Origin of the sequence: Streptomyces asiaticus (genome assembly GCF_018138715.1) — a bacterium.
In the GTDB taxonomy this organism is placed as follows: domain Bacteria; phylum Actinomycetota; class Actinomycetes; order Streptomycetales; family Streptomycetaceae; genus Streptomyces; species Streptomyces asiaticus.
On record NZ_JAGSHX010000006.1, the window covers coordinates 1,943,130 to 2,056,972 of the forward strand.

At 72.1% G+C, this 113,843-nt stretch carries 103 protein-coding genes (2 of these 103 cut by a window edge); 51 read left to right on the forward strand and 52 right to left on the reverse strand.

Annotation, left to right across the window (positions count from 1 at the left end; genetic code table 11):
- Window positions 1-1,991: the final stretch of an SDR family NAD(P)-dependent oxidoreductase gene (locus KHP12_RS51090; protein ID WP_372455302.1), read on the forward strand. The gene continues 9,361 nt to the left of window position 1, outside the view; 1,991 of the gene's 11,352 nt are visible here — the last part of the coding sequence; the start codon falls outside the window, past its left edge; the stop codon is at window positions 1,989-1,991.
- Window positions 1,992-2,015: 24 nt separating this feature from the next.
- Window positions 2,016-2,339 carry a cytochrome P450 gene (locus tag KHP12_RS15860; protein WP_086881390.1) on the forward strand — a complete coding sequence of 108 codons (324 nt, stop codon included), beginning with the start codon at window positions 2,016-2,018 and terminating at the stop codon, window positions 2,337-2,339.
- A 43-nt stretch (window positions 2,340-2,382) separates the two neighbouring features.
- Here the strand turns inward: KHP12_RS15860 and KHP12_RS15865 are convergent, their stop codons facing one another.
- From KHP12_RS15865 to KHP12_RS15875, 3 genes are all read right to left on the reverse strand, one after another.
- Complete coding sequence (locus KHP12_RS15865; protein WP_211833082.1) at window positions 2,383-3,777, reverse strand: YihY/virulence factor BrkB family protein; 1,395 nt, start codon at window positions 3,775-3,777, stop codon at window positions 2,383-2,385.
- A 184-nt stretch (window positions 3,778-3,961) separates the two neighbouring features.
- On the reverse strand, window positions 3,962-4,516 hold the full coding sequence (locus KHP12_RS15870) for a hypothetical protein (protein WP_107471734.1): 555 nt from the start codon (window positions 4,514-4,516) through the stop codon (window positions 3,962-3,964).
- A gap of 193 nt (window positions 4,517-4,709) precedes the next feature.
- Entirely contained in the window at window positions 4,710-5,924 is a 1,215-nt protein-coding gene (locus KHP12_RS15875) for a helix-turn-helix domain-containing protein (RefSeq protein ID WP_308016795.1), read from the reverse strand.
- Window positions 5,925-5,997: 73 nt separating this feature from the next.
- Here KHP12_RS15875 and KHP12_RS15880 point away from each other — a divergent pair, with 73 nt between their 5' ends.
- The 12 genes from KHP12_RS15880 (at window position 5,998) to KHP12_RS15935 (ending at window position 16,546) form a co-directional block, all read left to right on the forward strand.
- Window positions 5,998-6,531, forward strand: coding sequence for a GNAT family N-acetyltransferase (locus KHP12_RS15880; RefSeq protein WP_211833083.1), 534 nt, complete (start codon window positions 5,998-6,000; stop codon window positions 6,529-6,531).
- A gap of 92 nt (window positions 6,532-6,623) precedes the next feature.
- A complete protein-coding gene (locus KHP12_RS53390; protein ID WP_309471194.1) occupies window positions 6,624-6,707 on the forward strand; it encodes a putative leader peptide in 84 nt (27 codons plus the stop codon).
- A gap of 218 nt (window positions 6,708-6,925) precedes the next feature.
- On the forward strand, window positions 6,926-8,620 hold the full coding sequence (locus KHP12_RS15885; protein ID WP_086881478.1) for a nitrite/sulfite reductase: 1,695 nt from the start codon (window positions 6,926-6,928) through the stop codon (window positions 8,618-8,620).
- Window positions 8,621-8,651: 31 nt separating this feature from the next.
- Window positions 8,652-8,837, forward strand: coding sequence for a hypothetical protein (locus KHP12_RS15890; RefSeq protein ID WP_086881479.1), 186 nt, complete (start codon window positions 8,652-8,654; stop codon window positions 8,835-8,837).
- On the forward strand, window positions 8,834-9,535 hold the full coding sequence (locus tag KHP12_RS15895; protein ID WP_044569155.1) for a phosphoadenylyl-sulfate reductase: 702 nt from the start codon (window positions 8,834-8,836) through the stop codon (window positions 9,533-9,535). Before KHP12_RS15890 ends, KHP12_RS15895 begins: the two co-directional genes overlap by 4 nt.
- Window positions 9,517-10,107, forward strand: coding sequence for an adenylyl-sulfate kinase (gene cysC, locus KHP12_RS15900; protein ID WP_208652973.1), 591 nt, complete (start codon window positions 9,517-9,519; stop codon window positions 10,105-10,107). The genes KHP12_RS15895 and cysC overlap by 19 nt, the downstream gene beginning before the upstream one ends.
- A 127-nt stretch (window positions 10,108-10,234) precedes the next feature.
- Window positions 10,235-11,173, forward strand: coding sequence for a sulfate adenylyltransferase subunit CysD (gene cysD / locus KHP12_RS15905; RefSeq protein ID WP_086881481.1), 939 nt, complete (start codon window positions 10,235-10,237; stop codon window positions 11,171-11,173).
- Window positions 11,174-11,175: 2 nt separating this feature from the next.
- Complete coding sequence (locus KHP12_RS15910) at window positions 11,176-12,543, forward strand: sulfate adenylyltransferase subunit 1 (protein WP_210610052.1); 1,368 nt, start codon at window positions 11,176-11,178, stop codon at window positions 12,541-12,543.
- Between the two features lie 204 nt (window positions 12,544-12,747).
- Complete coding sequence (locus tag KHP12_RS15920; RefSeq protein WP_308016796.1) at window positions 12,748-13,905, forward strand: ABC transporter substrate-binding protein; 1,158 nt, start codon at window positions 12,748-12,750, stop codon at window positions 13,903-13,905.
- A 68-nt stretch (window positions 13,906-13,973) separates the two neighbouring features.
- A complete protein-coding gene (locus KHP12_RS15925) occupies window positions 13,974-14,798 on the forward strand; it encodes an ABC transporter ATP-binding protein (protein ID WP_086886214.1) in 825 nt (274 codons plus the stop codon).
- A complete protein-coding gene (locus tag KHP12_RS15930) occupies window positions 14,785-15,750 on the forward strand; it encodes an ABC transporter permease (protein ID WP_208653279.1) in 966 nt (321 codons plus the stop codon). Before KHP12_RS15925 ends, KHP12_RS15930 begins: the two co-directional genes overlap by 14 nt.
- A gap of 43 nt (window positions 15,751-15,793) precedes the next feature.
- Complete coding sequence (locus KHP12_RS15935) at window positions 15,794-16,546, forward strand: sirohydrochlorin chelatase (protein WP_210610050.1); 753 nt, start codon at window positions 15,794-15,796, stop codon at window positions 16,544-16,546.
- A 34-nt stretch (window positions 16,547-16,580) separates the two neighbouring features.
- Here KHP12_RS15935 and KHP12_RS15940 read toward each other — a convergent pair whose 3' ends face one another.
- Both KHP12_RS15940 and KHP12_RS15945 read right to left on the reverse strand, forming a co-directional pair.
- Window positions 16,581-17,267, reverse strand: coding sequence for an SDR family NAD(P)-dependent oxidoreductase (locus KHP12_RS15940; RefSeq protein WP_211833084.1), 687 nt, complete (start codon window positions 17,265-17,267; stop codon window positions 16,581-16,583).
- 65 nt (window positions 17,268-17,332) lie between these two features.
- Window positions 17,333-18,289 (reverse strand): quinone oxidoreductase family protein, encoded by a 957-nt coding sequence (locus KHP12_RS15945; protein ID WP_086880206.1) that lies wholly within the window; start codon window positions 18,287-18,289, stop codon window positions 17,333-17,335.
- 59 nt (window positions 18,290-18,348) lie between these two features.
- Between KHP12_RS15945 and KHP12_RS15950 the strand changes: the two genes are divergently transcribed.
- Entirely contained in the window at window positions 18,349-18,924 is a 576-nt protein-coding gene (locus tag KHP12_RS15950) for a TetR/AcrR family transcriptional regulator (RefSeq protein WP_086880216.1), read from the forward strand.
- Between the two features lie 10 nt (window positions 18,925-18,934).
- On the opposite strand, the gene KHP12_RS15955 is transcribed toward KHP12_RS15950, so the two are convergent.
- Entirely contained in the window at window positions 18,935-19,261 is a 327-nt protein-coding gene (locus KHP12_RS15955) for a hypothetical protein (protein WP_086880207.1), read from the reverse strand.
- Window positions 19,262-19,453: 192 nt separating this feature from the next.
- On the opposite strand from KHP12_RS15955, the gene KHP12_RS15960 reads away from it, so the two are divergent.
- The 4 genes from KHP12_RS15960 to KHP12_RS15975 all read left to right on the forward strand — a co-directional run bounded on the left by KHP12_RS15960 (window position 19,454) and on the right by KHP12_RS15975 (window position 22,918).
- A complete protein-coding gene (locus KHP12_RS15960; protein WP_086880217.1) occupies window positions 19,454-20,302 on the forward strand; it encodes a helix-turn-helix domain-containing protein in 849 nt (282 codons plus the stop codon).
- An 11-nt stretch (window positions 20,303-20,313) separates the two neighbouring features.
- Window positions 20,314-20,517, forward strand: a complete 204-nt coding sequence (locus KHP12_RS15965; protein ID WP_086880208.1) for a DUF397 domain-containing protein — start codon at window positions 20,314-20,316, stop codon at window positions 20,515-20,517.
- Window positions 20,518-20,615: 98 nt separating this feature from the next.
- Complete coding sequence (locus KHP12_RS15970; protein ID WP_211833085.1) at window positions 20,616-22,169, forward strand: phosphodiester glycosidase family protein; 1,554 nt, start codon at window positions 20,616-20,618, stop codon at window positions 22,167-22,169.
- A gap of 161 nt (window positions 22,170-22,330) precedes the next feature.
- Entirely contained in the window at window positions 22,331-22,918 is a 588-nt protein-coding gene (locus KHP12_RS15975) for a Uma2 family endonuclease (protein WP_244202574.1), read from the forward strand.
- A gap of 9 nt (window positions 22,919-22,927) precedes the next feature.
- On the opposite strand, the gene KHP12_RS15980 is transcribed toward KHP12_RS15975, so the two are convergent.
- The gene (locus KHP12_RS15980) at window positions 22,928-23,251 is read right to left on the reverse strand and encodes a cupin domain-containing protein (protein ID WP_211833086.1); all 324 of its coding nucleotides are present in this window, start codon (window positions 23,249-23,251) and stop codon (window positions 22,928-22,930) included.
- Window positions 23,252-23,379: 128 nt separating this feature from the next.
- A complete protein-coding gene (locus KHP12_RS15985) occupies window positions 23,380-24,600 on the reverse strand; it encodes a S8 family peptidase (protein ID WP_086880212.1) in 1,221 nt (406 codons plus the stop codon).
- Between the two features lie 382 nt (window positions 24,601-24,982).
- On the opposite strand from KHP12_RS15985, the gene KHP12_RS15990 reads away from it, so the two are divergent.
- On the forward strand, window positions 24,983-27,307 hold the full coding sequence (locus tag KHP12_RS15990; RefSeq protein WP_086880213.1) for an MMPL family transporter: 2,325 nt from the start codon (window positions 24,983-24,985) through the stop codon (window positions 27,305-27,307).
- A 91-nt stretch (window positions 27,308-27,398) separates the two neighbouring features.
- On the opposite strand, the gene KHP12_RS15995 is transcribed toward KHP12_RS15990, so the two are convergent.
- Window positions 27,399-28,349 carry a right-handed parallel beta-helix repeat-containing protein gene (locus tag KHP12_RS15995; RefSeq protein ID WP_086880214.1) on the reverse strand — a complete coding sequence of 317 codons (951 nt, stop codon included), beginning with the start codon at window positions 28,347-28,349 and terminating at the stop codon, window positions 27,399-27,401.
- A 1,008-nt stretch (window positions 28,350-29,357) separates the two neighbouring features.
- Here KHP12_RS15995 and erm point away from each other — a divergent pair.
- Window positions 29,358-30,320 (forward strand): ErmE/ErmH/ErmO/ErmR family 23S rRNA (adenine(2058)-N(6))-methyltransferase, encoded by a 963-nt coding sequence (erm, locus tag KHP12_RS16000; protein ID WP_308016798.1) that lies wholly within the window; start codon window positions 29,358-29,360, stop codon window positions 30,318-30,320.
- On the opposite strand, the gene KHP12_RS16005 is transcribed toward erm, so the two are convergent.
- The 4 genes from KHP12_RS16005 to KHP12_RS16020 form a co-directional block, all read right to left on the reverse strand.
- On the reverse strand, window positions 30,221-31,234 hold the full coding sequence (locus KHP12_RS16005) for a CDP-alcohol phosphatidyltransferase family protein (protein WP_086880215.1): 1,014 nt from the start codon (window positions 31,232-31,234) through the stop codon (window positions 30,221-30,223). The two genes, erm and KHP12_RS16005, sit on opposite strands and share 100 nt — an antisense overlap.
- A 159-nt stretch (window positions 31,235-31,393) precedes the next feature.
- Complete coding sequence (locus KHP12_RS16010; RefSeq protein WP_211833087.1) at window positions 31,394-32,680, reverse strand: ABC transporter substrate-binding protein; 1,287 nt, start codon at window positions 32,678-32,680, stop codon at window positions 31,394-31,396.
- Window positions 32,680-33,603: a carbohydrate ABC transporter permease gene (locus KHP12_RS16015; RefSeq protein ID WP_372455303.1), complete on the reverse strand. Its 924-nt coding sequence runs from the start codon at window positions 33,601-33,603 to the stop codon at window positions 32,680-32,682. The genes KHP12_RS16010 and KHP12_RS16015 overlap by 1 nt, the downstream gene beginning before the upstream one ends.
- Before the next feature lie 17 nt (window positions 33,604-33,620).
- The gene (locus tag KHP12_RS16020; protein ID WP_210610489.1) at window positions 33,621-34,490 is read right to left on the reverse strand and encodes a carbohydrate ABC transporter permease; all 870 of its coding nucleotides are present in this window, start codon (window positions 34,488-34,490) and stop codon (window positions 33,621-33,623) included.
- Window positions 34,491-34,805: 315 nt separating this feature from the next.
- On the opposite strand from KHP12_RS16020, the gene KHP12_RS16025 reads away from it, so the two are divergent.
- Window positions 34,806-35,720: a phosphotransferase enzyme family protein gene (locus tag KHP12_RS16025; RefSeq protein WP_244203374.1), complete on the forward strand. Its 915-nt coding sequence runs from the start codon at window positions 34,806-34,808 to the stop codon at window positions 35,718-35,720.
- A gap of 40 nt (window positions 35,721-35,760) precedes the next feature.
- On the opposite strand, the gene KHP12_RS16030 is transcribed toward KHP12_RS16025, so the two are convergent.
- Entirely contained in the window at window positions 35,761-36,354 is a 594-nt protein-coding gene (locus KHP12_RS16030) for a TIGR03086 family metal-binding protein (protein WP_086885734.1), read from the reverse strand.
- Window positions 36,355-36,587: 233 nt separating this feature from the next.
- On the reverse strand, window positions 36,588-37,310 hold the full coding sequence (locus KHP12_RS16035; protein WP_164427737.1) for a 3'-5' exonuclease: 723 nt from the start codon (window positions 37,308-37,310) through the stop codon (window positions 36,588-36,590).
- A gap of 158 nt (window positions 37,311-37,468) precedes the next feature.
- Here KHP12_RS16035 and KHP12_RS16040 point away from each other — a divergent pair, with 158 nt between their 5' ends.
- Both KHP12_RS16040 and KHP12_RS16045 read left to right on the forward strand, forming a co-directional pair.
- On the forward strand, window positions 37,469-38,206 hold the full coding sequence (locus KHP12_RS16040) for a FadR/GntR family transcriptional regulator (RefSeq protein WP_211833088.1): 738 nt from the start codon (window positions 37,469-37,471) through the stop codon (window positions 38,204-38,206).
- The gene (locus tag KHP12_RS16045; RefSeq protein WP_210610044.1) at window positions 38,203-39,042 is read left to right on the forward strand and encodes an ABC transporter ATP-binding protein; all 840 of its coding nucleotides are present in this window, start codon (window positions 38,203-38,205) and stop codon (window positions 39,040-39,042) included. Before KHP12_RS16040 ends, KHP12_RS16045 begins: the two co-directional genes overlap by 4 nt.
- Before the next feature lie 232 nt (window positions 39,043-39,274).
- Here KHP12_RS16045 and KHP12_RS16050 read toward each other — a convergent pair whose 3' ends face one another.
- The 3 genes from KHP12_RS16050 to KHP12_RS16060 form a co-directional block, all read right to left on the reverse strand.
- On the reverse strand, window positions 39,275-40,522 hold the full coding sequence (locus KHP12_RS16050; protein ID WP_086882135.1) for a DUF5919 domain-containing protein: 1,248 nt from the start codon (window positions 40,520-40,522) through the stop codon (window positions 39,275-39,277).
- Between the two features lie 89 nt (window positions 40,523-40,611).
- Entirely contained in the window at window positions 40,612-41,937 is a 1,326-nt protein-coding gene (locus tag KHP12_RS16055; RefSeq protein ID WP_086882134.1) for a copper amine oxidase, read from the reverse strand.
- Between the two features lie 74 nt (window positions 41,938-42,011).
- Window positions 42,012-42,818, reverse strand: coding sequence for a Tat pathway signal sequence domain protein (locus KHP12_RS16060; protein WP_086882133.1), 807 nt, complete (start codon window positions 42,816-42,818; stop codon window positions 42,012-42,014).
- A gap of 233 nt (window positions 42,819-43,051) precedes the next feature.
- Between KHP12_RS16060 and glgX the strand changes: the two genes are divergently transcribed.
- The 6 genes from glgX (at window position 43,052) to treZ (ending at window position 53,000) form a co-directional block, all read left to right on the forward strand.
- Window positions 43,052-45,196: a glycogen debranching protein GlgX gene (glgX, locus tag KHP12_RS16065; RefSeq protein WP_086882132.1), complete on the forward strand. Its 2,145-nt coding sequence runs from the start codon at window positions 43,052-43,054 to the stop codon at window positions 45,194-45,196.
- Window positions 45,197-45,468: 272 nt separating this feature from the next.
- Window positions 45,469-45,888, forward strand: a complete 420-nt coding sequence (locus tag KHP12_RS16070) for a DUF6879 family protein (RefSeq protein ID WP_211833089.1) — start codon at window positions 45,469-45,471, stop codon at window positions 45,886-45,888.
- 105 nt (window positions 45,889-45,993) lie between these two features.
- Entirely contained in the window at window positions 45,994-48,516 is a 2,523-nt protein-coding gene (treY, locus tag KHP12_RS16075; protein WP_210610042.1) for a malto-oligosyltrehalose synthase, read from the forward strand.
- A gap of 201 nt (window positions 48,517-48,717) precedes the next feature.
- On the forward strand, window positions 48,718-49,833 hold the full coding sequence (locus KHP12_RS16080; RefSeq protein ID WP_086885580.1) for a lytic polysaccharide monooxygenase auxiliary activity family 9 protein: 1,116 nt from the start codon (window positions 48,718-48,720) through the stop codon (window positions 49,831-49,833).
- 351 nt (window positions 49,834-50,184) lie between these two features.
- On the forward strand, window positions 50,185-51,093 hold the full coding sequence (locus KHP12_RS16085; protein ID WP_037949424.1) for a GNAT family N-acetyltransferase: 909 nt from the start codon (window positions 50,185-50,187) through the stop codon (window positions 51,091-51,093).
- A gap of 152 nt (window positions 51,094-51,245) precedes the next feature.
- The gene (gene treZ, locus KHP12_RS16090; RefSeq protein ID WP_086885579.1) at window positions 51,246-53,000 is read left to right on the forward strand and encodes a malto-oligosyltrehalose trehalohydrolase; all 1,755 of its coding nucleotides are present in this window, start codon (window positions 51,246-51,248) and stop codon (window positions 52,998-53,000) included.
- Between the two features lie 15 nt (window positions 53,001-53,015).
- On the opposite strand, the gene msrB is transcribed toward treZ, so the two are convergent.
- The 4 genes from msrB to KHP12_RS16110 all read right to left on the reverse strand — a co-directional run bounded on the left by msrB (window position 53,016) and on the right by KHP12_RS16110 (window position 56,454).
- Complete coding sequence (msrB, locus tag KHP12_RS16095; protein ID WP_037949428.1) at window positions 53,016-53,423, reverse strand: peptide-methionine (R)-S-oxide reductase MsrB; 408 nt, start codon at window positions 53,421-53,423, stop codon at window positions 53,016-53,018.
- 14 nt (window positions 53,424-53,437) lie between these two features.
- Window positions 53,438-54,859 carry a UDP-N-acetylmuramate--L-alanine ligase gene (gene murC / locus KHP12_RS16100; RefSeq protein WP_210610040.1) on the reverse strand — a complete coding sequence of 474 codons (1,422 nt, stop codon included), beginning with the start codon at window positions 54,857-54,859 and terminating at the stop codon, window positions 53,438-53,440.
- Window positions 54,860-55,044: 185 nt separating this feature from the next.
- Entirely contained in the window at window positions 55,045-55,521 is a 477-nt protein-coding gene (locus KHP12_RS16105; protein WP_037964583.1) for a hypothetical protein, read from the reverse strand.
- A gap of 75 nt (window positions 55,522-55,596) precedes the next feature.
- The gene (locus KHP12_RS16110) at window positions 55,597-56,454 is read right to left on the reverse strand and encodes a pyrimidine reductase family protein (RefSeq protein WP_210610038.1); all 858 of its coding nucleotides are present in this window, start codon (window positions 56,452-56,454) and stop codon (window positions 55,597-55,599) included.
- Between the two features lie 67 nt (window positions 56,455-56,521).
- Here KHP12_RS16110 and zapE point away from each other — a divergent pair, with 67 nt between their 5' ends.
- Together zapE and KHP12_RS16120 are read left to right on the forward strand one after the other, a co-directional pair.
- On the forward strand, window positions 56,522-57,655 hold the full coding sequence (gene zapE / locus KHP12_RS16115; protein WP_372455197.1) for a cell division protein ZapE: 1,134 nt from the start codon (window positions 56,522-56,524) through the stop codon (window positions 57,653-57,655).
- A 103-nt stretch (window positions 57,656-57,758) separates the two neighbouring features.
- Entirely contained in the window at window positions 57,759-59,162 is a 1,404-nt protein-coding gene (locus KHP12_RS16120; protein WP_086885619.1) for a PhoX family protein, read from the forward strand.
- A 162-nt stretch (window positions 59,163-59,324) separates the two neighbouring features.
- Here KHP12_RS16120 and KHP12_RS16125 read toward each other — a convergent pair whose 3' ends face one another.
- The 3 genes from KHP12_RS16125 to KHP12_RS53810 are packed head-to-tail and all read right to left on the reverse strand — an operon-like array spanning window position 59,325 to window position 61,319.
- Window positions 59,325-59,477, reverse strand: coding sequence for a hypothetical protein (locus tag KHP12_RS16125; RefSeq protein ID WP_167442760.1), 153 nt, complete (start codon window positions 59,475-59,477; stop codon window positions 59,325-59,327).
- Between the two features lie 10 nt (window positions 59,478-59,487).
- Window positions 59,488-60,156, reverse strand: coding sequence for an ABC transporter (locus KHP12_RS16130; RefSeq protein WP_086885620.1), 669 nt, complete (start codon window positions 60,154-60,156; stop codon window positions 59,488-59,490).
- On the reverse strand, window positions 60,153-61,319 hold the full coding sequence (locus KHP12_RS53810; RefSeq protein WP_246648578.1) for an ABC transporter ATP-binding protein: 1,167 nt from the start codon (window positions 61,317-61,319) through the stop codon (window positions 60,153-60,155). Before KHP12_RS53810 ends, KHP12_RS16130 begins: the two co-directional genes overlap by 4 nt.
- 223 nt (window positions 61,320-61,542) lie before the next feature.
- On the opposite strand from KHP12_RS53810, the gene KHP12_RS16140 reads away from it, so the two are divergent.
- Window positions 61,543-62,424: an aminoacyl-tRNA hydrolase gene (locus tag KHP12_RS16140; RefSeq protein WP_211833090.1), complete on the forward strand. Its 882-nt coding sequence runs from the start codon at window positions 61,543-61,545 to the stop codon at window positions 62,422-62,424.
- Between the two features lie 58 nt (window positions 62,425-62,482).
- On the opposite strand, the gene KHP12_RS16145 is transcribed toward KHP12_RS16140, so the two are convergent.
- Window positions 62,483-63,271: an SDR family oxidoreductase gene (locus KHP12_RS16145; RefSeq protein WP_210610034.1), complete on the reverse strand. Its 789-nt coding sequence runs from the start codon at window positions 63,269-63,271 to the stop codon at window positions 62,483-62,485.
- 140 nt (window positions 63,272-63,411) lie between these two features.
- Window positions 63,412-64,017 (reverse strand): TetR/AcrR family transcriptional regulator, encoded by a 606-nt coding sequence (locus tag KHP12_RS16150; RefSeq protein ID WP_211833091.1) that lies wholly within the window; start codon window positions 64,015-64,017, stop codon window positions 63,412-63,414.
- Window positions 64,018-64,145: 128 nt separating this feature from the next.
- On the opposite strand from KHP12_RS16150, the gene KHP12_RS16155 reads away from it, so the two are divergent.
- Window positions 64,146-65,603, forward strand: a complete 1,458-nt coding sequence (locus KHP12_RS16155) for an MFS transporter (RefSeq protein WP_208652827.1) — start codon at window positions 64,146-64,148, stop codon at window positions 65,601-65,603.
- A gap of 50 nt (window positions 65,604-65,653) precedes the next feature.
- Here the strand turns inward: KHP12_RS16155 and KHP12_RS16160 are convergent, their stop codons facing one another.
- A complete protein-coding gene (locus KHP12_RS16160; protein ID WP_167442330.1) occupies window positions 65,654-66,163 on the reverse strand; it encodes a nuclear transport factor 2 family protein in 510 nt (169 codons plus the stop codon).
- A 45-nt stretch (window positions 66,164-66,208) separates the two neighbouring features.
- Between KHP12_RS16160 and KHP12_RS16165 the strand changes: the two genes are divergently transcribed.
- A complete protein-coding gene (locus KHP12_RS16165; RefSeq protein WP_211833092.1) occupies window positions 66,209-67,033 on the forward strand; it encodes an SDR family NAD(P)-dependent oxidoreductase in 825 nt (274 codons plus the stop codon).
- Between the two features lie 8 nt (window positions 67,034-67,041).
- On the opposite strand, the gene KHP12_RS16170 is transcribed toward KHP12_RS16165, so the two are convergent.
- The 15 genes from KHP12_RS16170 to KHP12_RS16240 all read right to left on the reverse strand — a co-directional run bounded on the left by KHP12_RS16170 (window position 67,042) and on the right by KHP12_RS16240 (window position 83,077).
- Complete coding sequence (locus KHP12_RS16170) at window positions 67,042-68,244, reverse strand: MFS transporter (protein WP_308036097.1); 1,203 nt, start codon at window positions 68,242-68,244, stop codon at window positions 67,042-67,044.
- Window positions 68,237-69,220 (reverse strand): LLM class flavin-dependent oxidoreductase, encoded by a 984-nt coding sequence (locus KHP12_RS16175; RefSeq protein ID WP_086879599.1) that lies wholly within the window; start codon window positions 69,218-69,220, stop codon window positions 68,237-68,239. Before KHP12_RS16175 ends, KHP12_RS16170 begins: the two co-directional genes overlap by 8 nt.
- A gap of 40 nt (window positions 69,221-69,260) precedes the next feature.
- Entirely contained in the window at window positions 69,261-69,485 is a 225-nt protein-coding gene (locus KHP12_RS16180; RefSeq protein WP_276328606.1) for an acyl-CoA carboxylase subunit epsilon, read from the reverse strand.
- The gene (locus KHP12_RS16185) at window positions 69,482-71,053 is read right to left on the reverse strand and encodes an acyl-CoA carboxylase subunit beta (protein WP_211833093.1); all 1,572 of its coding nucleotides are present in this window, start codon (window positions 71,051-71,053) and stop codon (window positions 69,482-69,484) included. The genes KHP12_RS16180 and KHP12_RS16185 overlap by 4 nt, the downstream gene beginning before the upstream one ends.
- A gap of 31 nt (window positions 71,054-71,084) precedes the next feature.
- On the reverse strand, window positions 71,085-73,124 hold the full coding sequence (locus KHP12_RS16190; RefSeq protein WP_086879601.1) for an SDR family oxidoreductase: 2,040 nt from the start codon (window positions 73,122-73,124) through the stop codon (window positions 71,085-71,087).
- 3 nt (window positions 73,125-73,127) lie between these two features.
- Entirely contained in the window at window positions 73,128-74,066 is a 939-nt protein-coding gene (locus KHP12_RS16195; protein WP_086879602.1) for an aromatase/cyclase, read from the reverse strand.
- A gap of 13 nt (window positions 74,067-74,079) precedes the next feature.
- Window positions 74,080-74,865 (reverse strand): 3-oxoacyl-ACP reductase FabG, encoded by a 786-nt coding sequence (fabG, locus tag KHP12_RS16200; protein ID WP_086879603.1) that lies wholly within the window; start codon window positions 74,863-74,865, stop codon window positions 74,080-74,082.
- A 12-nt stretch (window positions 74,866-74,877) separates the two neighbouring features.
- Window positions 74,878-75,147 (reverse strand): acyl carrier protein, encoded by a 270-nt coding sequence (locus KHP12_RS16205; protein WP_086879604.1) that lies wholly within the window; start codon window positions 75,145-75,147, stop codon window positions 74,878-74,880.
- Between the two features lie 19 nt (window positions 75,148-75,166).
- Window positions 75,167-76,396 (reverse strand): ketosynthase chain-length factor, encoded by a 1,230-nt coding sequence (locus KHP12_RS16210; protein WP_086879605.1) that lies wholly within the window; start codon window positions 76,394-76,396, stop codon window positions 75,167-75,169.
- Complete coding sequence (locus KHP12_RS16215; RefSeq protein WP_167442331.1) at window positions 76,393-77,676, reverse strand: beta-ketoacyl-[acyl-carrier-protein] synthase family protein; 1,284 nt, start codon at window positions 77,674-77,676, stop codon at window positions 76,393-76,395. The genes KHP12_RS16210 and KHP12_RS16215 overlap by 4 nt, the downstream gene beginning before the upstream one ends.
- Entirely contained in the window at window positions 77,673-77,999 is a 327-nt protein-coding gene (locus KHP12_RS16220) for a TcmI family type II polyketide cyclase (protein ID WP_086879607.1), read from the reverse strand. Before KHP12_RS16220 ends, KHP12_RS16215 begins: the two co-directional genes overlap by 4 nt.
- Window positions 78,000-78,016: 17 nt before the next feature.
- On the reverse strand, window positions 78,017-79,486 hold the full coding sequence (locus KHP12_RS16225) for an FAD-dependent monooxygenase (RefSeq protein WP_086879608.1): 1,470 nt from the start codon (window positions 79,484-79,486) through the stop codon (window positions 78,017-78,019).
- Window positions 79,487-79,535: 49 nt separating this feature from the next.
- A complete protein-coding gene (locus KHP12_RS16230) occupies window positions 79,536-79,961 on the reverse strand; it encodes a MarR family winged helix-turn-helix transcriptional regulator (RefSeq protein WP_086879609.1) in 426 nt (141 codons plus the stop codon).
- A gap of 262 nt (window positions 79,962-80,223) precedes the next feature.
- Window positions 80,224-81,429, reverse strand: coding sequence for a helix-turn-helix transcriptional regulator (locus KHP12_RS16235; protein WP_086879610.1), 1,206 nt, complete (start codon window positions 81,427-81,429; stop codon window positions 80,224-80,226).
- Window positions 81,430-82,120: 691 nt separating this feature from the next.
- Window positions 82,121-83,077, reverse strand: a complete 957-nt coding sequence (locus KHP12_RS16240) for a ParB/RepB/Spo0J family partition protein (protein ID WP_308289413.1) — start codon at window positions 83,075-83,077, stop codon at window positions 82,121-82,123.
- A gap of 459 nt (window positions 83,078-83,536) precedes the next feature.
- On the opposite strand from KHP12_RS16240, the gene KHP12_RS16245 reads away from it, so the two are divergent.
- From KHP12_RS16245 to KHP12_RS16255, 3 genes are read left to right on the forward strand one after another with little or no spacing between them, the layout of a single operon-like run.
- Window positions 83,537-83,917 (forward strand): hypothetical protein, encoded by a 381-nt coding sequence (locus KHP12_RS16245; RefSeq protein ID WP_244202503.1) that lies wholly within the window; start codon window positions 83,537-83,539, stop codon window positions 83,915-83,917.
- Window positions 83,898-84,419, forward strand: coding sequence for a hypothetical protein (locus KHP12_RS16250; RefSeq protein ID WP_086879612.1), 522 nt, complete (start codon window positions 83,898-83,900; stop codon window positions 84,417-84,419). The genes KHP12_RS16245 and KHP12_RS16250 overlap by 20 nt, the downstream gene beginning before the upstream one ends.
- Window positions 84,410-85,594, forward strand: coding sequence for an MAB_1171c family putative transporter (locus tag KHP12_RS16255; protein WP_086879618.1), 1,185 nt, complete (start codon window positions 84,410-84,412; stop codon window positions 85,592-85,594). The genes KHP12_RS16250 and KHP12_RS16255 overlap by 10 nt, the downstream gene beginning before the upstream one ends.
- 143 nt (window positions 85,595-85,737) lie before the next feature.
- Here the strand turns inward: KHP12_RS16255 and KHP12_RS16260 are convergent, their stop codons facing one another.
- Entirely contained in the window at window positions 85,738-86,649 is a 912-nt protein-coding gene (locus KHP12_RS16260; RefSeq protein WP_211833094.1) for a class I SAM-dependent methyltransferase, read from the reverse strand.
- Window positions 86,650-86,920: 271 nt separating this feature from the next.
- Here KHP12_RS16260 and KHP12_RS16265 point away from each other — a divergent pair, with 271 nt between their 5' ends.
- Entirely contained in the window at window positions 86,921-87,988 is a 1,068-nt protein-coding gene (locus KHP12_RS16265; protein ID WP_210610030.1) for an NAD-dependent epimerase/dehydratase family protein, read from the forward strand.
- 36 nt (window positions 87,989-88,024) lie between these two features.
- Here KHP12_RS16265 and KHP12_RS16270 read toward each other — a convergent pair whose 3' ends face one another.
- Together KHP12_RS16270 and KHP12_RS16275 are read right to left on the reverse strand one after the other, a co-directional pair.
- A complete protein-coding gene (locus KHP12_RS16270) occupies window positions 88,025-89,143 on the reverse strand; it encodes a sensor histidine kinase (protein WP_210610029.1) in 1,119 nt (372 codons plus the stop codon).
- Window positions 89,136-90,020, reverse strand: coding sequence for a response regulator transcription factor (locus KHP12_RS16275; protein ID WP_211833095.1), 885 nt, complete (start codon window positions 90,018-90,020; stop codon window positions 89,136-89,138). The genes KHP12_RS16270 and KHP12_RS16275 overlap by 8 nt, the downstream gene beginning before the upstream one ends.
- A gap of 116 nt (window positions 90,021-90,136) precedes the next feature.
- On the opposite strand from KHP12_RS16275, the gene KHP12_RS16280 reads away from it, so the two are divergent.
- The 4 genes from KHP12_RS16280 (at window position 90,137) to KHP12_RS16295 (ending at window position 94,229) form a co-directional block, all read left to right on the forward strand.
- The gene (locus KHP12_RS16280; protein WP_086885687.1) at window positions 90,137-90,859 is read left to right on the forward strand and encodes a glycosyltransferase family 2 protein; all 723 of its coding nucleotides are present in this window, start codon (window positions 90,137-90,139) and stop codon (window positions 90,857-90,859) included.
- A 155-nt stretch (window positions 90,860-91,014) separates the two neighbouring features.
- The gene (locus KHP12_RS16285; protein WP_037964618.1) at window positions 91,015-91,641 is read left to right on the forward strand and encodes a TIGR04282 family arsenosugar biosynthesis glycosyltransferase; all 627 of its coding nucleotides are present in this window, start codon (window positions 91,015-91,017) and stop codon (window positions 91,639-91,641) included.
- Complete coding sequence (locus tag KHP12_RS16290; protein ID WP_211833096.1) at window positions 91,638-92,411, forward strand: methyltransferase domain-containing protein; 774 nt, start codon at window positions 91,638-91,640, stop codon at window positions 92,409-92,411. Before KHP12_RS16285 ends, KHP12_RS16290 begins: the two co-directional genes overlap by 4 nt.
- Window positions 92,412-92,414: 3 nt before the next feature.
- Window positions 92,415-94,229 (forward strand): glycosyltransferase 87 family protein, encoded by a 1,815-nt coding sequence (locus tag KHP12_RS16295; protein ID WP_372455198.1) that lies wholly within the window; start codon window positions 92,415-92,417, stop codon window positions 94,227-94,229.
- Here KHP12_RS16295 and KHP12_RS53400 read toward each other — a convergent pair.
- Window positions 94,171-94,812: a hypothetical protein gene (locus KHP12_RS53400; RefSeq protein WP_372455199.1), complete on the reverse strand. Its 642-nt coding sequence runs from the start codon at window positions 94,810-94,812 to the stop codon at window positions 94,171-94,173. The genes KHP12_RS16295 and KHP12_RS53400 overlap by 59 nt on opposite strands.
- Window positions 94,813-94,838: 26 nt before the next feature.
- Window positions 94,839-96,137: a molybdopterin-dependent oxidoreductase gene (locus tag KHP12_RS16305; RefSeq protein WP_211833097.1), complete on the reverse strand. Its 1,299-nt coding sequence runs from the start codon at window positions 96,135-96,137 to the stop codon at window positions 94,839-94,841.
- Between the two features lie 153 nt (window positions 96,138-96,290).
- On the opposite strand from KHP12_RS16305, the gene KHP12_RS16310 reads away from it, so the two are divergent.
- Window positions 96,291-97,733, forward strand: a complete 1,443-nt coding sequence (locus KHP12_RS16310) for a hypothetical protein (RefSeq protein WP_211833098.1) — start codon at window positions 96,291-96,293, stop codon at window positions 97,731-97,733.
- Between the two features lie 82 nt (window positions 97,734-97,815).
- Complete coding sequence (locus KHP12_RS16315) at window positions 97,816-99,132, forward strand: polysaccharide deacetylase family protein (RefSeq protein WP_086881584.1); 1,317 nt, start codon at window positions 97,816-97,818, stop codon at window positions 99,130-99,132.
- A gap of 36 nt (window positions 99,133-99,168) precedes the next feature.
- Here KHP12_RS16315 and KHP12_RS16320 read toward each other — a convergent pair whose 3' ends face one another.
- Window positions 99,169-101,148, reverse strand: a complete 1,980-nt coding sequence (locus KHP12_RS16320; protein WP_211834861.1) for a transglycosylase domain-containing protein — start codon at window positions 101,146-101,148, stop codon at window positions 99,169-99,171.
- Window positions 101,149-101,662: 514 nt separating this feature from the next.
- On the opposite strand from KHP12_RS16320, the gene KHP12_RS16325 reads away from it, so the two are divergent.
- The 4 genes from KHP12_RS16325 to KHP12_RS16340 all read left to right on the forward strand — a co-directional run bounded on the left by KHP12_RS16325 (window position 101,663) and on the right by KHP12_RS16340 (window position 107,881).
- Complete coding sequence (locus KHP12_RS16325; protein ID WP_211833099.1) at window positions 101,663-103,009, forward strand: MbnB/TglH/ChrH family RiPP precursor modification enzyme; 1,347 nt, start codon at window positions 101,663-101,665, stop codon at window positions 103,007-103,009.
- 5 nt (window positions 103,010-103,014) lie between these two features.
- The gene (locus KHP12_RS52420) at window positions 103,015-104,034 is read left to right on the forward strand and encodes a TIGR04222 domain-containing membrane protein (protein WP_211833100.1); all 1,020 of its coding nucleotides are present in this window, start codon (window positions 103,015-103,017) and stop codon (window positions 104,032-104,034) included.
- Between the two features lie 1,095 nt (window positions 104,035-105,129).
- Window positions 105,130-105,936 carry a TIGR04222 domain-containing membrane protein gene (locus tag KHP12_RS16335; RefSeq protein WP_210610023.1) on the forward strand — a complete coding sequence of 269 codons (807 nt, stop codon included), beginning with the start codon at window positions 105,130-105,132 and terminating at the stop codon, window positions 105,934-105,936.
- 85 nt (window positions 105,937-106,021) lie between these two features.
- On the forward strand, window positions 106,022-107,881 hold the full coding sequence (locus KHP12_RS16340; protein ID WP_211833101.1) for an alpha/beta hydrolase: 1,860 nt from the start codon (window positions 106,022-106,024) through the stop codon (window positions 107,879-107,881).
- Between the two features lie 413 nt (window positions 107,882-108,294).
- On the opposite strand, the gene hemQ is transcribed toward KHP12_RS16340, so the two are convergent.
- From hemQ to KHP12_RS16355, 3 genes are read right to left on the reverse strand one after another with little or no spacing between them, the layout of a single operon-like run.
- A complete protein-coding gene (gene hemQ, locus KHP12_RS16345; protein ID WP_037958926.1) occupies window positions 108,295-109,011 on the reverse strand; it encodes a hydrogen peroxide-dependent heme synthase in 717 nt (238 codons plus the stop codon).
- A gap of 4 nt (window positions 109,012-109,015) precedes the next feature.
- Window positions 109,016-110,551: a protoporphyrinogen oxidase gene (gene hemG / locus KHP12_RS16350; RefSeq protein ID WP_211833102.1), complete on the reverse strand. Its 1,536-nt coding sequence runs from the start codon at window positions 110,549-110,551 to the stop codon at window positions 109,016-109,018.
- Complete coding sequence (locus tag KHP12_RS16355; RefSeq protein WP_211834862.1) at window positions 110,548-112,353, reverse strand: IclR family transcriptional regulator domain-containing protein; 1,806 nt, start codon at window positions 112,351-112,353, stop codon at window positions 110,548-110,550. The genes hemG and KHP12_RS16355 overlap by 4 nt, the downstream gene beginning before the upstream one ends.
- A 112-nt stretch (window positions 112,354-112,465) precedes the next feature.
- Here KHP12_RS16355 and KHP12_RS16360 point away from each other — a divergent pair, with 112 nt between their 5' ends.
- On the forward strand, window positions 112,466-113,647 hold the full coding sequence (locus tag KHP12_RS16360) for a 4-hydroxybenzoate 3-monooxygenase (protein ID WP_211833103.1): 1,182 nt from the start codon (window positions 112,466-112,468) through the stop codon (window positions 113,645-113,647).
- A protein-coding gene (locus tag KHP12_RS16365) for an IclR family transcriptional regulator (protein WP_244203091.1) crosses the window boundary here: on the forward strand, window positions 113,644-113,843 show its 5' end (the start). The gene runs 643 nt beyond the window's last position; only the first 200 of its 843 coding nucleotides appear in the window; its start codon is at window positions 113,644-113,646; its stop codon lies beyond the right edge, outside the window. The genes KHP12_RS16360 and KHP12_RS16365 overlap by 4 nt, the downstream gene beginning before the upstream one ends.

A 113,843-nucleotide genomic window follows, 5' to 3' on the forward strand; every position in this document is an offset into this window, starting at 1 on the left:
CCGACGAGGAGGGCCGGCGGGAGCTCACCGTGCACTCCCGCCGCGAGTCGGCCGAGGACATGGCAGCGGGCTGGACGTGCCATGTGCGGGCCCTCGTGGCACCGGGTCCGGCGAGCCCGGGGCAGGCTCAGGGGCAGGAGGGCGGTGGCACGGCCGCGTTCGCCGAGATGGCGGCCGTCTGGCCGCCGCCCGGTGCCCGTGCCGTCGACCTGACGGGCTTCTACGACCGGCTCGCGTCCAACGGCTTCGACTACGGCCCGGCCTTCCGCGGTCTGCGGACGGCCTGGCGGCGCGACGGGGAGGTCTTCGCCGAGGTGGCCCTGGGCGAGGGGTCCGGTGGTGGACCTGTGGACGGCTTCGCGCTGCACCCCGCGCTGCTCGACACCGCCCTGCACGCGATCGGCCTCGGCGGGTTCTTCGACCAAACGGAGTCGGCGGGCGCGCCGATCCGGATGCCGTTCTCCTGGACCGGTGTCCGGCTGTACGCCGCCCCGGACACCGCCCCGCCCGCCACCGTACGGGTGCGGCTGTCCGCCGTCGGCCCGGATGCCGTCGGTGTCCATCTCACGGGCGACGACGGTCAACCGCTCGCACACATCGCCGAGTTGACGCTGCGGCCGGTGTCCGCGGACCGGTTGCGGGCGGCCGCGGAAGAGCGTGCGGCCCGTCCCGTACGGCGCGAACGGCCGGGCCCCCGGCCGCAGGACACCGCCGCCGCCCAGCGCGTCCTGGACGCCGCGCCCGAGGACCGGGAGCGGTTGCTGGCGGGCCTCGTCCGGGAACAGCTGCGCGCGGTGCTCCACCACGAGGCGGACGCGGAGATCGGCCCGGACACCGAGTTCCTGGCGCTCGGCATGGACTCGGTGCGCGGGATCGATCTGCGCGACCGGCTCGCCACGCTGCTCGGGATCCGGCTGTCGGCCACGGCGACGTTCGAGCACTCGACCGTGGACCGGCTCGCCGGGCACCTGGCCACGCTGGTGGACAGCCGGGCCGCCATCCGGCCGAGCGCGCCCGTGGCGGATGACACCACGTCCCAGGAGCAGACCGCGCCGGACGGCTCCGCGCCGCATGGCTCCGCGCCGCCACCGTCCGCCGTCGAGCTGGAGCTGGCCAAGGCCACCGCGGCCCCGGAGTCGGACCCCTACGACAGCCTCACCACCCTCTACCACCAGGCGTACGCCAGCGGCCGGGCCCAGTCGGTGGGCATGGCGCTCATCCAGGCCGCGGGCCGGCTCCGGCCCTCCTTCACCGCCGAGGGCGCCGCCGACCACATCCTCCCGCCGGTGAGGATGGCGAGTGGCGACGGCACCCGGGCCACGCTGGTGTGTCTGCCCGCCATCACCGCCACCGCCGGACCGATCCAGTACGGGATGATGGCGCAGATGTTCGAGGGCAGGCGGGATGTGCTCTCGCTGGTCAACCCCGGCTACCTCGAAGGCGAGTTGGTGGCCGACAGCTTCGACGCCCTGATCGAACTGCACCTCCACCAGCTGCGCGCGGCCATCGGCGCCGAGGCTTACGTCCTGGTCGGTCACTCCATGGGCGGGCTGCTCGCCTACGCCCTGGCGGAGCGGGCCGAACGGGCGGGGCTGCCGCCCGGCGCGGTCGTGCTGCTCGACACCTTCGAGGCCACCCATCAGTTCTCCGAGAAGACCCACATCGCGCTGAACGAGGGCCTGGACTCCCGGGAACAGCTGCTCGGCGACTTCGCGCTGACCGGCGCGAAGCTCTCGGCGAGCGGGCGCTACAACGCGCTGCTGATGGAGGAGTGCGCCCTGCGGCCCGTCCAGAGCCCGACGTTCTTCCTCAGCGCGGCCGAGCCCATGCCCCACCAGGACGAGGGGTTCGAGGGCGACGCGTGGCGCGCGGTCTGGCCCTTCCCGCACACCGCCCGGGCCACCCCGGGAGACCACTTCACGATCATGGAGCACCACCTCCCCGAGACCACCGAGGCCATCGAGAACTGGCTCACCGAACGGGGTCTGTGACCGCGTCCGCCTGCGACGGGCCACGTGGAGATCGCGGGCACCAAGATCCCCGCGGGCGAGCCGGTCCTGGTGCTGCTCGGCTCGGCCAACCGCGACCCGCGGCCCTTCGCCGACCCCGACCGCTTCGACATCCACCGGGACGCCCGGGGCCACCTGGGCTTCAGCCACGGCGTCCACCACTGTCCGGGGGCGCCGCCGGCCCGGCTGGAGGCCACGATCGCGCTGCGGGCGCTGCCGGAGCGGTGTCCTGGCCTGGCCCTGGACACCGGCCCGGACACCCTCGTCTGGCGCCCCAGCATGATGCGTGGCCTTCTGCGGCTGCCGGTGCGGTTCACCCCTGCGGGGTAGGGCGGGGTAGGGCGGGGTAGGGTGCGGCGCGGTCAGCGCGTGGTCAGCGCACCGGGTGGTCGTCGTCCGCCGCGGAGTCGTCCGCGCCGTCCGCCGCGGACCGTACCTCAGGACGCCGCGGCCCCTGCCGGGGCGTCCGGGGCTCCCCGGCCGCCTTCCCCGAGGGCTGAGCCGGACCCGAGGGCTGAGCCGGACCCGAGGGCTGATCGGCAGGCCGGCCGGCGGGTTCCCCGGCTGCCTTCCCGGCCTTCCCGGCCTTCCCGGCGGCCTTCTCCCCCGGCTTCTCGCCCGTCTTCTCTCCCGCCTCGCGCTTCGTGTGCAGCCGGGAGCGTATGTCGCCGTGCGGCAGGAACTGCGCCCAGCGCTCGGGGAACTCCGACGGCGGGGTGATCTCCGCCGCGCCGTCGTCCGCCGTGCGCTGCTCCTTCGCCCGCATCCGGGCCGCCTCCTCCCGGGCCCGGGCGGCGCGCTCCGCACGCCCGGCGGCCGTGGCCACCGAGGGCCAGACCCGGTCGATCGCGGCGTTGACCGCCGCCCCGACCAGCACCGCGAAGGCGGACACCCCGATCCACAGCAGCACCGCGACGGGTGCGGCCAGCGAGCCGTAGATCGTCGGGCCCTCGACCGTATGCACCAGGTAGATCCGCAGCAGGAAGCTGCCCAGCACCCATATCGCGAGGGCCACCAGCGCCCCGGGGATGTCCTCCGGCCACGGCGAGCGCACCGGTACGGACACGTGGTAGAGCGTGGTCAGGAAGGCGATGGAGAGCAGGATCACCACCGGCCAGTACAGGACCGGTACGAGATCCCCGCTGGATGGCAGCAGATCCACCACCGCCTCCGGCCCGATCACCATCAGCGGCAGCGCCACCGCCCCGATCACGAGTGCCACCAGGTAGAGCAGGAAGGACAGCAGACGGGTCCTGACGATCCCGCGCTTCCCCTCCAGCCCATACATGATCGTGATGGTGTCCACGAACACGTTCACCGCGCGGGAGCCGGACCACAGGGCGATGGCGAAGCCCAGCGAGATCACATCGGGACGGCCGCCCTTGATCACATCGTCCAGCAGCGGCCGGGCGATCTCCTTGACGCCCCGGTCGGACAGCACGGTCGCGGAGGCGTCGAGGATGTTCTGCCGGATGGTGGCCACCGTGTCGGTGCTGGTCCAGGCGTCGAAGTAGCCGAGCAGCCCGATCAGGGCGAGCAGCAGGGGCGGCAGCGACAGCAGGGTGAAGAAGGCCGCTTCGGCGGCGAGCCCGGTGACCCGGTACTCCATACAGGAATGGATGGTGTCCTTCAGCAGCAGCCAGGCCATCCTGCGCTTGGACACATTGCGGTACAGGGCGCGGGCCTTGCGGAGCCGGCCGGACGGCTTCGATGTTTCTTCTGCTGGCTGCACCTTCTCACCGTATCCGGCGCTTTCACCGCCGCTCATCCGGTGACCAGGCCGAATCGCCGCAAAAGGCCGCCGCACAGGCATTGGCGGAGGGGATGCCGCGCCGACTCGGCACCACCCTCCGCCCGCCGGGCCCACTGTCCATGCCGACTACAGCCATGCGCAAAGGTTGCGCCGCGTTGCAGCCGGCCGGACGGTCGGTGGGAGCGCTGGCGGCCGCGGGTCAGCAGCCTCCGCAGTTGTAGTAGGTCACGTCCCAGTGGTTGCTCTCGCGGGCGTAGATGTTGCCCGAGCCGGACTTGTACTGCTGGGCGCCGTCACCGGGGCGCGGGCCGATGTTGGTGAAGGTGCCGGTGATGTAGTTGCTGAGGCAGCTGGTGGGGCTGAAGTCCAGCTTGTAGCCGTTCCAGTGGCTGTACGTACCGGAGGCGTGCCCGGTCTCCGTACCGCCGGTGATGGTGAGCGCGCAGCCGGTGGCCCCCTTCAGGGTGATGGCACCCTGCACGGTGGTCAGGTTGATCTGCTCGAACGAGGTACAGGTGGGGTTGTTCCGGTCCGAGCAGCCCCCGCTGGAGGTCCAGGAGATCCCGGCGCCGCGCAGCCGGTTCGCCGCGTCGGAGTGGCTGAGCTTGGTCACCGCGGCGGCGGAGGGCGCGCCGGCGGCCACGGGGGCGCTGGGGGCGGCGGCCGCGCTCTGGGCGGTGGACACGCCGGTGGCGGCGAGGACCGCGCCGCCGAGCAGGGCGCCGAGTCTGATCCGGGTGCTGGTCACAGCCATGGTCGTCTTCGTCTCCTTCGTCTGCGGATCCGTGGACCGTCGAGGACGGCGGCAGCACGATCCCAGCCCTCCGTGCCGGGCGGGCGACTCATCGGGGAAATCGGGACAGCGGGATCGGAAACCGCCCCCGAGCTGCGGGGACGGCGGGGGCTGGGATGCCCGGTGGGATGCCGGGCGGCGCGGCATGCGGTGATCAGCTCTTCGACCCGGCGCGGTAGGCGCGGTCACAGGCCCTCCAGGCGCTGAAGTCATGGGTGCGCGCCCACAGCCGATGGGCCGCCCGGATGTTCCAGTCCGGATCCAGCGCCTGCTCCCGGGTGCCGCCCAGCTTGCGCAGCGTGCCGTCGTACAGCTGGAAGACGCCCCAGTTCCGGGTGGAGTTGGAGTTGGGCAGCGTAGAGAGGGGATCGAGGTACGAGGCGCAGTCCGCGATGCCGACCGCGCGCTCGGGGTCCTCGGTGAAGACCTCGCGGATGCGCCGGGTGACCCGGTCCGGTGTCCAGGTGTCGAGCGGCTTGCCCTCGTTCTCGTACAGCGCGCGTTTGGTCCGCTCGTCCACCGATCCGTCGGGCGTCAGCCCGCTGCGGAGCTGGAACACCACGACACGCATCTGGGTGACCGGTCCGAAGGCCCCGTCGACGTCGAGCCTGCCGCCCGCGCGGGCGAGCAGCGACTGGAGCTCGTGCACACACGCGTCCGACTGCCCCATGCTCACCACGACCGGACAGCGGGAGGACAGCAGCAGCCGACCGTCCGAGGACCCACCCGACCCGTCCGACGACGTCAGCGCCTTCCCCAACAGCGCGGCCGCCACCCCGGCGGCGGCGAACACGGCCAGGGCGAGTACGGCGAGCAGCGGCCGACGACGCGGCGGCGCCGCAGCGGACACGGCCTCCGAGGCCGGCGCCGGGGCCGAGGCCGGCGCCGGGGCCGGGGCAGCGGCAGGGCGCATGGGCTCCGGCTCGGGTTCGGGCTCGGGTTTCGGCTCCGAGGCCGCACCGGGCCCCGGTTCCGCCCGCGTCTCGGCATCCGGCCCACCCGCCGTCTCAACCTGTGAGACATCAACCCGTGAGACGCCCTCCGTGACGGCCCCGGCAGCCCCGGACCGACCCGCCGACACCGCGGCCGGCACCCGCGAAACGGCCCGCTTGCGCTCCGCATCCGCCAGCACCCACCGCCGATGCAGCTCCAGCAGTTCCTCGCCGCCGGCCCCGCACGCCCTGCCGAACCGCGCGAGCACCTCGTAGTCGCCGGGCACGCTCGCCCCCGAGCAGTAGCGGTGCAGCGCCGACGCGCTCACCCCGCTGCGCGCCGCCAGCGCCGCGTAGCTGCGGTTCGTCCTCCCCTTGAGCTCGCGCAACAGCTCCGCGAACTCCTCCATATCCCCGTTGACCCCGTTCCCGGACACCCCGACCCCGCCCTCCCCGCTTGAGCGATACCCGTCAAGGCGAGTCAACGGCGTCCATGGTTATCTGTCCAGCATGACCACCACCGTGACCACCTGGCACCTGGAGCAGACGGCTCCGTCCGATCTCAGCCCGGCGCAGGAGCCGCCCGCCGCGGCCGGGGTGCGAATCGCCCGGGCCGAGGTGCCGAGCCCCGAGTTCAGCCACTTCCTCTACACGGCAGTGGGCTCGGATGTGGCGTGGACCGACCGGCTGGTGTGGTCGCGGGAGGCGTGGGAGGAGTATCTGCACCGGCCCGGTGTGGAGACCTGGGTGGCGTACGAGCGCGGGACCCCGGCCGGGTACATCGAGCTGGAGGGCCAGGACGAGGGCGTGGTGGAGATCGTGTACTTCGGTCTGCTGCCCGCCTTCCGCGGCCGCCGCATCGGCGGGCATCTGCTGACCTGGGGCACCTCTCGCGCCTGGGACATGGCCGACCGCCGGCCGGACCGGGTGCCGACCAAGCGGGTGTGGGTGCACACCTGTAGCAAGGACGGGCCGTACGCGCTGGACAACTACCGCCGCCGGGGGTTCCGGGTGTTCGACGTCAAGACGTCGGACGAGGAGTGACCAACACCACAACGTCTTGCATTTCGAGACAGATTCGTCCGCATAGTGGATTAAGGTGGACTCGTCAGAGACCACCATGCGACGCTTCCCTCATGTCTCGAGCTGGAATTGCCTTGGTGAGTCGACGCCACGTCGACCTCGGCCGCATGTCCAGCGCCATCTGTCCGGCGGGCTGACCCGCACCTCGACAGGGCCGTCACGAAGGCCCCGGGCAGCACCACCACATCTTCCGCACGCCCCCGACGACGTGGGCGAGCGCGCACGCCTCGAACTCCCCGCCGCATGTCGCACCGGTCACCCCCGTACACCCTGCCCGCCTGCGCATGCGCAGGTCAGACGGTGCGCGCACGTACTACCCGCCGTACCTGAGCCGCTCAGAAGGACATACACCGCCATGGCTGCCACCCCGGAACGCGCAAGCGCTACGCCCCGCCGCAAGGCCGGACGCCACCGCGGCGAAGGCCAGTGGGCCGCGGGGCACTTCACCCCCCTCAACGGCAACGAGCAGACCAAGAAGGACGATGACGGTCTCAATGTGCGGACACGCATTGAGACGATCTACGCCCACCGCGGCTTCGACTCCATCGACGGCGCCGATCTGCGCGGCCGGATGCGCTGGTGGGGTCTGTACACCCAGCGCAAGCCCGGGATCGACGGCGGCAAGACCGCGATCCTGGAGCCGGAGGAGCTGGACGACGAGTACTTCATGATGCGGGTGCGGGTGGACGGCGGCCGGCTGACCACCGAGCAGCTGCGGGTCGTCGGCGAGATCTCGGAGGAGTTCGCGCGCGGCACCGCGGACATCACCGACCGGCAGAACATCCAGTACCACTGGATCCGGGTGGAGGACGTGCCCGAGATCTGGAAGCGGCTGGAGGCCGTCGGGCTGTCCACCACCGAGGCGTGCGGTGACACCCCGCGTGTGATCATCGGCTCGCCGGTGGCGGGGATCGCCGAGGACGAGATCATCGACGGCACCTCCGCCATCGAGGAGATCCACCGGCGCTACATCGGCAGCAAGGAGTTCTCCAACCTGCCGCGGAAGTTCAAGACCGCGGTCTCCGGCTCGCCGGTGCTCGACGTGGTGCACGAGATCAACGACGTCGCGTTCGTCGGCGTCCGCCACCCCGAGCACGGCCCCGGCTTCGACCTGTGGGTCGGCGGCGGTCTTTCCACCAACCCCAAGATCGGCGTCCGGCTCGGCGCCTGGGTCCCGCTGGAGGAGGTCCCGGAGGTCTGGGCCGGGGTCGTCGCCATCTTCCGCGACTACGGCTACCGGCGGCTGCGCACCCGCGCCCGGCTCAAGTTCCTGGTCGCCGACTGGGGCCCGGAAAAGTTCCGCCAGGTGCTGGAGGACGAGTACCTGAAGCGCCCGCTGTCCGACGGCCCGGCGCCCGAGCAGCCCGTCCAGCAGTGGCGTGACCACATCGGCGTCCACCGCCAGCAGGACGGCCGCTACTACGTGGGTTTCGCACCGCGCGTCGGCCGGGTCGACGGGGCCACCCTCACCAAGATCGCCGACCTGGCCGAGGCCCATGGCTCCGGGCGGCTGACCACCACCGTCGAGCAGAAGATGATCGTGCTCGATGTGACCGAGGACCAGGTGGATTCGCTGGTCGCCGGGCTGGAGGCGCTGGACCTCCAGGTCAAGCCGTCGCCGTTCCGGCGCGGCACGATGGCCTGCACCGGTATCGAGTTCTGCAAGCTGGCGATCGTCGAGACCAAGGCGCGCGGCTCCTGGCTCATCGATGAGCTGGAGCGCCGGCTTCCCGAGTTCAACGAGCCGATCACCATCAACCTCAACGGCTGCCCGAACGCCTGCGCCCGTATCCAGGTGGCGGACATCGGTCTCAAGGGCCAGCTGGTCATGGACGCAGGCGGCCAGCAGGTCGAGGGCTACCAGGTGCACCTGGGCGGCGCCCTGGGCCTGGAGCCGGGCTTCGGCCGCAAGGTGCGCGGGCTGAAGGTCACCGCCGCCGAGCTCCCCGACTATGTGGAGCGGCTGCTGCGCCGCTTCCAGGAGGAGCGCGAGGACGGCGAGCGCTTCGCCACCTGGGCCGCGCGGGCCGAGGAGGAGGCCCTCACATGAGTGAGCGCTTCGGGATCGAGCGGAGGGCAAAGTGACTGAGCGTGCCGCGCCGTTCTACTGCCCTTACTGCGGGGACGAGGATCTGCGTCCCTCGGAGGAGGGCCATGGCGCGTGGGAATGCGCGTCCTGCAACCGCGCGTTCCGCCTGTCGTTCCTCGGGCTGCTGGCCAAGGGCCTGCGGCGCGATCCGGTCGATGAAGGGGGCACGGCGAAATGACGACACGGCTTGAGGACACCGATCTCGAAGGGCTCGCCGAGAAGGCGGGCCACGAGCTCGAGGACGCCCCGGCGCTGGACATCCTGCGCTGGGCGGCGGACACCTTCGGCTCGCGTTTCTGCGTCACCTCCTCGATGGAGGACGCGGTGGTGGCGCACCTCGCCTCCCGCGCCTTCCCCGGTGTCGACGTGGTCTTCCTCGACACCGGCTATCACTTCCCCGAGACCATCGGCACCCGTGACGCGGTGGCGGCCGTGATGGACGTCAATGTCATCACCCTGACCCCGCGCCAGACGGTGGCCGAGCAGGACGCCGAGTACGGCCCCCGGCTGCACGACCGCAACCCCGATCTGTGCTGCGCCCTGCGGAAGGTGCAGCCGCTCGAGGAGGGGTTGCGGGAGTATGACGCCTGGGCCACGGGCCTGCGTCGGGACGAGTCGCCAACGCGCGCCAATACCCCGGTCGTTGGCTGGGACGCCCGGCGCCGTAAGGTGAAGATCTCCCCGATCGCCCGCTGGACGCAAGCGGATGTCGAGGCCTATGTCGCCGAGCACGGCGTGCTGACCAACCCCCTGCTGATGGACGGCTATCCGTCGATAGGCTGCGCGCCCTGCACCCGTCGGGTTCTGGAGGGCGAGGACAACCGGTCCGGCCGCTGGGCGGGTAGCAACAAGACCGAATGCGGGCTGCACGGCTGATGGCTGTCGACCAGGAGAACGAGATGAGCGCCCCCACGACCACCGGTGCCACGGTGTGGCTGACCGGTCTGCCGAGTGCGGGAAAGACCACGATCGCCCATGCGCTGGCCGAGCGGCTGCGCGGCGAGGGCCGCCGGGTGGAGGTGCTCGACGGGGACGAGATCCGCGAGTTCCTCTCCTCGGGTCTTGGCTTCTCCCGCGAGGACCGGCACACCAACGTCCAGCGGATCGGCTTCGTGGCCGAGCTGCTGGCCTCCCACGGGGTCACGGTGCTGGTGCCGGTCATCGCGCCGTACGAAGACAGCCGCGAGGCGGTGCGCAAGCGCCACCAGCGCGAGGGCACCCCGTATCTGGAGATCCACGTGGCCACGCCCGTCGAGGTGTGCTCCGAGCGGGACGTCAAGGGGCTGTACGCGAAGCAGGCGGCGGGCGAGCTTTCGGGGCTGACCGGTGTGGACGACCCCTACGAGGCCCCTGCCGACCCGGATCTGCGCATCGAAACCCACAGGAACAGCGTGCGGGAGTCGGCGGCCGAGGTGCGGTTGCTGTTGAGTGAAAGGGGACTGCTGTGAGCCACCCACGCGCGGCCACCGCGTCACGGGCGATGGCGCTCCCCGCACCGGGGCGCCGTACCCACAGCGAATCGGCCGATATGACGGGAAGCTACTACCGCAGCCGAGCGAACGAAAGGGGCGCGGCATGACGACCGTGACGGCGATCAACGCGGACGAGGGCGCGGGCCTGTACGCGCTCGCGCACCTGGACGCGTTGGAGTCCGAGGCGGTGCACATCTTCCGCGAGGTGGCGGGCGAGTTCGAGCGGCCGGTGATCCTGTTCTCCGGCGGCAAGGACTCCATCGTCATGCTGCATCTCGCGCTCAAGGCCTTCGCCCCGGCGGCGGTTCCGTTCTCGCTGCTCCACGTGGACACCGGGCACAACTTCCCCGAGGTCATCGCCTATCGGGACGCCACCGTCGCCCGGTACGGGCTGCGGCTGCACGTGGCCTCGGTCCAGGAGTTCATCGACGACGGCCGGCTGCGCGAGCGCCCGGACGGCACCCGCAATCCGCTCCAGACCGTGCCACTGCTGGACGCCATCGAGAAGAACCGCTTCGACGCGGTCTTCGGCGGTGGCCGCCGCGACGAGGAGAAGGCCCGCGCCAAGGAGCGGGTGTTCTCCCTCCGGGACGAGTTCGGCGGCTGGGACCCGCGGCGGCAGCGCCCCGAGCTGTGGCAGCTCTACAACGGCCGCCACTCCCCCGGTGAGCACGTCCGGGTCTTCCCGCTGTCCAACTGGACCGAGCTGGACGTGTGGCAGTACATCGCCCGGGAGAAGATCGACCTGCCGCAGATCTACTACGCGCATGAGCGCGAGGTCTTCCGGCGCGGCGGCATGTGGCTGGCGCCCGGTGAGTGGGGCGGACCGAAGGACGGCGAGACCGTGGAGCGGCGCATGGTGCGCTACCGCACCGTGGGCGACATGTCCTGCACCGGTGCCGTGGAGTCGGAGGCGGTGGCCATCGAGCAGGTCATCGATGAGATAGCCGCCTCCCGGCTGACCGAGCGGGGTGCGACCCGCGCCGACGACAAGCTGTCGGAGGCCGCGATGGAGGACCGCAAGCGCGAGGGGTACTTCTAACGATGACGAGCAATCTGACGTCCGAGGAGCAGGCCGCGGCGGCCGCCGTGGAGCGGTCCGCGGCCACCTCGCAGCTGCGGTTCGCCACCGCGGGCTCGGTGGACGACGGCAAGTCCACGCTGGTCGGACGGCTGCTGCACGACTCCAAGTCGGTGCTGGCCGATCAGCTGGAGGCCGTGGAGCACGCCTCGCGCAGCCGTGGCCAGGAGGCGCCGGACCTGGCGCTGCTGACGGACGGGCTGCGGGCGGAGCGGGAGCAGGGCATCACCATCGATGTCGCCTACCGCTACTTCGCGACGCCCAAGCGGCGGTTCATCCTCGCCGACACCCCCGGCCATGTGCAGTACACCCGCAACATGGTCACCGGCGCCTCCACCGCCGAGCTCGCGGTCGTCCTGGTGGACGCGCGCAACGGCGTGGTGGAGCAGACCCGGCGGCATGCCGCGGTCGCCGCCCTGCTGCGGGTCCCGCATGTGGTCCTCGCCGTCAACAAGATGGACCTGGTGGACTACGCGGAGCCGGTCTTCGCGGCCATCGCCGAGGAGTTCACCACCTACGCGGCCTCGCTGGGCGTCCCCGAGATCACCGCCATCCCGATCTCGGCGCTGGCCGGGGACAATGTGGTGACCGCGTCGGCGAACATGGACTGGTACGGCGGCCCGACCGTGCTGGAGCACCTGGAGACCGTGCCGGTGGGCACCGACCCGTCCCAGGACCCGGCGCGTTTCCCGGTGCAGTACGTGATCCGTCCGCAGACCGCCGAGCACCCCGACTACCGCGGCTACGCGGGCCAGATCGCCTCCGGTGTGCTGCGCGTCGGCGACGCCGTCACCGTGCTGCCGTCCGGCCGGACGTCCGCCATCACCGGGATCGACGCGCTGGGCACGATGGTGGACGTGGCGTGGGCCCCGCAGTCGGTGACCCTCACCCTCGCCGACGACCTGGACATCTCGCGCGGGGATCTGCTCGCGCCGAGCGACCACGCGCCCGAGACCACCAGGGACGTCGAGGCCACCGTCTGCCATCTGCACGACCGTCCGCTGCGCGTGGGCGACCGGGTGCTGCTCAAGCACACCACCCGCACGGTGAAGGCGATCATCAAGGACATCCCGTCCCGGCTGACGCTGGCCGATCTGTCGCACCACCCGGCGCCGGGTGAGCTGGCCGCCAATGAGATCGGCCGGGTCGTGCTGCGCACCTCCGAGCCGCTGGCGCTGGACGCGTACGACGCCTCGCGCCGCACCGGCTCCTTCCTGCTGATCGACCCGGCCGACGGCACCACGCTCACCGCCGGAATGGCGGGCGACTCCTTCGCGGCACCGGCCAAGGGCGCCGAGGCCGCGCGGGACGACGAGGGATGGGACTTCTGACGATGGCCGGTGAGGTGTTCTCGACATTCGCCAAGGAGGGCGGCCGCGTGGGCAGCGGGGCGCTCGGCAGCGGGCAGGGCGGGGTCGGACGATGTGTGCGCTGATGCCGCAGTCCGCTCCCGTCCACCAGCACCGCCGCCGAAAGCCGTCTGAACTGCCGGGCGTCCTCTGACGCCGCCCCGGCCCGTCGAGAGGAACACCCCCGTGTCGTCTGCCGTCCGCCTCATAGCTCCGCGACCAGCCGAGCACCCCCACCGCCGCACCCGGATCCTGGCGGCGGCGGCCGTCCTCCCCCTGCTGATGGGCGCGCTGGGCGCCTGCGGCTACGGCTCGCAGAAGAAGAACGACGACACCGGATCCTCAGCGGTCCCCGCGGCCGGCGGTGCGAAGGTCGACGGTCTGGACAAGGTGAAGGTCGGCTACTTCGCCAACCTCACCCACGCCACCGCGCTGGTGGGGCTGCGCAAGGGCGGCCCGATCCAGCAGGAGCTCAAGGGCACGAAGGTCGCGCCGTACGTCTTCAATGCCGGTCCTTCGGAGATCGAGGCGCTCAACGCGGGCTCCATCGACATGGGCTGGATCGGCCCGTCGCCGTCCATCAACGGCTATGTGAAGTCCCACGGCTCCAACCTCAAGATCATCTCGGGGTCGGTCTCCGGCGGCGTCAAGCTGGTGGTCAACCCCAAGAAGATCAAGACGCTGAACGATGTCAAGGGCAAGAAGATCGCCACCCCGCAGCTGGGCAACACCCAGGACGTGGCGTTCCTCAACTGGGTCAAGAGCAAGGGCTGGAAGGTCGACGCCCAGAGCGGCAAGGGCGATGTGTCGGTGGTCCGCAGCGACAACAAGGTGACGCCCGACGCGTACAAGTCCGGTGCCGTCGACGGCGCGTGGGTGCCCGAGCCGACCGCGTCCAAGCTGGTCGCCGACGGCGGCAAGGTGCTGCTGGACGAGTCCTCGCTGTGGCCGGACAAGAAGTTCGTGATCACCAACCTGATCGTGAAGCAGTCGTTCCTCGAGGAGCACCCGAAGGTCGTCGAGGCCGTGCTGCGCGGCTCGGTGAAGACCAACGCCTTCATCAAGGCCAACCCCGAGCAGGCGAAGAACGCGGCCAACGCGGCGCTCAAGGAGGAGACCGGCAAGCCGCTGCCCGCCGAGGTGATCGACCCGGCGTGGAAGTCCATCCAGGTCACCGACGACCCCCTGGCCTCGACGCTGAACACCGAGGCCGACCACGCGGTCCAGGCGGGGCTTCTGGAGAAGCCCGATCTCAAGGGGATCTACGACCTGGGCCCGCTGAACAAGGTCCTGAAGGCCGAGGGCAAGCCGACGGTCTCCGCCGCGGGCCTCGGCAGCCAGTAGCCGCCCGTCCGTCCCGTACGCACCGTACTCATGTACACGCATGTACGCATTCATCAGGAGGTGACCGGATGTCCCCGGCACTGACCACCGAGAAGGACGACCGGGCGAGCACCGCGACGGCGGGCTCCCCCGGCCCCGCCGACGCCACCGGATCCGTCTCGATCGCCCATGTCCACAAGTCCTTCGGCCGTCCCGGGGCGGCCCAGCCCGTGCTCGAGGACATCAACCTCCAGGTGCGGCCCGGGGAGTTCGTCTGCATCCTGGGCGCGTCCGGCTGCGGTAAGTCGACCCTGCTCAATCTGATCGCCGACCTGGACAAGCCGACCTCGGGGGCCATCGAGGTCCCCGGCGGCCGCCCGGCCCTGATGTTCCAGGAGCACGCCCTGTTCCCGTGGCTGACCGCGGGGAAGAACATCGAGCTGGCGCTGCGACTGCGCGGGGTGCCCCGCGCCGACCGCAGGCCGCGGGCCGAGCGGCTGCTGGAGCTGGTGCGGCTCAGCGGCGCCCACGGCAAGCGGGTGCACGAGCTCTCCGGCGGGATGCGGCAGCGCGTGGCGCTGGCCCGCGCGCTGGCGCAGGACTCCAGGGTGCTGCTGATGGACGAGCCGTTCGCCGCGCTCGACGCCATCACCCGCGATGTGCTGCACGAGGAGCTGACCCGGATCTGGAGCGAGACCGGTGTCTCGGTGCTGTTCGTGACCCACAACGTCCGCGAGGCCGTACGGCTGGCCGAGCGCGTGGTGCTGCTGTCCTCCCGGCCGGGCCGGATCGTCCGCGAGTGGTCGGTGGACATTCCGCAGCCGCGCCGCATCGAGGACGCGGCCGTCGCCGACCTGTCCGTTGAGATCACCGAAGAACTGCGTGGGGAGATCCGCCGCCATGGCCAGCAGTAAGACCACCCGCGGCACCGCGGTCGAGGAAGCCGACGGCGGGAAGCAGCCCATAGAGAAGTCGGTGGAGAAGTCCACGGGCAAGGCCGGTCCCGGGCAGGACCTGGCGGGCCTGGAGGCCGGTCTGGACGCCCTGGACGCGGTGCAGACCAAGCGCGTCTCACCGGCCGAGGTGCTGGTCCAGAAGGTGCTGCCGCCCATCGTGGCCGTCGCCTTCGTGCTGGCCCTGTGGAAGGTGCTCGTCGTCGCGAAGGTCACCCCCGACTACAAGCTCCCCGACCCGGGGCTGGTCTGGGACTCGCTGCGCCAGCTGTGGCTCCAGGGCGAGCTGCTCGACATCATCTGGACCAGCGTCTCGCGCGGTCTGTTCGGCTTCCTCATCGCGCTGGCGATCGCGACCCCGCTCGGTCTGGTCGTCGCCCGGGTGACGTTCATCCGCGCCGGGCTCGGCCCGATCCTGTCCGGGCTTCAGTCGCTGCCGTCGGTCGCCTGGGTGCCGCCCGCGGTGATCTGGCTGGGCCTGAACGACCAGATGATGTACACCGTCATCCTGCTGGGCGCGGTCCCCTCCATCGCCAACGGGCTGGTGGCCGGCATCGACCAGGTGCCCCCGCTGTTCCTCCGCGCCGGACGCACCCTCGGCGCCCGCGGCCTGGTCAGCGCCCGGCACATCCTGCTGCCCGCCGCGCTGCCGGGTTACGTCGCCGGGCTCAAGCAGGGCTGGGCCTTCTCCTGGCGCTCGTTGATGGCCGCGGAGATCATCGCCAAGTCCCCGGACCTGGGCCTGGGGCTTGGCCAGTACCTGGAGAACCAGCGCAACAACTCCGATATGGCGGGGGTGCTCCTCGGCATCCTCCTGATCCTCGTCGTCGGCATCGCCATCGAGCTGCTGATCTTCGCCCCGATCGAGCGCCGGGTGCTGCGCAGCCGCGGCCTGCTGGCGAGCGCGCGCTGAAACGAAAAACGGAATTCATCGAGAGCCACGGAAAGCCATCACCATGTCTGCCCCGACCCTGCTGATCATCGCCCACGGCAGCCGCGACCCCCGCCATGCGGCGACCGTCGACGCGCTGCGCGCGCGGGTGCGGTCGCTGCGGCCGGGGCTGCGGGTGGAGGCGGCGTTCCTGGAGTTCAACGCGCCGCGCGTACCGCAGGTGCTGGCCCGGCTCGCCGCGGCGGACGCCACCGAGGTGATCGCCCTCCCGCTGCTGCTGACCCGCGCCTTCCACGCGAAGACCGACATCCCGGCGGTGCTGCGCGAGGCCACGGCCCGCCACCCCCGCCTCTCCGTCCGCCAGGCCGAGGTCCTGGGCCCGTCCCCGCTGCTGGTGGACGCCCTGGAACGCCGCCTGTACGAGGCGGGGCTGCGCCCCGCCGACCGCTCCTCGACCGGGGTCGTCCTGGCCTCGGCGGGGTCCACCGACCCGGAGGCGATCGCGGTGATCGCTGAAATCGCGCGGGAGTGGCGGCACACCGGATGGTGCGCCGTGCGACCCGCGTTCGCCTCCGCCTCTCTTCCCCGCACCGAGGACGCCGTCCGCGCGCTGCGCGCGGAGGGCGTCCCCCGGGTGGCCGTGGCCCCCTACGTCATCGCCCCCGGCCGCCTCCCCGACCGCATCGCGAGCGGCGCCGAAGCCGCGGGCGCCGACCTCCTGGCCCCCGTCCTGGGCCCCGCCCCGGAACTGGCCCGCCTCCTGCTGACCCGCTACGACGAGGCCCGCACGGCGTCCCCGGCCCTGCTCACGGCCTGAGAGGCCGTGCGGGGCAGCCGCGAGCCCAGACGGCCTACCAGGGCACTTCTCCGTTTTCATCCTGGAAGGTTCCGGTCGGGCCGTCCGCGTCGAGAGTCGCCAACCGCACGACGACCCTGGCACTCTCCTCCGGCGCCCTTCCGATTCCGAATGCCGCGGTCAGGTCGGTCGCGGTGGTGCCGGGCTCAACCGCGTTGAACTTGATGCCCGGCTGGGACTTGGCGTACTGAACCGTAAGCATCGTGGCCGCGGACTTGGAGGCGGAGTAGAGCGCCAACGGCAAGGTGAACTCCGGCCGGTCCGGATTGGTCACCGCCCAGAACGACCCGGCGCTGCTCGAGACGGTGACCACGGTCGGGTTCGAGGATGTGCGCAGCAGCGGAAGCGCCGCCTCCGTGACGCGCACGATGCCCACCGCGTTGGTGTCGAACGCCCGGAGAGCCGTGGGACCGTCGATGACGCCGTCCCCCAGGATGCCCGCGTTGTTCACCAGGACGTCGAGTCGGCCCTCGGCCGAGTCGATCGTCGCCAGTGCCTTGCTCACCGACGCGTCGTCGGTCACGTCGAGCCGCACGAATCGTGCGCCAAGCGCCGCCGCCGCCTTCTCGCCACGCTCGACATCACGCGCGCCGATGTAGACAACGTGGCCCAGCGCCAGAAGCTGTTTGGCCGTCTCGAAGCCGATGCCCTTGTTGGCCCCGGTGATCAGCGTAATGGTCATGCGTATCCTCTCGAATGTGGCCCGAGTGGGCCGTTAGCGGTGTTCGGACACCACGCGGCCACCGGTCACGGGAGCAGCAGCAGTTTCCCGGTGGTCGTACGCGACTCGATGTCCGCGTGGGCCCGTGCCGCCTCCGCCAGCGGGTACCGACCACCGATCCGGACGACCAGCTCGCCACTCTTGACGAGCTCGAACAACTCGGCCGCGCGCGCCGCGAGTTCCTCGGGGGTGCGGACATGGTCCTCGGTCACGGCGTAGGTGAGGCGGGTGCTGCGGGGGATGTCGTTCATCGCGATGGTCGGCACGTCCCCGATCAGCGGCCCGTAGAACACCAGCGTGCCGTGCGTGCGCAGTACCTGTAGCGATGCGGCGAACGTGGTCGCGCCCGCACCGTCGAAGACCACATGCACACCCTCGCCGCCGGTCAGCTCGCGCACCGGCTCGACGAACGCGTCACCGGAGGAGACCAGGACGTGGTCGGCGCCCGCGTCGGCGGCGAACTTGACCTTCTCCGGTCGCGACACCAGGCCGATCACGGTGCCGCCACGGGCCTTGATGATCTGGGTGAGCATCATCCCGACCCCGCCGGCGGCCGCGTGCACGAGCGCGACGTCCCCCGGTCGCACCGGGTGGGACACGGTGGCGAAGTGGTGCGCGGACAGGCCCTGCACGAGCAAGGCCGCGGCCGTCTCGTCGTCGACGGCGTCGGGCACCGGGACGACACCGCTCGCCGGGAGCACGATCTGCTCGGCGTAGCTGCCGAGGTTGTCGACCGTCAACCACGCGACACGGTCACCCGGGGCGAACCCGTGCACACCCTCGCCCGTCTCCGCCACCACGCCTGCGCCCTCCGCGCCCGGCACCTCGGCCATGGCCTGCCTGCGGATGGCGGTGTCGAAGAAGTTCACACCCGCCACGCGGACGTCCACCAGGACTTCTCCCGGCCCCGGGCGGGGTGCCGGCCGCTCCCGCAGCCGCAGCACCTCCGGTCCCCCTGCTTCGTTGATGACTATCGCTCTCATGCGGCCGAAGGTAGGTTCCAAAAAATGTACCCACAAGTACACTTTGGCCGGTGACGACCATGAGGAAAGGCGCCGCGACCCGCCTGCGCATCGTCGAAGCCGCCGCGGCCGAGATCCGGGAACGCGGCACGAACGCCACCACGCTCGACGACGTGGGCCGACGCAGCGGCACCGGCAAGGGGCAGATGTTCTATTACTTCCCGGGAGGCCGGGAAGAGCTTCTTCTCGCGGTCGCCGAACTCGAAGCCGAGCGAGTCTTCGAGGACCAGCAGCCGTACCTGAACGAACTCACCTCGCGCGCGGCCTGGGAGGCGTGGCGCGACCTCATCGTCGAGCGCTACCGCGACCAGGGGCTGTACTGCCCGCTCGGGGTGCTGATCGCCGACGTGGGCCGGTACAGCCCGGCCGCGCAGGCCGTGTCGGCACAACTGGTGCGGCGGTGGCAGGAGTGCGTCCGAGCGGGCATCGAGGCCACCCAAGCGGCCGGTGAGGCCAACGCGGCACTCGACGCCGATCGCACGGCCGCGGCGGTGATCGCCACCATCCAGGGCGGCGTCACCGTCCTGCTCTCCACCGGCTCCGCGGAACATCTGGAGGCCGGGCTGAACCTCTGCCTCGACCACCTGCTGTCGTAGCCCAGGGCGCTCAAGCGGCCTCGGCGTGGTCGAAAGTGGCGCCGCCCGAGCGGCTGAGCCACACCAGCCTTGCCGTCACGCCGTCCTCGCCACCGCCGCGCGTGAACCATCGAAGCGCCCGTTCCGGCGAGTTGAGGACCATCTGGCCGGTTCCGTCGGCCGTGATCACGTGGACGGGACCCTCAGGGAAGGCCACTCCCCACGCCGCGACACACCCGTCTTTCAGCCCGGGCCGCACCTCGCACTCCTCGACGACGGCGAAGATTCTGGGCGCGACGGCGAGGACGAGGTCGCAGAGTTCCTTGTCGAAGTGTTCTGGGGAGTCCGGTGTCTGCATGTGGGCCTCCGAGGGAGCAGGCATGAAAGGGCAGATACGCTTCCGGCCGACCGGCCACCACTACGTGATGGGCGCGTCACTCACGGTAGAGCATAAGGTTATGCTGACACAACCTTATGCTCGCAGCTACGAGGCGTTGGACCTGCGTCGTCGCGCACGGCAGACTGCCGAACAGCCTGAGGAGAAGAGAGCATGCCGAGGAGTCAGCCCACAGCACGACAGCGCCGACTGGGTACTGAGCTGCGCAAGATGCGCGATGCGGCCGGTGTGACCGCCCGCCGGGCGGCCGAGCTGATCGGTACGAACCCCATCCAGATGAGTCAGGTCGAAGCGGGCAAGGCCGGTATCAGCGAGGCGCGACTGCGCTATATGGCCTCTCAGTACGCGTGCTTCGACACCGCGCTGATCGACGCACTGGTTGCCATGGCCGGTGAGCGCGGCAGGGGGTGGTGGGAGGAGTACCGGGGCCTCCTCGCGCATGGCGCATTGGACCTTGCCGAGTTGGAACACCACGCAACCCACATGCGCATGCTTCAAGCCTCCTACGTTCCGGGACTCCTACAGACCGAGGCGTACATCCGGGCGCTCATGGCCTACGCCGTTCCTCCGCTGCCGCCACAGCATCTCGACACGCTGGTCTCCTTCCGCGTACGGCGGCGGGAGGTGTTGTCCCAGGACCCGGCGATCGCGTTCTCGGCGTTGATTCACGAAAGCGTCCTGCGCACACGCGTAGCCGACCGGAAGGTCGCACGCGAGCAGCTCGCCTTCGTCCTGGAACAGTCGGAGCGCCCGAACGTCACCGTCAGGGTGATCCCTTTTGATGTGGACGGCTTCGGCGGAGCCGGAAACTCCATGCTCTACGTCGGCGGGCCCGTTCCCAAGCTCGATACCGCGCAGATCGATGCCATGCACGGCTCGTTCTGGATGGACGCGGAGTCAGAGCTCACGAGATACCGCGCGCTACTGGACAAGGCCGAGGCTTCTTCCCTCGCGGTAGGGGCGTCTCGGGATTTCATCCACCGCATCGCGCAAGAAATATGAGAGAGGCAACCATGTCGAGCCCGGCCAAGTGGCGCAAGTCTTCGTTCTCCGGAAACGGGGAGGACAACCATTGCGTCGAACTCCTCCCCGTCGACGGCGGGATACGGATTCGGGAAAGCGACATCCCCGCCGACATCCTCACCACCACCCCGGGCCGACTCAGAACCTTCATACGCGCCGTCAAGGCGGGGGCGCTGGACCACCTCGGGCGGTAGCCACGAAGGGCGCCTTCCCCCGGCCGTTCACCGTACGTTCCGCGGACCGCCCTCCCTGTGTGTCGGCCCGGCCCCCGGCCGGCGCTGGACTGCCGGTCATGCGCAACGAAGAGAGCACCGTCCGTCGGAACCTGGGCACCCGGATGGGGGCCGCGCTGGGGGCCGCCGTCGTCTTGGCGGCCATCCAGCCCCCGGCACAGGCGGCGCCGGATCCCGGGTCCTGGACGACGCGGACGGTGGCCCCGGGGGTGCGGGTGCGGGCCGGGGTCCTTCGGGACGCGGACGCCGAGCCGAGCTGGACGGTCACCGTGCAGGGGCCCGGCTCCGCGCCGCTGGGCGACCGGTCCTGGGCGGACGCCACGGCGGGGCGGCTGCGCGACGCGGGGTTCGAGCCCCGGGTCGAGCGGGTGGCGTGGCCCGCCTACGCGGACACCCCGCGCGGCACCATGGGGTGGCGGGTGCGGGTGGGCTCGTACGGCACCTCCGGTGAGGCGCAGGACGCACGCGAGAAGGTCACCGCGGCCGGGTTCACGGCGGTGGCGGAGTGGACCGGCTACGACGGGCAGCGGCCCGCCGACCGGGAGAGCGCGCATGTGGCGGTGATCGACCCGGCCCGGTTCACCGGCACCGTGACGGCCACGCACGACCTCAGCGTGGCGGATCGCGAGACGACCTCTGCGGTCGCCGCGAAGCGCCACTCCCTGGTCGCCGTCAACGGTGGCTTCTTCGTCACCTCCGATGCCGACGGCGTCCAGGGCACGATGGCCGGAATCGCCGCGTACGACGGCGAGTTGGAGTCGATGGCCGCCGGTTCGCGGGCCGCGCTGATCCTCGCGGACGGCGGTCGGCACGCCCGGATCGCCGATCTGACCAGCACCGTCACGGCGCGGGCGGGATCGGCCACGTACGCGGTGCAGGGCATCAACCGGGTGCCCGGCAAGGTGCGCAACTGTGGCCGCCCCGGGGCCACTCCGACCGAACTGCCCCGGCAGGACCTGACCTGCTCCGAGCCCGACGACCTGGTGAAGTTCACCCCGAGGTTCCGCGCCGCGCTGCCCACCGGGCCCGGCACCCAGGTGGTGCTCGACGCCGACGGCCGGGTGGTCTCCACCGGCCCGCGCGGCGGCACGGTCCCGGCCGGGGGCTCCGTGCTCCAGGGCATCGGCGCCGCGTCCGGGTGGCTGACGGCCCACGCCCGGCAGGGCGAGCGGATCGCGCTGGAGGAGGTCGTCCGGGACACCGCCGGCCGCCGGGTCCGGCTCGACTCGGACGACAGCATCGTCAGCGCCGCCCCCACCCTGGTGAAGGACGGCCGCATCGCCATCGACGCCGCCACCGAGGGCACCCTCGACCCGAAGAACCTCTCCTTCGGCTACGCCTGGTCGAACGTCCGGCAGCCCCGCACGATGGCCGGGCTCGACGCGAAGGGACGGCTGATCCTGGCCACGGTGGACGGTCGGCAGCCCGGCGTGAGCGAGGGCTTCACCCTGGAGGAGGGCGCCCGCTTCATGCACTCCCTGGGCGCCGTCCAGGCCCTCAACCTGGACGGCGGCGGCTCCACCGCCATGGCCGTGAACGGCAGGCTCGCCAACGTCACCTCCGACGCGACGGGCGAACGCGCGGTGGGCGACACGGTCCAGGTACTGCCGTAGCGGGACGCGCTCGTCATCGCTGAGTGTTCGCCTCACTCCTGTGGGTGATATTCACCCGTTCTGCCCGCCACCTCACGGCTCGGGCTGGAAGCGTCGGCAGTCGTCAGAGCTGCGTGCCATGCTGGAGCCAAGGAACACACAAGGAGGCGGTGGTGGCGATCATGAGCGTCGCTGAGACGCGAGTCGACGATCACGAAGGCCCCTGGACGGTCGAGGACGTCCTTGCACTCCCGGAGCATCCGGCACGCGCCCGCTTCGAACTCGTGGACGGTGTCCTCATGATGTCCCCTGCTCCCGACTGGGACCACCAGACCGTGTCTTCCGAATTGCACAGTCAGATCAAGGCCGCTCTGGCCCGGTCCGGCGCACGGTTCCGCTCCGGCGAGGCGGTCAACGTAACGGGAGAGTCCAGACTGTTCATCCCCGACATCGCCGTCGTCGACCGCGCCGCCGTTCCACGCGGCACACTGGCCGCGCCCCTCGACGCGGCCCTGCTTCTGGGTGAAATCGTGTCGCCGTTCAACCGAGCCGCCGGCCGCATCCTCAAGCCGGCGCTCTACGCTCAAGCGAAGGTGCCCGCCTATTGGCGGGTCGAGATGGAACCAGATCTGTGCGTGGTGGTGCACGAGCTGGACGGAGGCACCTACCGCGAGGCTGCCACCATCACGGGCAAGGCATCCGTCGACGTCGCCGGAGAGTTCACCGTTGACCTGGATCTCGACGTCGTGCGTCGCGAGCTGGAGGGCTGACGCCCGGCCCTAGCCCTCCGGATAGAAGACGAAGAGGGTGCAGCCCGTGGTGGTCTGGGGGATGTGGGAGGAGCCTGCGGGGGCGTGGATGAAGGTGCCGGCGGGGTAGTCGTGGGCGCCGTCGTTGAAGGTGCCGGAGACCACGAAGGCCTCCTCGGGGCCCGGTTCATGGACGTCCAGGCCCTCCCATGAGGTGCCGGGGTCCATCTCCAGGACGTGCGCCTTCGCGCCGTTGTCACCGGTCCACAGGGGGCGCAGGCGGATGCCGGGGAAGAGCTCCTTCACCGGGGCGTTCTCGACCGCCGCGGCCACATATCCGTCCGTGAGGTTCATGCCGTCCAACGTGGCACGGGCGGGCGTGAGCGCCCAAGGGCGCGGCCGGTTGGTCTCGCCACCCGGCTGCGCCCCTGGGACCGATCACTTCGCCCGTCGAATCGCCCGTCGGATCGCCCGTTGGGGCCTTACTCGACGACCTTCAGCAGCTTGTTCGGCGTGCCGTCGCCCGGGTTGGAGATCTTGTCGGCGGTCGCGCCGTCCGTCAGCCCCTTCGCCACGTCGGCCGGCTTGGCGTCCTGGTGGCCGCTGAGGTAGACGGCGGCGGCGCCCACCACGTGCGGGGTGGCCATCGAGGTGCCGGAGATGGTGTTGGTGGCGTCGTCGCCGGTGTTCCAGTCGGAGGTGATGTCCGAGCCGGGGGCGTAGATGTCGACCACGTCGCCGTAGTTGGAGAAGTCGGACTGCTCGTCCTTGTCGGTGCTGGAGGCGACCGTGATCGCGTCCTTCACCCGGGCGGGAGAGCTCTGGCCGGCGTCGGCGGACTCGTTGCCCGCCGCCACGCCGAAGGTGACACCGGAGTCGATGGCCTTCTGCACGGCCGCGTCGAGGGCCTCGTCGGGGGTGCCGCCCAGGCTCATGTTGGCGACCGACGGGCCCTCGTGGTGCTCGGTGACCCAGTCGATGCCCGCGACGACCTGCTCGGTGGTGCCGGAGCCCTGGTCGTCCAGCACGCGCACCGCGACGACCTTGGCCTTCTTGGCGACGCCGTGCTCGGCACCGGCGATGGTGCCGGCCACATGGGTGCCGTGGCCGTTGCCGTCGTCGGCGCTGTCGTCGTTGTCGACCGCGTCGAAGCCGGAGGTGGCGCGGCCCTCGAAGTCCTTGTGGCTGGTGCGGACGCCGGTGTCGATGACGTACGCGGTGACACCCTCACCCGCGCTGTCGGGGTAGGTGTACTTCTTGTCGCCCTGGGTGTCTTCCTGGTCGATCCGGTCCAGGCCCCACGACGGCGGGTTCTCCTGGGTGCCCTTGATGGTGTAGCGGTGGTTCTGGACCACCTTGGCGACCGACGGGTCGGCGGCCAGCCGCTTGGCCTCGGTGTCGGAGAGCCCGTTGGCCGAGAAGCCGTTGATGGCGGAGTCGTAGCTGCGGCGCAGCTTGCCACCGTACTGCTCGGCGAGGTCCTTGCCCTCCGAGGCGGCCTTGATGCTCTTGCCGCCCTTGAGCATGACGATGTAGCTGCCGTCCACGGCGTTCTTCGCCTGGGTGCCGTAGACGGTGCCCTCGGCGGGCTGGGCGGTGGTGGCGCCGGCCGGAACGGCCACGAAGACACCGGCGGTGACGGCGGTCGCGGCGGCTATGGCCAGACCGAGTCGACGCGCGTTGCGCTGCTTGTGAACTGCCATGACGAGGGTTCCTCCTCGTGCGGTTGTGGGGGGAATCCGCACCACGGATCGCGTCCGATCCCTCAAGTGCGGCAGATCCGGAGTGTGTTGGGGCCACTCCGGTTCTGACAAAACCCTGACTGATGAGTACGGGTCAATTCAAGATCCCCACCGATGTGTGACATAGGCAACGTTCTGCGCACGGGGCTCACTTCGACCACGACATCAACGCCTTTTGCGTGTAAGGGGCCCGCATCAGGGAGGGTAGGGCTGTCCCCCCTTCTTCGGTTGGAGGGAACCACCGGACGGTTCACCGGTCAGCAGGATGGGTCGGCCGGACGCCACGGCCTAGCGTCGTCAACGAGTGGCGGGACAGTCCGCCACCAGGGCATAAGGGGATGTCGTGGCGGACACAGGCCGCTTGGAGAGGCCGCGCGGGATAGCGGCACGCGCGGGCAGTTGGAGCGCCCGTCACCGGTGGGCGGCAGTCGGGGGCTGGGTGCTGCTGGTCATCCTCGCCCTGGCCGTCGGCTCGATGACGGGCCGGGTCGATGTGACGGAGAGCGAGCAGGTTCCCGGCGAGTCCGGGCGCGTCTCGAAGATTCTCGACGAGGCGGGCATCGACGACGCGGCCGGGGAAACCGTGCTGATCCAGGCGAAGGGCGGCGAGGCGAAGGGCGGCCAGACGGGGGGCGGTCAGGCGAAGGGCGGCGGGCTCACCGCGGACGACCCGGCCTTCCGCAAGGCGGTCGACGCGGTGATGGCCGGCGTACGCGACACCGGCCAGGTGACCGCCCTCCGCTCCCCGTACGACACGAAGACCATCTCCGCCGACCGGCGCTCCGCGCTGATGCAGTTCGAGATGCGCGGCGACGCGGAGAAGGCGGCCGACCACATCCAGCCGGTCCTGGACGCGGTGGACAAGGCCAGGGACGGCCACCAGGACCTGCGGATCGAGGAGTTCGGCGACGCCAGCGGCCAGAAGGCGTTCGACGACGCGTTCGGCGACGACTTCACCCAGGCCGAGTACTCCGCGCTGCCGGTGGCGCTCGGCATCCTGCTGATCGTCTTCGGCGCGCTGGTGGCCGCGCTGCTGCCGGTGCTGCTCGCGATGACCGCGTTCCTGGCCACCACCGGTCTGGTGGCGATGGTCAGCCACTGGGTGCACATGAGCGACACCGCCAACTCCGTGATGCTGCTGGTGGGCCTCGCCGTCGGCGTCGACTACTGCCTGTTCTACCTGCGCCGGGAGCGTGAGGAGCGCGCCGCGGGACGGGACGCGCAGACCGCGCTGCGGGTGGCGGCGGCCACCTCCGGCCGCGCCATCCTGGTCTCCGGCGTCACGGTGATCGTGGCGATGGCGGGCATGCTCTTCACCGGCATCGCGGAGTTCAAGGCGATGGGGCTCGCCACGCTGATGGTGGTGGCGGTGGCGATGGTCGGCTCGGTGACGGTGCTGCCCGCGCTGCTCTCGCTGCTCGGTGAGCGGGTGGAGAAGGGCCGGGTGCCGTTCCTGGGCCGCGCCAAGCGGCGCGGCGGCGCCGAGAGCCGGATCTGGCGCGCCGTCCTCCGCCCGGTGCTGCGCCGCCCCAAGCTGTCGCTGGCCCTGGCCGGTGGCGCGCTGATCGCGCTGGCCGTCCCCGCTGTGGGGATGAACACCGCGAACCTCACCATGGACCAGGAGTTCGGCGACCGGCTGCCGGTCGTGAACGCGTACAACCACATCGACGAGGCGTTCCCGGGCGGCTCCGACCCGGCCAGGGTCGTGGTGAAGGCGGACGACATCGACGCGGCGCCGGTGCGCGACGCCCTCGCCCGCTTCCGTACCGAGGCCGTGGCGAAGGGCGCCTCCAAGGGCCCGGTCGAGGTGACCGTCCACCACAAGCAGAACCTGGCCGTGGTGGAGGTGCCGCTGATCGGCGGCTCGGACGAGGGCAAGGCCGAGAAGAGCCTGGACGTGCTACGGAACGAGGTGCGCCCGGCGACCCTCGGAACGGTGGACGGCGTGGACGCCCCCATCGGCGGCTCGACCGCCTCCTCCAAGGACTTCAACGACAAGCTCGGCTCGGCCGTCACCCCGGTCTTCGCCTTCGTGGTGGTCTTCGCCTTCCTGCTGATGCTGATGTCCTTCCGGTCGCTCACCATCGCCGTGACCTCCATCGTGCTCAACCTGCTGTCGGTGGGCGCCGCGTACGGCATCCTCACCGCGGTCTTCCAGCACGGCTGGGGCGCGGGGCTGGTCGGCGCGGAGGGCGTGGGCGCGATCGTGTCCTGGCTGCCGCTGTTCCTCTTCGTGATCCTGTTCGGGCTGAGCATGGACTACCACGTCTTCGTGGTCTCCCGGATCCGCGAGGCGCGCCTGGCCGGGCGCACCACCAAGGACGCGGTGGTGCACGGCGTGGTGACGACGGCGGGTGTGGTCACCAGCGCCGCCGTCATCATGGTCGCGGTCTTCTCCATCTTCGGAACGCTGTCGATGCAGTCCATGAAGCAGATGGGCGTGGGCCTCGCGGCCGCGGTCCTCATCGACGCCACCGTCATCCGCGGGGTGCTGCTCCCGGCCGTGATGTCGCTGCTGGGCGAGCGCAACTGGTACCTGCCGAAGTGGCTGGGGTGGCTCCCGGACCTCGCCCACGACGAGCCCGCCCCGGCCCAGCGGCCCACCGTCCTGGTGGGTGCATCCCCGAGGCCGGAAGCGGACGAACGGCCCCGGCACGCGAGGGTGTGACGACCACATCCCGCACATCCTGACCATCCTCAACCGGTCACCCGGCCTTCGGGCCGGGTGACCGGTTGCCTTCCGCGAAATCGCCCCGGTGTCAGGCCCTTGTGTTCCCGGTCACCGTGGGGATCGCGGCGGGGCAAGAGGTCATGCCTTCGTCTGCGCCACTCGTGACGATGATGCCGGGTTTCGTCTCGTCGGACATGGTGCTGTAGGTGTTGTTCGTGACCGTGTTCCGGGCGCCGCAGTGGAAGCTCCCGTCCTTGGCGTGCACCCAGTACGAGACCATGGCGTTCGTTCCTGACCGGCGGAACTGGTTGTGGTCGATGAGGTTGTCGCTGCTGCTGCGCCGCAGGCGCACCGGGTCACCGGTGATGCCCTGGAAGGTGCTGTTCTTCACGGTGTTGTGGTGGCTTTGGTCGGCGATGTAGACGCCGTGCATGCAGCCAGGGCATTCGTTGGCGACGTTCTTCAGGTAGAGGAAGGAGACGTTGTCCACGATGTTGTACGACGAGCCTGCGTTCATGTGGATCCCGGCGTATCCGTCTCCGGTGCCGGCGTAGGCGTTGCCGATGAAACTGAACTGAGTTCCGGTGAAGGTGTTCCGGTCGTTCTTCAACAGCACGCCGCCGGCCCGGTAGTACTGGATGATCAGCCGCTTCATGTGGATGCGCGGCCCGTCGGCTGCGACCTTGAGGAAGTAGTCGAGGTGTCTTGCCCCGTTAGTCCCCTTGATCACCGGCGCGGTGCTGCCGCCCACCCGCGTGAAGGTGATCGACTTCTGCTTGTACGCCTTGCCCAGCGAGAAGCTCGCCCCGGGCCGGTAGGTGCCCCCGAAGATCCGCACCGTGGTCAGGTTCGTGTTGTTCCTGACGCGCTTCAACGCCTCCCCGATGGTGCGTACCGGCCGGCTCTTCGTGCCGGAGGCCGCATTGCTTCCTGTGGTGCTCACGTAGACGCTGGTGGGCGCCGCGCTGGCGGGGGTGGCGGTGACGAGGCTTGCCGTGCTGACGGCGGCCACGAGGCCGGCGACCGCGAACTTCCGCATGCTGTCTGCTCCTTCGCGTGGATCAATAGGGGGCTACGGGACATAACCGCCCGGGACGGGCGGGCCGATCCTGCGGGCGGCGGCCCCGCCCGGCAAGGAGAACGGCGGAATCCCCATCCGCCCCACAGGCTGAAGGGCGGAATGCGGACACGGCAGATGTACGCCTCTGCCCCGTTCTGAGTGTTCGGTATTCCGGATGCTCGCGATGCGGCCTGCTCACCCGATGCGACACGGCACATGAGCACCACGGGAAGAGTGGCCGGAAGATTCCGTGCTGTTTGAGATGGACCGGCGTATTCCTCGCGAAGGAAAGGCGACCGTTCTCTCCGTACACGACAAGCGCCACAGCGGAAGTGACCCCCAGTAGGCCACCAGCGGGCTGGGCCAGCTCGTGGCCGGCCGGTCGCACCCGGTGGGCCGGCAGCGGCGCAGCGAGTGCCAGTCGGCGCCCAGGGGGAAGCGCAGTTGGAGCGGGGAACGGTGGAGGCCGTGCCGGGCCAGGTAGTCCCACTCAGACGCGATTCGCAGAAGGGTGTCGGGTGGAAAAGGCGTTGCGGGGTGCCCCGGCCGGTCCCTACGGTGCGGGAATACGGCGGAGATCCGCATACGCGTCCTTTCGCGTACGCGCGCACGGGAGGAGTACACCGATGGGCGGAAGTCCCGGCATCGGCGTGTTCACCCGCATCACTCGTGGCTGTGCCCGGGTGGCGTGTGCGCGCGCCCTTCCCATGCCTGCTCGCCGCCCGCGGCGCGGCCCCGGTGCCCTGGCCGGCCCGGACGCGCCCGGTGTCTCTCCGAGTCTGTGAACGGTTCGCCGTCGAGGTGGTTCCGCCACCTGAGCGGCTGACCCGCCAGACTTCCGATCGCTCGCTCACCGTGAGCTGATCCCACCCGTCCACGCGCCCTCGGCCAGGGCCCCCGCCAGTCCAGGAATCACTCGTTCCGGGACGGGCGGCAGGGCCCGTTCCGCGCTGCTGCCGCCCGCCCGGCTCCGAAAGGACCGTGGCCGTGGCCCGCAATCGACACCATCCCCATGCCCCGCGCGGTGGCGAACCGCGCCGCAACACCGAAGCACCCCACAACACCGAAGCGCCCCGAACGGCGCCGCGCCGCACCGAACGCGACCGCGCGAGGCGTGCGTACGGGCAGAACTTCCTCGTCGACCCGGGCGCCGTCGCCCGCGTCGTACGCGCCGCCCGCCCCGGGCCCGGCGATCTCCTGGTGGAGGTCGGCGCGGGCAAGGGGGCGCTCACCGAGGCGCTGGCCCCGCGCTGCCGTGAGCTGATCGGCTATGAGATCGACCGGCATCTGATCCCGGCGCTGCGGGAGCGGTTCGCCCGCTGTCCGCGGGTCCGGATCGTGCACCAGGACTTCCTGAGCGCGGCGCCGCCACGCGAACCGTTCGCCCTCGTCGGCAACGTGCCCTACGCCCGTACCGCCGAGATCGTGGCCTGGGCGCTACGGGCGGTGCCCCGGCTGACCTCCGCCACGCTGCTCACCCAGGCGGAGTACGCCCGTAAGCGCACCGGGGACTACGGCCGCTGGTCCCTGCTGACCGTACGGTCCTGGCCGGAGGTCGAATGGCGGCTGTGCGGGCGGGTGGCGCGGGCCGCGTTCCGGCCGGTGCCCGCCGTCGACGGCGGGATCCTGCGGCTGACGCGGCGGCCCCAGCCACTGCTCACCGACCCGGCGGCCCGGTCCGTCTACGCGGACCTGGTCGAGCTGGGCTTCACCGGGGTCGGCGGCTCGCTGCACGCGTCACTGCGCCGGGTCTGCCCCGCCCGCGCGCTCGACCGGGCGTTCCGGGCGGCCGGGCTGGGGCGGGACGTGGTGGTGGCGTATGTGACGCCGGAGCAGTGGCTGGTCCTCGCTCAGGAGTTGACCGAGGTGGTGGCCGGAATGCGCTCTTCGGCTGTCTCGAAGGAGTTGATGGTGCGGGTGAAGTCCCGGGTGGACAACAGCAACTTGTAGATGATGGCCAGCTCGAAGACGAGCAGCAGCACACCCGATACGACGGTCGTCGCCACCACCGCGTCGACGGCCGGGCCGATGATGAACACGCCCATCTGGAACTCGATACCGCTGATGAGATGAGCGCGGATGCGGTGGCGCTGGAGGAAGTTCCGGCACCGGACCCACCACGGGAAGCGGCGCCGGAACTCCTGGTGCAGATCGACGACGGCGGGACGGCGCGGGGCCGGTACCGGGACGGCCGTGGGCTCCAGGGCCGTCACCGGCTCCATCGGAGCAGCGGGCTCCAAGGGAGCCACCGTGTCGCGGTCCGTCTCCAGGTCGGCCTCGGGGTTCTCCCGCAGCAGGTCCTCCATGAAGGCCAGTTCGGCCTGGTTCTCGGCCTTGCGGGCCGCCCGCATCCGGGCCTTGATCTGCTTGCGCATCCCGTGCCGGATCTTGAAGATCTCCAGCGAGTCGATGTAGCGCAGCGCGTCCAGGGAGGCGACGGCCAGCGCCAGCCACAGATACAGGACGTCATCCGTACGCACGTACTGGCCGCCCATCAGGGCGACCGAGCACACCAGAACCCGGATCCGGTCGAAGACGAAGTCCAGCCAGGCCCCGAAGACCGAGCCGGTGCCGGTCAGCCGGGCCAGCTTGCCGTCCATGCAGTCGAAGATGAAGCTCACGTGGTAGAGCACGGCCCCGAGCAACAGCCATCTCCAGTCGCCCTGGGCGAAGCACGCGGCGGAGCCGAGGCCCACCAGGAACGCACCCCAGGTGAGCTGGTTGGGGGTGGCTCGGGTGTACCTGGCGATCCAGCGGACCAGCGGTGTGGCCACCGGGTCCACGAGCATGACGGTCCACCACGCGTCTCGCTTCTTCTCGGTGATCCGGCGGACCTCGGCGAGTGGCGGTATGTCTCGGGGCATGGTCAATCTTTCTGGCGTTAGACACGAGTTCACCTGAAGGTAAGAAGCCGTTAAGAGAAGAGACAAGATCGGGCAAGGGCAACCTTTGTCAGGGGTCAACGGTCTGCTGGGGTGACCGGGTCCATGGCAGGACCAGGTGCGTCGGCGGCGTAGCGGGTCCTACCGCTGATAGCGGGCGAGCACCAGGTTCCCGTCGTCGACCAGCCGCTCCCGCAACTCCCCCATGCCGATCGCCCCGCTGTAGTACTCCTGCAACGCCGGGGTGGCCACCTTGTCCTTCCACTCCGGGTAGCCGCGCACCGTCTGCGCGGGCGCCGGGCGCAGCTGTCCGGCCAGGGAGGTGCCGGTGGCCCAGCCGTGGCGGCGGGTGCGCAAAGCAGGGTCCCGCAGCGCGGTCCGGCCCGTGGGGAGCATCCAGTCGCCCCGGGCGAGCCGCACCATATGCGGCGGGCGCAGGAAGAAGTCGATGAAGCGGGCGGCCTCCCGCTGGTACGGGCTGTCCGCGGCGATGGACAGCGTCTGCGGGCTGACCCCCTGCCGCTGGTCGCCGCCCGGCCCGGCCGGGGACGGCAGTACGGTCCAGGCGAACCCCTTGGGCGCCTGCTGCACGACCTGCTGACGGTAGGAGAAGCCGAGCGGCACCATCGCGTACTTCCCGCCGAAGAAGCCGGGGAGGGTGTCGGAGCCGCCCATGCCGAGGGTGGTCCGTGCGGCGGTGCGGTCGCCGCCCAGCTGGTCGTGGATGACGCGGGGCACCCGCTGGTCGGCGGCATCGAACCGGACGGTGACCTTGCCGTCCGTGCCCCGGTGGAAGACCTTGCCGCCGGTGGAGAGCGAGAGGTTGAGGGTCGCGGAGACGGGCTCCTTGAGCGGCCAGGCCACGCCGTACGTCCCGTCCCGGGTCAGCTCCTCCGCCGCGTCCTCGAACTCGGCCCAGCTCCAGGGACGTTCGGCGGTGGGGATCCGCACCCGGGCCCGCTCCAGCAGCGTGCGGTTGGCGATGAGCACGCGCGGCTCCTGGAGGAACGGCACACCGTGGACGCCGCCGTCGAAGGTGGCGGTCTGCCAGGTCCGGGGTGGGATCTCGTCCTTGAGCCGCCGGGGCAGCAGGTCGGTGAGATCGGCGAGATAGCCGCCGTAGGCGAAGTCGGCGAGGTCGTCGGTGGCGTCATGGATGATGTCGGGCGCCTCACCGCCCTCGAAGGAGGTGAGCAGCTGGTCGTGGACGCCGTCCCAGCTGCCCTGGACATATTCGACCCGGATGTCGGGGTGGGCCGCGTTCCACTCCCCCACCAGCTGTTTGTTGGCCACCACCGATTCCTGCTGCCAGGCCAGCGACTGGAAGCGCAGGGTGATCCGGCCGCCGGTCCCCCGCCGCCGCTCGGGCGCGCAGCCGGACAGCAGCGCCCCGGTGGCGGACGCGGCCAGCAGCGTCCGGCGGCGCATCAGTGCTTCACCGCCCCGGCCAGGGTGCCGCTGGTGATCCGGCGCTGGATGAGCGCGAACAGCACGAGCGAGGGCAGGGTCGCCAGCAGTGAGGCGGCGGCGAGCGGGCCGAGATCGGCGACGCCCTCGGTTCCGATGAAGTGGGTGAGGATGATCGGCATCGTCTGTTTCCGCGGCGACTTGAGCAGGACGAGCGCGAAGAAGAACTCGTTCCAGGCGGTGATGAACGCGAAGAGCGCGGTGGCCACGATGCCGGGGGTCAGCAGCGGCATGGTGACGGAGACCAGCACGCGCAGTCTGCCCGCGCCGTCCACGGCCGCGGCCTCCTCCAGCTCGCGCGGTACGGCCCGGGCGTACCCGGCCAGCATCCACAGGGCGAACGGCAGGGACCACACCACGTACACCATGATCAGCCCGGAGAGGGAGTCGATCAGCCGGACCTCCTTGAGCACCAGGAACAGCGGGATGATCACCAGGACGAAGGGGAACGCCTGGCTGACCACGATCCAGCCGGTGGCCGCCCGGGACAGCGCGGAGCGGTGGTGGCGGGCCATCACATACGCCATGGGGGTGGCGATGGCGACGGTGATGACCGCGGCGGCGAGGGAGGCGATCAGGCTGTTGCCCGCGGACCGCAACAGCGGCTGCTCATCGAACGCCTGGCGGAAGTTGTCGAGGGTGGGATGGTCGGGGATCCAGCCCGGGTGGAGGCTCGCCAGCTCGCGCGGCGGCTTGAACGCGGTGGAGACCAGCCACAGCAGGGGGAAGGCGAGGAAGACCAGATAGCCGAGGAGGGCGAGGTACTGGCCGGTGCGCGCCGCGCGGCGCCTGGCGGTGGGGCCGCGACGCCCGGCGGTTCGATGGTGGCGCACCTCGCCGGGGCTGGGGCCGGGGCCGCGATGCCCGGGGACGGGGCTGGGCATGTCGCTGGGGCGGGGGCTCATGCCTCGTCGTCTCCCTTCAGCCGGGCCACGAGATGGACGGCCAGCAGGATGGAGACCACCGCCACCAGCACACAGCCCATGGCCGCCGCGTAGCCGAACTGGCCGTAGCGGAAAGCCTCTTCATAGGCGAAGAGCATCGGCAGCCGGGTGCGGCCGCCGGGCCCGCCGCCCGTCAGGACGTAGACCAGGGCGAAGGAGTTGACGTTCCAGATGAAGCTGAGCGCGCTGATGGCCAGGGCGATGGGCCTGATGGCGGGCCAGGTGACGGCGCGGAAGCGGCGCCAGGCACCGGCGCCGTCCATGGCCGCGGCCTCGTGCAGTTCGCGCGGCACATTCGAGAGCCCGGCCAGCAGGGTGACCGTGACCTGCGGAAGCCGTGCCCAGATGCCGACCACGACGACGGCGGGCAGGGCGGTGGACAGACTGCCGAGCCAGTCGCGGTGGGTGCCCAGCGTCTCGTTGAGCACTCCCGCGTCGGGGTGGTAGACCAGCCGCCACATGATGCCGACCACGACCTCCGGCATAGCCCAGGGGACGATCGCGAGCGCCCGCGACAGCCAGCGGAACCGCAGGTCCTGGTGGAGCAGCAGGGCGAGGCCGAGCGCGAGCAGGAACTGCGGTACGGAGACGGCCACCGCCCACACCAGACCGATCCGGAAGGACTCCCAGAAGAGGGTGTCGCGCAGCAGGTCCTGGAAGTTGAGCAGCCCGATCCACTGGGTGGGGTCGGTGCGGCCCGCCTGGGAGTCGGTGAAGGCGAGCGCGATGCCGTAGAGGAGCGGGCCGACGCTGAGGAGGAGGATCGGGATCAGCGCGGGCAGGACCAGGAACCACGCCCCGTGGGTGCCGTCCTGACGGCGTGCCATGCGGCTGCCCGGGCCCTTGGCGGAGCCCCGGTCCTTGGTGGAGCCCCGGCCCTTGGCGGAGCCCCGGCCCTTGGCGGAGCCCGGGTCCGAGCGCGCCGGGTCGGCGGTCGCGGGTATCACGGCAGGGCCCCCTTCGGACGCGGTGGGAGGGCGGTCCGAGTGGGAGAGCCCACGTCATCGTGCGGAGGGCGGGCGGTGCAGTCAAGCGGTTCCACCTGCGACAGTCGACGCAGCGTTCGGTACGGCGATCGATGCCGCAGTCGGTACGGCGGTCGGTACGGTGCTACGGACATCGGCGCGGAGAAGGGACATTCGGTGGTGGAGGTCGCGTTCACGGAGGAGCGGGCGCGGGCGGTGCTCTCGGCCGCGCTGCCGCCCTACCGGGCCGGTACGGCGGAGGCCCGGCTGCTGGCCCTCGGTGAGAACGCCGTCTTCGCCGTCGACAGCCTCGACCTGGTGGTCCGGATCAGCCGAGACCTTGAGGTGTGGGACCGGGCCGCCCGGGAGCTGAGGATCGCCGACTGGCTCGCCCGGGAGGGGCTGCCCGCGGTCCGCCCCGACCGGCGCTTCGGCCCCGAGCAGCCGCTTCCGTTCGCCAACCACCTCGTCACGTACTGGCAGCGGCTTCCCGACCCGGTACGCCCCGCCGGGGCGCGCGATCTCGCGGAGCTGCTGCGGATGGTGCACGCCCTGCCCGACCCGCCCGGCGACCCGGCGCCGCTGCCGCTGCCGCGCCGCGATCTGCTGGGTGGGGTCGAGCGCTGGCTGCGGCTGGCCGGGGACGCGATCGACCCGGCGGACGCGGCGTATCTGCGCGCCCGCCGGGACGACGTCGCGGCCGCCGCCGAGGAGCTGACCCCGCGCCTCGCTCCCGGCCCGATCCACGGCGACGCGCTGCCGCGCAATGTGCACATCGGTCCGGACGGCCCGGTGCTGGTGGACCTGGAGACCTTCTCGCACGATCTGCGCGAGCACGATCTGGTGGTGATGGCCCTGGCCCGGGACCGCTATGGACTCGGTGCGGCGGAGTACGACGCGTTCGTGGCGGAGTACGGCTGGGACGTCCGCGAGTGGCCCGGCTGCGCGGTGCTGCGGGGCGCGCGCGAGACCGCCAGCTGTGCCTGGGTCTCCCAGCACGCCCCGGGCAACCCGGCGGCCCGCGCCGAGTTCGCCCGCCGCATCGCCTCCCTGCGGGAGGGCGACACGGCGGTGCGCTGGCACACGTTCTGAGCGAAACGCGGCGCCGACCGACCCGCCGTGGGGCATTCGCTCAGGCGCGCCATCCCGGGTCGCGGCCGCTCAAGGCGATCGCGCGGTCCAGCGGAGGCGCATCGGCCGGGACGGGGACCATGGGGCCGAACAGCTCCTTGGGTCGCTCCTCGTCCGGGACCGCCGACAGCCATCCGATGATGGTCTCGACGCTGCCGGGATCGCAGTCATAGGGCTGGCCGGTGGCGCGGGCGAGATCCCAGCCGTGGATCACCAGCTCGTCCAGCGCCACGATGCCCATCATCTGGGCGGGCATGGTGACGCCCCCGGCCTCCGCGGTGCCCAACCAGGCGGACGGCTCGCGCCAGGCCACGGCCAGCGCGTCCAGACGGCGCGGCAGTTCCTGCCGCCAGTCGGGGTCCAGCCGGTCGGCCGACCCCTGCCCGGGGGCGGGGCCCGCCGCCTCCGTGGTCTTCTCGGCGGCGTGGCGCATGGCGAGGGCGAGCCCCATGAAGTGGTCGAGCAGATCGGCCACGGAGTAGGCGCCACACGGTGTGGGCGCGCTGAGCTGCTCGTCCGTGATGCCGCTGAGCAGCGCCGTCACCCGCTGCGCTGTGGGTCCGAAATCGATCACGGTGGTCTGTTCATCGGTCACGGTCGTCTTCTCCTCGCTCAAGTCCGGGGTCCGTCCCCCTTACCCGTACGGACCGGCTTATCCGTACGGACCGGCTTATCCGTACGGACCGGCCCGCCGCCGGAAACTCATCGGTGCGGCGCGCTTCCGATATCCGCCCGATTGGGCCGCCGCCCCAGCCCGGTGGGCCGCTACCCCAACCCGGTGGGCCGCCGCCCCAACCCGGTGGGCCGCTACCCCAACCCGGTGGGCCGCTACCCCACCACCGCCCCCGCCTCCCGCAGCGGCCAGCCGCCGTCCACCACCGCGTCCGGAGTGCCCTTGCGGCGCAGCCAGGACTGGAAGTCGGCCGCCCAGTGCGCGTACCACCCCACCTGCTTGCGGTGGAGGTCCCACAACTCGAGCCCGGCGACCTCGCCGTACCGCTCGGCGAGCGCGCAGGCGACCCGCACCGCCGCCAGCGCGTCCGCACCGGCGTCATGGGCGCGGTCGTGCACCACCCCGTACTCCCCGCAGACGGCCTCCAGCGTGCGCTTGCCCTTGCGGTAGCGGTCGACGGCGCGGTCTATCGTGTACGGATCCACGACGGGGCCGGTAGCCGCGCCCTCCAGCCGCTCGCTCAGCGGGCGCAGCCCGTGCCGCCCCAACTCGGCGGCGAGCAGGCTGAGATCGAACGCCGCGTTGTACGCCACCACCGGGGCGCCGGCGCGCCAGTGCGCCACCAGCACCTCGGCGACCTCCTCGACCACCTCGCGGGCGGGCCTGCCCTCCGCCGCCGCCCGCTCACCGGTGATCCCGTGCACCGCCACGGCGTCCTCGGGGATGGGCACTTGGGGGTCGGCCAGCCACTCGCGCCGCCCGACCGGCTCCCCGCCCCTCACCTCGACCACGGCCGCCGTCACGATCCGTGCCGTGCGCGGATCGGTGCCCGTCGTCTCCAGGTCGAATCCGATCAGCAGCCCCCGGTGCCAGCCCATGGTCGCCCCTCCCTTTGTCGTACTTCCCCCATGTGTGCACCACCTTCCCATGCACCACTGACAACGGCCGGTGCGCCGGACCAAGTCCTCAGACGTCTGAGGACTCTGTGTTAGAGTCCCCGCCGTCCTCGCACGATCGTTCAGGGAGAGGCGGCGCGGTGGCGGCGGAGACGGCACGCTTGCGGCACGGGCCCGTGGTGCCACGGGTCGAGAGCGCCCTGCGCGCGATGCTCACCGAGGGCCGCTGGCGGCCCGGCGAGCGACTGCCCAACGAGGTGGCGCTCGCCGCCGAACTGGGCGTCGGCCGCTCCTCGGTACGGGAGGCCGTACGCCTGCTGACCCATGACGGGCTGGTCGAGGTGCGGCACGGCTCGGGCACCTACGCCGCGAAGCCCCCGGCCCCCGCCGAGGAGGGCGATATACGGCGGCTGCTGCGCCGGGCCCGGCTGCGCGAGGTGTACGAGGTGCGCCGCGCCCTGGAGGTCGAGGCCGCCCGGCTGGCCGCCGGGCGCATCCGCCCCGAGGACGTCGGGCGGCTGCGGGACCACCTCGCGCTGCGCGAGGAGCGGACCGGAGGCGATCCGGCCGCCTTCGTGGACGCCGATCTGGCCTTCCACCGGACCGTGGTGGAGCTGTCCGGGAACGCCGTGCTGCTGGGCCTGTTCACCTCCGTCCTCCCGGTGCTGCGCGAGGCGCTGGTGGAGATGGTCAGCCACGAACCGGCCCTGCCCGATGTGTCGTGCGCCCACGCCGAGCTGCTGGACGGGCTGGCCCGCGGTGACGCCGACGCCGCGATCGCGGCCACGGTCTCCCATCTCGAGGCCGTCATGGAACTCTTCGCAAGCGATGAAGGCGACAACAGCGACACCAGCGAAAAGGAGGTGGCGGCCCCGTGACCGCCCCGGCCGTCCCCGTACTCAGGCTGCGCGAGGTGGATGTGGTGCGCGACGGCACCCCGCTGCTGCGCTCGATCTCGCTCACCGTCCACCAGGGCGAGCACTGGGCGCTGCTCGGCTCCAACGGCGCGGGCAAGTCCACCCTGCTGAGCCTGGCGGGCGCGCTGGTGCACCCCACGCGCGGCACCGTGGAGGTCCTCGGCCGCACGCTGGGGCGAGTGGATCTGCGGGAGCTGCGGTCGTTCGTGGGCCATGTGGATCCCCGGCATCCGCTGCGCTCACCGCTGCGGGTGCGGGACGTGGTGCTCACCGGGCTGACCAACACCGTGGAGCCGGTCCCCCGCCACCGCCCCACCCCCGACCAGCGCGACCGGGCCGACCGGCTGCTGACCACCCTCGGCATGGGCGGGAAGCTGGACGCGCGCTGGCCGACGCTGTCGCAGGGGCAGCGCGGCCGGGTGCTGATCGCCCGGGCGCTGATGCCCCTCCCTCGGCTGCTGCTGCTCGACGAACCGGCCACCGGTCTGGATCTGGCCGCCCGTGAGCAACTGCTGGAGAGCCTGGACACCCTGCGCCGGGACCACCGCGAACTGGCCACGGTCCTGGTCACCCACCACCTGGAGGAGCTGCCCGCCAGCACCACCCACGCCATGCTGCTGCGTACCGGGGAGTGCCTGGCGTCGGGCGCGGTGGACGAGGTGGTGACCACCGACCACATCACCAAGTGCTTCGACCACCCGGTGCACATCAGCCGCACCGAGGGCCGCTGGGCCGCCCGCGCCCTGCGGCCGCCGTACCAGGGCACGGGCTCCGCAGGGGTGTCCGACGCATCGTGACGCCTGCGGCGGGCCACGCGGCGGAGCCGCATGTCGATGCTTCCCCCCCTCCCCGCCCCTTCCCAGCACCTGACGATATGCGGCTCCGCCGCGTGGGGGGCTCCGCCCCAGACCCCGCTCCTCAAACTCCCCCAGCTACCGCCGGGAGGTGCCCCCTGGAGGGGCTGGGAGGCGGGGAGGGGGAACAAGCCCCGTCGGACAGCCCGTAGGGGCAGCGCGCCGACTCGTCCGTTCAGGACACCGGCCGGGAGTCCGCCCAGACGCTCTCGAACTCCTCGCGGTAGGTCCCGAAGAGCCCGCCCTCGCCCTCCTCGGCCGCGCCCTCGCGGACGACATCGCGGCCCCGTCCGCCGCCGCGCAGCACCAGGACCGGGGCCTCCATGCCCCGGGCCTTGCGCAGATAGGACTGGACGACCGCGAGGCCGTCCGCGCCGTCGCCGTTGACCAGGTAGGCGGTGAAGCGGGGCGTCTCGTCGAAGACATGGATCTCGAACGCGCCCGGGTCCCGCAGCCGGGCGCGCACCCGCCGCATATGGAGGATGTTCATCTCCACCGAGCGGCTCATCTCGCCCTTCTTCAGACCGAGCTCGCGCTCCCGCCGCCGCACCGCGCTGCTCGCCGGGTTGAGGAAGAGCAGCCGGGCCCGGCAGCCGGATTCGGCCAGCCGGACCAGCCGGCGGCCCGAGTAGTTCTGGACCAGGAGGTTGAGCCCGATGCCGACGGCGTCGAGGCGGCGGGCGTTGCCGAAGAGGTCCTCGGCGGGCAGCTGGCGCTGGAGCCGCACCCGGTCGGAATGGACGCCCACCACATCGGCGTAGCGGTCGCCGACGAGGTCCTCGACGGCGTCGATGGGCAGCCGTTCGGCGGAGGGGGAGCCGGTGCCGCTGCCGAGGATCTCCAGCAGCCGGGCGGAGGCCCGCTCGGCCTGGGCGAGTACCGTCTCGGACAGGGCGCGGTTGCGGGAGACCACATTGCGGGAGACCTCCAGCTCGTCCAGGACCAGCTCCACCTCGCGGCGGTCGTCGAGGTAGGGCTCGAAGCACGGCCAGTGCTGGACGAGGAGCTCCCGCAGTTGCGGCAGGGTCAGGAAGCTGACCACATTGTCGTCGGCCGGGTCGAGCAGATAGCCCTTGCGCCGGCTGACCTCGCGTACGGCGACCGCCCGCTGCACCCACTCCTGCCCGGCGGGGCCGGCCGCGGCGATGACCCAGTCCTCGCCGTGGACCGGTTCGTAGATGGGCCGCAGCACGGCGCTGACGACGGCGCGCAGCCGCTGTTCCACGAGGTTGAGCCAGATATAGGCCCGCCCGGCCCGGCGTGCGCGTGTGCGCACCTCGCTCCAGGCTTCGGCGCCCCAGTCCAGTTCCGCTCCGATCTCCATCGGCCGCACCAGGGACACCGCGCCGGGAGGTGCGTCGGTGGAGCCATCACCCCCGGGACCTCCGTCACCGGGGGGCAGCTCCAGCCCGCCCGAGCTCACCTGTGCACCGCCTTCCGCCCCCGTCCAACGATCACCGCAGACTACTGCGCGGGCGGGGGCGGTGCGACACTCAGGTCCTGCCTATCAGGTCAACGTGCCTCTTCTGTATGGCCGTTGTGTCCGGACAGTGCAGGCGGCGTGAGGGGATTCATAGCGGTGACGTCGCGCGGGGAGAGCTGGAAGCCCTGCCAGTGCACCGGCATCGGCTCCTGGTCCTCATCCCGGGCGATGTGGTGGAACCCGATGTTGACCCACACGATGGGGTGCTTGAGGGTCTGCCCGTTGACCCACTTGTCGACGCTCTTACCGACAGCGCAGCTGCGCAGATTGTTGCTGGCGAACTGCTCACACTTGTTGTACTCGGTGAAGTAGACGTCGTGTTTGGTGAAACTACGTCCCTGGTACTTGGTGGTGTGGCCGGGAACGATCTCGTAGCTGCGCGGATGGCCGTCCTTGTTCTTGCCCGCCGTGCTGACCACGCGCCACCACCGCGCCGCCGCCGCGTCACCGGCCAGCTCCTTGGTGACCTTGGTGCGGGTGGTCTTGGTCTTCGGGATCCGCCCGGAGGTCGCGGTGGTCTTGGAGTCGTACTGCTCGACCTTGCTCTTGGGCGAGCCGTCCAGCCCGAAGTTCAGCCGCCAGAAGACGTTGTGGGCATGGCTGGTGGCGTAGTCCTTGGCGCCCTTGCCGATGGGCCAGCCGCGGCCGTCGCCCGCGTCGTAGTCCATCGGGGAGAGCGTGCCGGTGGCGCCGACCTGCATGGTCATGGTGCCGTCACCGGAGAACCGCCACTCGGTGATGTACTCGTACCAGCCGACCTGGTTGACGGTGTAGACCAGCAGGTCCTTGCCCTGGAGCTGGTAGACCTTGTTCTCACTGCCGGCCCCGAAGCCGCCCTCGCCCATGCGGTAGGCGTGACCGCGGGCCCGGGTGGTGGCGCACAGGCCCTTCACATTCGGGTGCTCGGGGTCCCAGGCGTCGGGCACCCGCACGGTCTTGATCGTGCCGCCGGGGCACTCGGCCGGATCCAGCTGCTGGAGCCCCTGGGCGAAGTTCTGCCCGGTGAGGTCGTCGTACTCATTGCTGCCGTCGTCGTAGGGCACATGGATCTGGCCCAGCTTCGCCGAGGTCAGCACCTTGATCGGGGCGCTTTCGCCCTTGGGCTGGTACGAGATGTCGTCGAGCACCAGCCCGGCCTTGCTCTCGTAGTGCCAGCACATCCGCCAGGTGGTGCCGCCGTCGAGCTTCTGCTCGATTCTGTACGGGGCGCTACAGTCCGCCGCGGCAGCGGTCCGCGGGGCCGCCTGGGCGCTGCCGACCGGCCCGGCGGCGATCGCCACGGTGCCGAGCAGCGCCGAGGCGCCGATGGCCGCCGCGACCCGGGCACGGGCGCGGCGGAGCCTGCTGTCAGGCATGGGGAGACTCCTGTAATGAAGCGTTGAGAGGTGTGCGAGACGCCGGGGCCGGGGCCCTAGCCGGGGCCGGGGCCCTAGCCGAGCTTCGTGACCTTGTGGGCGCTCAGGTCGACCACCATCTGCCGGGTGTCGATCCAGGGGCCGTTCACCACCCGGGTGAACAGCCGTACGCAGCGGTGCTTGCCGCAGTCCTGGACCGAGGCCGGACCGGGGTTGCTGCCCTCGCCGGCGCGGTAGATGAAGCCGGTGACGGTCAACTGGTCCGGACGGGTCAGCGCCTTGCCGGTGGCGTCCTTGAAGTCCTTCTTCAGCCCCTCGCCCAGCTTGTCGGCCATCAGCAGCCGCGCGGCCTCCATCACCTCGTCGCGGTTGGGCGGCGGCTGCACCCCGTGCTGGGTGTCGGTGCCGGTGACCTTGCCGCTGCCGAGGTCGACCGTCTTGGTGACGTAGGTGTCGTCCTTGTAGTCGTAGTACGTCACCTCGGCGCGGCGCGGCGGGTCGGCGGCCCCCACCTCGTCGGGGCTCAGCTCCGCGAGGTCGGTGGAGAGCCGCTCGGGGCCCTTGGCGCCCTTGACGTCCTCGCTGCTCATGCGGAAATCGCGCCCGGCCGCGAGGCTCTGGGCGCGCTTCATCTCGTCGTCGGTCAGCGGATCGCGGCCGCTGCCGGTCTTGCCCTGTTCGGGCGCCTCCTCCACCACTCCGGGCTGCTGCCGGGCCGCCTGGCCCTGCTCCGCCGAGGAGCTCTGGGGTCCCCCACCCGAGCCTTCCTCGCCGGACGCGCTCTCCGGAAGCGTCACGCCGACCAGGACCGCCGTGGCGGTGATCGCCACGGCCGCGCCGGCCACCACCTTGCCCAGGTGGCGGTGCATCACCTTGCGCACATCCTCCCCCAATCCCCCCTGTCGTCATATCGGACCGCATAGCGGGATACGCGTATGCGTCAGGTCACCCGGTAGGACGAACCGAAATGGCCGTAGGTTGCCTCACTTTTGAGGAAGTTCCGTCGAAAGAGCGGATGGCTCCGGCCAGTTGGGAAAGGATGCAGGGTCGGTCATGTTCCGTCCGGTGCCCGGGGTGCTCGCGGCCCCCGGAGAAGAAGTGGAAGAGTCGACGTATGCAGGTCTGGCCGGGACAGGCTTATCCCCTTGGCGCCACCTACGACGGCGCCGGAACCAACTTCGCGGTGTTCTCCGAGGCCGCCGTCCGCATCGAGCTGTGCCTCCTGCACGACGACGGCTCGGAGACGGCGGTCGAGCTGCGGGAGTCCGACGCGTTCGTGCGCCACGCCTATCTGCCGGGGATCATGCCGGGGCAGCGCTACGGCTTCCGGGCCCATGGCCCGTACGAACCGGAGCTCGGCCACCGCTGCAATTCCGCCAAGCTGTTGCTGGATCCGTACGCCAAGGCGGTCAGCGGGCGGGTCGAGTGGGGCGAGGAGGTCTACGGCTACCACTTCGGGCAGCCCGACAAGCGCAATGACCTCGACTCCGCCCCGCACACCATGGCGTCGGTGGTGGTCAATCCGTACTTCGACTGGGGTGACGACCGCCCGCCGCGCACCGACTACCACCGCATGGTCATCTACGAGGCGCATGTCAAGGGGCTGACCATGCGCCACCCCCGGCTGCCGGAGGAGCTGCGCGGGACCTACGCGGCGCTCGCCCATCCGGCGATCATCGAACACCTGACCGAATTGGGCGTCACCACGCTGGAACTGATGCCCGTGCACCAGTTCGTCCACGACCACCGGCTGGTCGACGCGGGGCTGGCCAACTACTGGGGCTACAACACCATCGGCTTCTTCGCCCCGCACAACGCCTACGCCTCCTGGGGCGACCGGGGCCAGCAGGTGCTGGAGTTCAAATCGGCGGTACGGGCGCTGCACCAGGCGGGCATCGAGGTCATCCTGGACGTGGTCTACAACCACACGGCCGAGGGCAACCACCTGGGCCCCACGCTCTCCTTCCGGGGCCTGGACAACGCCTCGTACTACCGGCTGACCGACGACCGCCGGTACTACATGGACACCACCGGCACCGGGAACTCCCTGCTGATGCGGTCCCCGCATGTGCTCCAGCTGATCATGGACTCGCTGCGCTACTGGGTGACCGAGATGCATGTGGACGGCTTCCGCTTCGATCTGGCGGCGACGCTGGCCCGGCAGTTCCACGAGGTGGACCGGCTGTCGTCATTCTTCGACCTGGTCCAGCAGGATCCGGTGGTGAGCCAGGTGAAGCTGATCGCCGAGCCCTGGGACGTCGGCGAGGGCGGCTATCAGGTCGGCAACTTCCCGCCCCTGTGGACCGAGTGGAACGGCAAGTTCCGGGACACCGTGCGAGATCTGTGGCGCGGTGAGCCGAGGACGCTGGCCGAGTTCGCCTCCCGGCTCACCGGCTCCTCCGACCTCTACCAGGGCGACGGGCGGCGCCCGCTGGCCTCGGTCAACTTCGTCACCTGCCATGACGGCTTCACCCTGCGCGACCTGGTGAGCTACGACGAGAAGCACAACGAGGCCAACGGCGAGTCCAACCAGGACGGCGAGAGCTACAACCGGTCCTGGAACTGCGGCGTCGAGGGCGAGACCGACGATCCGGCGGTGCGGACGCTGCGCGAGCGCCAGATGCGCAACTTCATCGCCACCCTGATGCTCTCCCAGGGCGTGCCGATGCTCAGCCACGGCGATGAGTTCGGGCGCACCCAGGGCGGCAACAACAACGCGTATTGCCAGGACAACGAGGTCTCCTGGGTGCGCTGGCCGGATCACACCAAGGGGCAGGACGGCGAATGGGAGGACCGCTCGGCGCTGGAGCTGCTGCGCTTCGCCCGCTCGCTGGTGTGGCTGCGCCGCGACCACCCCGTCTTCCGGCGCCGCCGCTTCTTCCACGGGCGGCCCGTGGAGGGCACCCATGACGAGCTGTCGGACATCGCCTGGTTCACCCATGAGGGAGAGGAGATGACCCCGCGCGACTGGCAGGCGGCGCACGCCAAGTCCCTCACGGTCTTCCTCAACGGCAGCGCGATCTCCGAACCGGGGGCGCGCGGCGAGCGGATCACCGATGACTCGTTCCTGCTGCTCTTCAACGCCCACCACGAGCCGCTGGACTTCGTCGTACCCATCGACCACGGCAAGCAGTGGCAGCTCATCGTGGACACGGCGGTGCCGGAGGGCGTGGAGCCGGGCAGCGGCTCGAAGGTCGCCGCGGGCGACCGGCTGACCCTGGTGGACCGCAGCCTGATGGTGCTGCAGCGGCCGGCCTAGGGCGGGGGTCTGCTCAGGTCCGGGCTCGGCCGCGTAGTGGCCTCCGGGCCCCGCCTCATGGTCGCGGCTCCAGGCCCCCAGAAGCTGATCGCAAGAGCTCTGCGCCCCCTTTTCAGCTCCGGCCGGAAGGGGGCGCTTCCGTGCATCCTTGCGCCCTTGACCGAGGGGTCCTGGTGGGTGACCGTCGTAGAAGTCCGTAGAAGCAAGCCCGGAAACCGAAGCGGTTGTCCGGGTGCCCGCACGCATGGTGGCGGCGATCAGGGAGGCGTGTGATGTCGCAGACGGTCCCGCCATTCGCTGAGCTGCTCGCCCGCTGCCATCACAGCGCCATCCACCTGGAGACCCGGGACACATACGGCGTTTCCAACGAGGACGAGGACTTCGCCGCATGGCGGGCCGACCACCGGCACAGCCCGGAGAACCGGGATGAATGGTGGAACGACTTCCACTCGACCATCGCCGAGGCGGTGGGACGCGGGGTGGTGGAAGAGTTAGCCCCTTCGTTCATGTCGGAGTTCGACAGGGAACTCGAACGTCAGGCAGCGTGGTCCGCGGCAGCGGAAGACCGCCTTTTCTGGGGTGGGGATGTCGTAGGCGGCTGGTACCTGCGCGGTGCTCGATTCGCCTCGGTCCAGGTCGTCGCATGCAGTCCGAACCGCATCCGCCCGACGATCCCGTGCCCGATGCGTTGACCCGTTCCTACCCTCCCGCTCAGAGATCACCCCGAAGGGTCATCGGAACCCTCAAGTAGATGTCCTTTTTGTGGTGGGGCGCGTCGGGTGGGTACATACGTTCATATGACGGCTGACCCCGGCACACCCACCGCCACCTATCGCCTCCAGCTCCAGCCCGCCTTCCCCTTCGCGGCGGCGGAGCGAGCGGTGCCGTATCTGGCCTCGCTCGGCGTCTCCCATCTGCATCTGTCCCCCGTGCTGGAGGCGGTGCCCGGCTCCACTCACGGCTATGACGTGGTGGACCACTCCGCCGTCCGGGCCGAGCTGGGCGGCGAGGAGGGGCTGCGCGCGCTCGCCCGTACGGCGCGGGCGCACGGCCTCGGGCTGATCGTCGACATCGTGCCGAACCATATGGCCGCCCCCGCCCCCGAGCGGCTCAACGCCCCGCTGTGGGAGGTGCTGCGGGAGGGGCCGGAGTCGCCGTACGCGCGGTGGTTCGACATCGACTGGCGAGCCCACGGCGGCAAGGTGCTGCTGCCGGTGCTCGGCGGCCCGCTCGGCGAGGAGTGGGACCGGCTGCGGGTCGAGGACGGGGCGCTGCGCTACTACGACCACGCCTTCCCGCTGCGACCCGGCACCGAGGGGCTGCCGCTCGCCGAGCTGCTGGACGCCCAGTGGTATCGGCTCGGCTGGTGGCGGCTGGCCCGCACCGAGCTCAACTACCGGCGGTTCTTCACCATTTCCGAGCTGATCGCGGTGCGGGTGGAGGACCCGGAGGTGTTCGCCGCGACCCATGCCACGCTGCTGGAGCTGGTGCGGGACGGGGTCGTGGACGGGCTGCGGATCGACCACCCGGACGGGCTCGCCGACCCGGAGGGGTATCTGCGGCGGCTGGACCGTGCGGTGCGGGCGGCGGCGGGAGACGGGGTGCGCGGTCCGGGCGGGGAAGGCGAGGACGGCGGGGGCGGGCGGCGGGCCGCGCCGGACGTCGGGGGCGGCCGGTCGACCGCGTCGGAAGGCGGTGGCGCCCGCTGGACCGTCGTGGAGAAGATCCTCGCCCGGGACGAGCGGCTGCCCGCCGCCTGGCCGGTCGCCGGGACCACCGGCTATGACGCGTTGCACCACATCGACGGGCTCTTCGTGGACCCGGACGGACTGGAGAAGCTGACCGCCCTCTACCGCGCCTTCGCCGCTCCCCCGGCCGACCTGGGCGGCGACTGGGCCGCCACGGTCCGCCGCGCCGCCCATGAGGTGGTCACGCATGAGCTGGCCGCCGAGGTGGAGCGGCTGACCCGCACCGCATCGCGCATCTGCGCGGCCGATCCCCGGCTGCGCGACCACGCGCCCTGGGCGCTGCGCACGGCGATCCGGGAGCTGCTGGTGCGGCTGCCGGTCTACCGTCCGTACGCCTCCGTGGGCGGCCCGCCCGCGACGGACGCCGACGCGGTGATGCTGCGCTCGGCGGCGGCGGACGCCCGGGAGGCGTTCACGGTGGCGCAGGAGGCCCAGGTGGTGCGGGTGGTGCGGGACGCGGCGCTGGGCGGGCTCGGGGACGGCCCGGACCACCGCGACTTCTGCGCCCGCTTCGCCCAGACGGCGGCCGCGCTGCGCGCCAAGTCGGTCGAGGACACCGCCTTCTACCGCTACGCCCCGCTGCTGTCGGCCGCCGAGGTGGGCGGCGATCCGGGGCGGCCGGCCGTGGCCCCCGAGGAGTTCCACGCCTTCGCGGCCCGGCGCTTGAGGGACTGGCCCGCCACCGGCACGGTGCTCTCCACGCATGACACCAAGCGCAGCGCGGACGCCCGCGCCCGGCTCGCGGCGCTCACCGAAGGCCCGGGCTGGTGGGGGCGGACGGTGGAGGAGCTGACCCGCTCGGCCACCGCCCCCGCCCCCGATCCCCATCTGGCCTGGACGGCCTGGCAGACCGCGCTCGCGCTGGGCCACGGGGGCCCCGGAGGCCACGGGGACGCCGAACGGCTGGTCCCGGCCGTGCTCAAGGCGGTGCGCGAGGCGGGGCTGCGGACCACCTGGACGGAGCAGAACGCGGCGTACGAGGAGGAGGTGACCGCCTTCCTGGAGGCCGGGCCCTGCGCGGCCGACCCGTCGGTGTGGGCCGCGATCGACGCCGAACTCGACGGTCCGGCGCGGGCCAACGCGCTCGGCGCCGCCCTGCTCCACCTCACCATGCCGGGCGTCCCTGACCTCTATATGGGCACCGAGCGCGTCTATACGGCCCTCGTCGACCCGGACAACCGCCGCCCGCCCGAGCTGGGCGGCGAACCGGCGGACGGCCCGTCGGCCGAAAAGCTGCTGCTCACCCGGGCGGCGCTGAACCTGCGCCGGGAGCATCCGGGGTGGTTCGGCCCCGGGAGTGCGTATACGCCGCTGCTCGCCTCCGGTCCGTCCGCCGAGCACTGCGTGGCCTTCTTACGGACGGACGGCACGGACAGCACGGACGACGGTGCCGTCACCGTGGTCACCCGGCTGTCGCGGCGGCTGGCGGAGGCGGGCGGCTGGGGCGCCACCCGGCTGCCGCTGCCACCGGGCCCCTGGCAGGACCTGCTGACCGGGCGGACCGCCGAGGGCCCGGCAACGCTGGATGAGCTGCTGTCCCGGCTTCCGGTGGCGCTGCTGGTCCGGATCTGACGGGCCCATCGGAACGGGGCGTCCGGGCCCATCGGAACGGCCCGTCCGGCGCTCTCCCTGACGCCCCGCCAGAAAGCCTGCGGCCTTCACGCCCTGAAGCATTTACAGCTGCCCGGGGGCGCGCTACGTTCACCAAGAAATTGGGAGCGCTCCCACGCCGACGGTTCCTGACCCGTTCACGTCGAAGGGAAAGCACGCGCAATGCCTCGACGATCACTGGCACTCGCCTCATCCGCACGCCCGCCGGGCGGCTCCCGCGCGCGCAGGTCCGTACTGCTGGTCCTGCTCTCGGTCCTGCCCGCCCTGGGCCTTGTCTTCTTCTCCGGCGGCAGCGCCTCCGCACACGGCGCACCGATGGCGCCGGGCAGCCGCACCTATCTCTGCTGGAAGTACAGCCTGTCCTCGACCGGTGAGGTCAAGCCGACCAACCCGGCGTGCAAGGCCGCGTACGACAAGAGCGGCGCGACGCCCTTCTACAACTGGTTCGCGGTGCTCCGCTCGGACGGCGCGGGCCGCACCAAGGGGTTCATCCCGGACGGCAAGCTGTGCAGCGGCGCGGCCACCGTCTATGACTTCTCCGGCTTCGACCTGGGCAGCAAGGACTGGCCGGTGACCCATCTGACGTCCGGCAAGTCCATGCAGTTCTCGTACAACGCCTGGGCCGCGCACCCGGGGTCGTTCCGCAGCTATGTCACCAAGAGCCCGATCGACCCGACCAAGCCGCTCACCTGGAACGACCTCGAGGACCAGCCGTTCAACACGGTGACGAACCCGCCGCTGTCCGGTCAGGTCGGCACGGTGGACGGCAAGTACACCTGGACGGCCAATCTGCCCTCCGGCAAGAGCGGACGGCACATCATCTACACCGTGTGGACGCGCTCGGACAGCCAGGAGACCTTCTACAGCTGCTCCGACGTGGTCTTCGACGGCGGCAACGGCGAGGTGACGGTCCCGGGCGCCACCAGCGGCGGCGGTGGCAGCGACCCCACGGACCCGCCGGGCAACCCGCCGACGGCCTCGTGCGCCGCCACCCAGAAGGTGACCAGCACCTGGAACGGCGGCTTCCAGGCCGAGGTGACGGTCTCCAACTCCGGTGCCACGCCCATCTCCTCATGGATGGTCGACTGGACGGTGCCGTCCGGGCAGCGGATCGACAGCGTCTGGAACGGCAAGCTGTCCGCCACCGGTTCCTCGGCCTCGGTCACCAACGCCGACTGGAACGGTTCACTGGCCACCGGGGCGTCGACGACCTTCGGCTATACGGCCGGCGGCGGCTCTCCTGACACAACGGCCGCGCCGAGCTGCATGGTGCACTAGTCTGCGTCTCACACCGGTCCACGCAGGTGCTCCGACCCGCTCCTTGATCTGTCAGGTGCACCTCATCCTGCGAGCCGGTCTGCCGCTCCTTCCCCCTCGCGGGCGGCAGACCGGCCCCGCCCGGAAGCTGTTGGACCCGAAAAACCCCGTGGACACGGAGACATCGGCGCCCATAGAGTGCGGGCACGCCCTTGATCGAGGAAGGAGGCGAGAGCAATGGACATCACGACGTTTCCGCGCTCCCGCCCCCTGTCCACCGGGCGTACCCGCGTCTGATCACACATCGTTCGATCAGGCATCTGCCGATATGGCATCCGACCGGGAGCGCATCACTCTCCTGGAAGGAATTCCATGACCGATCTGGTCATCCGTCCCCTCACCGAGGGCGACGCCCAGCTGTTCCACGATCTGCACGTGCCCGCCCTCGTCGGCCGGGTCACCCTCGGCCACACCTACGCCACCGTCGGCCAGGGCGGCGAGTACCGCCCCGACTGGACCTGGGTGGCGCTGCGCGAGGGGCGGGTCGTGGCCCGCGCCGCGTGGTGGGCCGGGCCGGAGGACTCCGAGCCCATCGCCCTGGACTGGTTCGACTTCGCCGAGGGCGAGGCCGACGCCGCCGCCGAACTGCTGCGCACCGCACCGCTGCGCGCCGAGTACAGCCTGCTGGCCCCGCCCGGCTGGCGCGACCGGCCCGAGGTGCGGGCCGCCGTCCAGGCCCGTATCGACGCCGCCGTGGCGGGCGGGCTCAAGCCCCTGGTCGAGCGCTACCGCTATGAGTGGACGCCGGAATGCGGGCTGCCCGAGCGCCCGGGGCGTCTTGAGTTCCGGCCGGAGCCCGATGACGCGGCGATCGAGGACGTGCTGCGCCGCATCATGCCGGGCTCGCTCGACGCCCACGACCGGCACGCCATCGAACAAGGAGGGGCCGACGCCGCGGTGCGGGAGCTCATGGACTTCTTCTCCTGGTGTCCGTCGCCGCGCGAGTGGCGGCGGCTGGCCTGGACGCCCGAGGGCGAGTTGGTCGGCATCCAGGTGCCCGCGCACAATCCGTCGGGCCCCTGCGTGGGCTTCATAGGGGTCGTCGCCGAGCAGCGCGGCCACGGCTACGCGTACGACCTGCTCGTGGAGTGCACCCACGATCTGGTGGAACGGGGTGCCACGAAGATCGCGGCGGCGACGGACCAGCCCAACCTGCCCATGGCCGCGCACTTCGCCAGGGCGGGGTATCCCATCACCCAGGAGCGCATCAACCTCATCTGAGTCTGAGTCTGACTGATGTCGCCCTGCCGCTGACCGATCCCCGCCACTGACCAATGTCGTCCTGCTGCGCCGCCGGCGCCGCGTCCCGCAGCATGGTCGACAGACCGGAGTCAGGTCGAGGACCGTAGCCAGGTCGAGGTGAGGAGACGCCAGTGCTGTTCGAGGTGTGGGCGCCGCACGCCGAGCGGGTCGGGCTCCATGTGGACGGGCGGGACCGCCCCATGGAGCCCGACCCGGGCCGCGCCGGGTGGTGGCGGGCCGAGGCCGGGGCCGGGCCCGGTACGCGGTACGGCTTCGCGCTCGACGACGGCCCGCCGCTCCCCGATCCGCGCTCCCGCCGCCAGCCGGACGGCCCGGAGGGGCTGAGCGCGGTGGTCGACCACTCCCGCTTCCGCTGGGAGCGGGAGTGGTTCGGGCGGCCGCTGCCCGGCGCGGTCCTCTACGAGCTGCACATCGGCACCTTCACCCATGAGGGCACCTTCGACGCGGCGGCCGAACAGCTGCCGCACCTGGCCGAGTTGGGCATCACCCATGTGCAGCTGATGCCGGTCTGCCCGTTCCCCGGGACCCATGGCTGGGGCTACGACGGGGTGGCGCCCTGGGCGGTGCACGAGCCGTACGGCGGGCCGGAGGGGCTGGCGCGCTTCGTGGACGCCGCGCACGGGCACGGCCTCGGCGTGGTCCTCGATGTGGTCCACAACCATCTGGGCCCCTCCGGGAACCGCCTCCCGGCCTTCGGCCCGTACTTCACCGACACCCACCACACCCCCTGGGGCGCGGCGGTCAACCTCGACGCGCCCGGCTCCGACGAGGTGCGCGCGTACTTCATCGGCAGCGCGCTCGCCTGGCTGCGCGACTTCCGCCTCGACGGGCTGCGGCTGGACGCGGTGCACGCGCTGCGCGACACCCGGGCCCGGCACTTCCTGGCCGAGCTGTCGGCCGCCGTGGACGCGCTGGCCGCCCGCACCGGCCGTCCGCTGTTCCTCATCGGCGAGTCCGATCTCAACGATCCGCGCACCACCGCCCCGCGCGAGGCGGGCGGCCACGGTCTGCACGCACAGTGGAACGACGACTTCCACCACGCCCTGCACACCTTCCTCACCGGTGAGCGGCAGGGCTACTACGCCGACTTCGCAGCCGAGGGGCCCGGCGCCCTGGTCAAGACGCTGATGGGCGGCTTCTTCCACGACGGCACCCATTCGGCGTTCCGGGGCCGCCGCCACGGCAGTCCGCTGAACACCCACACCACCCCCGCGCACCGGCTGCTCGGCTACGCCCAGACCCATGACCAGGTGGGCAACCGAGCGGTCGGCGACCGGCTCTCGGCCCGGCTCTCCCCCGGGCTGCTGGCCTGCGCGGCGGCCGTGGTGCTGTGCGCGCCCTTCACCCCCATGCTCTTCATGGGCGAGGAGTGGGGCGCCCGTACGCCCTGGCAGTACTTCACCGACCACCAGGATCCGGAGCTGGCCGAGGCGGTGCGGTCCGGCCGCCGTCGGGAGTTCGCCGCCCACGGCTGGGCGGCGGGGGACGTGCCCGACCCCCAGGACCCGGCCACCCGCCTGCGGTCCTGCCTCGACTGGCGGGAGCCGGAGCGGGAGCCGCACCGGGCGCTGCTCGACTGGTACCGACGGCTGATCGCGCTGCGCCGCGCCGAACCTGCCCTGACCGACCCCACCTGGTCGTACACGGGCCTGTCCTCCGGTTCGGACGGCTGCTTCAGCTTTCAGCGCGGCCCGCTGCGGGTCCTGCTCAACCCGGGCGACCGGCCGGTCAAGACCTGGCTCGGACCCCGGACCGGCGAGGTCACCGAGGTGGTGGCCGCCTGGCGGCGGATCGAGCTGCCGGGCCCGGACGGCATGCTGAGACTGCCGCCCGAGACCGCCGCCGTGCTGCGCTGCGGCTCATGACAATGAGGCGGAGGCTCAGCTCTCCTCGGGGCTCAGCCGCAGCGAGATGGAGTTGATGCAGTACCGCTGGTCGGTCGGGGTGGGGTAGCCCTCGCCCGAGAAGACATGGCCCAGGTGGGAACCGCAGCGGGTGCACCGCACCTCGGTGCGGACCATGCCGTGCGAGCGGTCCTCGATCAGTTCGACGGCCGAGCTGTCCGCCGGATCGTAGAACGACGGCCAGCCGCAGTGGCTCTCGAACTTCGTCTCCGAGCGGAAGAGCTCCGCCCCGCACGCCCGGCAGGCGTAGACGCCGACCGCCTTGGAATCGGTGTACTCACCGGTGAAGGCACGCTCGGTACCGGCCTCCCGCAGCACGTGGTACTCCTGCGGAGTCAGCTCCGCACGCCACTGCTCCTCCGGCTTGTCGATCTCGTACGCCATGGGGACGGACCTCCTCAGTTCTCCGGGCTCTGTAGACGGGCGAGGATCTCCGGACCGAGGTCCGTCACATCGCCGGCGCCCATGGTGAGAACAAGGTCACCGGGCTTCGCCATTCCGGCGATCAGCTCGGGCACCGCATTCCGGTCATGCTCGGCGGTCACATCCGCGCCGTGTCGGGCCGCGGCGTCGATGATCAGGGCGCTGGTGACGCCGGGGACCGGGTCCTCGCGGGCCGGGTAGATGTCCAGGACCACGGAGGCGTCGGCGAGCGCGAGCGCCTGGCCCATCTCGGTGCCCAGCTCCTGGGTGCGGCTGAACAGATGCGGCTGGAAGACCACCAGCACCCGGCCCTCCCCGGCGCCGCCGCGGATCGCCTCGAGGTCCGCGGCGATCTCGGTGGGGTGGTGGGCGTAGGAGTCGATCACCTGCACCCCGGCCGCGACGCCCTTGAGCTGGAGCCGCCGCTTGACGCCCGTGTACGAGGCGAGGGCGGGGGCCAGCTCGGCGGCCGGGACGTCGAGGGCGGCGCCCGCGGTGAGGGCGGCCACGGCGTTGAGCGCGTAGTGGCGGCCGGGGACGGAGACGGTGAAGGTGAGCTCGGCGGCGCCCAGGGACTCCGCGAGCCGTACGGTGACCTCGCTGGTCAGCCCGTGCGGCTCGATGGCCAGGACCCGCACGTCCGCGCCCGCCTCCTCGCCGTAGGTGAGCACCCGCAGTCCGTCGCGCCCGCCGACCCGGGCGGTCAGCTCACGGGCGCCGGGGTGGTCGGCGGAGATCACCAGCGCGCCGCCGGGCCGGACCCGGCCGACGAACGTCTCGAACGACTCGTAGATCTCGTCCATCGAGGCGTAGTTGGCGTGGTGGTCGAGCTCCACATTGAGGATGATCGCCACCTCGGGCGCGTACTTGTGGAAGCTGCGGTCGCTCTCGTCGGCCTCGGCGACGAAGATCTCGCCGTCGCCGTGGAGGGCGCTGGAGCCGGGGGCGTCCAGATCGCCGCCGATGACGTAGGACGGGTCCAGGCCGAGGGTGCGCAGCGAGACGGCCAGCATCGAGGTCGTGGTCGTCTTGCCGTGGGTGCCCGCGACCGCGATCGGCCGGGAGCCGTCCATCAGCGCGGCGAGCGCGTCGGAGCGGTGCACCACCGGGATGCCGCGCTCCCGGGCCGTGACCAGCTCGAGGTTGTCGTCGCGGATGGCGCTGGAGACGACGACGCTGGTGGCGTCGGCGGCGAGGTTCTCGGCGGAGTGGCCGATGTGCACCGTCGCGCCGAGCTCACGCAGCGCCCCGACGATCGGCGAGTCCTTGGTGTCGCTGCCCGAGACCCGCGCGCCGCGCATGGCGAGGACCTTCGCCACGCCCGACATCCCGGCGCCGCCGATGCCGATGAAGTGCGGTCGATCCAGCGTGTCGGAGGCGGTGCCGGCCGGTGCCATGTACGGGTCTCCCCTGGTTCGCGGTGTGTGCTGTCGGCCCGATTCTCGCACCCCCGGCGGCCCGCCCCGCCGATGGCCGCGGGGGCCGGGGCGGGGGCTCAGCCGATGACCGGCGGGGGCGGGGCCCGGCTGATGGCCACAGGGGGCGGGGCTCAGCCGATGACCGCAGGAGGCGGGGCCGCGGCTCAGCCGCCGGCCGAGGGCTGGTCCTCGTCCACCGCGTGCGAGAAGAGCTTCAGCACCGGCACCCCCACCTTGTGGCGCGCCCGCGAGGCCCAGTCCCGGTGGAAGAACTCCTCCACGAAGTGCGGGGCGGTGAGCACGATCACCTCATCGGCCCGGGTCTCCTCCACCACCCCGCGCAGCACCTCCAGCGGATGGCGCTGGACGACATGGCCCCGGGCCCGGCTCCCGGCCGCCTCGAGCGCCGCCACCGAGTGGGTCAGCGCCCGCTCGGCGGGCTCCAGCGCCTCCTTGCCCTCCGGCTCCTCCCCCTCCTGGGCGGCCTGCTCCAGCTCGCCGAGGGCGATGTCGTCGATCGCGCGCAGCAGCCGGTCCTTGCTGCCCCGGGGCTGCATCAGGACGACGAAGGAGATCGGGTCATCGCCGTGCAGGGTGGTGACGAATTCCACGTCGGCGGGGGTCAGGGGCTTCTCAATCATCAATACGCTCGTGAACACGGCGGATGCCCTTCTCCTTCGCGATCCCATTCGCGGGTTTACAGACGTTTTTATGAGTTATTGGTAAATCCGACGGTAGCGGGTGAAAAGAAACCCGGCTTCCTCCAGAACGGAAGCGAGAGTGAAGCGTTCCGGTTCTCCCAGGACGGGTCCGTTCATGATCCGCTTCGCGTCCCCCGCGGTGACCAGGGGGGCCACCGCGAGACACAGCTCGTCCAGCACCCCGGCCGCCGCGAACTCCGCCAGCAGCGTGGGGCCGCCCTCGGTGAGCAGCCGGGTGTGGCCGAGCTCCGCGAGCGCGGTCACGATCGCCGCCGCGTCCACCCGCCCGGAGGGCCCCGCCCCGGCGAAGACCACCTCGGCCCCCGCCGCGCGGGCCGCTTCGAGCCGCGCCTCCGCGGCCGTCGCGCCCGTGATCACGATCGTCGGCACCAGCGGCTCGGTGAACAGCGGCTGCGAGAAGTCCAGGTCCAGGCTCGCGCTCACGACGGCGATCGCGGGCGCGGGCGACTGGCCGAGCGCCGCCCGCCGCTCGGCGAACGCCTCCCGGGCGCGCGCCGGGCGGTAGCCCTCGCGGCGCACGGTCTCCGCGCCCACGACCACGGCGTCGGCGAGCCCGCGCAACACCCCGAAGATCCGCATGTCGGCGTCGGAGGACAGGGGCTTCGACCGGCCGTCGTGATGGGCCGCCCCGTCCAGCGAGGACACCATGTTGGCCCGTAGATAGGCGCCGGAGGGGCCGTGCGGCGGCTCCGGGTACGCATAGGCGTCGGCCAGTTCGTCAAGGGGCCATTCGCGGTCCTCGGCGGGCGTCTCGGCGGAAATGCCCGCGGGCGTCGCGGCAGACGTTTGTGCAGGTGTTCCGGCAGGTGTTTCGGCAGGTGCGGGGACAGGCAGGGGGAACAGGCGTCGCATAGGCCGCAGTGTGACATGCCTCCCTCTCGGACAGTGGTCGGGTGAAGAGCGACTACCCTGGACATCCGTGTCTGCACCAACCACCGCATCCGGCTCGGCAGGCCGCATAGCCGCCGAAGCTACCGAAGCCGCCGAGGCCCCAGCGGCCCTCACCGCCCGTGCGCCGCAGGTTCCGGCGGAGCGTCTGGTCGCCGAGATGGTGCCGCCGCCCCGCTTCGCCACCGTGAGCTTCGACAACTACCTCACGGACCCCGGCCAGCCCAGCCAGGCCGAGGCGGTCGAGGCGCTGAGAGCCTTCGCCGCGCGGCTCGGCGGCGACGCGGACGCGAAGGGCGGGCGCCGCGGGCGCTGGTTCCGCCGGGCGGCCAAGCCCGCCGCGAGCGGCGGCCCGCGTGGGATGTACCTCGACGGCGGCTACGGCGTCGGCAAGACCCATCTGCTGGCCTCCCTGTGGCACGCCACCCCGGCCGCCCCCGAGCTGAAGGCGTTCGGCACCTTCGTGGAGCTGACGAACCTGGTCGGCGCGCTCGGCTTCCAGCAGACCGTGAAGACCCTGAGCGGGCACCGGCTGCTGTGCATCGACGAGTTCGAGCTGGACGACCCGGGCGACACCGTCCTGGTCTCCACGCTGCTGGGCAAGCTGGTCGAGGCGGGCGTGGCGCTCGCCGCGACGTCCAACACGCTGCCCGGCAAGCTGGGCGAGGGCCGGTTCGCCGCGGCCGACTTCCTGCGCGAGATACAGGGGCTGTCCGCCCGCTTCCGCACGCTGCGCATCGACGGCGAGGACTACCGCCACCGCGGTCTGCCCGCGGCCCCGCCCCCGCACTCCGACGAGACGGTCACCCGCGCCGCGCACCACGTCCCCGGCGCCTCCCTGGACGACTTCCCCGCCCTGCTGGACCACCTCTCCCAGGTGCACCCGAGCCGCTATGGCGCGATGTGCGACGGCATCCAGGCCGTCTGCCTCACCGGGGTCGCGCCGGTGCCCGACCAGTCCACCGCGCTGCGGCTGGTGGTGCTGGCGGACCGGCTCTACGACCGCGAGGTGCCGGTGCTGGCCTCCGGGGTGCCGTTCGACCAGCTCTTCAGCGAGGAGATGCTGAGCGGCGGCTACCGGAAGAAGTACTTCCGAGCGATATCCCGGCTCACCGCCCTGGCCAGGGATGCGAAGGGACTGGCCGACGCGTCGTACGAGCGCTGATCGGACGGTTCCCGCGCATCGCTGATCGAATGGTTCCCGCGCTCCCACGCGCGTGATACACACGTCCGGTCATCTTCTCTGTCCGCCAGCAGGGAGTTACCGCATGTCAGCGACACGACGTCAGCTTCTCGGCCGCACCGGCGCGCTGGGGGCCACCATCGCCTCCATCGCCTTCACCGGCAGCGTCTCCGAGCTCTTCGCCGGGACGGCCGCGGCCGCCGAACCGGATTCCCCACCACTCGACCGGGACGGCTACGGCCCCCTGGTCCCCGACCCCGACGGACTGCTCGACCTCCCGGAGGGATTCCGCTACCGGGTGCTCTCGCGCGAGGGCGACGAACTCCGCTCCGGCGAGGGCAAGGTCCCCAGCCACTGCGACGGCATGGCCGCGTTCCCGGGCCGCGCCGGCAGCCACCGCGGCCGTACGCATCTGGTCCGCAACCACGAGAACCGTCCGGACGCCGCGATCCGCGTCCCGGCCGTGAACGGCCTCACCTACGACCCCATGGGCCTGGGCGGCTGTACCGCCCTGGAGCTCGACTCCGGCAACCACGTACTGTCCGAGCGGGTGGCCATCGCGGGCACCGCGGTCAACTGCGCGGGCGGCCCCACCCCCTGGCACACCTGGCTGACCTGCGAGGAGACCGAAGACCGGGCCGGTACGAACGGCTACACCAAGGACCACGGCTTCATCTTCGAGGTCGACCCCTACGATCCGCGCCGCACCGGCGCCGTCCCGCTCACCGCCATGGGCCGCTTCCAGCACGAGGCCATCGCGGTCGATCCGCGCAGCGGCGTCGTCTACGAGACCGAGGACGCCTTCGAGAAGCCCTTCGGGCTCTTCTACCGCTTCCGGCCGAAGAAGCCGCTCGGCGGCATCGGCTCGCTGCGCGCGGGCGGGCAGCTTCAGGCGCTGCGGGTGCCGGGGGTGCCCGATCTGTCCACCATCCAGGAGCCGGGGACCGCCTTCGACCGCGTCGAGTGGGTGGACGTCCCCGACCCGCTCGCCCGCCAAACCCCCGTCCGCTTCCAGGACTTCGGGCCCGGAGGCATCACCCACGCCCAGAAGCTGGAGGGGTGCTACTGGGGCGGTACGTCGGTCTACTTCGTCTCCAGCTTCGCCAAGAGCGCGGACGGCTCGGCGGCCGACCACTTCGGCCAGATCTGGCGCTACGACCCCGACCGGAGACGCCTCACGCTGGTGATCGTCTTCGGCCCCGAGACGGATGTCCAGCTCCCCGGCGAGTCCCCCGACAACATCACGCTCGCGCCCAGCGGCGGCCTGATGGTCTGCGAGGACGGCAACGGCGCACAGCATGTCTTCGGGGTGACCCGGCGCGGCGAGGTCTACGCGATGGCCCGGGGGCGGCAGAACATTGGCTCACCGGAGGAGCCGGAGTGGGGCGAGTTCGCGGGCGTCACCTTCGCGCCGGACCGCCGCACGATGTACGTGAACTGCTACACCCCGGGCACGACGTTCGCCGTGACGGGACCCTGGCACAACTAGCGTCTGTGCCCGGACAGCGCCGCCAGGCGATCGGCAGACGTTCGGCCGCGCCCCGAAGGGGCGCGGGGCTGTGTCGATATGCGGCTCCGCCGCGTGGGCGCGACCGGCCACGACGGCGCCGCAGACGATCGACGGCAGGTCAGAGCACTTCCCACGGAGCGCTCAGCCTGAACAGGCGGTGCGCTGGGCCTCCTGCCATTCGCAGACGGGGCACAGCGTCGCTCCGGGGCGCGCGGCGGGGTACTCGGTGGGCTCGCCGCACTGCACGCAGTCGGCGTACGGCGGGCCCTCGGGAAGGTCCGTACGGTCGTCCATGACCCGAACCCTACGACCGGCGGGAGCTCAGCGCGCAGGCCAGCGCGGTCGCCCCGGCGGCGGCCGCGCCGGTCAGGGCCAGGGGCAGCAGGGGCATCGGCACGGTGCCGCTGTGCGAGCCGTCGACCAGCCCCGACACGGCGGCGTTCGCGGGCGAGGCACCGGCCACCGACACCAGCAGCGCGGCGAGCAGCGTGGCCGGGATCGCCCAGCCGGGGCGGCGCAGCAGGGGCCGGTTGCACAGCGCGCCGACGGCCGTGCCGAGCAGCGCGCACGCGACCGCCGTGAGCAGCCCGGAGACGGTCGCCTCGGGCACGGGGATCTCGTGCAGGTGATCCGCGGTGTACGGATCGCTGACCGCCGCGACGAACAGCGTCCCGGCGGTGCCGAGCACCAGCGCCGCGCCCAGCGCGGTCAGCACCGAGGCGAGGTGCACCCGGCCCGGCCCCACCGCCGCCGAGGCGCAGTCGCGGGCCGCGGCGGGCTCCTGGGTGACGCACACCCGCACCAGCCAGGCGGCGACGGGCAGCAGCGCGGCGGCGGCGTAGCCGAGCGAGTCGAGGATCGGCTGCCCGGTCTGCACCCCGATCCCCAGGAACGCGCCGTAGAGCAGCAACGGCGGCAGCCAGCGGTGCGAGCGGGCCAGCAGGGCCGCCTGATAGCGCAGCAGCGCGGTCATGCCTTCTCCTTCGCCCCTTGGGCGGGCTCCTGAGGGTCGTTGTCGTCGATGGCCGTCACCGCGCGGATGTGCCAGGGCGGGTCGGCGGTCAGGAGGGTGCGAAGCAGGCCATCGGAGTCGGCCACGCCCACCTCGACCGTCAGCCGTACGCCCCGTCCCCGTCCCCGCCCCGCCGGACCGTCGCCCCCGCCCCCGTGCGCGGGCGCGAGCGCGGGCGCGGGGCCGTACTCACGCACCACCGCGCCCGACAGCTCACCGGGCGGCCCGACCCCGGGCCGTCCCTCGGCCTCCACCCGCACCCGTGGCCCGGCGCCGGGCCCGCCCTGCGCCGCCGACGGCCCAGCCGCGCCCGGCACCACGGCCTCCCGGCCCGGCGCCCCCGCCGCCGTCTCGCGGGCCGCGCGCGCAGCCGCCGCCGGGTCGCTGCTCCGGGGCCGGACCGCGGCGGCGGGAGAATCCGCCTCCGCAGCCGAGGATCGAGCCGCCGCCGGGTCCGGGGCGCCTCCGGACGGGCGGGGGTGCCCGGCCTCGCCGGGCTCGCCATGGGCGTCCGCGGCCACCGGCTCCAGCCGGGCCTCGGTGACGCGCAGGACACGGTCCGGGGCTCCGGCCAGGCGGCGTGGGTCGTGGTCGACGAAGACGACCGCGCCGCCGTCGGCGACGCGCTCGGCGACCGCCGTGTCCAGCACCCCGCGTGCGGCCTGGTCGAGGCCGGTCCACGCCTCGTCCAGGGCCAGGAGGCCGGGGGCGGCCAGCAGCGCCTGTGCCACGGCGATCTTCTGGCTGGTGCCCTTGGACAGCTCGGCGAGCGGGGTGCCGGCGTAGCCGTCCGCGCCGAACCGCTCCAGCCACTCCCCCGCCCCGCGCGCCGCCGCGGCGCGGGACAGCCCGTGGATCCGGCCCAGGTGGGTGAGGTAGCCGAGGGCGGAGAAGGGCAGCTCGGCCGGGAACCGCTCGGGGACGTAGGCGGTGGGCGGGCGGCCGGTGATCCGGCCCGCGCTGGGGGCGTCGATCCCGGCGAGCAGCCGCAGCAGCGTGGACTTGCCGCTGCCGTTGCGCCCCTGGACACGGGTCAGGGAGCCCGGCGACACCTCAAGATCGACACCCCGCAGCACCCACGGCCCGCCCAGGCCGTAGCGGCGGCCGACTCCTCGCAGTCTCATGCCGGTTGAGCATAGGCGCACCCCTCGGCGAGGGGAGGCCCTCGGCGTGCGTTGGCCCTGGGCCCCGTCCGGCGGATCGTCGCGGGCCCGCCGCGACGCCTGGCACGGCGCCCTTCGGCCAAAGGCACCGAGGGCTCACGGCGCCAAGAGCCAACAGCAGCACGAGCTGACGGCACCAAGATCCGTCAGACCGGCCCCGCGGCGGTCCTGGCACACTTGGCGCGTGACCAGCACCGACGGCGACACCGAGACCGGCACCCAGACCGGCACCCAGACGACCGCTCACCAGGGCACCGGATCCGGCGCCCGCAGCAGCCCCTTCCGGCACGCCGAGACCGACCGGGACGCCGCGCCGCAGTTCGTCCTGCCCCTGGTGGTCCGGATCGAGAAGGCCGCGCCCCCGGCGCGTACGGACGCCCTGGAGACGGCGGCGCGCGCGGTGCTCGTGCTGCTGTCGGACGAGCGGGCGACGGCCGCCGACGGCGAGTGGGCCCAGGCCGTACGGGACTGGCAGGACGCCCGGATCCGCAAGGTCGTACGGCGGGCGCGCGGCGCGGAGTGGCGGCGCGCGTCCGGGCTGCCGGGCATCACGGTCACGGGCCGGGCACCCGCCCCGGCCACAGCCGAGGACGTAACCGGGCACGGGGACGGGGACGGGGACGGGGACGGGGCTTCGGCGGCGGCCGCCGAGGTGCGGGTGTTCCCGCCGGTGCCGCTGGACGGCTGGCCCAAGGAGCTGGCCAAGCTCCAGGTCTCCGGCACCGACCTGGACGACCCCGAGCCGCCGCCCGCCCCCGACCCCACCGGTCCGGTGCTGTGGCTGAGCCCCCATGTGGAGATGTCGGCGGGCAAGGCGATGGCCCAGGCCGGGCACGGCGCCCAGCTGGCCTGGTGGGAGCTGGACGACGCGGCGCGGGCGGCCTGGCGCGGGGCCGGGTTCCCGCTGGCGGTGCGTACGGCGTCGGCCGAGCGGTGGGACGAGCTCACCGCGAGCGGCCTGCCGGTGGTGCGCGACGCGGGGTTCACCGAGATCGCCCCCGGGAAGACCGTTGTGGTCGAGGGAGGCAGTGGCTTCTGTCCTCTCCCGTGCGAACGGCGGCTGTAGCCGGGCTGGACGCGGCCGGGCCTGTCAGGGCCTGCCGACGGGCGGCGCACCGCCTCGGTCAGGAGAAGTGCTCGGCCAACGGGTGAAGCTGCTCGTCGAGGATGCCGAACCCGCCATCCACCCGGATCAGTTGCCCCGCCACGGCTCCGAAGTCCTCGTCGGCCACCGAGGCCACGGCGCGCGCCGCGTCCTCGGGCTCGACCAAGCGGGACAGCACGGAACGGTCCGTGAGGAACTTCCGCAGGCCTTCGCTGAAGCCCGCCCCGGAAGACTCCGTACGCACCGCTCCGAACGAGACCGTGTTCACCCGGACGCCGTACTGCGCCCCGACTCCGGCGACATGACGGCTGAAGGTGTTCAGCGCGGCCTTGGCGGTGGAGTGTGCCACGGCCATGCCGATGAAGTCGGTGGCGGTGCTCGAGATGAAGACGATCCGGCCCGACCGCTGCTCCCGCATGACGGCGAGTGTGTGCCGGCTGAGGTGGAACACCCCGGACAGCTCGCCGTTGACCTTCTCGGCGAAGGCGTCCCAGGACAGCTCCGTCAGGGGCACGAACGACGGGTTGACCGTGTTGGCATTGAGGATCAGCACGTCGATCCGGCCGTGTTCCGAGCGGACCCGCTCGACCAGGGCGGCGACCTGCTCGGCGTCGCAGACGTCGGCCTGGGCGGCCTGGGCCGAGCCACCCTCCCGTGTGATCGTCTCGACGACGGCGTCGGCGGCCTCGGAGTTGCTCCGGTAGTTGACTATCACGTGGTAGCCGCGCCGCCCCAGCTCCCGCGCGGTGGCCGCGCCGATGCCTCGGCCGGCTCCGCTGATCAGCGCGACGGGCTTGGGCTGGGTCACGATGGTCTCCCTCGGAAACTCTGAAGGCCGCCGGTCGGCCTCCAACGGGTTTCCAGGCAACACCGCGGAGATCCGCCCTGTCACTGCGGGACGACCACAGGTTCGGGTGCGGCGGACTCGGTGCTCCGTCCCGCCGTCAATTACCCGACGTCAGCCGGTATTTCCGATTCCGCCACCGGCAGGGACGTCTCGATCCGAATCACGTCGCGGGCCAATGCGACGGCTTCCTCCGCGGTGCCCGTGGCACCGAGCGTGGCGCCGCTCGCGTACACGCCGTCGATGATCAGCATGATCCGGTCACCCAGTCGGTCAGGATCGGCCGCGGAAGTCCGCCGCGCCAATTCCCGCAGCTGTTCCCGGACAGCCTTGAAATGCTCCAGGGAGACCTGGTGCGCGGGATGTTCCGGGTCGGGGAATTCGGCGTGCGTATTGCGCAGGGAGCAGCCACGGGTTCCGGGCACCATGGTCTGGACGGCACGGACCACTTCGACGAGCTGCTCCTCGGGTGTGGCAGCCGCCGCGAGGGCGCGCGCGAAGGTGCGGTCCCAATCCTGGGTGCAGCGTTCCAGATAAGCCACGACCAGCTTGTCCTTGCTGGCGAATTCCCGGTAGAGAAGCTGCTTTCCGCACCCCAGGTCATCGATGATCTGCTGCATCCCGACCGCGTGCACACCATAGCGGTCGAACAGGCCGCCCGCGGCATCCAGGATGCGGTCATGAGCGTCGGGCGTGCGTTTGCGCGGCATGCTTCCGGAGACTATCAGACCGATCGGTCCCCTCCCAGGGAAGTCGCATTGACATCCCGTCAGTGACACGGTCATGCTGTGCCTCGGCTGATAACAGACCGATCGGTCCGGCTCTTCTGGAGGCTCTCATGCCCGCCCCTCCCCCAACCAACGCGGTCTTCACGACCATGTCCTCCAAGGCTTACGGCATGCTTGCCGTGCTCTGCGGCGCGTTATTCCTCGACGCCCTCGACGTCTCGATGAAAGGCGTCGCCCTGCCGGCGATCGGGACCTCGCTCGACATGTCGACCAGCACCCTCCAATGGGTGATCACCGGCTATGTGGTCGGCTTCGGCGGCTTCCTGCTCCTCGGCGGACGCGCCGCCGACCTGCTGGGCCGGCGCAGGATGCTGCTCGCGTCGCTGATGGTCTTCGTCATCGGCTCCACGATCGGCGGCGCGGCTCCCAACGGCGAGGTGCTCATCGCGGCCCGCTTCGTCACCGGCGTCGGCGCCGCGTTCAGCGCCCCTGCCGGGTTCTCGATCATCACCACGAGCTTCGCCGAGGGCCACATCCGCAACAAGGCCCTGGCCATCTTCACCGCGACCGGCGCCACCGGCATGGCCTTCGGCATGGTCATCGGCGGTCTGCTCACCGACCTGGACTGGCGCTGGGTGTTCTTCGCCCCGTCCGTCGTCGGACTCGCCGCGTTCCTCGGGGGCCTCGCGCTGATCCCGCGGTCGCCCCGGCCGGAGGGTGGCGCCAAGGACTTCGACATCCTCGGCGCCGTGACCATCACCGCGACCATGGTGCTGGTGGTGTTCACCCTGGTGCAGGCACCGGAGGTGGGCTGGGCCTCGGCCCGCACCCTGGGCTCGCTGGTGGCCGCCGCGCTGCTCCTCGTCGTGTTCACCGCGATCGAGCGGAAGGTCGACAAGCCGCTGGTCAGGCTGGACATGCTGCGCTCCCCCGCCCTGGTCCGCGCCAACATCGCCGCGATGTCGCTGATCGGTGCCTGGATCGGCGTGCTGTTCACCATGACGCTGTACTTCCAGGACTACCGGGGCTGGTCGGCGATGGAGACCGGGTTCGCGGTGAGCCCGGTGGGGCTGGTCGCCGCCGTGCTGTCGACCCGGATCGCCGCCCCGATGGTGGGCCGCTTCGGCGTGGAGCGGGTGGTCCTGGCGGGCATGACCTCGGCCGTCCTGGCCTACGCGCTGCTCCAGTTCCTGACCGCCGACTCCAGCTACGCCGCGCTGCTGCTGCCCGCGTTCCTGCTGATCGGCCTCGGCTTCTCGCTGGCGTACGGACCGCTCACCATGGCGGCGGCCGACAGCGTTCCCGTGGCGGACCAGGGGGTGGCCGGCGGCCTGGTCAACACCTCGTTCCAGATCGGTCCGGCGCTGGGGCTGAGCGTGGCCACCGCCGTCAACGCGGCGAACACCGGTCCCGCGCCCTCCGAGGTGCTGCACGGCCTGCGCGTCGCGCTGGCGGTACCGCTGATCTTCGCGGTGCTCGGAGTGCTCGCCATGCTCCCCGCGCTGCGCCGGCGCGTCGTCGCGCCGGCCGCTGCCCCACTGGCCCAGGAAGAGGCCGCACGCGGATAACAGCCGTGCGGCTCGGCCCCCGGCAACGGGTGCCGGGGGCCCGGCGGGGATCACCAGGGCCAGCGCCAGCCCTCGTTGTCCGGCACCACCCAGTAGTGATCCAGCTCGACCTTGACGAAGTGCCAACGCCCGTCCCGGTGGGCGTAGGTGTCGGTGAACTGGCCGATGCTGTTGTGGATTTCGCTCTCCCGGTCGAACCGTATCTTCTCCTCGAAGAAGGAGACGCCGATGGCGGATTCCCTGCTCAGCACCTCGACCTGGTGCCCGTGGACGAAGTTCTTGAAAGAGATGGTCCGGGCGCCGGTCTGGAATTCGAGGATCTTCCCCGGTAAGGCGCTGTAGAATTCGCGGATTCCGGCGCTGCCGTGCGCCTGCCCGAAGTCGCCGTAGTCGAGGTGCGCATCGTCGGTGAACAGACTGGCCAGCCCGTCCCACTCCGCGTTGTTCAGGCAGCGGTGGAACTCGGTGCGCAGCCGCTGGAGTTCGTGAATCGCCTCCAGTTCATGGACCCGTTCGGTGAGGTGCTTCACCGTCTCGGCCAGATCTGCCTCGTAGCTCATTGCACGACCCTTTCTTTTCTCGTTCCGGCCCTCAAGGAGAACATCATGAAGACCCTGGTTGTCTCGGGCGGCACCTCCGGCATCGGAGAAGCGCTCGCCCACACGTATCTGAAGCGCGGCGACCAGGTGGTGGTCATCGGCCCGCATCCGGAGAAGGGGCGGATCTTCCTTGCCACGGCGGAAGAACTGGGCGCCGGGGAGCGGGCCTTCTTCCTGCCCGCGGACCTCAGTCTGGTCAGCGAAAACAAGCGGATCATCGAGGACATCAGGGAGAATTTCCCCGCGGTGGACGCCCTGGTGCTGTGCGCCCGGTTCTTCCGCTCCTCCCGCCGCGTCACCTCCGAAGGTTTCGAGCACAATTTCGCGCTGTACTACCTGAGCCGCTTCCTGCTCGGCAACGGCCTGCTCGACCTGCTGGAGAAGGCCCCCGCCCCGGTCATCGTGAACGTGGCCGGGCCGGGCGTGGAAGCGGGCCAGATCCACTGGGACGACCTGGGCCTCGAGCGGGGTTACGACGGCTGGGACGCCATGTTCCAGGGCGGCAAGCTGAACAACCTCCTCGGCGTCTCCTTCTCCCTCCAGCGCCCTGGCCACCGGACCCGGTACGTGCTGGACTTCCCGGGCGGTACGGCGACCGGCTTCGCCGGCGAGTTCGACCCGGCCACCGCCGCCCACGTCAAGGAGATGCTGCGGTTCGCCAAGCCGGTCGAGGCCGGCATCACCCCAATCGTCGCGGCCATCGACAGCCCGCCCACCGAGCCGCTGAGCGCCTTCTTCGAAGGCCGGCGCCTGGATCTGCGGCACCACTCGTTCGACCCGGAGGACGCCCGGCGGCTCGACGCCGTCACCCGGGAGCTGCTGACCGGCTGAGGCGGACGTCATGTGCGCTCGCGCAGCCCGCCCACGGCTGCCACCACCCCCACCGCCGCGACCAGCGACGTCGCCAGCAGGGGCGCCCGGTAGCCGTCGGTGAGGGTGGCGAGCCCGGCGACCAGGGGCAGCATGACGACGCTGCCCAGCTGTACACCCGTCTGGTAGACCGGCACGGCCGCACCGCGCAGGGCCGGTGCCACGCTCTGCGCGGCCTGCATGTTCAGCGCCGCGAAGGAGAGCACGAAGGCGGCCGACACCAGGAGCAGCGCGGGCAGCAGGCCGGCCGCGTACGACAGCGGGCCCGGCCGCAGCAGGGCGTAAAGCTGGCCGGCGAGAGCGCACAGCGCCCCGGCGGCGATCAACCGCCCGGTACCGAACCGCTGGACCAGCCGTCCGGCGAACGGGACCGAGACCGCGAGCGGCACACAGGCGGGCAGCAGGCCGAGCGCGACCTGCCACGGCCGCCAGCCGAAGGCGTCGCTCGCCCGGAACGTGGCCAGCAACAGCAGGCCGATGTAGGTCCCGTTGAGGGTGGCCGCACCCATCGTCGCCCGCACCAGCGGGCCGTTGCGCAGGATCGCCCCGCCGAGCGGAGTCGGCGGCTGCCGTACACCGCCGGGGATCACCCGGAAACCCCACACCAGCAGTGCCAGGGCCACCGGGGCGGGGAACAGGAACGTCCCGTGCCAGTGGCCGGGGGCCAGCGCTCCGGAGAGCAGCAGCCCCGCGGTGAACCCGGCCGCGCCGAACAGCGAGTACACCGACACCGCCCGGCGCTGCGGCGGACCGCCGGGGAATGTGGTGCCGATCAGCGCCAGTCCGGCGGGCGCGGTCAGCGCCGCACACGCCCCCTTGACCAGCCGGGAGGCGACCAGCATCGCCATGCCGTCGCTCAGTCCGCCGACGACGGAGGCGAGCGCGAAGAGCAGCATCGCGGCGAGGTAGACGCGGCGCAGCCCGAAGCGGCCGGACAGCACCGGCCCCAGGGCCAGCATCGCGGCGAAGCCGAGGGCGAATCCGCTCATCAGCCACTGCACCGACCACATGGTCAGTCCCAGGTCGGCGCCGATCGACGGCAGGGCCACCAGCACCACCGAGACCTCGATGGCGTCCAGGAGCATGTTTCCGGAGAGGACGACCAGCAGGGCCCGGTGGCGGTGGATCCCATGCGGCGCGGCGGCCGCCGGGGTCACGACCGGCTCACCCACCGGCCGACTGCCTCTCCAGCAGCTTCGGCAACTCGGCGACCAGCTCGATGTGCCGGGCCACGAGATCGTCCGGCATCCCCGCGACGCTCGCCCAGAAGATGAGGTGCCTGACGGGCAGTCCCCTGGTCCGCTCGTGGATGCGTACCGCGGCCTGCTCGGGGGTGAGCACCTCAAGAGTGGCCCAGGAACCGTCCTCGGGCCGCTTCTCGGGGAAGTCCTCGACCTTGAGCAGCGGCGGGGCGGGGTGGTCGGTGCCCTCCACGGACCCGAGGCGGTAGGTGTTCATCTGGTGGACCAGGTGCGGGGCGATCCGGGGCCAGACGGCCTCGGGGTCGTCCGCGAGGATCACCGGGAGCAGGTCCGAGACCCGAGCGGTTCGCGGATCGTGGCCGCCTTCCGCGAGCCCGGCCTCGTAGTGCTCGTACATCGCCCGGTTGATGTGCAGCAATCCGATGCCGAGGCGGCCGGCGATCCGGGCACCGCGCGGTCCGTAGAAACCACCCCACACGGGCACCGGGCGCTGGATCGGGCCGGGCGTGATGCCGCCTTCCTCCCACAGCCTGCGCACCTCGCGGATGTTCTTCTCCACCCGGCCGAACCGGCGGTCGAACTCGGCGCCGAACAGGTCGTACTCGGGCACCCGGTAGCCGGCGCCGACGCCGAGTTCGAGCCGGCCGCCGCTGATCAGATCGACGATCGCGGCGTCCTCGGCGAGCTGGGCCGGCCTGCGCAGGTTGGGCAGGATCACCGCGGTGCCGATCCGGCAGTCACGGGTCCGGGCGGCCGCCGCGGCGGCGAACACCAGCGGCTGCGGCAGATAGCCGTCCTCGAACAGGTGGTGCTCGGTGAACCACACGCCACCGATACCGCGCCGGTCGACCTCCTCGCACCACTCGAGCGAGCGCGCGTAGTGGTCGGCCCACGGCCGGTGCCAGGCCTCCGGGTTGCGCAGGTCGAAGAGAATTCCTGATTCCATGCCCTGACTTCCGTTCGTCGTTGGCGTACTCGAGGGGGGTTCACGGGGCCGTGTCCTGCCATGACCTGGGGCCCTGGAAGCCCGGTGACCGTTCGGGGCGGCGCCAGCCGGCCCGGGGCCGGGGCCGGTCCGGTTCCGCCGGCTGGGCGGCGAGGCGTTGGAACAGGGCCGCGGTGAGCGCGGCGAGCTCCATCGCGTCCGGGCGGCCCTTCTCGATCCGCAGGAAGACCTGCCCGTCGCCGGTCGGCTCCGTCGCGGCGGTCACTGCGGCGGGTTGCCGTGCTTGCGGCGCGGCAGGTCGGCGTCCTTGCGTCGCAGCATCGCGAAGGCGCGGGCCAGCACGGCGCGGGTGTCGCCCGGGTCGATCACGTCGTCGACCAGGCCGCGTTCGGCCGCGTAGTACGGGTGCACCAGCTCCCGCCGGTACTCCTTGATCTTCTGTTCGCGGGTGGTCGCGGGGTCGTCCGAGGCGGCGATCTCCCGTCGGAAGACCACGTCCGCGGCCGCCTCCGCGCCCATTACCGCGATCTCGTTGGTGGGCCAGGCCAGGGCGAGATCCGCACCGATGGAACGCGAGTCCATCACGATGTAGGCGCCGCCGTACGCCTTGCGCAGCACCACCGAGATCCGCGGCACGGTGGCGTTGCAGTACGCGTAGAGCAGCTTGGCGCCGCGGCGGATGATGCCCTCGTGCTCCTGATCGACGCCGGGCAGGAAGCCGGGGACGTCCACCAGCGTGAGCAGCGGAATGTTGAAGGCGTCGCAGAACTGGACGAACCTGGCGCCCTTCTCGCTCGCGGTGATGTCGAGGACACCGGCCAGCGCGGCCGGCTGGTTCGCCACCACGCCGAGCACCTCGCCGTCGAGCCGGCCCAGCGCGCACACCAGGTTGGCACCCCACTGGGCGTGCACTTCCATGAAGTCGCCGTCGTCGACGATCTCGGCGATCACCTCACGCATGTCGTAGGACCGGTTGCCGTCCAGCGGCACCAGCTCCACCAGCCGGTCCACCCCGCGGTCCGCAGGGTCCCCGGTTACGGCGGCGGGCGGCAGTTCACGGTTGTGGGAGGGCAGCATCGACAGCAGCCAGCGCACCTCGGCCAGACAGGTCTCCTCGTCGTCGTAGACGAAGTGGGCGACGCCCGAGGAACTGCCGTGGACGTCGGCGCCGCCGAGCCCGTCGTGCGTGACCTTCTCGCCGGTGACCGCGCGGACCACGTCGGGGCCGGTGATGAACATCTGTGAGATCCCGCGGACCGCGAAGACGAAGTCGGTGAGCGCGGGCGAGTAGGCCGCGCCGCCCGCACAGGCGCCGAGCATCACACTGATCTGCGGGATGACGCCGGACGCCCGGGTGTTGCGCTGGAAGATCCCGCCGTAGCCGGCGAGCGCGGAGACGCCCTCCTGGATGCGCGCGCCGGCGCCGTCATTGAGGGAGACCAGCGGACTACCCGCCGCGACGGCCATGTCCATGATCTTCTGAATCTTCTCCGCGTGGGCCTCGCCCAGCGCGCCGCCGAAGATCCTGAAGTCGTGCGCGTACACGAAGACCGTCCGCCCCTCGACGGTGCCCCAGCCAGTGACGACACCGTCGGTGTGCGGCCGTTTGCCCTCCAGTCCGAACCCCGTGGCCCGGTGCCGCCGCAATGGCTCGACCTCGGTGAAGCTCCCGGGGTCGAGCAGGAGGTCGATGCGTTCGTACGCGGTCAGCTTCCCCTTGGCGTGCTGGCGCTCGGTGGCCCTGGGGTCGGCCCCGAGCCGGGCTGTTTCCTTCAATTCCCTGAGTTCGCCGACGTGTTCGGTAAAAGTCGGCGGTTCCTGTACGGCCGTCACCGTTCTCCCCCTCCTCTCGTATGGCCGGGGGTCAGCCCAGCAGGGTGCCGCCGCTGGCGTCGATGAAGGCGCCGGTGATCCAGCGGGCCTCGTGGGTGGCCAGGAAGGTCACCACGTCCGCGACGTCCACCGCCTCGCCCACCCGCTTGAAGGCCGACAGCTGTGCCATCTGCGCCACGGCCTCGGGGATGTCGAAGACGGGGCCGCCGTTGTTCGTGATGCCGGGCGCCACGCTGTTGACGGTGATGCCGCGCGGGGCGAGGTGGCGGGCGAAGTGCAGGGTGATCTGCTCGATCGCGCCCTTGGTCATCGAGTAGGCGACCTGGTCGGGATTGGCGACCCTGGTCAGTCCGGAGGAGATGTTGATGATCCGGCCGCCATCGGGGAGCAGCGGCAGGGCGCGCTGCACGATGAAGAAGGGCGCCTTGGCGTTCACCGCGAAGAGCCGGTCGAACTCATCGGGGGTGACATCCTCCGGCTGCACCCCGGTCGGGGTCGTCACGGCCGCGTTGTTGACGACGATGTCCACAGTGGTGCCGCCGGTCCGCTCCTTCAGCCCGCGCTCCAGGCCGAGGAACAAGGTGTGGACGTCGCCGGGGACGCCGAGTTCGGCCCGGACGCCAAAGGCCCGGCCGCCGTCCTTCTCGATCAGCTCGATGGTCTCCTGCGCCGCGTCCTCGTTGGTCGCGTAGTGCACGGCGACCAGCGCGCCCTCGGCGGCCAGCCGCTGCGCGGTGGCCCGCCCGATGCCTCGGCTGGATCCGGTCACCAGCGCGGTCTTGCGGGAAAGCTTGTCCATGGTGGAAGTCCTGCCGTTCGCAGTCGTCGGGGAATGAAGGGGGCGCGCCGAGGCGGTGGCGGGTGGCGGCGCGACCGGGGTACGGGGCAGGCCGAGGCCGCTGATCATGCGGGCCAGCCGGCGGCGTACGGTGTCGAAGCGCATCAGCTCGGCGAAGACCTCCCGCAGGGGCTCGATCTCGGGCCCGCCGAGCAGCAGGGTCGACTGGGCCTGGATGTCGGTGAGGGTGCGCACGCCGATGGGATGGCGCTCCCGGTGGTAGTCGTCCAGGACCGCGTCGTCCACCCCGCCGCCAAGGCGCTGGGCGAGCCGCCCGCCGAGGGCCGCCGCGTCCTGGAGCCCGAGGTTGAGGGCCTGTCCACCCACCGGCATCTGCGCATGCGCGGCGTCGCCGGCGAGCAGGATCCGGCCCCGCCGGTAGCGGGTGGCCTGATGCCGGGCGTCGTCGAAGGCGTTCAGCCACAGCGGTGTCCCGTGGCCGATGTCCTCGCCCGTCACCCGCGCCCAAGCCCGCACGACCTCGCCGAACTCCGGCGCTCCGGTACGGGGCCGGGGCTCGGCGCCGTAGACGTGCACCATGACCCGGGTGGTGCCGTCCGGCCAGCGGTGCGCGGTGGCCAGTCCGTGCTCCAGCCGCTCGAACCGCCGGGCGGGAATGTCGATCCCGGCGACGTCGGCCCGCAGCATCTCCCGAGTCGCGTCCCGGCCGGCGAACTCGAACGCGGCGGCCTTCCGTACCGTGGACTGCCAGCCGTCGCAGCCGACGACGTAGGAGCCTGTCATCCGTTCCCGCGTGCCGTCGGCCACTCCGCCGTCCGCTGCCCGGTCCACGGGTACGGTCTCGACCAGCACCCGGTCGCCCTGCTCGGCGAGGTCCACCAGCCGCCGGCCCCGCCGGATCCGCGCCCCCAGCTCCACGGCCCGCTCCTGGAGCACTGCTTCGAGCCGGGTCTGGGGGCACTTCCACTGTCCCGCGTAGGGATGTCCGGGGTCGGCCTCCGCCACGTCGAGCCGGATACCGCCGAAGTGCCCCGGACCGCCGTCCGGAAGCGAGCCGAGCCGGTCGAGGACGCCGCGCTCGGCCAGCACCTCCATGGTGCGGGCGTGCAGGGTGGAGGCGCGCGACTCGGTCATCGGCCGGACCAGCTGCTCCACCACCAGGACCCGCACCCCGTGCGCGCACAGGTCCCCGGCGAGCAGCAGTCCGACCGGACCGGCACCGACCACCACGACATCGGTGTCCGGCGCGCCGTGGGTCGAGGGAGTGGGCATCGGTCAGCGCCGCGCTTCCGCATAGTCCTTGGCGTGGCCCAGGGTGGCCCGGCTGTTGTTGCCGAGTGCGTTGCGGATGAACTCCCGGGCCTCGGACACGCCCGCGTCCGGGCCGAGGATCCTGGTGATGTTCTCGGCGTTGATGACCACCGTGTGCTGGGAGGCGGCGGTGGTGACGCCGTCGGGCCCCTCCTCGAAGGTCCAGTACCCGGTGTGCAGCTTCATCAGCGCCGGCAGCGTGGTCTGCTTGTAGGCGATCTTGTGGTGCGGGAAACAGACCCGGACCGACTCGGTGGTGTGCGCGGAGCCGTCCTTGGTGAGCGTCTCCATCCGCAGCACCTGGAGGCCGGGGGTGTCCTCGGTCAGCTTCACCTCGTTGACATGCGGCAGCCGCTCGGTCCACAGGTTGGCCTCGTTGACGAAGTCGTAGAGGTCCTTGGCGGAGCCGTTGACGGTGACGTCGTCCACGAAGGACAGGGTCAGCTCCTCGGTCCGGGTGGCTTCCTCCAGCCCGGCCTTGACGCCGGGCAGTTCCTCCCGGCTGTTGCGGTCGACGGCCTCGTCGATCCACTGCAAGCCCTCGGGGTCGTCGTCGATCGCGCGGTACTCGTGCAGCAGCCGTAGCCGGGTCTCCCGCTCTCCTCGGGGTTCGATGACCCAGGTGCCGCTCATCGACGCCACCGGCGGCGCGGAGACCTCCTGCCGGAAGGTGATGCGCAGGCCTTCCGGGTCCAGCTCGCGGATCGAGGTCCAGTTCTTGGCCTCGCCGTTGGCGGTGGCCCAGATGCGTATGCGCTCCTGGTCCGCCTCGCGCTCGAGGACTTCGACGTACACCGACGGCGGGAAGAGCCTCGGCCAGTTCTCCACCTCGGCGAGCAGCCGGTAGACGTCCCGGGCGCCGGCCTGGACGCTGATCTCGTGTTCGACCTGGCGGTTCGTCATGATGTCTCCCGATTCAGAAATTGCCCAGGCCGCCGCAGACGTTCAGCGCCTGCGCGGTGATCGAGGCGGCCGGATCGGAGGCGAGATAGCCGACCAGGCCGGCGACCTCCTCGGGGGTGGAGTAGCGGCCGAGCGGGATCTTGGCCTGGAACTTCTCCAGAATGGCGTCCTCGGAGGTGCCGTACGCCGCCGCGTAGCCCTGCCGCACCCGTTGGGCCATCGGCGTCTCGACGTAGCCCGGGCACACCGCGTTGACGGTGATCCCGGTCGGCGCCAGCTCATTGCCCAGCGCCTTGGTGAAGCCGACCACGCCGTGCTTGGACGCCGAGTACGGGGCGCCGAGCACCACGCCCTGCTTGCCCGCCGTGGACGCGACGTTGATGATCCGGCCGCGCTTCTTCTGGCGCATGCCGCCCGCGTTGAGCACCTCGCGGGTCATCCGGAAGACGCTGGTGAGGTTGGTGGCGACGACGTCGTCCCACAGGTCGTCGGCGATGTCGGCGGTCACCCCTCCCCCGCTGCGCCCCGCGTTGTTGACCAACACGTCGATCGGTCCGAAGCGGGCCACCGCGGCCCGCACCACGGCCTCGATGTCCTCCTTGGAACGCACGTCGGCGGGGCTGCCGTCCACGTCCAGGTTCTCGTATCGCAGTGTCTTCACCGTCGCGGCGACCGCGTTCTCGTCACGTGCGCATATGTAGACACGGTGCCCCTGCTGGGCGAGGGTCCGGGCGGCGGCGAGGCCGATCCCGCTGGTGGCGCCGGTGACCAGGGCGACCCTGGCGGTGTTCTCGGTCATCGTGGGCTCCGCTCAGGCGGTCTGGGTGGCGGACAGGCGTTCGTTGACCAGCCGGATCAGCGCGCGGGGAGTGCCGGCCTCACCGACCGCCTCCTCGTCCAGGCTGATGCCGTGCTCGCGCTCGATGCGGCTGACGGTCTCCAGCATCGCCAGCGACTCGTAGCCCAGGTCCTCGAAGGACGTGTCGAGGATGTCGCCGTCCAGGTCGACGCTCTCGTCGGTGCCGGCGCCCTCCAGTAACGTGGCCCTCAGCTGGTCGAGGGTGAACTCCTTGGCAGACATGCGGGTCCTTTCGTACGGGTCATAGGTGGGCGGGTTCGGCGGCGCGAACGACCATGGCGGAGTTGAAGCCGCCCTGGCCGCGGGCGATCACCAGGGCGCTGCGCAGCTCGGCGGGTCGCGGGGCGCCGCTCACCAGGTCGATCTCATAGGACGGGGAGAGCGTGCTGCCGACGGTCGGCGGGATCACCTGGTCGCGGATCGACAGGAACGCGGCGGCCAGGTCGAGGGCGGCGGCACCGGAGTACAGCCGGCCGGTGGTGGTCTTCGGCGCGGTCACCGGCACTCCGCGCGGCCCGAAGACCTTGGTGATCGCCTCCGCCTCCGCCCGGTCCAGGTCCGGCACGGCGGCGGCGTCGGCGAACACCACCCCGATGTCCTCGGGGGTCGTCCCCGCGTCGGCGAGGGCGAGTTCGATCGCGCGCTGCAGGGTGGGGGCGCGGTCGCTGCCGGGCCTGGGGTCGATCGTGGCGGCATGGCCCGCTATCTCGCCGTACACCCGTGGGGCGCCGCGCCGCCGGGCGTGCTCGGCCGCCTCCAGGACCAGCAGGGCGCCGCCCTCCCCGGGGACGTGTCCGGCGGCCCGGTCATCGAACGGCAGATACGCCCGGGCCGGGTCGTCTGAGGTGCTCAGTCGGCCGCTGGTCATCTGGGCGACCCACCCCCACGGGCAGATCGACGCGTCGACCGCGCCGGCGATGACCATGCTGACGCCCTTGCGGAGCTGCCGGCGGGCCTGCGCCAGCGCGTCCAGCCCGCCGGCCTGGTCACTGACCACGACGCTGCTGGGGCCGCGCAGACCGTTGCGGATGGAGATCTGGCCGCTGTTGACGGCGTAGAACCACGCGAAGGACTGGTAGGCGCTGACGTGCCGACCACCCTTGCTCCACAGGGCCCGCAGCTCGTTCTGGCCGAACTCGAAGCCGCCGGAGTGGCTCGCGGTGATCACTCCGACGTCGTACGCGGGCAGTTCGGACGGCACCACACCCGCGTCGGTGAACGCCCAGTCGGCGCCGACCAGGGCGAGCCGGGTCATTCGGTCGGTCTGCGGCAGAAGCCGGCTCGGCAGATACTCCTCGGCGGCGAACCCGCTGATCTCACCCGCCAGCCGGGACGGATAGGGCGTGGGGTCGAAGTGGGTGACCCGCCCGACCGCGCTCCGGCCGGCGAGCGTGGCCGACCAGTAGTCCTCGATGCCGAGGCCGGTCGGGGCCACGATGCCGAGGCCGGTGACCAGGACCGTGGCGTTCATCGCTCGCCCCGCTCGGGGTCGGCGAGCACCACGGCGCTCTGGAAGCCGCCGAATCCGCTGCCGACCGACAGCACGGCGTCGGTCCTCCAGTCCCGGGCCGTCAGGGGCACGTAGTCCAGGTCGCACTCCGGGTCGGGGTGGTGCAGGTTCGCCGTCGGTGGCACCACGTCATGGGCCATGGCCAGGACCGACGCGGCGATCTCGATGGAGCCGATGGCGCCGAGCGAGTGCCCGACCATCGACTTGATGGAGCTGACCGGGGTGCGGTAGGCGTGCTCGCCCAGGCTGCGCTTGAACGCGGCGGTCTCGTGCCGGTCATTCTGCTTGGTGCCCGAGCCGTGGGCGTTGATGTAGTCGATGTCCTCGGCGGCGAGCCGGGCCTCGTCGAGCGCGACCCGGATGGCCTCGGCCATCTCGACGCCGTCGGGCCGCAGCCCGGTCATGTGGAACGCGTTCGAGCGGGTCGCGAATCCGGCCACCTCGGCGTAGATCCGCGCGCCCCGGGCGCGGGCGCTCTCCAGTTCCTCAAGGACGAACACCGCCGCGCCCTCCCCGATGACGAAGCCGTTGCGGCTGGCGTCGAAGGGCCGGGAGGCGTGCTCGGGGTCGTCGTTGCGGGGCGTGGTCGCCTTGATCGCGTCGAAGCAGGCCACGGTGATCGGGGAGATCGGCGCGTCGGTGGCACCGGCGACCATCACGTCCGCCGTGCCCTCCCGGATCACGTCCACCGCGAAACCCACCGCGTCCAGGCCGGAGGTGCAGCCCGTGGAGATGACGGTGGTGGGACCCTCGGCACCCACTGCCCAGGCAACCTCGGTGGCGAAGGAGCTGGGCACCATGTAGCCGTACAGATGCGGCACGGCGTAGGTGTGGTCCACGAGTTCCAGCCGACCGCCGTCGCTGACCGTGCGGTACTCCTGGTCGAGTCCGGTGGTGGCGCCGACCGCGCTGCCGATCGTCACGCCGGTCCGGTGCGGGTCCAGCGTGCCGAACTCCAGCCCGCTGTCGGCGACCGCCTCCCGGGCACCGACCACCGCGAACTGCGCGGCCCGGTCCATCCGCCGGACCTCCTGCGGGGTCAGCCCGGACAGTTCCCCGTCGAAGTCGGCCTCGGCGGCCACCTGGGAGCGGAACGGCGAGGGGTCGAACAAGGAGATGCGGCGGGTGGCGGTACGTCCGTCGGTGAGCAGCTTCCAGAACTCCTTGGTTCCCTGCCCGCCCGGGGCGATGACTCCGATCCCGGTGATCGCCACCCGGCGGCGGCCGTCGGCGGTGCTCATGAGGCACTCCATTCATAGAAGCGACGGGCCATGGCGTCCTTGGGCGACCGCCACGTCGCGGGGTCGTACGCCTCGATGTACGGCTTCAGGTCCTGGCTGATCCGCACGAACCGCGGATCGGTCTTGGCCTCCTCGATCCGCCCCTCGCCGTTGTCCTCGTCGAAGTCCTGGAGGTGGAAGTACAGGCCGTGGAACTCGAAGAGCCGACGGCGACGGGTGCCCATCCGGGCGGGCATGTCGGTGCGGTCGAAGGCGGCGAACAGGTCGGCGACCTCACGGGCCGAGCCGGAGTCCATCCTGGCGACGATCAACGTGCTGTGCATCGCTTCCCTTCTGGTGCTCATCGGGCCGGCCCGAACCAGCGGGCCAGTGCCATCGGTAGGTCGGAGCGGGAGCCGGGTGCGGCCCAGGCGACATGGCCGTCGGGACGCAGCAGGACGGCGGCGGTCCGCACCAGGGGGTCCTCGTCGAGGAGGTCCCCGTGACGGGAGGCCGTCACGATGTCGACCCGGTCGGCCCACCCCCGTGCCCGGCCGCGCAGCGTGGCGTTGTCCTCCAGGTCCAGGAGGACGCCACGGCCCGAGCGGAGGAGCTCGCTGCTGCTGGTGGGCCGGCCGTCCCTGAGCAGGGACAGCCGCGGCATACGGGCGCCCAGCAGCGGGTGCGAACCGCCGCCCGTCTCATAGCGGATGTCGAGGCCGCTGACCTTGGCGGCCAGTCGGCGTACGACCTCGGGGTGGCCGTCCAGCAGTTCGGCCAGGGTGTCCCGCAGCGGTCCCACCTCGTCGCCGCCGAGGATGAGGGTGCTCTGGGCGCGCGTGTTGGCCAGCAGCTGACGGCCCACCTCGTGCCGCTCGTCGTGGTAGGTGTCCAGCAGGGTCTCGGGGGCCGTGCCGCGCACCACTGCGGCCAGCTTCCAGCCCAGGTTCACCGAGTCCTGGACACTGGTGTTCATCCCCTGTCCGCCGGCCGGCAGATGGACGTGCGCGGCGTCCCCGGCCAGCAGTACCCGGCCGCGCCGGTACTCGGTGACCTGGCGGGCCGCATCGCCGAAGGCGCTGACCCACACCGGCTCGGCGTCCGAGATGTCGGTGCCCGTCAGACGCTTCCAGACGTCCGCCACCTCGTTGAACTCCGGTGGGGCCGTGCGCCGTTGGGGCGGCGGCGTGCCGCGCTCGCCGACGATGATCCGGTGGATGCCGCCGGGCAGCCGCGCCACCATCACCATGCCGCCGGGGGTGCGCTCGCCGATCATGCGGGGTTCCAGCTCCACCCCGCGCAGGTCGGCGAGGAAGAGTTCGGTGGTGGCGGGGGTGCCGGGGAAGTCGAAGCCGGCGATGTTGCGCACGGTGCTGCGTCCCCCGTCACAGCCCACCACATACCGGGCCCGCAGATTGGGCCCGCCGGCGACGGTGACGGTCACGCCCTCGGCGTCCTCGACGAAGCCGGTGACCGAGTGACCGCGGCGGATCTCGGCCCCGAGGTCCCGGGCCCAGCTCTCCAGCACGGCCTCGGTCGTGGACTGGGGCACGGTCCGGGCGGCGCCGTGGGCGGCGCCCAACAGGCCCAGATCGAGGGGCAGACCGCCGAAGTGCCCGGCCTCGCTGGTCTCGATCTCACCGAACCTGGAGAGCAGACCCCGCTGGTCGAACACCTCCATGGTGCGGATCGTGAACCCGATGCCGCGTGACTCCCCGGTGCGTTCGGGCAGCCGGTCCAGCACGATGACATCGATGCCCGCCAGGCGCAGCTCCCCGGCCAGCATGAGTCCGGCGGGCCCGGCACCGACCACAACGACTGAAGCGTCCATACTCTTCTCCCGGAATGACTGCGCCGACTTGGCCGAGGGCATGCGGTCGCTATTCGCTCTCAAGGTTGTGAGCGATTCGCGCGAGCACATCGTTGGCGGCCAGGAATTCTTCCTCCGAGATCCCGGCGAGCGAGCGGTCCGCATGGGCGTTCACCAGCGCCTCGGCCCGGTCGTGCGCCGCGTCGCCGTCCGCCGTCAGCGCCACGGCGCCGTCCTGCACCGTGACCCAGCCCCGTGCCGCGAACTCGTTCACGATCGGCGCGTAGGAATCGATGCGGTCGACGGCCAGGAAAGGAGAGAAGGCCGCATCGATATCGGTGACGGTGTTCACATTGATACTGATGGCGTGCAGCACCTGCCACTGCCGTCGATTCAGGCGCTCACTGGACAACGCTCGTTCGGTGGCCTCATCGAAGAGCCTGTGCAGATGCAGCAGCCAATAGCCGATCCGCCTGGTCGTGTTCTGCTGGAGCATATGAGTGCCTGCCTCGAAATGAGTGGGGTGATGGATACGGGCTCTCGAACAGGCCCCGCTGAATTCATTTCGACACTGACACTCCCGGCTCCCCCGCACAAGGCGAGCCTGGGGAACCTACGGCGTGCCCACAGGGTTCACTGCGGCACACCCACAGGATTCATTGCGGGCCACCCGTAGGGTTTTTCACGCGGTTGAACCCGACGGCGGTCCGACCACCAGTCGGACAGAGCTCACGAAAGCGCGAGGCTAGGCGGCCACCCTAGGCGGCCACCGACCCCAGAGCGGTGGCCAGCTCCCTTCTGCCGGATATGGCGAGCTTCCGGTAGACGCTGGAAAGATGGAACTCGACCGTACGTACGGCGAGGAACAGCGTCTCCGCGATCCGCTGGTTGCTGTACCCGGCACGGGCCAGCTGAGCGATCTTGATCTCCTGGCGGGTGAGTGTCCGACCGTTGTCCGGACCGCTCAGCCGGGCCAGCCCGAGCCGAACGCGTTCCGCCCAGTAGGCGTTGCCGCACTCGCGGGCCACCGCGCCCGCTGCCTCCAGGCGGCTGCGCCCGCCGGCCACGTCCTTCCGCTCCACCTGTAGCGTGCCCAGGTCGTAGAGCGCCTGCATCAGCTCCGTACGGGCCTGCCCCAGGTCGAGCAGCTGGACGGCCTCCTCCAGCAGGGGCACCGACGACTCGCCCCGCCGCGCTATGGCCACGGCGTGCAGCGCCGCACCGACACCGCGTGCCGAGCCCCACTTGCGCGCCGCGATCAGCTCGTCCTCGGCCAGCGCCAGCGCCAGGTCGTACCGCTGCACGGCCAACGCACCGAACGCCGCCCTCGAACGCCAGGGTATGACCGTCGAGTTGACCACGTTCAAGGCCGCCAGGGTCCGGCCGCACGCGGTGTAGTCGTCGACGGCGTGCTGGAACTGGCCCATCGCCATGTGCAGCGCGCCTCGCGCGGCCAGCACATGCGGACGGTCCGGCAGCCCGGCGCTGAGCCGGCCGACCAGCCCGTGCTCCAGCAACACCTCGTGCGCCTGGTCCAGCTCGCCGATGTGCACCAGCGCCTCGATCAGCCAGGCGATGGCGAGACAGGCCGGGAAGGCCGGTCCTTCGTCGGCGAGAGCCGCCTTCAGCAGGTTCGAAGCCCGGGTCGCGTCACCGGACATCAGGGAGCTGCGGGCCCGCAGCAGCCTGAGCAGGTTCTGGTGCCTCACCGAGCCGGACCATAAGGGGTGCCGGGCCAGCCGCTCGCACTGCGCGTCCGCCGACACCACGTCACCGGTGTACTGCAGGGCCAGAATGGCGAGCCACACCCCGTACGCGTCCGCGCGCGTCGCGTCAGGCCCCAGCACCCGTTCCGCCTGCTCGGTGACGGCCGCACGGTTCACGCCCAGGTTCGCCAGCTCGATGCACCGCACGGCCGTCCGCGGCTCGGACGGAAGCCCCCGGCCGTCGTCCGCCAGCAGCACCCCCGGGGTGTACGTGGCCGGGCCCCGCCGGGGCGTCGCGGGCCGCCATAGGTCACGGACGGCCTTTTCCGGCCTTCGGTCGCCCGCCCTGTCGCTCGCTCCCGCGCGCCCGACGGAATTCCGCCACCCCGGGGCAATCGGGGCCGGTCGCCGGCCGGCGGCCGTCTCCTGCACTCCCTTGCTTCTACGCTCGGCCGTGTTCACTGTTCCCCCATTTAGTCCGTGATCAGTCTTGAGGCATCACAAAGCTGGTGCCCGGAGTGCGGGTGCGCCCGGTGCGATGGGTGCGTACGACGAACCGCATGGCCTGTCGCCGGGCCTGGTGAAGTCGTTCGGCGCGGAAAGCGCTCTTCCCGCCCGGGTCATTGGACGGGTCGCGCGCATATCAGCCCGGGTCGGCCGAGAGCCGCCCTGGCGTCGGAAGTCTTTCAGTGAAGGGAAGGCACATCAGGAAAAGCGGAGACGCATGGCAGCCACAAAGCCGCCCGGCACTCATTCCGCTTGGGTCGCGCAGCTACGCATCGAGGAATCCCCCTTCGAGGTGCCATGTCGCCGGTCCTCGGGTTCGTTGCCGACCTGCCGAATTCATCAGCGCCATCGGCCCGTTACTTCACCGTACACGAACTTCTCCGGCGTATATGAAGGGCAGCGGACCGTAAGGCCACCATGGCGAAGATGCGCTATACGCGGCTCAGCTTGCCCGGTCACGGACCAGCGCGGCGCGCTCCTCCATGCCTCTGGCGAAGCACAGCCACTGCTCGGCACACCGGCGGGCGGCCCAGGTGGCGTCGGACAGCCGGTGTGTGGGCACGCTGTCGGCCAGCACCTGCCACTGATCGGCGTCCAGTGCGTGCGCGCTCCACAGGCGCAACAACGTCCGTCCGGCCTCGGAGAAGCGCAGCGACGGGTCCTTGCGCAGACTGCGCGCGCTCGCATGGGCGGCCGGCTCCGGCGGCAGGGTTACGGCGGGTTTCCCGTCCCCGGCCGATGGTGTGCCGGCGGCCGGGGACGCTTCGCCCCTGCCGGAGTCCCGCACTTCGGCCGCCCGCAGCCTCGGCGGCACCGGATCCTCCCCCACCCGCAGCCGCTGCCGTACGTCCCTGGCGGTGGCGACGGCGACACCGGCCTCCGCCGCGATCTCACGGAGGGACGCATCGGGCCGGGACCGGATGACGCGGACCGCCCGCCGGCGCCCCTCGGCGGCGCCGGCGCCGAGGGGACGGACCCTGCCGTCGCGCCCCGCTCGGACGTTCGACTGACCAGTCCGGCCGGTTGAACGGTCGCGCAGCGTGGCGACCGTGGTGGGCGAGACACCGACGATCTCCGCGATCCGGCGGTTCGACCACCTGGGGCGGCTCTCGACCAGGCGGGTGGCCGCGGCGGTGCGGTCGGCCCGGGAGAGTGGCATCCCATGCCGCGTGTTCAGTCTGACGGCGAGCACGAAGGCTTCCTCGACGGTGCCGTCGACGAAGGCGGCCTCGATCCGCTCCTCGCCGCGCAGCAGCGCTGCGCGCACCCGGTGCACCCCGTCCACCACGCGCATCGTGGGCCGGTGCACGGTGATCGGCGGCCACGCCAGGTCCGACTCGGCGAGCACCCTGATGTGCTCGGCGTTTTCCCCTGCGATGCGCGGTGAATCAGAGATCACCAGTGTCCCGATGGGCACGGACCGCGTCCGCCGTGCCTCCTGATCAGTTCGCGTCGCAGGGCCGGGTAACGCCTCTAACATGGACTCCCCTTCTTCGCGCATTGATCAGTACGTCGCGTCGAGGCGCCTACGCCGCCGACGGAGGCCACGGTGATGAGGCATCAAATCCCCTGCGTCGAACGGAGACTTGCTCGGCATGCGTCGGTATCGTTGGCGAAGTGTCCAACATATTGGCACTCCGTGCTCCGGGACGGCAAGCAACATTGGCCGCGTCGGGCAGAGCACTCGGCTCTTCACAGATTCCGGGATGACTGGGGTATCCGACCGGGAGGATGGGCATTGTCTTCAGGTGATGACAAGGGATGTCGGCCGCCGCTGGCCGAACGGTTGAACGCGTTGTTCGCAACGGTGCGATGGCGCGACGCCCACGGACGGCAGCGGGAGTACTCGACGGCCGAGGTGGCCAAGACGGTCACCGCGGATCCGTCCCACCCGGCGACGCTGTCGCGAAGCTACCTGGCGATGTTGCGGAACGGGTCGCATACGAACCCGACGCTGAGCGTGCTGGAGGGCCTGGCGAAGTTCTTTGACGATCACCGTGAATCAGGAACGCCGCCGATCACGGTCCAGTCCCTGGTCGCGCAGGAGAGCCCCGAGGACGAGCTGCTGCGGGAGCGGCTGGCCAGTCACCAGGTACGGATGATCGCGATGAGAGCGGGAGCCATGACGCCGGCACTCCGGGAACAGCTGCTGAAGATGATCGACACCTTCGATCAGGACGGAACCGACGTCCCCGGCGCCCAGACCCGAGGAAGCACTCGTGGCGATACGCGAACGTGAGCTGCGCCGTTACTGCAAGCGCCTGTTACGCCAGCTGGACATCCAGCCACCCCTGCGCGTCGAGGAGTTGTGCCAACGGCTCGGGCAACACCGCGGGAAGCCGATCCGGTTGATCCCCTGGGACCTGCCCGTACCCGGCCCGTTCGGCGTGTGGATCTCCCGCCCGGACGAGGACGGCATCTTCTACCAGCGGAAGACGAGCCGGGTGCACCAGGACCACATCATCCTGCACGAGATCGGCCACATCCTCGCCGACCACCAGGATGGCGGCGGTGCGGAGGAGGACGCCCTCGCCCTGGGTCCCGACCACCCGCGCAAGCTGATCACACGACGGTTCAACCGCGCCTACTACACAGAGGACTATGAACGCGAGGCCGAACTGGTCGCGACCATCATCCAGGAGTGGGCCGTGGTCATCGACTACGCCACCCCCCGCACCGCCGAGGACTCCACGCTCGACCCCCTGAGCTCCGCACTGAGCGCCCGGTGGGGATGGACGTGATCCTCCATCTGGCAGTGACCGCGATGCTGGTCCTGGGAGCGGTGTGGAAGGCTGTCGACCTGACCCGCGCCCCGCACGACCGGCTGCTGCGCCTCCTGGCCCTCTGTCTGTTCCTGCTCGCCGCCGGAGACATCCTCGGCTTCCCCGAGGTGCGCGACCGGCTGATGGCGTTCGCGCCGGCCGGCGTCGGCAAGGTCGCCTTCAACGCGCTCTACATGTCCGGTCTGAGCACCCTCATCCTGTTCTTCGCCGCCTCCACCCGCAGCGCCCCCGCCGACTTCCGACGCCAGCTGCGACTGCACACCGGCCTTCTGGCCGGCGTCCTGACCGCCCTGGTCATCAGCATGATCGCCACACCGCCGGCGCTGCGCGACCACACCCCGTCCAGCCCGTACATCGGACAGCCCGGGATCGCCGGTTTCTACCTCGTCGGCAACGCGTTCTTCATCTACGCCTACGTCGTCTCGGGGCTGTGGGCCCTGCGCTATGCCCGCCGGGCGTCCCGGCATCTGGCCCACAGCCTGCGCACCATGACGGCCGGCCTGTTCGGGCTGGCACTCACCGCGGCCGGCCGGGTGGTCCTGGTGCTGCTGCGCATCGACGCACCCGGGTCGCACTCGGAGCTGGAGGCGGCGAACCAGGCGAACACCGACCTGGCCCTCGGCTGTGTGCTGATCGGCATCATGCTGTTCGGCGGAGTGCAGCTGGCGACCCATCTCCGGTCGGTCCTCAGCCACCGCCGTATGCACGACCAGCTGGCCCCTCTCTGGCAGGCCCTGGTCACCGCCTACCCGGAACTCGTCCTGCACCGCGAACCGGCCCGCCCCCTATGGAACCGATTACGCCTCCGGCACACCCACGCGCGCTTCTACCGCCGCCTCATCGAGTGCCGCGACGGCCTGGTCCGCCTGAGCCCCTACCTCGCGCTGGCGGCACCCGACACCGACCTGGCCCGCTGCGGCCCGGACCGGCTCGCCCGGCACATCACCACGGCCCTCGACCTCAAACCCGAGAGCGAAGACCCGCACACCGCCCTCCCTGCCGTACGTGTCGCACTTCCCACCGGAAACGACGTCAGCGCCGACGCCCGCGCCCTCATCGCCCTGTCCATGGCCTTCGCCCGGGCCGACCACGGACACTCCGAACACCCCAAGCGCCGGCGGTGTCCCACCTAGGGTCAACGCCGTGACCTTGTCGCCCTGCACGGTCGCGGACGGCCTCACCGCCGCCGCGGCGGCGGTGAGGCCGTCCGCGGCGCCGGGGGTCTGGGGAGCCCAAGAACAGACGGCCCCCGGGCTCCCCTCCAGGCTCGGGGGAGCTATCCCCTGCGGCGGCGGATCGCGCGGGCGACGACCGGCGGGAGCACATCGGCGGCGAACCGCCGGACCGCGGTGGGGCGGCGCGCCGCGGGAGCGGACGCCGGTGCGGTGGACGCGGAGCGCGGCTCGGGGGCCGGGTCGCGCGGCTCATGGGCGAAGCGGGAGGTGGGCGGGGTCGGGTTCGCGGGCTTCCCCGAGAACCGCAGCACCCTGCGGCCCGCGATCTCCTGCACGCTGGTGTGCATCCCCTTGCGCCACTCCTCGTCCGCGAGCATCTCCTCCTGGATCGGCTCCGGGTCGCCCCAGGTGCCGTAGAGCTTCTGGGTGGACAGGCAGATGGGGCGCAGGCCGCGGGTGAAGACCGCCTCCCAGGTCGCGGCGGCCACGCCGGGGGTGTGCTCGGAGCGGAAGTCGTCGAGGACGACGAGGCCGTCGGGCACCAGTGTGTTGTGCGCGGTGTCGATGTCGCCCGCCACGTGCTCGTACAGATGCGAGGCGTCCACGTGGATGAAGCGGCAGGTGTTCGCGCCGACGTGGTCGGGCACGACCGAGGTGGGGCCCTGGATGACGTTCGGCAGGTCGTCCCAGAAGGCCAGGTAGTTCTGCTCGAAGGCGGTGCGGGTGAGGGTGGAGTACGACTTGCGCGCCTCCGCCGCGTTCTTCTCGTCCGGCGCCTCGGCGTCGAAGAGGTCACAGATCGTGAACCGCTCGTTCGCCCGCAGGTAGGCGGCGGTGAAGATGGCGCTCTTGCCCATGTAGGCACCCATCTCCATCAGGTCCCCGAGCTGTCCGAGGCGCTCCTGACGGCTCAGGAAGCGGTCGAACAGCACTTGGTCAAGGCTGGGGAACCATCCCTTGACGTCATTGAGGCAGTGGGGACGCTGGGCCGCGGGGGCGGTGGTGACCGTCATGTGGCTCTCTGTTCGTCGATGGCGGCGGTCTTGAGAGACGTGTCCGGTTGAACTATCCGTGTGAAACGTGTCCGGGAACCCCAGGAGGACAGACCTCGGGGACGGGACCCCAGGGGACGCGAGTGGGCGCCACGGTCGCAGTGAAAGGCAACGTAGGGCCGTCCCTCTTGTGACCATTCTGTGACCACGCCTCCTCCGGAAGGTCTTACGGAGCGGTGACGGAACGGCGCGGGGGCGGGCCCGGGCGCCCGCTCGGGCCTAGCGTCGCCCCATGCGTGTACTGGTCACCGGAGGTGCGGGCTTCATCGGCTCGCACATCGTCACCGCCCTCGTCGAGCACGGCCATGAGCCGGTCGTCCTCGATGCCCTGCTTCCCGCGGCTCACCCGATCGCCACCCATCCGGCGCCGCCATCCGTGGACGGGGAGTGGCTCCACGCCGATGTGCGGGACCGGGAGGCGGTCCTCGCGGCGCTGCGCGGGGTGGACGCCGTATGCCACCAGGCGGCGATGGTCGGTCTCGGCAAGGACTTCGCGGACGCCCCGGCCTATGTGGGCTGCAATGACCTGGGCACGGCGGTGCTGCTGGCGGCGATGGCCGAGCGCGGGGTGCGCGAACTGGTCCTGGCCGGGTCGATGGTCGTCTACGGCGAGGGGCGCTACGACTGCCCCCGCCACGGCCGGGTCCGTCCCGGCCCGCGCGCCGAGGCGGATCTCGCGGCGGGCCGCTTCGACCCCCGCTGCCCCGAGTGCGGCACCCCGCTGCGGCCCGGCCTGGTGGACGAGGACGCACCGGCCGATCCCCGCAATGTGTACGCGACGACGAAGCTGGCCCAGGAGCATCTGGCGGCGGCCTGGGCCCGGTCGGTGGGCGGCCGCGCGGTATCGCTGCGCTACCACAATGTCTACGGGCCGGGGATGCCGCGCGACACCCCCTACGCGGGCGTCGCCTCCTTCTTCCGCTCGGCCCTGGCACGCGGCGAGGCACCCACGGTCTTCGAGGACGGGGGCCAGCGCCGGGACTTCATCCATGTCCGCGATGTGGCCGCCGCCAATGTCGCCGCCCTGGCGGCGGCGCCGGACGTGGTGGCCCCGGCCGCGCTGACCGCGTACAACACCGGCAGCGACGACCCTCACACGGTGGGCGAGATGGCCACGGCCCTGGCCACGGCGTTCGGCGGCCCCGCGCCCGTGGTGACGGGCGGCTACCGGCTGGAGGACGTACGCCACATCACCGCGTCGTCCCGCCGGATCCGTGACCAGCTGGGCTGGCGCCCGGCGGTCTCGTTCCACGAGGGCATGACCGAATTCGCCCACGCCCCGCAACGGGCGGGGGTGTGAGGGCAGCGGGGGTGTGAGGGGAGGGAGCGGGGTCGCTCAGGACGACGTGACGGCGGCGGGGAGGCGGACCTCGAAGCGGCAGCCGCCGTCGACGTTGCGGACCGCCGCCTGGCCGTCGTGGGCCTCGACGATGCCGCGGACGATGGCCAGGCCCAGACCGGCGCCCGCCGGGGGTGTGCGGGCGTCGCTGCCGCGCCAGCCGGTGTCGAAGACGCGCGGAAGGTCCTCCTCGGGGATCCCGCCGCAGCCGTCGGTGACCGACAGCACGACCGTGTCCGCCTCGCGCTCGGCGGACACCGCGACCGTGCCGTCCGCCGGGGTGCGGCGGACCGCGTTGACGAGGAGGTTCCCGAGCACACGGGTCATCTCCTTGCCGTCGACCTCCACCGGGATGGGGTCCACCCGCTCGCCGATCAGCTGGACGCCCAGCTCGCGGGCGAGCGGATCGACCCCGGCGAGGGCGTCGCCGACCAGGTCGTAGACGGAGATCCGGGTGGGGGCGAGGGAGAGCGCCCCGGCGTGGATGCGGGAGAGCTCGAAGAGGTCGCCGACCATCGTGTTCAGCCGCTCCACCTCGGTGCGTATCCGGCGGAGGTAGCGGTCCGGGTCGGGGGCCACCCCGTCCTCCAGCGCCTCGGACATGGCGCGCAGCCCCGCCAGCGGGGTGCGCAGATCGTGGGAGATCCAGGCGACCAGCTCCCGGCGGGAGGACTCCAGGGCGCGCTCGCGCTCGCGGGAGGCGGCCAGCTTGGCGCTGGTGGCGGCCAGTTCACGGCCGAGCGCGGCGAGTTCGGCGGTGGCTTGGCCTTCGGGGGCGGCGAAGCTCCCGCCGTCCCCGAAGGAGCGGGCGGCGAGGGCCAGCGCGTTGCTGCGCGCCACCACCCAGCGGCCCAGCAGCAGCGCGGTGGCCAGGGACACCACGGCGGCCATGGCGCAGACGGTCGTGACCACCGTCAGGTCGTGCGGGGACAGGAACATCGCCCAGGCGACGGCCAGCGTCCCGGTGAGCATCGCCGTGACCGCCACTGCGGCGACGACCGCGAGGGACACCGCGACCGAACGGCCGCGCACCAGCCGCAGCGCCAGCGCGCCCAGCAGACCGGCCGCCGCCGCGCCGAGGAAGGCGAACACCGCCATGAGGAACACATCACGCATCGGAGCCCGGCCCCCGTCCCTCGTCCCGCCCCTGGCCCGCGCGCGCCTCGTCCCGCCCCTGGCCCGCGCGCGCCTCGTCCCGTCGCCCGTCGTCCCCGCGGCCCTCGTCCCGTCGCTCCTCGCCGTGGGCCCTGTCGTCGGTCTCGGGCGGGGCGTCGAAGCGATAGCCGATGCCCCATACGGTCTGGATGAGCCGGGGCGCGGCGGGATCGTCCTCGACCTTTCCGCGCAGTCGCCGCACATGGACGGTGACGGTGGACAGATCGCCGAAGTCCCAGCCCCACACCTCGCGCATCAGCTCCTCGCGGGTGAAGGCCACCCCGGGGTGGCGCAGCAGAAAGGCCAGCAGGTCGAACTCGCGCACGGTCAGGGCGAGCTCCCGGCCGTCCCGGGCGGCCCGCCGGGCCAGGGGGTCGAGGGTGATCCCGGCACGGTGCGTCACCTCGTCCGAGCCGAGGCCCGAGCCGGGGCCGGAAGGGCCGGGGACCCGCGGACCGGTGCGGCCGCGCCGCAGCACCGACTCCACGCGCAGCACCAGCTCCCGCGGGCTGAACGGCTTGGTGACGTAGTCGTCCGCGCCGATCTCCAGGCCGAGGATCCGGTCCTCCTCGTCGCCGCGCGCGGTGAGCATGATGACCGGCACCGGGCCCTTGTCCCGCAGCGCGCGGCACACCTCCAGCCCGTCCATGCCGGGCAGCATCAGGTCGAGCACGACCAGGTCCGGCCGGCGGGCGGCGGCGCGGGCGAGCGCCCCGGGGCCGTCGGCGGCCCGGTCCACGGCGAAGCCGGCCCGGCCGAGGTACCCGGCGACGACCTCGGCCACGGTCGGGTCGTCGTCGACGACGAGCACGCGGGTGGGAGAGGGGTTCTGCTGCATGCCCCACAGCGTGACACCAGGGGCGGCACCAGGGGGCGCCGGGGAGCCCACCGCCCGGCCGACGTCCGTGTTTCGTAAGAACCTGAAGCCCGAAATGTCGCTTTCTCCTTCGTAGTGTGGTGCGGGTGACGAACTCGACCACCCCCTGTGCGGACGTCGTCCTGCCGTGTCTGGACGAGGCCGCCGCCCTGCCCTGGGTGCTGGCCCGCATCCCCGACGGCTGGCGCGCCATCGTCGTCGACAACGGCTCCACGGACGGCTCGGCCACGATCGCCCGCGCCCACGGCGCCACCGTCGTCCATGAACCCCGCCGTGGCTTCGGCGCCGCCTGCCACACCGGGCTTCTCGCCGCCGAGGCCGACATCGTGTGCTTCTGCGACTGCGACGCCTCGCTCGACCCCGGGCTGCTGGCCGCCTTCGTGCGGACCGTGGCGGCGGGCGACGCCGACCTCGTGCTGGGCCGGCGGCGCCCCCAGGAGCGTGGGGCCTGGCCGGTGCACGCCCGGCTCGGCAACCTCGCGCTGACCCGCATGCTGCGGCGGCGCACCGGCCTCACGCTGGGCGACCTGGGCCCGCTGCGGGCCGCCCGGCGCGAACCGCTGCTCGCCCTCGGCCTCACCGACCGGCGCAGCGGCTACCCGCTCCAGATGGTCGTGCGAGCCGCCGACGCCGGATGGCGGGTCGAGGAGCGCGAGGTGCCGTATCGGCCGCGCACCGGGAAGTCGAAGGTCACCGGCACCTGGCGGGGCACCTGGCACGCGGTGCGCGATATGCGCGCCGTACTGCGCCAGCCGCCGGAGGCCCGCGTCCTGGCCACCCCCACGAGGGCCGCGCGGTGAGCGCCGCGCCACACGAGGGTGCCCATGCGGCGGAGGCCCCCTCGGCTCCGGACCGCCTCGACTCCGGCCCCGGTACCGCCGACGGACGGCCGGTCGCCCGTGCGGACGTCCGCACGGACACCGGCTTCCGGACGGCCCACCGGGACGGGACGACGCTGCTCATCATCGCCAAGGAGCCGGTGCCCGGACGGGTGAAGACCAGGCTCACTCCCCCGTACACCCCCGCCGAGGCCGCCGCACTCGCCGAGGCGTCCCTGGCCGACACACTGCACGCCGCGCTCGCCATGCCCGCCCGTCGCCGGGTGCTGGTGCTCGACGGCCGGCCCGGGCCGTGGTTGCCGCCGGGATTCGAGGTGGTGGGGCAGTGCGACGGCGGTCTGGACGAGCGGCTCGCCGCGGCCTTCGCCGCCTGCCGGGGCGCCACCCTGCTGATCGGCATGGACACCCCGCAGGTCACCCCCGCGCTCCTCGCCCCCGCGCTCAGCCCGGGGAGCCGGCACGACTGCGACGCCTGGTTCGGCCCGGCCGCCGACGGTGGCTTCTGGGCCCTGGGCCTGGCCGAACCGGACCCCGAACTGCTGCGGGGCGTGCCGATGTCCACCGCCACCACCGGTGCCGCCCAGCGGCGTCGGCTGACGGACGCGGGGCTGCGGGTGCGCGACCTGCCGATGCTCCGCGACGTGGACACGGCCGAGGACGCCGTATTGGTGGCGTCCGACGCCCCGGGCGGGCGGTTCGCCCGGACCCTCGCCCGTCTGTCGTCCCGGGCCACCGCCCGATGAGCACGGCCGAGACGGTGCGCGACGGAGCGGTGCGCGAGGGATTCGTACACGACGGGTCCGCGCACGACGGAGCGGTGCGCGAGCGGACGCCCGCTCGTCGCGCGGCCGCACCCTGGCACGCCGACCCCTATGTCCGAGCGCTCCACGCGGGCCGGGGGCCGCTGTTCCTGCGCCGGGCCGACGGCTGGATGCTGCCCCTGGACGTCGAACGCTGGTGCGCGGACGCCGACGCGGCCGACCGAACCGTGCTGCGGCGCTGCCAGGGCCCGATACTCGACATCGGCTGCGGCCCCGGCCGGCTGGTGGCCGCCCTGGCCCTGAACGGCCGCCCCTGTCTGGGCATCGACGTCAGCCAGGCGGCGGTCGCCCGTACGGTCCGCACGGGTGGGCCCGCGCTGTGCCGCTCGGTCTTCGAACCGCTGCCCGGCGAGGGACGCTGGGGCACGGCGCTGCTGATCGACGGCAATATCGGCATCGGCGGCGATCCGCGCGCCCTGCTGGCGCGCGTCGCCCAACTCATGGCCCCCGACGGACTGCTGATCGTGGAGACCGCCGCGGCGGATGTGGACGAGCGGGTGCGGGTGCGCGTGGACGACGGTCAGGGCGACGTGGGAACGGCCTTCCCCTGGGCCCGCGTCGGGCTCCAAGCGCTGCTGCGTCACGCACACGCGGCGGGCTGGAGCCCGGTCGAGCAGTGGACCGCGCGGGACCGAGGCTTCGTATCGCTGCGCCGCACACCGCCCCTGCCCCGGTCCGCCACGGAGCGCTGAGCCGTGTCCGCATCGCCGCGCCGCCTGCCGCGGCCCGGGCGACTCGCCCGGTGGACCGGCCGGGTGCCCGGTCAGGCGCCCCCGCCACATTCCGTCCCGACCCCTCGGCCACCTGCCCGCGACCGCCCCGCACCACCGCCCGACGGCGCGGACGAACCCCGTCCACCTGAGCGCCTTGCCTCGCCCGCGCGGGCGCGGACCGCCCCGCCCGCGCGGGCGCGGACCGCCCGCCGCTGGATCACCCCGCTCGCTCTGGCCACACTGCTCGGCTCGCTGGTCGCCGTCCTCGCCCTCACCTTCCGCGGGGACGACTTCCACACCGCGCCCGGCACGCTGTCCCGCTGGTACGCCATCGCCTGGGCGCTGTTCGCCGCGGCCGCCTGGACCGTCCGCCGCCTGGGCGCCCGCCAGGCCGCGGTGTTCGTACTCGCGGGCAGCGCGGCGGTCGCCGCCACGGGGCTGCTCGCACCCCCGCGCACCAGCACTGACGCCTACCGCTACGCCTGGGACGGGCGCGTGCAGGCCGCGGGCATATCCCCCTATGACCACGCGCCCGAAGACCCCGCGCTCGCCCCGCTGCGCGACCGCTGGCTCTTCCCCCGGGGCTCCGCCTGCCATGGCCCCGACCGCGCCCCCGTCCGCCCCACGCCCGAACGTCCCGCGCCAGAACGTCCTACGCCCGTCCACTCCACGTCCGAACGTCCCACGCCCGGCGCCGCCCCGCGCGCCGACCCGGATCCCGATCACCCGCCAAGCGCCTCCGCCGAGCCGCAGTGCACGCGCCTGAACCGCCCCTCGGTCCATACGATCTATCCTCCCGCCGCTGAGGGCTATTTCTTGCTTGTACACCGCTCGGCGCCGTCAGGTTCCACCCTCCTCCCCCTCCAGACCGGCGGCGCGCTGCTGTCCGTCGCCACCACCGCCGTGCTGCTCGCCGCCGCGCGCCGCCGCCGCGACCCGCGCCTCGCGACCGCCCGCGCCGCGCTCTGGGCCTGGTGCCCGGCCGTGCCGGTGGAGGCGGTGAACAACGCCCATGTCGACGCGCTGGGCGTGCTGTTGACCGTCGCGGGCCTCGTCGCCGTCCCCCGCCGCCGCGTCCTGGGCGGTGCGCTGCTCGGCGCGGCGACCGCGGCCAAACTGCTGCCCGCCGTGACCCTGCCGGGCGCCCTCTCCGGCCTCCTCGCCACGGCCGCCCCCAAGCCCCTCACCGCACTCAAGAGGCCCGGGCCCGCCGGACGCCCCGCCCCGCCGACCGGGCCGATCCGCCGCGCCGCGGCCATCGTGCTGCCCGCCACCGCCGTCGTCGCGCTCGGCTACCTCCCGTACGTCCTGCTCTCGCACTCCTCCGTCCTCGGCTATCTCACCGGCTATGTGGCCGAGGAGGGCTACGAGACGGGCTCCACCGCCGCCGACGACAAGAACCGCTACGCGCTGCTGCGCCTGCTCCACCCCGACCCGGAGACCTGGGCGCTCCCCGTGATCGCCGTCATCCTGCTCGTGGTCGTGGCCCGGGTGCTGCTGCGCGGCGACCCCCAACGGCCCTGGCGCGGCGCGCTGGTGGTGACCGGGGCCGCGTTCCTGCTGATGACGCCCGGCTATCCCTGGTACGCGCTGCTGGTGGTGGCGCTGGTGGCCCTCGACGGGCGCTGGGAGTGGCTCGGCCTGCCGCTCGCGGGAGTCGCCCAGTATGTGACGGCCCGTGCGGTGGACGACGGCGCGTGGGTCGGGACGCTGGGCTACGCGGTCGCCGGCGCGGCGGTCATGACCGGCTGGGCCCTGCGGGCCCGGCAGGCCCGGCAGGCCCGGCAGGCCCCGTAGGCCCGGCAGGCCCCGTAGGCGGCTTCCGCTCCCCGTCCGAGGCGTCCGAGGTGCCGGAGGTGCCCGAGGCATCCGAAGCGGTCGACGCGGCCTCCGCGCCCCCGCCCCGAGCCCCCGGGCGACGCCGCCACCCCCGGATCGCCACCCGGATCACCAGCCACAGGGCCGAGGCGCCGAAGAGTGCGGCGGTGATCAGCAGCCAGCGCGGCCAGAAGACATCGGCGCTCAGCCCGGTCGCGTTCTCGTAGCGGCGCTCCTGCCGGCCGAGGATCAGCGGAAACCACACCAGCAGCAGCACACCGGAGACAAAGGCGGGCACCCGCACATGGTTGATCCACCGGGCCGGGGCCGGGAACACGGCCGCCACGGCGCGGTCGGCGAGCGCGTACAGCGGCAGCAGCACCAGGTCATGGAGGACGGCGGCCCCGGCGAACCACAGCACGATCCCGAACCAGTCGCCGCTCAGCAGCCTCACCCCGGCATAGCCGGTCAGCGCGAAGGAGCACAACAACAGCACCAGCCGCAGCGGCGATTCCCCGTCCAGCCGCCGCAGCCCGACACGGCTCCGCCCAAGAAACCTCACACCGTCCCCCCGAAGTCCGGGAAACCTCACGCCGTCCTCCCGAACGTCAGCCGTCCGACCCACTTGGTGTTGTGCACACCCGGAGCCCCGGGCACGATCACCCGCGCCGGATAGCCGTGGTCCGGCGACAGATCCGCCCCGTTGACCCTCAGCGCCAGCAGCGAGCGCGGATCGCGGACCTGGTGCTCGCTCAGCACCACGCTGCGGAAGGAGCCGTGCCGCTGCACCGACTCCACCAGCACCCTCGGCGGCCGGTCGGCATGCCCCACCAGCGCGGCGAGGTCGGCCAGCCGCACCCCCTCCCACCGCTGGTCGGCCGTGGACCACCCCTCCACGCAGGCGATGGGCAGCGCCGCGCCGTGGTGCTCGAGCCGCAGCAGCCGCTCCCGGGTGAGGACGGTCTCGTGGCCCGCCGCGCCCCGCACCACCAGCCGCCAGTCGGGCCCGATGTCGCGGGCGCGGATGCCGACGGCCACCACGGTCTTGTTGATCTGGAAGCCGTTCGGCCCCCGGCCCGGCTCACGCCCGTGCGGGGCGAGCAGCGCGCTCGTGCGCAGCGGCCCGCCGATGCTCTGACCGGCCGTCACCACCAGCAGCGCGAAGGAGCCGGTGCCGACCATGGCGAGCGCGCCGCGCCGCGACATGGTCGGCGCGGCGGGCCGCCGGCTGACCAGGCCGGTCTCGTCCGGCGGCTCCGGCCGGGTGTCGGAGGTACGGGTGCGCAGCTCGGCCCGCAGCTCGCGGCTGCGCAGCGTCCGCACCATGAGCGGGAGCCGCAGCGCCACATGGACCACGAGGGCGGCCATGAAGATCCACGCCCCGTAGAAGTGCAGCGGGTAGAAGGAGCCGGGGAAGATGTAGTCCAGCTGGACGTTGAGCACGCCGGTGGCGAACTCGAACAACCCCCCGCCGACCAGCAGGAGCAGCGAGAGCCGCTCCAGCGCGTGCCCCAGGGACCGCACCGGCGGCCAGGCGAACAGCTTGGGGATGACCGACCACAGCTTGGCCAGCAGCACGGGGACGAGCACGACCCCGAGCGTCACGTGCACCCCTTGGGTGACGCGGTAGAGCCAGGAGGGGTCGGTCGGCCAGGAGAAGAGGTAGAAGCCCAGCAGCCCCTTGTCCGGTGTCTTGTCGTTGACCGGGGACAGATCGGGGTTGTAGGCGGCGTACGACAGCAGTCCGGTCACGAAGAGCACGGGGATGCCGAAGAGCAGGACCAGGCCGAAGACGGACGTCAGCCAGGGGCCGCGGAGCGGGCTGCGCCACAGGGCTCGGCGCTCACGGGCGCGGCGCTCACGGTCGGTACGGGGAGGGTGGCTCATGGCATGACCGTAGGACCGCCGCACCGCCTCCAGGCGTCTTGAGCCCATGACAAAACGGTGACGTCACGGGCCCTGACCGGGAAGATCTGACGGTCCGGTGACAGCACGCGGCGCGGCGGCCCGGCGGCGGGCTCGGCGACGTAGCGTGACGTCGTGAAGCTCCCTCTCCGCAACGGTGTCGACATCCGGCCCACCCAGGACGACACGCGGACCGGCCGTCGCCGGGACGTGCTCGCCGCCGCTGCCGCCGCCCTGCTCTTCGCCGTCGCCGCCGTCGTCGGCACCCTGATCCAGCGGGCCGATCACTCCCTGTACGTCGACTGGGCGCCGCTGTACGCCGATTGGCTGCCCCATGTGGGCCCCGGTACGCCCCTCGCCCTGGCCGTCGCCGCGGCGGTCGTCCTCCACGGCCACCGGCTCGCGGCGCGGCTGCCGTGGCGGGGACTGCTGGGGGCCGTCTGGGCGGCGGCCATGGCCTGGATCTGGTCGCTGGCGCTGGTCGACGGATGGCGGCGCGGGGTGGCGGAGCGGCTGACGGCGCGCCACGAGTATCTGCGCGGCATCGACCGGTTCCAGGACATCGGCGCGGCCCTGCGCGGCTTCACCGGCCATATCCTGCTCACCCAGCCCGACCACTGGCCCGCCCATATCGCGGGCCATCCGCCGGGCGCCGTGCTCACCTTCGTGGGCCTGGACCGGCTGGGCCTGGGCGGCGGCGGCTGGGCGGGGGCCTTCTGCGTCACCGTGGGCGGCTCTGCGGCGGTCGCGGTCCTGGTCACGCTGCGCGCCCTGGGGCAGGAGCGGGCGGCGCGCACGGCCGCCCCGTTCCTGGTCCTGGCGCCCGGGGCGGTATGGGTGGGCGCCTCGGCCGACGGCTACTTCGCGGCCGTCGCGGCCTGGGGGCTCGCACTGCTGGCGCTCGCGGCGACGCGTACGGTCCGGGCGCCCGGGGCGGTCGCGCTGGGTTCCGGGCTGCTGCTGGGGCTGACGGCGTATCTCTCGTACGGGCTGACGCTGCTGGCGCTGCCCGCCGTCGCCATACTGCTGCTGGCCCGTACCGCGCGGCCGCTGCCCTTCGTTCTGACCGGGGTGGCGGTGGTGGCCGGGGCGTTCACGCTGGCCGGGTTCCGGTGGTGGGAGGGGTACTCCCTGCTGGTCGAGCGCTACTACCAGGGCGTGGCCTCCGATCGCCCGTACGCATACTGGGTCTGGGCCAATCTGGCCGTCGCGTCGGTGGTCGCCGGTCCCGCCTGTGTCGCGGGCGCGCGGCGGATGCTGTCGGCGGTGCCCGACGCCGCCCGGCGGCTGCGCCCTAGCGGCCCTGGCGGCCCCGGTGGCCCTGGCGGGCTGGACCGTCCGGGCGGTCCTGGCGCCCCGGACGGGCTCGTCGTGCTGACCTTCGCCGCGCTGCTCGCGCTCGTCGTGGCCGATCTGTCCGGGATGAGCAAGGCCGAGACGGAGCGGATCTGGCTTCCGTTCCTCGTCTGGCTGCTGCCGACCACCGCACTGCTGCCCGCCCATGACCGCCGCCGATGGCTCCTGGTCCAGTCCTGTCTCTCACTGCTCCTCAACCACCTGCTTCTGACCGGTTGGTGAGGTGCCCGATGTGAAGAGCACGTGATACTTCTGTGATACTGAGGGGGACGTACATCTGTACTGTTGCCAGGGGGCGGGACCCGTGAAGGCACTGAAGATCGTGCAAGCGTTGAAGGCTTTAAACGCCAGGAACGCCTATGGCGTGGCCGCGCCCATAGGCGCGCTGACGGCCGTGGCCGTCGTGGTGGCGCTGTTGATAGCCCTGACCTCGCCGGGGGACGCGGGGAGCGCGCAGGACGGGGACCTCCCCGCGGCCGCGGCGTCCCCCAAGTCGGACCGGGTCCCCAGGGAGCCCAAGAAGGAAGACAAGTACGCCCATTGGGACGGCAAGACCAAGGTGCTCGGGGACGGTTCCACGTCCTACACCGGACCGCAGCCGCACCAGCTCAAGCCCGAGAAGCTCAAACCGGGCGAGAAGCCGCCGCAGTTCGTGGTCTTTTCCTGGGACGGCGGGCTGGAGAACGACGACCATCTCTTCTCCCGCTTCCGCGAGGTGGCCAAGGAGACCAACGCCACCATGACGTTCTTCCTGAGCGGCATGTATCTGCTGCCCAAGTCGAAGAGCGACCTCTACCGGCCGCCCCAGCACAAGCCGGGCTCGGCCGCCATATCCTTCCCCACCGACGAGCACATCAGGGAGACCCTGGAGCAGCTGCGCGGGGCCTGGCTGGACGGCAATGAGATCGGCTCCCACTTCAACGGCCATTTCTGCGGCGCCAAGGGCGGGCAGGACTGGTCCACCCAGGAGTGGAAGAGCGAAACGGAGCAGGCGTATTCGTTTGTGAAGCGGTGGAAGACGAACACCGGCTTCACCGACATCAAACCGCTCCCGTTCGACTACGACGTGGAGCTGGTCGGCGGGCGCGCGCCGTGCCTGGAGGGCCAGAAGACGCTGATTCCGGCGATCAAATCCCTCGGCTGGCGCTATGACGCCAGTTCCCCGGGCGACTTCCAGCTCTGGCCGTCCAAGATCGATGGAATATGGAACTTCCCGCTTCAGCTGGTGCCGTACCCGGAGAGCGAGAAGCAGGTCCTCTCGATGGACTTCAACTTCCTCTTCAACCAGTCCGGTGACAGCACCGAGGGCGATCCGGCGAAATACGCGGAGTGGGAGCGGTTGACCCGTCAGGGATATCTGAACGGGTTCGAGCGGGTCTACAACGGCAGCCGGGCACCGCTGTTCATCGGCAATCACTTCGAGACCTGGAACGGCGGCATCTATATGCAGGCCATCGAGGACGTGATGCGGAGTGTCTGCCGCCGCGACGGAGTGCGGTGCGTGTCGTTCAAGCAGCTCGCCGACTGGCTGGACGCCCAGGACCCGAAGGTCCTGGCGAAGCTGCGGATGCTGGACCCGGCGGAATCGCCGGACTGGTCCACGTACACCAAGAGCAAGTAAGCGGTCCCGTTGCGGGGCCCCTTCCGCCGGTGCGGCTCATTGCGCCGCCCCGTCCGCCATATAGCTCTTCCAGATGTCCATGGGGTAGGTGTCGCCCGAGGCGCCGGCGCCTCCCCCGCCCATTCCCTTGAGCGGCATCAGCTCCTGCGACTTCGGGTCCACCCGGGACAGCGAGACCGCCGTCGAGAGCTTCTTGGTGTAGCCGACGAACCAGGCGGAGGTGCCGTCCTGCGCCGTGCCGCCCTTACCGGCCACCTCGCCACCGCCCACGGCGGCCTCGCGCGCCGAACCGTCCGGGCTCTGGACCGCGCCGCGCAGCGCGTCGTCCACCTGCGCCGCGACCGCCCTGCTGAAGGCCCGCTTGGCGTGGTCCTTGCGCAGTTCGAGCTTCTGCCCGCCGTGGGTGAGCCCGCTCACCGAGTACGGCGCGTGGTGGGTGCCCTCGGCGGCGAACGTCCCGTAGGCGCTGGCCATACGGATGGAGCTGGGCGTCGCGGTGCCCAGCGAGAACGCGGGCACCCGCGCGCCGAAGCTGCTGGGCAGCAGCCCCGCGTCGATGGAGGCCTGCCGGACCCGGTCCAGGCCGACGTCCATGCCCAGCTGGATCATCGGGGTGTTGATGGACCGCACGATCGCCTGGCGCAGCGAGACCTGCCCATAGGAGGCGTCGTCGTCATTGGTGGCCCGCACGATCTTGCCGCCGCGGTCCCAGTACGGGCCCTCGGGCGTATGCACCGCGATCTTGTTGTCGCCGTCGTAGAGCGTCGAGGGCGTCACGGGCGTCCGCGTGCCGTTGCGCTCCAGCAGGACGCCGTCGCGCAGCGCCGCGGCGTAGACGAAGGGGGTGAAGGAGGTGCCGGCCGGGACGGTGGAGGCGTTCGCGTCGTTGAATCCCTGCTCCAGATAGCCGGGGCCGCCGTACAGCGCGCGTATGGCGCCTCCCGGGGCCACGGACGCGGCGCCTATGCGCACATGGCGGTCCTCGGGGCGCCGCTCGGGGTCGAGGTTGTCCCGGGTCTCCTTGACCGCCTTGGCGAGCGCCTGGACCTTCGGCTTCTCGAAGGTGGTGTGGATCTGATAGCCGCCCAGGTCGAAATCGGCGTCGGATATGTCGGTGTGGGAGCTGACATACGCCTTCGCCGTCTCCACCAGATAACCGACCTGACCGGTGAGCCCCACCGGCTTGGGCTGCGCCTTGGGCTCGGGGAATGTCGTATAGCGCGCCCGCTCGGACTTGGAGAGCTTTCCGATGTCGACCATCCGGTCCAGCACCCACTTCCAGCGGTCGACGGCCCGCTTGTGGTTCTTGGCGCTGAGCGTCGGATCGAAGGTTCCGGCACCCTTGAGCAGCGAGGCGAGCAACGCGCCCTCGCTCGCGTCGAGTTCCGAGACGTCCTTGCCGTAGTACGCGTACGCCGCCCGCTGAATGCCGTAACTGCCGCGCCCGAACCAGCTGGTGTTCAGATAGCGCTGGAGGATCTCCCGCTTGCTCATCCGGTCGTCCAGCTTGATGGCCATGAACATCTCGGTGAGCTTGCGGGAGAAGGTCTGGCGCTGATTCAGATAGGCGTTCTTCACATACTGCTGGGTGATGGTGGAACCGCCCTGTGTCTCACCGCCCGTCACCATCCGCGTCACGGCACGCGTCAGCCCGCTCGGGGACACTCCGCTGTCGGTGTAGAAACTCGCGTTCTCGGCGGCGAGGACCGCCCACTGGACGTCTTCCGGCACCTTGTCCAGCGGCACTTCCTGCCGGTTGACCGGGCCGGTGCGGGCCATCTCGGTGCCGTCGGCCCAGTAGTAGACGTTGTCCTGCTGGGTGGCGAAGTCGTTGAGGTTCTTGGGGATGTCGGTCTGAAGGTACAGAAAGCTCAGCAGACCGGTCAGACTGCCGAGGGAGAACAGGAAGAACAGGGCGATCTGACGCCACGACGGCAGCCATCGCGTCACACCGCGCCGCCCCGCCCTGGGGTAGTCCAGCCGGATCCGCGCGGCCGCCCAGCGGCGCAGCCGCATCCCCCGGCTCCTCGAGGACGGCTTACGGCGGTGCTTGCGGTGCTTCCCCATGGCGTTGTCGCTGCTGCCCAGCACGTGTTTCCCCCACGCTCGCTCCGCGCGCGGGCGCGGCACAAAGGTGTGATCTTCCATCCCCCCAGACAGACCGATCCTATTTTCCCCTCTGAACGTCTGTCGCCACAGGGCCCTAAATTTTTGTAACAGTGACCATATTCAGGGACTCCACCCACCCGGTGACCTTTCGCACCACCCGGGCCTGACACCGCCCGGGCCGGACACCGGCCGACGGTCCGGCGCATGTCCGGGGGGCATCCCCTCCGTGACACGGGGGCATCCCTCCGTGCCCCGGGGACATCCCCTCCGTGACACCCCGAAGCTCAAATGAACCTCTGAACCATGCGGCCGGGGGATTCGTCCTCCCTGTATGGGGTCATCACCCCGGCGTATGGGGTCATCACCCCGGCACGCGAGAACACACCGCGGGGGACGCGGTACGGAACGAGGAGGGGGAGCCATGGTGCGCCTCGGTACCGGAATCGGCTGGCGACCGGAGATCGCCGACGACATCGCGCGGCTGCCCGGCATCGACTGGGTGGAGGTGGTGGCGGAGAACATCTGCCCCGACCATGTGCCGGACGCGCTCCGGCGGCTGCGCGAGCGCGGGACCACGGTGGTCCCGCATGGAGTGTCGCTCGGCCTCGGGGGAGCCGAGCGGCCCGACCCCGGCCGCCTCCGGGCGCTGGCCGAACGGGCCGAGGCGCTGGGCTCGCCGCTGGTCACCGAGCACATCGCGTTCGTCAGGGCCGGGGGGCCGCTGACCGCGTCACCGGCCATGGAGGCCGGGCATCTGCTGCCGGTGCCGCGGACCCGTGACGCGCTGGACGTGCTGTGTGAGAACGTGCGCATCGCACAGGACGCGCTGCCGGTGCCGCTCGCGGTGGAGAACATCGCGGCGCTGATCTCCTGGCCCGGCGAGGAGATGACCGAGGGCCAGTTCCTGGCCGAGCTCGTGGAGCGCACGGGGGTGCGGCTGCTCATCGACGTGGCCAACCTGCACACCAACCACGTCAACCGGGGCGAGGACCCGGCCAAGGCGCTGGACGAGCTGCCCACGTCGGCGATCGCCTACGTCCATGTGGCGGGCGGGGTGGAGCGGGACGGGGTGTGGCACGACAGCCACGCCCATCCGGTGACCCAGCCGGTGCTGGACGTGCTCGCCGAGCTGTGCGCCCGTACGACGCCGCCCGGGGTGCTGCTGGAGCGCGACGAGGACTTTCCGGCGGCCGAGGAGCTCGCGGGCGAGCTGGACGCGATCCGCGCGGTGACGGCGGCGGGGGCCGGGACCGGGAGCGGGGCCGGAGCCGGGGCCGGAGCCGGTGCCGGAGCCGGTGCCTCCGAGGCTTCGGTGAGCGCGTCCGGCGCGCCCGACGCGCCCGTGCCGGACGCCGTCCGGGAACGGCTGGCGCTCGCCCAAGCCGCGCTGCTGTCCGCGCTGGTCGGCGACACCCCGCCGCCCGAGGGCTTCGACCGGCGGCGGCTGCGGGTGCAGAGCGCGGCGCTGACCGCCAAGCGGGCGTCCGTCGTCGCCAAGGTGGCGCCGGAGCTGCCCGAGATCCTGGGCACCGGCTACCGCTCGGCGTTCGCGCGGTACGCCGACGGCCGCCCGATGGCCGGCGGCTACCGCCGCGACGCGATGTCGTTCGCCGAGCATCTGCTGGCGGACGGCCGGCCCGACGACGCGGCCGCCCGGCGCCGGCTGACGCTGTGGTGGCAGGAGCGGTCCGGCCCCGCGCCCCTGCCGTCCCACCCGGCGGCACGGCTGGCCCGCCGGGTCCGGCTCGCGCTGAGCGGGGGGCGGTGAGCGCCGTGAGCACGATCGTGACCCTGATCTACCTGGTGGTCGCCGTGTCGTCGGCGGTGCTCATCTCCGGAACGGTCCGGGCCCGGCGCAGGGAGGTCTCCGGGCCGGTGTACGCCCAGACGCACGACCTGCTGGAGGCCGCGTTCCTGGCGGGCGGGCCGGGGCGGGTGGCGGACACCGTGATCAGCGCGATGTACGCGGACGGGCGGCTGGCGATCGGCGGCCCGGGCGTGGTCTCGGTACGGCAGCCGATCGCCCACGGTCCGGTCGAGGAGGAGCTGCTGCGGCTGTGCGCCATCTCCCCGCACGGCGGCCTGAAGTGGCTGCGCCGGGAGCTGATGCGCAGTCCGGTGGTGCAGGCGATCGGCGACCAGCTGGCGGGGCGCGGGCTGATGGTGCGGCCGGACGCCCTCCGGTTCTGGCACCGGCTGGCACGGCTCCAGGTCGGGCTCTGCTTCGCGGGCACGTTCCTGGGCATCGCGATGGCCATCAACATCACGGACAGCGACGAACTTCCGCTGATCCTCAAGATCGCCCCCGCGCTGTTCGCCGGCTTCCTCGTGGGCGGGATCTGTGCCGGTGCGGGCAAGCGTCGACTGACCGCCGCCGGGCAGCGGGCGCTGGCGACGTACCGGAGGGAGTCCGGGGTCGGCATACGGCGCGCCCGGTCCGTCGGCCAACCGGCGGTGGTCCCCGTGGCGGTCGTCGTCGCCCTGACCGGTGCGGCCGCCCTGGCGGACGATCCACTGCTGCGGGCCCAACTGCTGGACGCGCAAAAGGTGCCCGCCACCGCAGGTTCGTCGGGATCCTCGGGGTCCTCGGACTCCGGCGGCGGAGCGTGGTGCGGAGGTGGAGGCGGAGACGGCGGCGGCTCCGGCTGCGGAGGCTCCTCATGCGGCGGCTCGTCCTGCGGCGGAGGCGGCGGCGGTTCGGGTTGCGGCGGGGGCGGCGGCTGCGGAGGTGGTGGCGGGGGCGGCGGCTGCGGAGGCGGCGGCGGGGGCGGCGGCTGCGGAGGCGGCGGCTGAGCCGCCACGACGAAAGGCCGCGCCGCGGCCGGAAGGCCCAGCGGCGGCCGGAAGGCCCAGCGGCGGCCGGAAGGCCCAGCGGCGGCCGGAAGGCCCAGCGCGGCCGCCGGGCACGGGTGGGCAGCGGTGGGCACCGGGGGGCATCGCCGGACAGCGGGGGCACCGTCGGGCACGAGTGGGCACCGGGGGGCATCGCCGGACATCCTGTGGGCAGCGGGGCACCGCCGGGCACCGGGGGGACCGCCGGACATCCTGTGGGCAGCGGTGGACATCCGGTGGGCGCCGGTGGACACCGCCGGACAGCGGGGGGCCGGGCACCGGGGGGACCGCCGGACACCAGAGGGCACCGGTGGGCACCGCCGGCGCCGGTGAGGCCCGCCGAGTCCGGGCAGCCGACCGCGGCCCGACCGAGCCGAGCAGCGGCGGGTCAAGCCGCCGGGCCCCAGGGCCTGGAGCGGAGTCCCGGCCGGGGTCTGGGGCGAGCCCCGCTCCGGAGCCTGGAGCGGACCCTCGGTCCAGGGCTTGGAGCGGACCCTTGGCCCAGGGGCCTGAGGCGGGGGCCTGAGGCGGGGGCCTGAGACGGGCCCCGTTCCGGGGCCTGGAGCCAACCCCGGTCGGGGTCTGGAGCGGAGCCCAGGTCCAGGGGCCTGGAGCGGACCCTTGGCCCAGGAGCCTGAGGCGGGGGCCTGAGACAGGCCCCATTCCGGGGCCTGGAGCCAACCCCGGTCGGGGTCTGGAGCGGAGCCCAGGTCCAGGGGCCTGGAGCGGACCCTTGGCCCAGGAGCCTGAGGCGGGGGCCTGAGACAGGCCCCCGGTCCGGGGCCTGGAGCCAACCCCCGGTCGGGGTCTGGAGCGGAGCCCCGCTCCAGGGCCTGGAGCGGGCCCCCGGCCGGAGTCTGGGGCGGAGCCCCGGTCCGGGGTCTGGGGCGGAGCCCCAGTTTCGGGGAGGGGCGGGGAGGGGAGCAGCCCGCCGCAGGCGTCCCAAACCGCCCGACACCCCGCCGCGGGCCTGCCCGGCGCGCGCCGCATTCTCGCGAGTCGTTCATATCGTGAAAACTGTGGCGCGGCGGTGGCCGAGTCGAGTAGAACTCGGCCATGTTGTGGGTCCTCTTCCTGCTCGTCGCGTGGGGCGCCGCGGTCGTCAGTTGCACGCGGCTGTGCCTGGCGGCGGTGGCCGCCGCTCAGCCGATGGAGCCCGATCCGGGAGCGGACAGGAAGGGGCTGAGCCTGTACGAGGCGGCGTTCCTGTCCGGCGGGCCGCGGCGGGTGGGGGATCTGGCGCTCGTCACGATGTATCGGGAGCGGCGGCTGCTGCTCGCGCACACCGGCTGGGTCACCGTGGTGGATCCGGACGGGCGGGACGAGCTGGAGCGGGCCGTGATCGGCGCGATAGGGCCGGAGGGCCAGGCACCGGTGCGACCGGTGCGGGTCGCGCTCGCCACCGCCGCCCCGGTGCGGGCGCTGGGCGACCGGCTGGTGGTGGCGGGGCTCGCGGTGCCCGCCTCGGCCCGTACGAATGTGGCGGTCGCGGTGCGGCATGTGCGGGCGGCCTGCGTGCTGGTGCTGGCGACGGCGGCCGCCGCGCTGCTGCTGGTGCCGCCCGCGGACGGGCGCGGTCAGGTGGCCGCGTGGTTCGTGCTGCCGCTGCTGCTCACGGCGAGCTGTCTGCTGATCGCCCGGGTCGAGGCGCATCCGTACTCGCGGTGGGCCTCCCCCGTCGGGCAGCGGCTGCTGGGCCGGATCGACGTGCCCCCGCGGCGGACCCTTGCCCAGCGCTCCGGCGGCGACGCGGACGGCGGTGACGACGACGGCGACCTGCTCACCGCGCTCGCCGTGCACGGCACCGCCGCCCTCCCCGACCCGGCGCTGCGCGCGGCTCTGAAGACGCATTGGGGTCATTGACCCCGACACCGCGGCCCGGTGCTTTACATGGTCATCCAGCGCGCCAAATATCCCTTTCATCGCGCGATGCACGAAGGGATGGCCAGTGAGAGCAGCAGCGCTGTACGGCATCCTCGGGCCGCTGTCCCTGTCGCTGGCCATGAGCGCCCTGCTCGCGACGCCCGCCACCGGCCGCCCGCTCGCCGCGGCCACCGCCCCCGCTGCCGCCACGAATCCCGCGACGCCCACCGCGTCCACCAGGTCCGCCACGGCCCCGGCCGGTACGGCGGGCGCGTCCTCCGCGACCCGTTCGGCCCCCGCCGCCTCCACCGCGCCCGTCGCCACCGCCGCGCCCGCCTGGACCACCTGGTCCGCCCCACCCGCCTCGGTCGCCCCGGCCGCCGCCCCGTACGGCGGCGCGGCCGCGACCCGCGGCGTGGCGTTCGCCGCCCGGCGCGCGGCGCAGCGCGGTGTCGCCTTCCACCGCTGCCCCCGAGCCGAGGCGCTGGCCGCCCCCATCACCTGCGGAAAGGTCTCCGTACCGCTCGACTACGCCCGTCCCCGCGGCAAGCACATCTCCCTCACCGTCAGCCGGATCCGGGCCACCGGCCCGAAGGCGCGGCGTCAGGGCGCGCTGGTCTACAACCCCGGCGGACCGGGCGCCTCCAGCATGGCGTTCCCCGAGTACGCGGCCGAGGACGCCTTCCGCCGGGTGGCCACCGCCTACGACTTCGTCGGCTACGCCCCACGGGGTGTGGGCCGCTCCGCCCCGCTGTCCTGCCAGCGGCCGTCGGCCTACGCCAAGGCGCCGACCAGCTCCCCGCCGCACCCCACGGCCGCCTTCAAACGGCGGCTGGTGGCGCGGGCGCGCGCCTACGCCCGGGGCTGTGTGCGCCGCTCGGGCCGCGCGCTCGCGCACTACACCACGCTGAACAACGCCCGTGACCTTGAGGTGTTGCGCGCCGCGCTGGGCCAGCGGCGGCTCACCTTCGTGGGCGCCTCGTACGGCACGTACTACGGGGCCATGTACGCCACGCTCTTCCCGGGGCGGGTGCGCCGGATGGTCTTCGACAGCGTGGTCAACCCCGCCCCCCGGTGGATCTGGTACCGCGACAACCTCGACCAGTCGCTGGCCTTCGAGCGGCGCTGGCGGGACTGGCGCCGCTGGGTCGCCCGGCACCACACCGTCTACCACCTGGGCGCCACCGCGGACCGGGTGCTCGCCTCGTACGACAGGGCACGGCGGCGGCTGGCGCGTAAGCCGGCGCGCGGGGTCGTCGGCACCGCCCAGCTCCAGAGCGCGTTCCTGAGGACCGGCTACAACGACGCCTACTGGGACCCGGCCGCCCGGGCGCTGGCCGCGTATCTGCGCGGCGACCCCGAGCCGCTGATCGAGCTCGCGGCGCCCGATCCGGCGGAGGCGGCCGACGACGAGAACGGCAACGCCGTCTACACCGCCGTGGAGTGCAACGACGCGCCCTGGCCGCGCGCCTGGGCCACCTGGGACCGCGACAACACCGCCCTCGCCCGCCGCGCGCCCTTCGAGACCTGGGACAACGTGGCGATGAACCTGCCGTGCGCCTTCTGGCCGCTGAAGCCCGGCCGCCCCCTCGACGTGGGGAACCTGGAGGCCGTGGGCCCCCGGAGGACGGGCCGGGTCACGGTGCCGCCGGTGCTGCTGCTGTCAGCGGAGCGGGACGCGGCCACGCCGTACGCGGGGGCGAAGGAGCTGTGGCACCGACTGCCCGGCTCCTCGCTGGTGACCGAGCGGAAGGCGGGGACGCACGGGCTGTGGGGCGGTCCGAACGACTGCGTCAACCGCCATGTGGACACCTATCTGCTGACCGGGAAGACCCCGGGCCGGTCCGCCTTCTGCGCCCCGCGCCCGGAGCCCACGCCTCTGCCGGAACCGGCCCCGCTGCCCGAGTCGGGCAAGCAGCCTGCGGCGATCCCGGGCACGCCGTAGGTGAGCGTGAGTGACGCCCGCGGGCGGCTTTCCCCTCCCCGCCCCTTCCCGACACCTGACGATATGCGGCTCCGCCGCGTGGGGGGGCTCCGCCCCAGACCCCGGGCGGGCGGCCCGGACGTGCGCCGTCATCCACTGAGCTGCTCGCGGCAACGGCCGACTCATCGGCCCACGGGGGCTCGCCGACTCGTCCACCCACGGGGTCTGGGGGCGAAGCGAAACCGGAGCTCCGCCCCGCACCCCGACCGGACGGCCCCGATGTGCGCGGGCGTCCGCTGCACTGATCGCGACGACGGTCGACTCGTCCACCACCGGGGTCTGGGGCGGAGCCCCTGCCACGCGGCGGAGCCGCATATCGATGCTGTGGGAAGGGGCGGGGAGGGGAGACACCCACCGGACAACCCGTAAGGGCGTCAGGCCAGACCGGCGACGAGCTCGGAGAGCGCCTTGCGGCGCCCGGTGTAGAACGGCACCTCCTCGCGCACGTGCCGGCGCGCCTCGGAGCCGCGCAGGTGGCGCATCAGGTCGACGATGCGGTGCAGTTCGTCCGCCTCGAAGGCCAGGATCCACTCGTAGTCGCCGAGCGAGAAGGACGCCACCGTGTTGGCGCGCACATCGGGGTAGCCGCGGGCCATCTTGCCGTGGTCCGCGAGCATCTTGCGGCGGTCCTCGTCGGGCAGCAGGTACCAGTCGTAGGAGCGCACGAACGGGTACACGCTGACGTACTCGCGCGCGTTCTCGTCCGCGAGGAACGCCGGGATGTGGGACTTGTTGAACTCGGCCGGGCGGTGCAGCGCCATGTTGGACCACACCGGCTCAAGGTGCCGCCCGAGCCGGGTGCGGCGGAAGAGGTTGTACGCCTCCTGGAGGGCGTCGGAGGTCTCCGAGTGCCACCAGATCATGACGTCCGCGTCGGCGCGCAGCCCGGACACGTCGTAGGTGCCGCGCACGGTGACGTCCTTGGCGGCGAGCTGGGAGAAGAGCTCCTCGACCTCGTCGGCGTAGCCGGTGCGGTCCTCCGGCAGCACATCGCGCAGCCGGAACACCGACCACAGGGTGTAGCGGATGACCTCGTTGAGGTCCTTGGCCTTCTTACCGGCGTTGGGAGTCTTCTCAGGTGCAGCAGTCATGGCCCTATTCTCGCTCTCCGGCTCCGGCGCCCGGCTCCAGGGTGGCCGTCAGGGAGCCCAGCAGCTCATCGGCCGCCTTACGGGCGCTGCCGACGCACGCCGGGATGCCGACCCCGTCGTAGAGGGCGCCGCACACCGCCAGCCCGGGCACCTTGGCGGCCTCGGCGCGGATGCGGGCGACCCGGTCGAGATGGCCCACCGGGTACTGGGGCAGTCCGCCGTCCCAGCGGTCCACCCGGCTCGCGACGGGCTTCGCCGCCAGGCCGACGGCCTCGCCGAGATCGGTGAGCGACATCCTTACCAGATCGGCGTCGTCCCGCTTCAGATCCACCTCGTCGTCAAACCGCCCGATCGAGGTACGCAGCACGAAGAGCTCGGGACCGGCGTCGCGCAGCCAGCCCCACTTACGGCTGGAGAACGTCGCCGCCTTGATCGTCCGGCCGTCGACCGGCGGCACCAGGAAGCCGCTGCCCTCGGCGAGCGAGGCCATATCGGTGCGTCGGAAGGCCATGGTGACCAGCGCCATCGAGGCGTAGTCGACGGTGGCCAGCTCGGCGGAGGCGGCCGGGGCCGCGGCGGCCAGCAGCCGGGCGGCGGCGGGCGCGGGGACCGCCAGCACCACGGCGTCCGCCGACACCACCGGCGGGCCGCCCGTACCACCCGTGCCGTACCCGCCGCCCGTACCACCCGTGCCGTCCACGGCCCCCGTGCCGCCCGTACCGCCCGCGTCGTCCACCGTGACGGTCCAGCCGTCTGCGGTGCGCCGCAGCTCCCGTACGGGCGCCCCGGTGCGGATCTCGCCGCCCGCGGCCCGTACGGCGTCGGCGACCGCGAGCGGCAGCCGCCCGATCCCGCCGTCGATGCCCATGAACACCGGGCCGTCCTGCCGTCGCGCCGAGCGCTCGGCCAGCTCCCGGACACCCTCGGTCAGCGGGCGGCCCGACTGGGCCACCTCGAACAGGGTGGGGACCGACGCGCGCATCGAGGTGCGGTACACATCGCCCGCGTACACCCCGCCCAGCAGCGGTTCCACCAGCCGGTCCACGACCTCGCGGCCGAGCCGCTCCGCCAGATACCCGCCGAGCGCCACGTCCTCGCCGACCGGCGTGGGCGGCAGCTCGCGGTCGCGGGCGATCCGGGCCAGCCCCTCCTCCGAGATCACCCCGGACGCGGCCAGCGGCTCCAGATCGCCGGGGACGCCCATCACATGCCCCTTGGGCATCGGGCGCAGCCCGCCGCGCGTCCAGAGCGAGGCGGTCGCCGTCGCGGGCGGCTGAAGCCGGTCGCCGAGGCCCACGGCGCGCGCCAGCTCGACCGCCTCCGGGCGGCGGGCGAGCATCGACTCGGCGCCCAGGTCCACCGGTACGCCCTCGATCTCGCCCGAGCGCAGCTTGCCGCCGAGCCGCCCCGACGCCTCCAGGACCGTCACCCGCGCCCCGCCGTCCAGCAGCCGGTGGGCCGCCGCGAGGCCCGCGATTCCGCCGCCGATGACCACGACATGGCCGGTGCGCCCCGCCCCCGGGGTGTTCGCCGCTCTCATGCCCCCACTCTCTCACCCGCCCCCAGGGCGTGATGCGCGGAGGCCGTGGCCAGATCGGCCTCGATACGCGCCGCGGTGGCGCGCAGCGCCGGGAGGAGCTCGCCGCGGGCGCTCTCGGCGCTGCCGCGGCCGGCGTGGGTGGCCACGTTGAGCGCGGCCACCACGCGTCGGCGCGCGTCCCTCACGGGCACGGCGAGCGACCGCAGCCCCTCCTCCAGCTCCTGGTCGACCAGGGCGTGCCCCTCCTCCGCCGCGCGCTCCACGACGCGCGCCAGCTCGGCCACGTCGGTCACGGTGTGCCGGGTCAGCGGCTCCGGCCGCACCCCGGCGAGGTGGGCGGCGCGGGCGTCGGCGTCCAGGCCCGCGAGCAGCACCCGGCCCATGGAGGTCGCGTAGGCGGGGAAGCGGGTGCCGATGGTGATGTTGACGCTCATGATGCGGACGGTGGGGACGCGCGCGATGTAGCGGATGTCGCCGCCGTCGAGTACGGCCAGGGACGCCGACTCATGGACGGTGCGGACCAGTTCGCGCATGTGCGGCTGGGCGATGTCGGTGAAGCCGAGCTCCGCGAGGGGGGCGTAGCCGAGCTCCAGCACGCGCGGCAGCGGCCGGAAGGCGCGGCCGTCGGCCTCCGCGTATCCCAGCTCGACCAGGGTGAGCAGCGAGCGCCGGGCGGTGGCCCGGGCCAGCCCGGTGGCCTCCGCGACGGCGCTGAGCGTCATCCCCCCGCCCCGGCCGCCGCCCGGCCCCGCGCCGACGAGGCCGGGCGCCATGCCCCCGCCCAGGGCCCGCAGCACGGCCAGTCCGCGCGCGAGGGACTGGAGAAACCCCGCTCCCAGCTCCCGCTTGGCCATCCGCGCGGGGTCCTCGCCCACGGCCGTACCGGAATCCCCGGCAGCCGGAGCAGCCGGAGCAACCGAAGCAACCGAAACACCCGAGACACCCGAGACACCCGAAGCGCCCCAAGCAGCCGGCCTGGGCCGTCGGGCCGTCAAAGCCGCCTCCATCGCCGGGAGTTCCGCCCCCAACGGCCCCAGCACCGCCGCCCGCAGCGAGTCCACGTCATGGCGGCTGGTGTGGCTGACCACGTTGACCGCGCAGACGATACGGCCCGAGGCGTCCCGCACCGGAACGGACACCGCCACCAGGCCCGGTTCGATCAGCTGGTCGTCGACGGCCCAGCCGTCGCGGGCGGCCTCCTTGACGCGGGCCTCGAAGTCCTCGCCGAAGGCGGGCCGATGGCGGGGCGGGACGGCCGGGAACGCGGTGTTCAGGGGGTCTTCGGCGCGGCGGGCGCGCCAGGCGGCCCAGTCGGCCCCGGACCACTCGGCGGCGAAGAGCGCACCGGGCGAGCAGCGCTCGGCGGGGAGCAGATCGCCGATCCGGAAGGCGAGGGACATGGTGCGGCGGCGGGTGACCTGGACGACGAAGCGCACCCCGCCGCCGTCGGGGACGGCGACCGAGACCGACTCGTCGAGCCCGTCCGCGAGCCGCTCGGCGAACGGGCCGAGCGCGGCGGGCAGTCCGCTCGCGGCCAGATAGGCGTTGCCCAGCTCCATCAGGCGGACGGCCAGGCCGATGTCGCGGCCGTCGAGCGTGACGTAACCGAGCTGTTCGAGCGTGCCCACGACGCGGTCGACCACGGACCGGGCGAGGCCCGTGCCGCGTACGAGATCGCCGGGCCGGACCGTCGTCCGCCCCTCGTGCGCGGCCAGCCGGGTCAGCTCGCGCAGCACGGCGAGGCCGCGCTCGAGAGGCCCGACGGGGCCATTGACAGGTGGTGGCACCGGGCTGAAACTCATCACCAGCCGATTATGAACGAAGTTTCACTCAGCGAACAAGTGGCGAAGGCGTAGCGGGCCGCATGGATCACCACACCAGCGACTTGGACCACCACACCGAGGGGACGATGTGATGCGCACGACCGTCGGCATCATCGGCGGCGGGCCCGCCGGGCTGCTGCTCGCCCGGCTGCTGCACCGCGCCGGGATCGACTGCGTGGTGCTGGAGAGCCGGGACCGGGCGTACGTCGAGCGGCGCCAGCGGGCCGGGATCCTGGAGCAGGGCACCGTGGACGTGCTGCGGGAGTGCGGCGCCGGCGGGCGGCTGGACCGCGAGGGGCTGCCGCACCAGGGCATCGAGCTGCGCTTCGAGGGCCGCGGCCACCGCGTGGACTTCCCCTCCGCCACGGGCGGCAAGTCGGTGATGGTCTACGCCCAGACCGAGATCGTCAAGGATCTGATCGCGCTCCAGCTGGAGGAGCCGGGCGGTCCCCCGCTGCTGTTCGAGGCCGAGGCACTGGCCATCGAGAAGCCGGACTCCGCCGCGCCCGTCATCCGCTTCCGCCACGAGGGCCGCGAACAGACCCTGAGCTGCGACTACGTGGCGGGCTGCGACGGCTTCCACGGCATCGCCCGGCGCACGATCCCCGCCGACCGGGTGCGCGCCTTCGAGCACGCCTACCCCTATTCCTGGCTCGGAGTGCTGGCCGATGTGGCGCCGTCCTGCGAGGAGCTGATCTACGCCCGCCATCGGCGCGGCTTCGCCCTGCACAGCATGCGCTCCCCCCATGTCTCCCGGCTCTACCTCCAGGTGCCCAACGGCACCGACCCGGACGACTGGTCCCATGAGCGGATCTGGGACGAGCTGTCGGCCCGCTTCGCGCTCGACGGGGACCGGACGCTGGAGCGCGGCCCGATCACCGCCACCTCCGTCACCCCGATGCGCAGCTTCGTCCAGGAGCCGATGCGCCACGGCCGGCTCTTCCTGGCGGGCGACGCGGCGCACATCGTGCCGCCCACCGGCGCCAAGGGGCTCAATCTGGCCGTCACCGATGTGATCACGCTGGCCAGGGCGCTGATCCACCACCAGGAGACCGGTTCGCCCGAGCTGCTGGACGGCTATTCGCGGACCTGTCTGCGCCGGGTGTGGCAGGCCGAGCGGTTCTCGTACTTCATGACGGACACGCTCCACCGGCGCCCGGACGAGACCCCGTTCGAGGACCGGGAGCGGATCGCGCGGCTGGAGCGGATCGCCTCATCCCCCACCGCCTCCGCCGAACTCGCCGAGAACTACGTCGGCCTCCCGCTGTCATGACCGCCTCCGGCCCCCTCACCCCCATCAGCCCACCGGGCACCCGCGCCACCGGCGGCCGGGAGGACGGCGGCCGCTCGGTCGCGGGCCGGGTGCTGGCGGTCCTCGACGCGTTCGACGCCTCGCACCGCTCGCTGTCCCTCACCTCCCTCGCCCGGCGCGCCGGGCTCCCGCTGGCCACCGCGCACCGGCTGGTCGC

Bases quoted from the DNA above. Each gene is read 5' to 3' on its own strand.
- KHP12_RS15955 (WP_086880207.1), bottom strand. From the start codon at position 19,261: ATGCAGACACCGGACTCCCCAGAACACTTCGACAAGGAACTCTGCGAC.
- KHP12_RS16195 (WP_086879602.1), bottom strand. From the start codon at position 74,066: ATGACGAACCGCCAGGTCGAACACGAGATCAGCGTCCAGGCCGGCGCC.
- KHP12_RS16165 (WP_211833092.1), top strand. From the start codon at position 66,209: ATGAAGACCCTGGTTGTCTCGGGCGGCACCTCCGGCATCGGAGAAGCG.
- glgX (WP_086882132.1), top strand. From the start codon at position 43,052: ATGCAGGTCTGGCCGGGACAGGCTTATCCCCTTGGCGCCACCTACGAC.
- KHP12_RS16015 (WP_372455303.1), bottom strand. From the start codon at position 33,603: ATGCCCAGCCCCGTCCCCGGGCATCGCGGCCCCGGCCCCAGCCCCGGC.
- hemQ (WP_037958926.1), bottom strand. From the start codon at position 109,011: ATGACTGCTGCACCTGAGAAGACTCCCAACGCCGGTAAGAAGGCCAAG.
- msrB (WP_037949428.1), bottom strand. From the start codon at position 53,423: ATGGCGTACGAGATCGACAAGCCGGAGGAGCAGTGGCGTGCGGAGCTG.
- KHP12_RS53390 (WP_309471194.1), top strand. From the start codon at position 6,624: ATGTCTCGAGCTGGAATTGCCTTGGTGAGTCGACGCCACGTCGACCTC.
- KHP12_RS16325 (WP_211833099.1), top strand. From the start codon at position 101,663: ATGGTGCGCCTCGGTACCGGAATCGGCTGGCGACCGGAGATCGCCGAC.
- KHP12_RS15970 (WP_211833085.1), top strand. From the start codon at position 20,616: ATGCGCAACGAAGAGAGCACCGTCCGTCGGAACCTGGGCACCCGGATG.
- KHP12_RS15975 (WP_244202574.1), top strand. From the start codon at position 22,331: ATGAGCGTCGCTGAGACGCGAGTCGACGATCACGAAGGCCCCTGGACG.
- KHP12_RS15935 (WP_210610050.1), top strand. From the start codon at position 15,794: ATGTCTGCCCCGACCCTGCTGATCATCGCCCACGGCAGCCGCGACCCC.
- KHP12_RS16070 (WP_211833089.1), top strand. From the start codon at position 45,469: ATGTCGCAGACGGTCCCGCCATTCGCTGAGCTGCTCGCCCGCTGCCAT.
- KHP12_RS16105 (WP_037964583.1), bottom strand. From the start codon at position 55,521: ATGATTGAGAAGCCCCTGACCCCCGCCGACGTGGAATTCGTCACCACC.
- KHP12_RS16005 (WP_086880215.1), bottom strand. From the start codon at position 31,234: ATGCCCCGAGACATACCGCCACTCGCCGAGGTCCGCCGGATCACCGAG.
- KHP12_RS15910 (WP_210610052.1), top strand. From the start codon at position 11,176: ATGACGAGCAATCTGACGTCCGAGGAGCAGGCCGCGGCGGCCGCCGTG.
- KHP12_RS16260 (WP_211833094.1), bottom strand. From the start codon at position 86,649: ATGACGGTCACCACCGCCCCCGCGGCCCAGCGTCCCCACTGCCTCAAT.
- KHP12_RS16130 (WP_086885620.1), bottom strand. From the start codon at position 60,156: ATGACCGCGCTGCTGCGCTATCAGGCGGCCCTGCTGGCCCGCTCGCAC.
- KHP12_RS53810 (WP_246648578.1), bottom strand. From the start codon at position 61,319: ATGAGACTGCGAGGAGTCGGCCGCCGCTACGGCCTGGGCGGGCCGTGG.
- KHP12_RS15870 (WP_107471734.1), bottom strand. From the start codon at position 4,516: ATGGCTGTGACCAGCACCCGGATCAGACTCGGCGCCCTGCTCGGCGGC.
- KHP12_RS16150 (WP_211833091.1), bottom strand. From the start codon at position 64,017: ATGCCGCGCAAACGCACGCCCGACGCTCATGACCGCATCCTGGATGCC.
- cysC (WP_208652973.1), top strand. From the start codon at position 9,517: ATGCGGGCTGCACGGCTGATGGCTGTCGACCAGGAGAACGAGATGAGC.
- KHP12_RS16125 (WP_167442760.1), bottom strand. From the start codon at position 59,477: ATGGACGACCGTACGGACCTTCCCGAGGGCCCGCCGTACGCCGACTGC.
- KHP12_RS16220 (WP_086879607.1), bottom strand. From the start codon at position 77,999: ATGCACAGCACGTTGATCGTCGCCAGGATGGACTCCGGCTCGGCCCGT.
- KHP12_RS16275 (WP_211833095.1), bottom strand. From the start codon at position 90,020: ATGCAGCAGAACCCCTCTCCCACCCGCGTGCTCGTCGTCGACGACGAC.
- KHP12_RS16055 (WP_086882134.1), bottom strand. From the start codon at position 41,937: ATGCCTGACAGCAGGCTCCGCCGCGCCCGTGCCCGGGTCGCGGCGGCC.
- KHP12_RS15995 (WP_086880214.1), bottom strand. From the start codon at position 28,349: ATGCGGAAGTTCGCGGTCGCCGGCCTCGTGGCCGCCGTCAGCACGGCA.
- murC (WP_210610040.1), bottom strand. From the start codon at position 54,859: ATGGCACCGGCCGGCACCGCCTCCGACACGCTGGATCGACCGCACTTC.
- KHP12_RS16210 (WP_086879605.1), bottom strand. From the start codon at position 76,396: ATGAACGCCACGGTCCTGGTCACCGGCCTCGGCATCGTGGCCCCGACC.
- KHP12_RS16355 (WP_211834862.1), bottom strand. From the start codon at position 112,353: ATGAGTTTCAGCCCGGTGCCACCACCTGTCAATGGCCCCGTCGGGCCT.
- KHP12_RS16110 (WP_210610038.1), bottom strand. From the start codon at position 56,454: ATGCGACGCCTGTTCCCCCTGCCTGTCCCCGCACCTGCCGAAACACCT.
- cysD (WP_086881481.1), top strand. From the start codon at position 10,235: ATGACGACCGTGACGGCGATCAACGCGGACGAGGGCGCGGGCCTGTAC.
- KHP12_RS16320 (WP_211834861.1), bottom strand. From the start codon at position 101,148: ATGCGGCTGCGCCGCTGGGCGGCCGCGCGGATCCGGCTGGACTACCCC.
- KHP12_RS16290 (WP_211833096.1), top strand. From the start codon at position 91,638: ATGAGCACGGCCGAGACGGTGCGCGACGGAGCGGTGCGCGAGGGATTC.
- KHP12_RS16335 (WP_210610023.1), top strand. From the start codon at position 105,130: ATGTTGTGGGTCCTCTTCCTGCTCGTCGCGTGGGGCGCCGCGGTCGTC.
- KHP12_RS15950 (WP_086880216.1), top strand. From the start codon at position 18,349: ATGAGGAAAGGCGCCGCGACCCGCCTGCGCATCGTCGAAGCCGCCGCG.
- KHP12_RS16190 (WP_086879601.1), bottom strand. From the start codon at position 73,124: ATGCCCACTCCCTCGACCCACGGCGCGCCGGACACCGATGTCGTGGTG.
- KHP12_RS15880 (WP_211833083.1), top strand. From the start codon at position 5,998: ATGACCACCACCGTGACCACCTGGCACCTGGAGCAGACGGCTCCGTCC.
- KHP12_RS15925 (WP_086886214.1), top strand. From the start codon at position 13,974: ATGTCCCCGGCACTGACCACCGAGAAGGACGACCGGGCGAGCACCGCG.
- KHP12_RS15895 (WP_044569155.1), top strand. From the start codon at position 8,834: ATGACGACACGGCTTGAGGACACCGATCTCGAAGGGCTCGCCGAGAAG.
- KHP12_RS16085 (WP_037949424.1), top strand. From the start codon at position 50,185: ATGACCGATCTGGTCATCCGTCCCCTCACCGAGGGCGACGCCCAGCTG.
- KHP12_RS16175 (WP_086879599.1), bottom strand. From the start codon at position 69,220: ATGGAATCAGGAATTCTCTTCGACCTGCGCAACCCGGAGGCCTGGCAC.
- KHP12_RS15945 (WP_086880206.1), bottom strand. From the start codon at position 18,289: ATGAGAGCGATAGTCATCAACGAAGCAGGGGGACCGGAGGTGCTGCGG.
- KHP12_RS16270 (WP_210610029.1), bottom strand. From the start codon at position 89,143: ATGCGTGATGTGTTCCTCATGGCGGTGTTCGCCTTCCTCGGCGCGGCG.
- KHP12_RS15865 (WP_211833082.1), bottom strand. From the start codon at position 3,777: ATGAGCGGCGGTGAAAGCGCCGGATACGGTGAGAAGGTGCAGCCAGCA.
- KHP12_RS16020 (WP_210610489.1), bottom strand. From the start codon at position 34,490: ATGGCACGCCGTCAGGACGGCACCCACGGGGCGTGGTTCCTGGTCCTG.
- KHP12_RS16265 (WP_210610030.1), top strand. From the start codon at position 86,921: ATGCGTGTACTGGTCACCGGAGGTGCGGGCTTCATCGGCTCGCACATC.
- treY (WP_210610042.1), top strand. From the start codon at position 45,994: ATGACGGCTGACCCCGGCACACCCACCGCCACCTATCGCCTCCAGCTC.
- KHP12_RS15885 (WP_086881478.1), top strand. From the start codon at position 6,926: ATGGCTGCCACCCCGGAACGCGCAAGCGCTACGCCCCGCCGCAAGGCC.
- KHP12_RS15960 (WP_086880217.1), top strand. From the start codon at position 19,454: ATGCCGAGGAGTCAGCCCACAGCACGACAGCGCCGACTGGGTACTGAG.
- KHP12_RS16215 (WP_167442331.1), bottom strand. From the start codon at position 77,676: ATGAGCACCGCCGACGGCCGCCGCCGGGTGGCGATCACCGGGATCGGA.
- KHP12_RS16035 (WP_164427737.1), bottom strand. From the start codon at position 37,310: ATGGGCTGGCACCGGGGGCTGCTGATCGGATTCGACCTGGAGACGACG.
- KHP12_RS16225 (WP_086879608.1), bottom strand. From the start codon at position 79,486: ATGGACGCTTCAGTCGTTGTGGTCGGTGCCGGGCCCGCCGGACTCATG.
- KHP12_RS16120 (WP_086885619.1), top strand. From the start codon at position 57,759: ATGTCAGCGACACGACGTCAGCTTCTCGGCCGCACCGGCGCGCTGGGG.
- KHP12_RS16255 (WP_086879618.1), top strand. From the start codon at position 84,410: ATGGACGTGATCCTCCATCTGGCAGTGACCGCGATGCTGGTCCTGGGA.
- KHP12_RS15940 (WP_211833084.1), bottom strand. From the start codon at position 17,267: ATGACCATTACGCTGATCACCGGGGCCAACAAGGGCATCGGCTTCGAG.
- KHP12_RS15965 (WP_086880208.1), top strand. From the start codon at position 20,314: ATGTCGAGCCCGGCCAAGTGGCGCAAGTCTTCGTTCTCCGGAAACGGG.
- KHP12_RS16160 (WP_167442330.1), bottom strand. From the start codon at position 66,163: ATGAGCTACGAGGCAGATCTGGCCGAGACGGTGAAGCACCTCACCGAA.
- KHP12_RS16155 (WP_208652827.1), top strand. From the start codon at position 64,146: ATGCCCGCCCCTCCCCCAACCAACGCGGTCTTCACGACCATGTCCTCC.
- KHP12_RS16360 (WP_211833103.1), top strand. From the start codon at position 112,466: ATGCGCACGACCGTCGGCATCATCGGCGGCGGGCCCGCCGGGCTGCTG.
- KHP12_RS15980 (WP_211833086.1), bottom strand. From the start codon at position 23,251: ATGAACCTCACGGACGGATATGTGGCCGCGGCGGTCGAGAACGCCCCG.
- fabG (WP_086879603.1), bottom strand. From the start codon at position 74,865: ATGACCGAGAACACCGCCAGGGTCGCCCTGGTCACCGGCGCCACCAGC.
- KHP12_RS16010 (WP_211833087.1), bottom strand. From the start codon at position 32,680: ATGCGCCGCCGGACGCTGCTGGCCGCGTCCGCCACCGGGGCGCTGCTG.
- KHP12_RS15930 (WP_208653279.1), top strand. From the start codon at position 14,785: ATGGCCAGCAGTAAGACCACCCGCGGCACCGCGGTCGAGGAAGCCGAC.
- KHP12_RS16205 (WP_086879604.1), bottom strand. From the start codon at position 75,147: ATGTCTGCCAAGGAGTTCACCCTCGACCAGCTGAGGGCCACGTTACTG.
- KHP12_RS16305 (WP_211833097.1), bottom strand. From the start codon at position 96,137: ATGAGCCACCCTCCCCGTACCGACCGTGAGCGCCGCGCCCGTGAGCGC.
- hemG (WP_211833102.1), bottom strand. From the start codon at position 110,551: ATGAGAGCGGCGAACACCCCGGGGGCGGGGCGCACCGGCCATGTCGTG.
- KHP12_RS16080 (WP_086885580.1), top strand. From the start codon at position 48,718: ATGCCTCGACGATCACTGGCACTCGCCTCATCCGCACGCCCGCCGGGC.
- KHP12_RS16230 (WP_086879609.1), bottom strand. From the start codon at position 79,961: ATGCTCCAGCAGAACACGACCAGGCGGATCGGCTATTGGCTGCTGCAT.
- KHP12_RS15985 (WP_086880212.1), bottom strand. From the start codon at position 24,600: ATGGCAGTTCACAAGCAGCGCAACGCGCGTCGACTCGGTCTGGCCATA.